Below are 115,343 nucleotides of genomic sequence, written 5' to 3' on the forward strand. Positions count from 1 at the left end.
TTTGTCTTACCGATGAGCGCTATTGTTGGCGGCTGGTTTATGGTGACAGCTGATTTTGCAGGGCGTATGATTAACGCACCATATGAAACACCAGTTGTGGCGATTATTTCAATTATTGGTCTACCATTCTTCCTACTTTTAGTGCGGAAGGGAGGACGCCAATTTGTTTAAAGACGGTCGTAAAAAACAGCGCAAATGGTTAATCCTTTGGCTGATTGTTACTCTGTTTATTTTTGTTATGGGCATATCATTAGGTGCTGCTTCTGTATCCATTGATCGTATTATTCCAACCTTGCTCGGCGATGGAAGTTTTAAAGAGTCCTTCGTGCTATTTTCGGTCCGCTTACCAAGAATTTTTGTGCTAGCTGCTGCAGGCATGGCGTTAGCTTTAGCAGGCGCTGTGTTGCAGGGCGTTACTCGCAATGATTTAGCGGATCCAGGAATGATTGGGATTAGTGCGGGTGCAGGAGTTGGGATTACTATATTTTATTTATTAGTGAAGGGGGATCTCCCTCACTTTGCTTATGTCTTACCTGCTGTAGGCTTTTGCAGTGCCTTATTAACAGCCCTATCGATTTACTTTTTCTCCTATCAGCGCAATAAGGGTGTGCATCCCGTGCAGTTTATTTTAGTGGGGGTAGGGGTCGCTTCAGCTCTATCAGGAGTCATGATGGTATTAATCTCCTCAGCCGAGCGTAGTGATGTACAATTTATTGCACAATGGCTAGCCGGTAATGTATGGGGCACGGATTGGCCATTTTTCTGGGCATTAGTACCTTGGCTTGTGCTAGGTATTCCTTATATTTTTTACAAGGCCAATGTCTTGAATGTCTTGGCTATGACAGAGCAAACAGCGGTAGGCCTCGGCATGAATATAGGGCGAGAACGTTTGCGATTATTAATTGTCGCGGTTGCGTTAGCGGCTGCTGCGGTATCGATAACAGGTGGTGTAGCCTTCATTGGTTTGATGGCCCCCCATATTGCCAAACAACTCGTTGGCCCACGCTATCAATTCTTTTTACCACTAACATTACTTATTGGAGCGAGCTTGCTTATGCTGGCTGATACGATTGGACGTGTTGCCATCGCCAGCGCAACTGTCCCTGCTGGTATTGTCGTGGCATTTATTGGTGCACCTTATTTCTTATATTTATTGCGGAAGAATGTCTAGAAAAGTATGAATCAAAATTAAGTGATGCTCGAAAGAAAAGACTTTTGTTCTAGCGAAAATAGGGAAATATTTATTTTAAACATTCTATATAACAAGTTTTTAGGAACCTCATTCGTTGAGGTTCTTTTTTTATATAATCATGGCAGGAGGTGATTAGATGATTTTATTAGCACGTCAAACATCAGAGACGCAAAAGATGCTAGAGGCACTTATACAAAGACTTCCTGTATCCCATAGTGAATATACATTTTATTGTGAGCATTTAAGGCGTCTACAGGCAGGATTCGCTGGTGAACAGCTCGTTGATGCAAAATGGCTTGAACTAGACTTACCATCCCCCCACTATTTTCTCCATGACTTTCAAACAATGAATGATTTTGGTTCTACCCATCAAATGGACACCATCTTTCTCTGTCCTTACTTTGTCCTCATCCTAGAAATCAAAAATATTACAGGCAAACTTTCATACGATGCTTCATTCGCTCAATTAACACGTACGACCGCAGATGGTGCAGTCGAAGGCATGACGGATCCATTTCTTCAGCTGGAACGGCATGTAGTATGGATGAAAAAACTAGTACAGAAGGAACGGATTGATTTACCAGTTTTGCATGCGGTGGTATTGGCAACGAGAAATGGTATTTTGACAAAAGGATTTGAGGGGCTGCCTATCTTTCATGTGGCAGGGTTACGATTTAATCTACAAAAATGGATGGAGCGGCATCAACCTAGAGTAAGAGTAGACCTTTTGCGATTCGCCAACCTTTTATTATCCCTGCAAACAAAGTTGAAAAAAGAGGTAGAGGTACCGCTCAAGGAAATGACGAAAGGTGTGTTATGTCCACAATGTGTTAATGGGCAGCGATTATCGTATCACTATAAAAAATGGACGTGCCCACGCTGTGGATTGGTGGACGATGATGCATTGGTTCGAACATTAGAGGACTACAGGTTACTAGTCGGGCAGCAGCTGACCAATCGAAGTTTTCGGGAATTCTTTGCCATTGCATCCCCAAACCTTGCATACAAGTTGTTACAACAACTCCCATTGAAAGCGGAGGGTGTCAAAAAGCATCGAAAATATTGGATTATGGAATAGAGAGCTAAAAGCTACAATTCAAGCGGTCTGAATTGTAGCTTTTGGTGTTGTAGAGGGGAATGGCGCTTGAAATAGGTTGCTAGAGAGCGGAGAAAGTGGGGGATACGCTTGAAGCAGGTGGATAGAATGCTCAAAGTGACGGATAAGAAGGAGAAAGTGGCGGATAGAACGCGCGAAGTGATGGATAGAGCGGGGAAAGTGTAGGATACGCGTGAAGTGGGTGGATAGAATGCTGAAAGTGACGGATAAGGTTGAGAAAGTAGCGGATAGAACACGCGAAGTGAAGGATAGAGCGGGGGAAGTGGAGGATACGCGTGAAGCAGGTGGATACGATGCTCAAAGTGACGGATAAGAAGGAGAAAGTAGCGGATAGACCGCGCGAAGTGGTGGATAGAGCGGGGAAAGTGTAGGATACGCATGAAGCAGGTGGATAGAATGCAAAAAGTGAAGGATAGAGAGTTAAAAGTAGCGGATAGACCGCGCGAAGTGGTGGATAGAGCGGGGAAAGTGGAGGATACGCATGAAGTAGGTGGATAGAATGCTGAAAGTGACGGATAAGGTTGAGAAAGAAGCGGATAGAACGCGCGAAGTGAAGGATAGAGGCGGAGAAAGTGGAGGATACGCGTAAAGTGGGTGGATAGAAAGCTGAAAGTGACGGATAAGGTTGAGAAAGAAGCGGATAGAACGCGCGAGGTGAAGGATAGAGCGGGGAAAGTGGAGGATACGCGTGAAGTGGGTGGATAGAAAGCTGAAAGTGACGGATAAGGTTGAGAAAGTAGCGGATAGAACGCGCGAAGTGGTGGATAGAGCGGAGAAAGTGAAGGATACGCATGAAGCAGGAGGATAGAATGCAAAAAGTGACGGATAAGAAGGAGAAAGTGAAGGATAGACCGCGCGAAGTGGTGGATAGAGCGGAGAAAGTGGAGGATAGGCAGAGAGAAGTGAGAGGATAGGATGCTGAAAGTGAAGGATAGAGCAATAAAAGTGAAGGAGACCTCTCTCAAAACCACACATCCCAGGCTAATAGCACATACCCCAAGAGCGACGTTTCGCTTATTTCCTACTAGACAAATAGAGTTTTTAGGTATATAGTTAGCTAGGCTAACTAATTTAAAAGGAAGTGATGTTGTGACGATTGAGCAGGAGTTTTTTAATCAGTATCGTTTAATGTATAGGCCTTTTATTAATCAGCTGAATGTGCAGCTTGAGCCTTATCAGTTATATAGTTCGCAGTGGGCTGTACTGCGTTTTTTGAAAGATAGAGGTCCACATTCATTTGTAGATATCGCTACTTTTATGTCGATCGAGAAGCCGAGTGTGACGAAGCTTGTGCATAAGCTTGTGGAGTTAGGCTATGTGGAGACAGTAGCGGGCAAGGATAAGCGTGAGAAGCTTGTCCATTTATCGGCGCATGGTGATGAGCTGGTGCAGGAGATTAAGTTGCATTTGAGTCCGTTTTTTGAGCAGGCCCTAGCAGGTGTGCCAGAGCAAGAGATTGAAATTGCGACCAAGGTTTTAGCAAGAATTTGTATGAATATCAATCAATAGGAGAGAGTAACGTGGAAGCAACCAGAAAGAAACTATGGACAAAGGATTTTTTAATTGTCTCACTTATTAATTTTACCATTACGTTAATCTTTTATTTATTAATGGTTACGATTGCGGCATATGCTGTGGAGCATTTTAATGCTTCGACAAGTACAGCAGGGCTTGTTTCGAGTATTTTTATTATCGGGACACTGATAGGACGTCTTGGTACAGGACGTATTATTGGTGATTGGGGTAGTAAAAAAACATTATTTTGTGGATTACTATTATTTATGTTGTCCACGATGTCTTACTTTATAGCAGGTAATTTGCCATTGCTGATGTTAAATCGTCTAGTGCAGGGGATTGCCCTTGGTATCGCTAGTACAGCAACAGGGACGATTATTGCGCAAATTTTACCACCTGAGCGACGTGGTGAAGGGATTGGTTATTATAGCTTAAGTGCGATTTTAGCTACAGCTATTGGACCATTTATTGGTATTTTATTAACACAGCTTTTTGAAGATTATCGTATGATTTTTGCCGTGGATTCCGTTTTAGCTATTATTTGCTTTTTTATGTATTTTATCGTGACAGTGCCAGATGCACCGAAGAAAGCGAAGGATTCAGCTGTGAAGGCTGGCTTTAAGGTGACAAACTTTATTGAGATGCGTGCTGTGCCTATCGCCTTTGTTGCACTTGTGATTGGCTTTGCCTATTCAGGTGTTATGTCCTTTATGACCTTTTATGCTAAAGAGTTAAATCTTGTATCAGCCGGTAGTTATTTCTTTATTATTTATGCCATTGTGATTTTGGCTACACGTCCATTTACAGGAAAACTACTTGATACAAGAGGAGCCAATATCATTATTTACCCATGCTTAGTTATTTTTGCTATCGGTATGTATGCTTTTAGCTCAGCGACGACTACGATGGCTCTTTTAATTGCTGCTGCATGTATTGGTATTGGTTATGGTAACTTCAACTCCGTTGCACAGGCCATTGCGATCAAAGTAACACCTAATGAGCGTTTAGGACTAGCTACTTCGACTTATTTTATATTTTACGATTTCGGTTTAGGCGTCGGGCCTTATTTCTTAGGATTATTTGTTCCCTCTATGGGCTATAGCGCCATTTTCTTTTCGATGGTGTTTGTCATTTTAGTATCGATTGTGCTTTATTATTTCTTACATGGGAAACATGAGAAAATGAAACAAGCGAATATTTCGTAGATTAGAATCATTATATTGTAGAAAAAACGTCTTTTTTCTAGTTGGCTGTGTAGATCAACTGAAAAATGACGTTTTTTTCTTTTTCAAAAAAAATATATTGCAATGGAGGATGATAATCATTATCATCACAATATAAAACTAATTCGGAAGTAGGAACGAAGGATGAAAAATAAATCATTATTGTCAGTATTAGTAGCTGGAGGCATTCTAATGGCTGGCTGTGGCGATACAGAAGAAGTAAAAAAAGAGGACAAGCCGGCAACAGAGCAGTCAGAGCAAGCCACACAAGCAGTCGATTTAACTAATGAACTATCTGCCTATCAACAATTTGCGTTAGAGCAAATGGATCAATTTTTACTAGAAACAGAGAAATTTGTGAACTTATTCAAGGCAGGCGATATTGAAGGCGCAAAAGCAGCGTATGCACCAGCACGTATGTACTTTGAGCGCTCTGAGCCAATCGCAGAAAGCTTTGGAGACCTAGATCCACGTATTGATGGACGTTTAGCAGATATCAAAGACGAAGGCAAGGGCGAGGAAGAATGGTCTGGCTACCATAAGCTTGAGTATGCATTATGGGAAGAAAATACAACAAAAGGCTATGAAGCTGTAGCAGATCAGCTACTTGCAGATGCGAAGGAATTGCACGCTCTTGTGCAAACAGTTGAAGTGACGCCGGATTTAATGATAACAGGTGCAGTAGACTTATTAAATGAAGTATCGACATCTAAAATTACAGGTGAGGAAGAAATTTATTCCCATACAGACCTTTATGATTTTAAAGCGAATATTGAAGGGGCAGAAAAAATCTTTGATATTCTACGCTCAAAATTAGAAGCAAAAGATGAAAAATTAGTGGCCACACTTGATGAAAAATTTAAGGCAGTGGACGATTTATTAGCACAGCATGCAACGGCTAATGGTGGCTATGTGTCATTCGAGGAATTAACAGAGGACAACACAAAAGCACTTGCGGCAGCTGTTAATCAGCTTGGAGAACCATTAAGTCAAATGGGGATCATTTTGGAGTGAACATAAATGACAACATCAAACGATGAAAAATGGATCAATAAGAAAATTTCTAGACGTGATATGCTGAAGCTGACAGGCATTGGGGTTGCAGGTGTTGCCATCGGTGCTTCTGGCTTAGGCGGTGTCATGAAAGCAATGGGCTATAATGTCTTTGAAACGGTAGAAGATAGTACGACAGCTAGCAATAAGGTCAATTTTTATGGCAAGCATCAGTCAGGTATTGTGACACCTGTGCAAAAGAATATTTATTTTGCTTCTTTGGATGTTTTAGTGACAACGAAGAAAGAGCTACAAGAGTTGTTCCAGCAGTGGACACCTCTTGTTGTTCGTTTAATGAACGGTGAATTAATGGTGGATGTATCGACGAATACAAGAGTGCCAACTGGTGATACAGGAGAGGCAGAGGGCTTAGATGCGGCTAATTTATCTATTACGATTGGTGTTGGTCCATCGCTCTTCGATAAGCTTGGCATGCAGCATTTAAAACCGGCAGAACTTAAAGATTTACCACATTTCCCGAAAGATCAGCTACAGAAGGAATATACAGGCGGTGATTTGTGTATTCAAGCATGTGCAGATGATCCGCAGGTGGCTTTCCATGCTGTACGAAATTTAGTGCGAGCTGCATCTGGTAAAGTAGAAATTAAATGGTCTCAGGCTGGCTTTAACTCGTTTCCTGCTGGTGGAGGAACACCGCGAAATCTCTTTGCCTTCAAGGACGGCACCGTGAATCCAGCGATTACGGATGAGAAAGATTTAAATAAGGTTGTATGGGTGGATAAAGGCTGGCTAAAAGGCGGCTCTTATTTAATTGCGCGTAAAGTTCAAATGCATCTTGAAACATGGGATCGCACATCATTGAAAGATCAAGAAGCAACCTTTGGACGTTACCGTGACAGTGGGGCACCCTTTGGCAAAACAAAGGAATTTGATGATTTTGATGTAGAGGCTAAGGATGAGAAAGGGAACTATATTATGCCTGATACATCACATGTCCATTTGGCACGGAAATCAGGTGCGCGTATTTTACGTCGTTCCTATTCATATGCATCAGGTGTTATGTCAAATACAGGAACCCATGATGCAGGGCTTATTTTTATCTCCTTTCAAAAGGACCCAGCCCAATTTACAACAATCCAAAATAGCTTAGGACGAATGGATAAAATGAATGAGTACATTACCCATCGAGGCAGTGCCGTGTTTGCTTGCTTCCCTGGTGTACAAAAGGGGAGTTATTTAGGTGAAGCACTTTTTAATGCGCTGTAGTATGGTCATCGCCTTCATCCTGATTTTAGCTTTGCCTGTGCAAGCTGCGCAATCTTATAGTCATTTATATATTGCGATCAGTGATGCATTGATGAATACAAAGCAGGATAAAGAGACGGAGGCCAAGCAAGCTCTTGAACAATTTGCTACGGACTGGGCTAACGTTTCTTCAGAACAAACAGAGGCAAAAGCCAAAGTCGATAAAATTCTTCAACAGGCCACGAATGCCACTTCCAAGGAACAACGTTTACAGGCGCTGTCGGCTCTATCGAATGCGTTACGTGACTTAGAAAAGCTTGAAAATCCTGTTGATGAAGCGGCACAGCGAACAGAGTTTGGACAAAAATTTAAGCCAATTATGGCAGACTTTGAACAGGCTTTGGCAAGCGGAGATCGTCAGGCCATTGACGAAGCTTATAAAGATTTTAATAATAAATGGAATAAAAATGAACGACCTGTGCGGGAGCAAAGTATTGCGATGTATGGGCAAATCGAAACACAAATGGCATTTCTTCGTATTTCTATTTCCGCTGAGGAACCAGATATAGCGCTAATGAAAACTCAATTTGCCGATTTACAAAAAACGATTGAGGATTTTGTGGCAGGAAAGGAAACAGCTGAAGTAGTAGAAGGTGACTATTCTTTAGCTACATTGATTGCCTATATTGACGAGGCTCAAGATTTCATTGATGCTGGTGATTATCAGTCGGCTTCAAATAAAGTGCGTGAGTTTATTACGATATGGCCAAGTGTAGAAATTGAAATCTCCACACGAAATGGCAGTCTTTATACGAAAATTGAAAGTGATATGCCTATTATTGCGAGTGATTTATTAAAATCTACTGTAAATCAAGAAGCACTGACAAAGCAATTAGATACATTCCGTACTGAAATCGAGCTCATCCAAGGTGATTCCGATTATACAATATGGGACGCCGCATTAATTTTGCTACGTGAAGGACTAGAGGCATTACTTATTATTTTAGCCTTAGTATCATTTCTTGAAAAATCAGGTCAGAAGAAGATGCGAAAATGGATTTATGTTGGTGCATTTGTCGGTGTGTTATTATCAGCCGTCGCAGCTATTCTTATGTCGACCATTTTAAATTCAGCTACGATTGATACGAATCGAGAATTAATGGAAGGCTATGTCGGCTTATTAGCGGCTGCCATGATGATTGGTGTCGGCATTTGGCTGCATAGTAAATCCAATGTGGTCAGTTGGAATCGCTATATTTCGAAGCAAATGGGTCAGGCTATTTCCAGTGGCTCTATTGTGGCAATGGCTGCAATCAGCTTCTTGTCAGTCTTTCGTGAAGGGGCGGAAACACTTGTCTTTTATGCGGGTATTGCCCCGAAAATGGAGACCTCACAATTTATCCTCGGGATTGTCGTAGCACTGCTGATTCTTGCAGTACTTGCCATTGTCTTGTTTAAAGCAAGTGGCAAAATTCCAGTTCATAAATTCTTTGCGGTAGCGACCATTTTAATTTACGTATTAGCCTTTAAAATTATTGGTGTTAGCCTGCATACATTGCAGCTCACTGATCATTTGTCTTCAACAATTGTCGATCGCTTACCGGTTATGAGCTTGATTGGCTTCTATCCAACTGTGGAAACAATGATTGGTCAAGCTATTTTACTAGTGTTAGTGGCAGCTACTGTCATCTATAAAAAGAAACAAGCTTAAAGAGAAAGGTAGATGACTGAAAACGTCATCTACCTTTTTTATTGCCAATGGGCAGGTCGCTTTATATAGGAAGGTAATTTCGTGTAGCGATCACCCTGTGCTGCATTGATTTGCATTTGGGTTAAAAACATACTTGTCGACAGGTCTGCACCGCGCAAATTGGCATCCCGCAAATCAGCTCCGATGAAATCTACCTCTCGTAAATTAGCATCTTGTAAATTGGCCGCAATTAAATAGCCACCTCGAAGGTCCGTTCCACGTAAATCTTTGCCCTTTAAATTTTTGCCCATCCAATCAGCCCCACGCTGATTCAATTGTTTAGAAGCTTTCCCCTTTAGGCTATGTAGACGAATTTGTTCGCTTGTTTTGAGCAATAGTGCATTGACAGGCACACGTATAGCTACCATATCCAGTGCTAATAAGGCATCTGCATCTAATTCTGTTGTTTGTTGGAGCAATTCCAATTGAGCTAGAAGCTGCTCGTAAAGGTCGTTATTCACTGGATAGGATAATGCCTCTGCCACATACGCAATCATTTCGTAAAGCTGTTCCATCATTGGAAATACTCGAAACATCTTGTCAGCATGCTCACGGGATTGTCGCCAATCTTGCCCCTGAAACGTGACTTGTGAAACCTGCTGTCCTGCACCTAAGCAATCAAAAACCGTACAGCCTTTGAAGCCTGTTTCTCTTAGTTCACTATGAATGTGACAGCTATAATTATCCTGCAAATTGGGGCATGGTGAGCCTGCTGGTTTATTGATCGCAAAGTCACTTGAAGCAACAATATTTAAAGCCGTACAGCATAAGCCAAAACAGCTTTGACAATCAGCCTGTAAGCTCTCGCGGATGTTTATGCCCACTGATGAATCTCTATTTGTCAGATTTGACATGGTTAAATTCCTCTCTTACCTTCTAAACTTAGTTTTTATTTTATCACTTACACACTTGAAGTTGAACAAGAGAGAAAATGGTTTTTGAAAGATTATAGGGGATATGGTATTCTTCTTCAAAAGATGTTGTAGAGAAAAGTGGTGGTTGAACATGGGGGTAACGGTCAATGAATTATTACATTTGCCATCCTTTCGAGGGGCAGAGGTTTTAACGGGTCGAGATAATCTTCATCGTACTGTATCTTCTTTATCCGTGTTAGAAGTATCGAATGTTGATTTTTATTCCAGAATTATTAACCGTGTACAAGAGGAATGGTATGCAGAGGAGCTTGTTATTAGCTCATTTTATTCCATTCGAGATAGTGTGGAACAGCAATGTGAAACGATTCAGCATTTACATGATTTAGGCGAGCTAGGTCTTATTTTATATTATGTAGGGATTGTGTTGCCTGATATTCCAGAGGAGGTTCTGACACTAGCAGAATCACAGGGCTTTATTATCATCTGTATGCCAAGAAATGATTATTCCCTGCGCTATAATGAGGTTATTTATGAGGTTATGGAAGCCATTATTAGTCATCAAGGAGTCAATGATCATTTTGTCAAAGAGACGTTAGAAAAGGTATCCTTACTGCCAGAGCATTTAAGAAGTGTAGAAATTACGTTAAAAATGCTTTCGGATCGTTTGAAAGCCAATATTCTGCTAACGAATAGTCATTTTGATATTGTGAACCAAGTGATGTGGCCACGAAATTCAACATTAGATGTGGCGAAGGTCATTGCGGAATGTAGCCAATCGAATTTCCATCGAGAAGCAGGAACATTCGAGTTCCAACGAAGTACTGTCTCCTGTGTTGTTGAATATAAAAAAGTACACCAAAAAAATGGCGAGCCTCTTTATCTATTTCTGATAAAAGAAAATACAAAACTGCCAACTAAAACGATTGATAAAGTAAGTGAAGTGGTGCAAGTTGCGATTAATTTATGGGGGGATAAGCATGATGAGGTAAGTGAATATGCCTTAGTCAAAGCTATTATCAATGATGAAAGTGAGAAAATGAGAAGATTAGCAAATCTCCTTCATATTGATGTTTCTGCCATTCAGATGATGTGGTTAGTGTACATGCATGATCTTGCCGATGAAAAAAGAATTCGAGATGAATTAGATGAGCAACTGTCAACATATTACCAAACAAGAGTAATACAGTGCATGGATCAATGTGTTATTGTGCTGTTAGGGAATTGTCTTTATAAGCACCATGAGTTTGACATTGCAGTCGAATATTGTGAAACCACCAATTTTGATGATCAAATTGCGGAAATCGTTTATGCACCTAAAATGAAAAATACAAAGTCTGTGCGCCAAATGTATCAATTGGTTAATCAGGTAGGGGCTAAGGCGCATACCATTTATCCCATGCGAACGTTGTTTACAGCAGCAGAGGTACGTTCGATGAAAAGGGCTATAGATGTTAGTAGGCAGGGAGAAGAAATCATTGAAGAACATCTGTCTGTCATAGAACCCATTTTGCGGGAGCGTGATTCCTTGCAAACATTGATTACCTTTTTATTGGATGCGAATGCTAGTGTGGAGCGCTGTGCGGAGCTCCTTTATATTCATAAAAATACAGTGAAATATCGTATTAAAAAAATTAGTGAGCAGATTGGCACAGATGTGACAGTGTACTCAGAATTTTACGATGTGTATATGGCTTGTATGCTGTATCGCTTGATTAATGATTAGAATAATCTGAAATTTTGTCAATTTGAACAAAATTTCAGATTATTTTTTTCATTTACGCAAAAGACGTGACGCCTTCCTTTCTTTTATAATAAAAAACATTAATCCACCACCTAAGTAGAAGGAGGGAGTCACATGCAAAATAATAATAAAAGTCAGTCTTGGTATAGCTTGGGTATTATTTGGGCTGGCGCCATGATTTGTATTCCCAGTTTATTAGTAGGTAACGCACTCATTACCAATATGAGTTTATCAAAGGCACTTGCGGTTGCTTTTGTAGGCTACGCAATTGTCGTGTTCATTATGGTTTTACAAGGAATGCAAAGCAGTGATTTAGGAAAACCAACTGTCCATGTTGCTGGGCAAGTGTTTGGTAAAAAAGGCTCTCGAACAATCTTGTCCATCATTTTAGCCATTGCCTGCTTAGGATGGTTTGGTATTCAGGCCAATGTTTGTGGGGTCGCCTTAGCCAATTTGTTAGCCATTTATCATGTGAATATACCGATTCCGCTTGCTTCATTCATAAGTGGAATGGTGATGGTTGTTTCAGCGCTTTATGGAATGAAAGTGTTGCGTATTTTAAGCTATATTGCAGTACCTTTACTCGTAATCATTTGTCTTTACGGTTTAGGTCAAACATTATCAGGCGATCAGCTTCAGCTCATACGCGATTATCAGCCACAAGGCAATATGAGCTTTATGGATGGTTTAGCCGTTACCATTGGATCGTTTGCCTTAGGGGCCGTCATAGCAGGTGATTATTCACAATTTTCCAAAAAACGTTCAGATGTTGTCAAAGCAGCTACATTGGGGATTATTCCAGCAGGTGTGCTGATGATTGCAGTTGGGGCTATTTTAACCATTGCCTACCAAACAAGTGATATTACAGCTGTCTTTCTGCATATCGCTACACCGTTTATTGGTGGGGTTGGTTTAATTTTAGCGACATGGAAAACCAACTTGGTAAATGCGATTTCAGGCGGTATTGCTTTAATAAATGTATTCGATATTGCTAAAAACAAAGAACGATTAGCGATTGGTGTCGCGGGAACAATTGGTACGGTACTGGCCGTGGTAGGAATTTTAAATTATTTTACACCCATCATGTCCATCTTATCAGCTATGATTCCACCTGTTGCAGGTGTGATGATTGCTTCTTATTGGGTCATTCATCGAGGGAAGATAGATAGCTGGCATGAGGTTGAAGGTGTGAATCGATTAGGGGTGTTTTCTTGGCTTGTTGGCGCAGTGATTGCCTGTATGCCAGTAGTCTTCTCCTTATTCCCTGAATTGCCACCATTACCAAACCAACCGATGATCGGCATCCTTATTTCTTTCCTTATTTATTATATTGGCTATCGAGTATCCGTACAAAAAACTGTCATACTGGAGGAACATAGATGAGATATTTAGATCAAGCAGCAATTGAACATATTGCCATTGGGGCAGCATTTCTAGGAACAGGTGGAGGAGGAGATCCTTATATTGGGAAGCTAATGGCCCTTTCTGCCATCGAAAAAAATGGGCCTGTAAAATTGTATTCAGTGGATGAAATTTCAGACGATGACTTTTTCATTCCAGCAGCTATGATGGGTGCACCATCTGTGTTAGTAGAGAAATTTCCACGTGGTGATGAATTCGTGAAAGTTTTCCAAAAGCTTGCTCAGTATTTGGGTAAAGAAAAAATTGCTGGAACATACCCGATGGAAGCGGGTGGGGTCAACTCGATGATTCCGATTGTAGTTGCTGCACAGCTAGGGTTACCGTTAATTGATTGTGATGGAATGGGTCGTGCATTTCCTGAGTTACAAATGGTGACATTTAACCTTGATGGAATTTCGGCAACACCTATGGCCATTACAGATGAAAAAGGGAATATTGGTATTTTTGAAACGATTGATAATAAATGGACAGAGCGTATCGCACGGTCGGCAACTGTCGAAATGGGAGCTAGCTCATTAGTAAGCTTGTATCCAACAACGGGTGCGCAAATCAAGCAAAGCGGTGTGCATCATATCGTGACACTTTCAGAAAAAATCGGTGAAATTATTGCCTCGAAAAATCAAGAGGTAAACGATAAGCTACAACATCTTTTAGAGCTTGTGAAGGGCTTTGAGCTATTCCAAGGGAAAATTGTAGATGTTATTCGTGAAACAAAGGGTGGCTTTAACCTAGGTAAAATGAATCTTGAAGGCATTGCTCATTATAAAAATGATCAAATGAAAGTTCATTTCCAAAATGAAAATCTATTAGCAGAGAAGAATGATAAAGTGGTAGCGATGACGCCAGATCTTATCTGTCTGGTTGATTATGAAACATTGCTGCCTGTGACAACAGAAAGTCTAAAATACGGCAAACGAGTGCGCGTAATTGGCCTACCAGCTCATGAAAAGTGGCGTACCGCTAAAGGGATTGAAACGGCTGGACCAAAATACTTTGGCTATGATTACGATTACGTGCCAATTGAAGAAATGGTGAAAAAGGAGGTTGCAGAACATGTATAAAATTGGAATTGATGTAGGTGGAACAAACACAGATGCGATCCTTTTAGACCATAATAGTCAGCTAATTTATAGTGTGAAATCACCAACAAGTTTAGATATTAAAACGGGTATTGAAAAGTCCTTGCAACAATTACTACAAGGTGCCAACATTGATAAAACAAAAATTACCCATGCGATGTTAGGGACAACGCAATGTACAAATGCCATTGTGGAACGTAAAAAGCTCGCGAAGGTCGGCGTCATTCGATTAGGCTATCCAGCAACAGCCTCAGTGTTACCTTACACAGCTTGGCCAACAGATATGATTGATAAATTATCAGGTAATTATGCGATTGCTCATGGTGGCTATGAATACGATGGCCAATTACTAAGTGCACTTGATCAGGAAGAAATTAAGAAGCTATTAAAAGAATGGCAGGATGAAGTAGAATCGATTGCGATTGTAGGTGTCTTTTCTTCAATTAAAAATGACCAAGAATTACAGGTTCGTCAATGGATTCAAGAAGCCTATGGAGAGGATTTCCCCATTTCCTGCTCATCCCTAATTGGTTCGGTTGGATTAATTGAACGTGAAAATGCAACGATTCTCAATGCTGCTTTATGTAAGGTCATCGAAACGACAACCCAGGGCTTTATTCAGGCACTTCAAGCGGAAGGTATTTTTAACGTGGATGTTTACTTATGTCAGAATGATGGGACGTTAATGTCGATAGATTACGCGAAGCAATTCCCAATCCTGACGATTGCATGTGGGCCAACAAACAGTATTCGAGGCGCTTCGTATCTATCCCAAATTCAAAATACAATGGTGTTGGACGTGGGTGGAACAACTTCCGATATAGGTGTGTTACAGGATGGATTCCCGCGTGAATCGTCCGTTGCCGTGGAAGTAGGGGACATCCGTACGAACTTTAGAATGCCAGATATTATTTCGGTCGGACTCGGTGGTGGTAGTATTGTTCGGGTGAAGGACGACAAAATTACTGTAGGACCAGATAGTGTAGGCTATAAAATTAGTGAAGAAGCACTCGTATTTGGAGGCTCAACTTTGACAACAACCGATATTGCTGTACGTCTTGGTTTAGCCAATGTAGGCGATCGTAATTTAGTGGCTCATATTGATGAGGCATTTGCTAAAGCTGTTCAAGAAGAAATTTCTTTGTTATTGGAGCAAGCCATTGATAAAATGAAAACCTCATCTGAGGATGTATCACTAGTCTTAGTCGGTGGTGGCAGTATCATTGTACCTGACAGCATTCGCGGTGTTTCCAAAATTGTAAAAAATGAAAATGGTGGTGTTGCGAATGCCATTGGTGCCTCCATCGCACAAATTAGTGGCCAATATGAGCAAATTTATATTTATTCCAAAGAGCCTCGTGAGGAATCACTGAGGGACGCCGAAAATAAAGCAGTAAAACAAGCCGTGTTAGCAGGGGCCCTTGCAGATACGATTGAGCTTGTAGAAGTGGAAGAAACGCCACTAGCCTACCATCCAGAAAATGCAACAAGATTAAAAGTAAAAGTAGTAGGGAAAATGGTATAACGTTAAAAGGAAGAGTCTTAGGTAAATAAGGCTCTTCCTTTCATCGTGTTGAATTAAAATATCCTCTGCTGGAGTGATCCTCTTGCCTTACCTATTGTTTTTTTTATCTCATCAGTAATTGGTCCAACGATTGAATCTCAGCATATGGTTTGATGTCCGTTTCATTTGTGAATTGATGGGGATTGAACCAAATACCCTTGATGTTAGCCCGTTGACAACCTCCAATATCCTTTTCTATATCATCTCCAACGAATAATGTAACTTCAGGCTGAACATGAAGCTGATGTAAGGCGTAGTCAAATATTCGTTTTTCGGGCTTGCTGTAACCCACTTCTTCAGAAATGATGATGTCATCAAAGCAACTATTTAACTGTGTATTTATGATTTTAGCTTTTTGTCTTTGAACTGTGCCATTTGTGATAATACCAACTTTTACATGCATTTTAATTGTTTGAATGATTTTCAACGTTTGTGGGTTGATCGAAAAACAATGAGGAAAATGATCATTCCAAAAATCTTGCATGTCATGGTGGGGCAGTCGAAAGCTTGGTGGAAATTCATCAAAAAACGATTGTAAAACAGTTGTTTTATCAGAAATGCCATAGTCTTTTTTATCGTATGCTTTAAATTTTTCTAACATGTCGTTTTTTACAGAATGCTGAAGATCCTGATAAAATCTATCTAAAATCAAGAAAAATAGATGATCGACGGCCTGATCTCGATTCAGTAAGGTATCATCTAAATCAAATAGCATCGCTTGAAAGCCTCTCAACTGTTTTCACACCCTTAAACTTTACTAGAAATGAAACGTTTGTTTGATGATTTTGGCTACTTCTTGTGCATCCAACTTTGTATTGTTTATTTTAATATAGTTCGAATACTGAATTTCACCATCTAATGAATTCAACCTGTATGAATCCATTGAATTTTTTAAGTCAGCTTCAGACCATTCAATATCTCTTTTAGATGGCTTATGCTTCAGTCGATTATCGCTTTTATTTCGTTCAAGTCGTTCTTCAAGATCAGCCTCAAGCTCCACATAGTAGACAGTACCACCTCGGGATTCAAACAACTGGGAAACTTGATTTACATAATCCCAGTCATCTTGTAGATTAAATGCCCAAACATACGTAAAAATCATGCCATACATATCGCTTTTTGAGGCTTCTTCAAATATCTCCTGACGAAACAAATGGACTAATCTTTTTCCTTCTTTCGTGCTGTAATCAAAAAAATGACCAACTAAATCAATCGTCATATGATTATGAAAAAGCTTCAAATCAGTAATTTTTGCCAATTCCTGCCCAACAGTCATCTTTCCCACTGCTTGGGGTCCAAAGATAAGAATAAGTTTCATCACTACCTCCAGTAAACGGTTTTCATAAGTTATTTTTTTACGTATGTTTATATTAACATAAATATCCAATCTTTGGATTGAGAATAAATAGATAAATGACGTTGAAAGAGTATATGTCTCTAGGGAATCAATAGAAGGTAGCATCCTGCTAAACTATATGTTGTATATTAAACTCATAGCTAGTGAACGAAAACAGGTCATTAAATAATGAAAGGAGGGGAGGAATGCTAGTACTGTGGAGTGCATCCTTGGTGATCGCGATTTTTGCCTTTGTTTTAGCAGTAGTTAAGCTTTCATGGATGTATATGATGGTTAGTACCATTACGTCCATACCCGCTACAAGTTATTTTATCGGAGCAACTAATGCTTGGAAGTATACTGGTTTAACCCCTCTTATCTTATTCATGTTGACAGTCGTTTTTTGGTTTTTAGAAAAACGGCAAGAATAGGAGAAGTGCTTTTTTCGAGGAGCCCCAACAGTTAGACATGTTGGGGTTTATTAAGTCCAATGATTAAAATTCCTTTATTCTATCTCTACATCAAAAATAAAAGATTGTTTTCCTTGCTTCACGTTGCTTTGACCTCATACAGATAATAATCCTCTTTCGTTGGCATGGATCATCTTCCATTTCTACAATTTCATTTGAATCGTCCTCATTTCATTTAATAACAGTAATAGAGACAGTGGATTTTGGTTAAGGTCAAATTTTAAAATTTTCTCTTTTTCTACTTCTAACGTTGCAAATTAATCTAATTTTCCTTTTTCTTGTAGTTGGCACTTGCGAAGAAAAATGTCATAGTGTAATATCTAACTAGTACACTATGACACGAGGTGTTGAGGTTGAAGAGTTTTGCAGGACTTTTGAAAAAAGAATGGGTACTTTATCGATCATGGTTTCTAGTGGCAGTTTTTACTGGCATCATGCTCACTTGGATTGTTCCCTATGTATTACATCAATTCGTTGATATTTTTGCCCATGCGCATCAGCTCGCATTTGCTTTTACGCTTATCGTACTATTCGTTGGTGGATTTTATTCTATATGGCAATTTTTAGCGAGTGTGCGGTTGGATATTAAAGCTAGGGAGAGCTGGCTTCATTCCACTAGTTCCATCACGAAGTTAATCGGGGCAAAGATGGTCTGTTCGCTTATAGGCTATTCATTGTTTAATACGATCTTTGTGAGTATCGCCATCTTTAATATAAAAGAAGAGCTTATTGCAAATATTGGACAAATTTTGTTTGTATTAGTATTAATTGTTATTATATTGACTTTATTCCAATTAATGCTATTTATTCTTCTCTTATTCTTCTTAGCTTTTTATTTGCAAATGAAGCATGTGATTGGCCGTTTTTCCATCGTGTTGACCATGCTTGCGTTTTATTTAACATCCACTGCCTGGGTTCATATAACGGAAAGCTCATTGTACCAAACGATTTTCCAGCATGGAGCTATTCCTTTACGTAAGATAGAACCTTTTTTACCACAATTAAAAGTTTCGACAATGGAATGGAAGCTCGGTTCATTGTATGCCGTAGAAGAAATAGCCTTTACCTTGTTGATGGTAGTGCTCTTTATAGTGGCATCCAGATGGCTTGAAAAGGTGGTTTTACGATGACGATAGATTTTTCGCGTGATAAACCTATTTATAGCCAGCTTGTCGATCGAATTTGTGGAGATATTTTAAAAGGGAAGCTAGAGCTTGGGGATCGGCTTCCTTCTGTTCGAGAATACGCGGTTGAAGCAGGGGTCAATGTCAATACGGTGCAACGTGTTTATAAGGAGTTAGAGGCAATGAATATTACGGAAACCAAACGAGGACAGGGTACATTTATTACCACGAATGAGAAACGTATTGAGTTGTTACGGGAAGATATGAAGAATCAGTTAGCTGAACATTTTTTACTGTCGATAGAAGCATTAGGATTTTCTAAGGAAGAAATGCTCATTGTTTTGAAAAATAAAGGGTGAGGTGAAGGGTATGCTACAGCTATCTAATGTGTCTTTTCAATATAAGAATAAGCCAATTTTACAGGATATAACCTTTTCCTTCCCTATTGGACAAATCATCGGACTTGTGGGGGAAAATGGTAGTGGGAAATCCACATTAATGAAAGTATTAGCTGGTTTACTACGACCTTCTGCAGGTGAAGTGACACTCAATGCAGAGCCCGTCACGCGTAGAAGTGCGGACCGAATTGCTTATTTACCAGATACGGATTTGTTTTTTGAGTACTTTACAGGTGAACAACTATTTCAGCATTATGCCTCACAGTTCGAGGATTTTTCCTATGACAAAGCCTGTATAGTAGCGGAATTTTTACAGGTTGATAAACAGGCTAAGCTACGCCAATTATCAAAGGGCAATCGTGGTCGGATGAAAATGGCTGCAACGCTTGGGCGAGAGGTTCCTTATTATGTAATGGATGAACCCTTTGCAGGGCTAGACCCTATCGTTCGAGAGCAACTGATTAAAGGCTTACTGCAATTTACTGATATCGAGAATCAAACCATCTTGTTGTCAACACATGAATTATATGAGGTAGAGCCGATTTTAGATCAAATTATATTGTTGCAAGCAGGGTCTATCACGGCTTATGAAGATGTCGAAATATTACGTGATGTGACCAATAAGGATGCGGTCGAGTGGATGAAAGGCTTTTATCGACCTTTCAACAAATGAAGCTACTGCTAAAGAAGAAAATTGACACTTTTTATGCTCAGGTGAAATGGATTAGAAAGGGTGAAAAAATATGACAGAACCAATTGTACAATTGCAAAATTTATCGAAGACCATTCGTGGGAAGCAATTAATACAGCAGTTAAATATTGATTTATATCCAGGACAAATTACAGGATTTTTAGGACCAAATGGTGCGGGGAAAACAACAACCATTCGAATGATGACGGGCCTTATGAAGCCAACAGAGGGCAAGGTATTGATTGATGGGCTATCCTTACAGGAGCATTATGAGGAAGCGATTAGTAAGGTTGGCGTTATTGTCGAAAACCCCGAAATGTATAAATTTATGTCAGGCTATAAAAATTTACTACATTTTGCACGTATGCATAAAAATGTAACGAAGGAACGAATTCAAGAGGTCGTTCAACAAGTCGGGCTCGAACATCGTATACATGAAAAGGTATCCACGTATTCTCTTGGTATGCGTCAACGACTAGGTTTAGCACAGGCACTATTGCATCGACCAAAGTTTTTAATCTTAGATGAACCAACGAATGGCTTAGATCCTGCTGGAATTCGAGAGTTTCGCATGTATCTTCGCAAGATTGCCTCAGAAGAGGGCGTTTCTGTATTTGTATCTAGTCACTTATTATCTGAAATTGAGCTAATGTGTGACCGCGTAGCAGTCATTCAAAATGGTAAGCTCATTGATCTACGTGATATCCATAATGAAAGCTCATCCTTTTATTATGTGGAGGCACAGCCAAAAGAGCAGGTATCTGCTTATCTTAAAGAGCATGATTACCAATTCGCTGCTGAAAATGGTGGCTATGTAGTGGAAATGACGAAGGAAAATGTTCCAGCCTTAATTACACAACTAGTGCAAGAAGGTATTCAACTATTTGCAATACAGCCACATCAAAAAACATTAGAGGATCAATTCTTAGAAATGACTGGAGGCGGACAAATTGCTGAAGCTAATTCAAAATGAGTGGATGAAATTATGGCATAAAAAAGGAACATGGGCAATGGTTGCGATGCTAATTCTTGTCATTCTCGTTCCAGCAGGGATCACTAAATATTATGAAGTAAAATCGACAGATGAAGGCTCATGGCAGGAAATGGAGCAGCAGGCCATTCAATCAAATAAAGAGATGCTTGCCAATGAGGAATTAACGGCGGAAGATAAGGTATATTTTGAGGAGCAGATTGCTCTTTCAGAATATCGCTTAGCTAATGATGCACCAAGCCAAACGGATAGTAGCCTTGCCAGCTTTATGTCCTTTACAAGCAATATGATTATACTTGTCACTTTATTTACAGTCATTACAGCCGCAAGTATTGTGTCGAGCGAATTTTCAACAGGTACCATTAAAATGCTGTTAACACGACCGATGTCTCGTGCAAAGGTGCTAACGTCTAAATTACTGACGACCTTCCTATTTGGTTTTTTATTATTTGTAGTCAACGTAGTGGTAAGTGCCATTGTTGGCTTCGTATTGTTCGGCATAGGAACAGGTGTTGAATTAGAAATCGTCAATGGGCAAGTAGCCGAGAAGGCCGTATGGAGTGATTTAGCGTATCATTATCTACTGTCTGGTGGAGATTTTGTGATGTCTACATTGTTTGCTTTTTTAGTAGGCTCTGTGTTCCGTTCAAGTTCATTAGCGATTGGTTTAACGATGTTCCTTTCCTTCACAGGTGGCATGATTGTGATGTTCTTAAGCCGCTACGACATTGTCAAATACATTTGGCTAACACATTCTGACTTAACACAGTATGAAAATGGTGGTGGCTCGATGATTGCTGATGTGACGATGCCATTCTCTTTAACCGTACTTGCTATTTATGCAGTCATTTTCCTTATTATTAGTTATACATCCTTTATGAAGCGTGATGTCACTGCATAAGTTAAATAAGAACTGTGCCCTAATTCTCATTGGGGTGCGGTTTTTTTTTTGCACAACACGAAATATTAAAAAAGTATTTATTTTTTTTCGAATTGCGCCTATAATAATAGCAACTTAGTGAAAACGCTTTTTTTTTACTAAAGTGGTCTAGACAACTATACCAAAGGGGGATAATGAATGTTTGCTTTCTTACAAAAAATCGGTAAGTCACTCATGTTTCCAATCGCTACTTTACCAGCAGCGGCCTTATTATTACGTTTAGGGTCAGGGGATATGCTTGGGGCAGTACCGAATGAAGCGATCCAGTACATTGCTAGTATTATGGCTGCTTCGGGGAATGCTATACTTGGCAATTTACCTATTATTTTTGCTATCGGTATTGCCATGGGATTAGCTCATGATAGCAGTGGGGGCGCAGCTCTTGCAGGGGCGATTGCTCATCTTGTGTTAATAGCCGTTTTAGGAACAGTTAATGAAGATTTAAATATGGGTGTGTTTGGTGGAATTATTGCCGGTATTACGGCAGGCTTATTATATAACAAATATTATAATGTGAAATTTCCAGAATGGTTATCATTCTTTGGCGGACGGCGCTTTGTACCGATTATCACATCGATAACGATGGCGATTTTAGGTAGTATTTTAGCAATCGTTTGGGGACCTATTCAAGGTGGTATTGATGCGGTCGGCAATTGGATGATTGGCGCTGGATCACTTGGTGTTGGGATGTACGGGTTCTTTAACCGACTTTTAATTCCAGTTGGTCTACACCACGTTATCAATACAATTATTTGGTTTGACTTCGGTGAATTTACCAATGCTGCAGGCGAAATAGTGAAAGGGGATATCAACCGCTTCTTAGCAGGGGATACATCAGCTGGACATTTCCAAGCTGGCTTCTTCCCAATCATGATGTTTGGTTTACCAGCAGCCTGTCTTGCGATGTACTTTACAGCGAAAAAGGAAAAACGTCCTATAGTAGGTGGGATGTTCGTTTCTATCGCTTTAACAGCCTTTTTAACAGGTGTGACAGAGCCGATTGAATTTTCATTTATGTTCTTATCACCAGTTCTTTATGGTATTCATGCTGTATTAACAGGTATTTCTCTTGCGGTTGCCTATATCGTTGGTTTCCGTGACGGTTTTGGATTCTCAGCAGGTTTAATTGATTACTTGCTGAACCTTGGTCTGGCAGATAAACCATTACTATTAATTCCTTTAGGCTTAGGCTTTGGTGCCATTTACTTTGTTGTATTCTATTTCTTAATCAAAAAATTAGACTTAAAAACACCTGGACGTGAAGACGATGATGAAGAGGAAGTGGAAGTCGATGCTTCTATTTCCGACGATGTCGATGTACGTGCATACTATACAATTGAAGCCTTAGGTGGAGAAGAAAATATTAAACAAATTGACTACTGTACGACACGCTTACGTATGTCTGTGCAGGATGCCAATATGGTGGATGAAAAAACATTAAAGCAGACTGGTGCACGAGGTGTTATGCGTATCAGTAAAACGAATGTTCAAGTAATCATTGGTACATCTGTTGAGTTTTTAGCTGAGGCCATGAAAGAACGTCTGAAAAAAGGCAACCCAGCACCTAAAAATGCAAAACTGCCAACAGCACAGCCTGTAGTGGAAAAAACAGCACATAATGAAACAACGACATTCCATGATTTTGAGATGCCGATGACAGGTGATTTGCTACCATTATCAGAAGTACCAGATGAGGCATTTTCTGCAGGCTTGATGGGACCTGGCTTTGGGATTCATCCAACTGACGGGACAGTTTATGCACCATTTGATGGTCAAGTGGTCATGATCTTCCCAACAAAACACGCCATTGGTTTGAAATCAGATACAGGCGTTGAAGTATTAATCCATGTTGGATTAGATACAGTCAAGCTGAATGGTGAAGGCTTTGAACTGTTTGTAACAGATGGTCAAACAATTAAACGAGGAGAGGCACTGTTAAAAGCAGACATTGCTCACATTAAAGATCAAGTACCTTCCGTGATTACACCAGTTGTTTTCACAAGTTTAATGGGGCAAGAGATTACACTTGAAAAATCGGGCTACCAGCGAGCAGGCTCAACAAATATTATTGCAATGAAAAAGTAACAATAAATGGGGCTGTTTGCTAAGGTACACATAAGCAATGTGAAAATTGTGAATGGACGCCTTTTCAACAGCCTTTGTTCAAGAAGGAGATGCTATTCTTGAGTTTATTAATTCGTAACATCACAGTGGTTAACGCAAATGGTCGAGATGAGCAAATGGATGTGTGGATGAAGGATGGCAAAATCGCTCAAATCGCCCAGCACATTGAAGTCAGTGGTGGGGATCGGTTAGATGGTTCAGGGAAATTTTTATTGCCAGGATTTATTGATATGCATATCCATGGCTCTGCTCGAATGGATGCAATGGATGCATCTGATGAAGGACTCCACACTATGGCGCAATCGCTTTTAAAAGAAGGTACGACCAGCTTTTTAGCTACAACGATGACACAAAGCTATGACAATATTGAGCGTGCTATTGCCAATATCGCACAGTTCCAGCCACAGCCCGATGAAGCGGAAGTGTTGGGCATTCATATTGAAGGACCATTTGTTTCGAAACAGCGTGCTGGTGCTCAACCTCTTGATTTTATTGTGCAGCCAGATCTAAATGTATTCACCAAATGGCAGGAACTAAGTGGTAATAAAATTAAGCAAATTACGCTGGCACCCGAAGAGCCTAATGGTATGTCAGCTGTGCAGAGTATTGCTGCTAGTGGTGTGATTGTATCGATTGGTCACTCGGATGCAACCTTTGAGCAAATGCAAGAGGCGGCGCAATTGGGTGCAACACAGGGGACACATTTATACAATCAAATGCGTCCATTCCACCACCGAGACCCAGGTGTTGTTGGCGGTGTTTTATTGCTAGAAGGCATAAAGGCGGAGATGATTGTTGATTTTATTCATATGCACAAGGGTGCAGTGGAAATGGCCTACCGCGTGAAAGGCGCAGATGGCATTATTTTAATTACTGATGCCATGCGTGCGAAGGGTATGCCATTTGGTGAATATGACTTAGGTGGTCAAATCGTTCATGTGACTGAGGCAGGAGCCCATCTAGCAAACGGTTCCTTAGCAGGTAGTATTTTAAAAATGGATCAAGCTGTACGAAACATGCACCTCGTAACAAATTGTACGCTTGAGGAGCTTGTGAAAATGTCGAGCTTTAATGCTGCTCAACAATTGAAATTAAGCACGAAGGGACAGCTTGTGCAAGGCTATGATGCAGATGCAGTCATTATAGATGCGCATTTAAATCTTCAGCAAACAATTAAGGGTGGCCACATTTTATTTGATGTGATGAAAGATAGCGAAGGTCGTTAATGTCTCTTTGACATACAAACATCCAGCATGAAACGATGGAAATGAAAAGGTGATAGATCATGAATACCTATTTTCAACAAGTTAATCGATATTTAACAATGGTGGCTCAACAGGAAAGTGAGCAAGTCATGCATGTAGCCAAGCAAATTGTTAAACGTCTCACACAGGGAGGTATTATCCAGCTGTTTGGCTCTGGGCATTCCATGTTATTAGCGCAGGAATGTTACTACAGAGCAGGTGGCCTAGTGCCTGTCAAACCGATACACATTGAATCGTTAATGCTGCATCAGGGTGCACGGCAATCCTCGCAAAATGAAAAAAAGCAGGCTTTTTTAGCCTCCTATAAGGATCAGCTCCAGTTTGATGACCAAGATGTTTGTATTATCATTTCAACATCCGCTAATAATCCAGCGCCCATTGATATGGCCATCTATGCCAAGGAAGCGGGCGCTTTGACCATATCATTGCAATCGCTGGAATATCAACAGCAGCCATCACGCCATCCTTCAGGCAAGCGTTTAGAGCACATTGTAGATGAAATTTTAAATACACATGTTCCATTAGGAGATGGTGTTTTAACAGTGGATCAGTTGCAGTATGCACCTGTATCAACGATCTTAGGTGCAACTTTATTAAATGCTTTATTTGCTGAAATTATTGAGCTTTTGCATGAACAGGGTGCAAATCTACCCGTGTTTGGTAGCAGCAATATTGGGAAAAACAATAACGATGCGCTCATTGATCAATATGGTCAACGTATTCATTTCTAAGGCAAAAAGGAGGATATTTGGTGATAATAAAAAGGTTTTCCTCAGTTGATGAGTTATACGCTCAGGCAGTAGCGACAATCGTGGAAGCGAAACAAAATGGAGCGACAACGTTCGGGTTAGCTACTGGTGGAACAATGGAACCGTTGTATGCTAAAATCTGTAAAACGGATATTGATTTTTCAGATTGCACGAGCTTTAATTTGGATGAATATGTTGGACTTGAGGCAACGCACGAGCAAAGCTATGCCTATTACATGAACAAGCATTTATTTTACCAAAAACCATTTCAAGCATCCTATTTACCGAATGGTTTAGCAGCCGATCCTTTAGAGGAAGCAGCACGCTATGAAGCATTGTTGCAACAGCATTCCTTAGATTTCCAATTGCTTGGTATTGGTCAAAATGGTCATATCGGCTTCAATGAGCCAGGTACACCCTTTGATTCCTTGACACATTTAGTGACACTGGAGGAATCTACTCGCCAAGCCAATGCACGCTTCTTTTCATCGATTGATGAGGTGCCCACACATGCATACACAATGGGGATTCAGTCCATTATGCGAGCAAAGTGCATTTTGTTAATTGCAGTGGGAGAAACTAAGCGAGACGTTTTACAGCGTGTGCTGGCATTAGATTATACAGAGGATGTACCAGCAAGTGCTTTGTCCAAACATCCAAATGTTATCATTTTAACAGACTTACAAGAAGAGGAGAATAAATTATGAAAACACAACAATTTACAGTAGTCGATCCTTTAGGAATTCATGCACGTCCGGCAAGTCAGCTTGTAGCGAAAGCTACACCGTTTGCTTCTTCAATTGAAGTACGTACAGAAGAAAAAGCAGCTAATTTAAAATCCATTTTAGGTGTTATGGGGTTAGCCCTAAAACAAGGTTCACAATTTACACTTGTTGTAGAGGGGGAAGATGAAGAGCAAGCATTTGCAGCATTAGCGACACTCATGACAGAAATGGGGCTTGCACAATGACACAACTCTCTGGTATTGCCGCTTCAGACGGCATTGCCATTGCGAAAGCATATCGTTTTGTCCAACCAGATTTAACCTTCACGAAAACAACTGTTCAGGATATCGAGGCAGAGCAGCAACGTTTAGCAGCCGCTCTTGCCAAAGCAGAGCAAGAATTAGTGGCGATTCAACAGCAAACAGTAGAAAAATTTAGTGCAGAAGAAGCGGCCATTTTTGAAGCCCATTTATTAGTGCTGAAAGATCCAGAATTAATTGGGCCAATCAAACAAAAAATGGCAGATGAAGCGGTAAACGCAGAATATGCGTTACATGACGTTTCAACGATGTTTGTAACATTATTTGAAAGTATGGATGACGAATACATGAGTGCGCGTGCATCAGATATTAAAGATGTGACAAACCGTATTTTAGCGCATTTACTCTGTGTACATATTCCAAATCCAAGTCATATTAATGAACAGGTTATTATTGTCGCCAATGATTTGACACCTTCAGAGACTGCCCAATTGGACCGAAACTTTGTCCTTGGTTTTATTACAGATATTGGTGGCCGTACTTCTCATTCTGCAATCATGGCACGTTCATTAGAAATTCCGGCAGTAGTAGGGGCAGGGACAGCAACATCAACGATTCAAGATGGTGATCTATTAATTGTAGATGGTTTATCAGGTCAAGTGATTGTCAACCCAACGGCAGATGTTATGGCTGAATACGAAGAAAAGGCACAAAACTATCGTACGCAGCAAGCGGAGTGGTCAACATTAGTGAACGAGCAAACGCTGTCCAAAGACGGTGTACATGTAGAACTGGCAGCCAACATCGGATCGCCGAGTGATTTAGATAGTGTGTTACGCCATGGGGCAGAAGGAATTGGCCTATATCGTACAGAGTTTTTATATATGGGCCGAGAAAACCTGCCATCAGAGGAAGAACAATTTAGCGCTTATAAAACGGTCATTGAAGGAATGAACGGTAGACCAGTTGTTATTCGAACACTGGATATCGGTGGAGATAAACATTTACCGTACTTACCTTTACAAGAAGAAATGAATCCATTCCTAGGTCATCGTGCCATTCGACTTTGTTTAGATCAACAAGAGCTATTCCGTACACAATTGCGTGCATTACTTCGTGCATCTGTATATGGCAGCTTAAAAATCATGTTTCCGATGATTGCAACTATTCGAGAGTTCCGTGATGCTAAAGCGATTTTATTAGAAGAACAAGAAAAGCTTGTAGCATCAGGAATTGCGGTTAGCTCGGACATTGAAATTGGGATGATGGTGGAAATTCCAGCGACAGCCGTGATGGCCGATATCTTTGCGAAAGAAGTGGACTTCTTCTCCATCGGCACCAATGATTTAATTCAATATACGATGGCGGCAGATCGCATGAATGAAAAAGTTGCGTATTTATATCAACCATATAATCCAGCAATTTTACGCTTGATTCAAATGGTCATTAAGGCAGCACATAAAGAGCAAAAATGGGTAGGGATGTGTGGTGAAATGGCAGGCGATGAGCTTGCTGTTCCATTGTTACTCGGCTTAGGCTTAGATGAATTCTCAATGAGTGCAACCTCCATTTTAAAAACACGCTCCTTGCTAAAGCAATTATCTGTTTCAGAGATGCAAGCTTTAGCGGCAGAGGCTTTACAGCTAGCGACAGCCGAAGAGGTTATCGAGAAAGTTAAGCAAGCTGTGAAATAAATGATCTTAAAAACCATCTACCGAAATGAATTGTGGTAGATGGTTTTTGGCTTTACTTCAACGATTTATTTAAACTGTTGATGATTAAAGGTACCTCTAACAAGTCATCGATGATGGCATCGGCTTTAACATGATCCCATTGAGAATCCCTTTTCCAAATGCCTTTCATTCCAACACGCTGTGCACCTTTCACATCATTTTCAGGATGATCTCCAATAAAAATACATTCATTTGGGAGCACATGTAGCTTTTCTAATGCTCTATTAAATATCTCGGGGTTTGGTTTTTTAATCCCTTCCCACTCGGATACTAATATGACATCAACATACTTGTCTATTCCTAACGCTTTCATATTATCCATTTGGAATTGCCCATAGCTATTGGTAATGATGCCCAAGGCGATATGGTCGCTTTTCAATTTTTCTAACATATGAAGAAGATGAGGAAAAGGAACACAGTGATTGTTGAAATTATTAATGTAATCTTGAAGAAGTTCTTCCCATGATAGTGTGTCTATATTAAATTCAGCAACAAGTTGCTGATAGACTGTATCCTTCCATACATATCCCCGCTGATCTAATTGGATAAAACGAGACATATAGCGCTCTTTTGGAATATGTTTTACTAATTCGCCTAGGCGGTCATATTGCTTCTCTATGAAGTTTTTTACGGAGGCATCTCTATTTAATAACGTTCCATCTAAATCAAATAATGCTGCTTTTATTTCCATGACCTACACTCCTTTTTATATAAAAAAATAGTTGAAGATTTCCTCAACTATTTTTTCTAGGATCTAGATATGTTTGGAGATGATTTGCTGAAGCTTCGCCTGGAGTGCAGGTACGTCATGCATAGTAATGGTTGTTCGAACATAGCTTTCATCCATATCTAATGCCTCCGCAAAGAAGCTACCAATGCCTCTTACTTTACGATCAATTTGCATGTAAATTTCTGCTGAGTGGTTGGATTGAGAAAGGAAGACGATTTCAAGCTCATCTAAATGTCCTCTAAATGGACCTGTTGGCACAAATTCAAACTCCTGCACAAATGGGTAATAGCCTCGGAAGCGGGAAGGGGCTTGTTGGCATTCCGCTTCACGTAAACGAAAACCTAACCCACGAATAGCATCTAGGATGTGGTCTGCCAGCATTGTTGGCTCCACTCGAATATAATCCTTATCACTTGGATCGACAGCGTTCTTTATATCAAGACCTGTTTGAATCCAGACCTGTGTTTTACCTGCAGTAATGGGTGTTTCAAATGGCAGTGTGAGCGAAATTGGAAAGATCTTTTCCTCACCAGCACCTAGTAAGAACGGCTCTGACACTTTCAATTTTTGCAGTGTGGCAACCTCTGTATGTTTATGGTCATTCGACTCTCGAATATAAGTTGTATTAACTGATAGATAGATCGTATCGACTTGCTGCTCAACTTGACCACCACGCACGATAATTTCGCCTTGCATGACCTCACCAGCGCGATAAGTATCCTTTTCTAATCGAGTATCCACTGTTGCTGAACCGATTCCAATACTTGCTAATGCTTTATGAAAAAAAGACATCTTTCATTCCTCCTACTGACATGTTTAGCTATACATACGCACAGATGGAAAAAAGGTTTCAAGGCTAGCCAATTTTTCGCTATACTATTTGAAAAGCGAAAGAGGGAAAGGAATGGAAAGTAGCAGCCAAAGACGGAGAACTTTAGGTTTTTTTGTTCATGGCTGCACCATTTATTCACATTTTCATTTTATAATGGTAAAAGTAGTACTAGATAGAAGGTGTGTTTATATGTATCGTATGATGTCAGCTGTCAGTCAGTTTATAAGCGATCCTATTTCACAATTTTTAAATGGCTATGAGCATTCTGCATTTGCTATGACCGTTCTTCTGGGCCTTCTTGGTGCACTTGCTCCGTGTCAGTTAACGGGTAATATGAGTGCAATAACGTATTATGGCAATCGAACATTACAACTGAAAAGTAACTGGCAGGAGATTGTGCTCTTTATGCTTGGGAAAATGCTTGTATTTAGCGGTCTTGGACTATTCGCTTGGCTTTTTGGTCAATCCTTTGAAACAAAGATGACTCAATACTTTCCCATCTTTCGTCAAGCTATTGGACCAATCATGCTGATAACAGGTCTCGTGCTAATAGGTCTATTCAAATTAAAGTTTTTATATCGCCTATCCTCTCTATTACCGCCAGTTGTAAAAGCAGGGAAATTGGGCTCCTTCCTCATGGGCGCTAGTTTTGCCATTGCCTTTTGTCCAACCATGTTTGTGCTATTTTTTGGGTGGTTAATGCCAATTGTTGCAAGCACTCCCTATGGCTTAATTTTGCCCAGTGTATTTGGGGTGGCAACTTCTATACCACTCATTTTGCTACTCGTCTTTATTTATCTATTTGATGCAAAGCGTCTTATAATGCGGACAAGCATAAAGCTAGGGAGGGGAATACAAATAGTGGCAGGAATATTGTTAGTATTCATTGGTATGACAGATACGATCACCTATTGGGGGATGTAAAATCCAAAACCACTTACCAAGCAGATTGATAAGTGGTTTTTATCAAAATAAATAGAAAAAGAATAGCTAATCATTCAACATTTGCCTCTGAATCGCTCCATTTATAGTAAACAAATTTTTGGCTTTGTCCATTCATGTCAAATTCATCATCACTCGTGCCAATGTATTTAAATCCATTTTTCTCTAATATTTTTTGAGAGGCAATATTATTCGTCGTTGTTTTCGCTGCAATATGTTTGATTCCTAGATTGCTTACCATTGCCAATAATAACTTTAACGCCTTATTCGCCAATCCTTTACCTATATGCTCTTCGCCAACTCTATAACCAACATGGCCAAGCTGTTGACTTTTATCAATATCAACTAAATTTATTCTTCCAACAATTTGTCCATTGTCATTTTTTATTAAATAAAAATAAGATATGTCTTGGGCTTGTTCTTCTATTAATAGCTCATTTTTCTCTTTAAAAATTTTATACTCATAATAATCATGTCCACGACTAGGTACCATTTTTTCGAAATATGTCCTATTTTTAAGCTCAAATTCATATAAACGCTCAAGATCAGCGTGTTCTAATTTTTCTAGTATAATATTCATATAATCCCCTTTTTCTATTTAAGTAAAATAATGTTTAGTTTGAGATAAAGCTGTCAGCATGGAGATGCTCACAATACTCTCTGATTAAAGTCCAGTCATTTTACTCTTTGCGGAATCGTTGAATAAATAATTTGACAACATCAAGTAGTTTTCCTTCGATTTCAAACGTGACCCAAAACGTTGCAATCACTTCATTTTCAGTTGCAGGGGTGATATGCAGTACTTTAAAATGCCATTTTGGTTGACGACCTTCATATTGCTGATACGCTTGTTCCCAGCCCATTTTTGCCTCCTCGTAGCCCCAATCCGAAATATTGGCTTCTGGTCCTGCCCAGCGTATGGCGATTTCCTTTGACAAAAAGGCATTCATTTCTTCGGCATTACAGCCATTCCAAACATCTTGATAGTGTTGGAAAAAGTGTTCAAACTCTTTGAGTAATGTATCTGTAGCTGGCATGAAAATACCTCCCGTAGAATTGTCTTTATTTTATGGTTCTAATAAAAGATTCCGTTCCTGAGAGTGGTTATATATAGAATAACATAAATTCCAATATTATGAATTATCTAATAACAAAAAGGTAGCTGATGTTTGCTTTTATTAAAAGTAAGTTATAATTATCCACATTTTAGTTATACCAAGGAGATGTATCGATAGTAGAGCTGCTATTTCATCGGTAATGAAAACACATTTTTTTCAATCTACACTAGGTACAGATTGTTCAAAATATGCCTTGTTTCCACCTAATACCTTGGATACTATAATGGTAAGGAATTAATTAATTGGATTACTATGCCAAAAAAGTAGCTCATTATGATGAATGGAGCGCTTAGTCGATTGTGGAGATACTAAAGGTTGTCTGTGTCAATAGGAAGTGTTTTACACAGTACGTAAAACTATTTGTTGGACTCTCAGTTCTATGTTCAAAAGTTGGAGGAATAGAAAATCTATGAACATCTCTCTTAAAAAGACAATAAAGTTACTTGCATTGCTCATTTTGTTAGTAACAATTACAGGCTGCACCACAAAGCCTGTATTTTCAAATGCCGATCAATCTTTATCTAATCAACACCAAGGTACTGCTCCTAAAACCGAGACCATAAATGAAACGTTACCTGCTGAAGTGACAACATCAAACCCAGCGGTTGAGTATGAACCTGCCTGGCCAGATCGAGCGGTAAAGTCTTCTAGAGGACATCTTGTGAATAGTTGTGTTCCAGATGAGCTACGCGATCAAGCAACTACACTGACTACCAGTGATGGGGTATATCTTTCGGCACTTGTGCTTGGTAGCGGAAATAAAGGAGTCCTACTAGCACATGAGCAAGGTTATTCCATTTGCTCTTTTCTTGACATGGGAACGGAACTGGCAGACAACGGCTATTTAGTTATTATTCCTGAATATCGTAATCACGGTGCCTCACATAAAATCGAACTAAATGAACATATAGAGCTTGATGCAGAAGTAGCCTTAAACGAACTAAAACGAATGGGTGCAAAAAGAGTATTTTAGGCAGGAGCATCATGTGGTGGTACAACAGCAATCGTTGCAGGCGTCCGTCAAGAGCTTCCTATTGAGGGACTAATTATTCTTTCTTCTCCTGCACAATGTTCAAACCTTGATGCAATTCCAAGTGTCAAAGAGATTAAAGCACCATCCTTGTTTGTTTTTTCACCTGGTGATTATGGAGGCAGTATTGAAAAACATGTGCGCCAATTATATCAAGAATCTGGAGCAACTGATAAAGAGCTAATTGTGGACGAGAGCGGTTATCACGGAACAGATATGTACCACAGGGGGCAGGACGGTGACGTATTAAAGACGCGACTCATTGACTTTGTTAAAAAGGAATTTAAATGATGTGTACTCAAAAAGAGGATGGTAATAACCCAATCTAATTTAATGTAACAAGGGCTACTCATGGAATATGCAAAGCTTACCTGGTAAACAGAAGAAAGGACATGCTTTATTGGAGTTACATTAAAATGGGCATTACTGTTTTTGGCCAAATTGAATATGTAATGTGATCGTACTGTAAGTTTTTCAATAAGCGATGCAATAATGAGGAAAAAAGGTAGCTGATGTTTGAATCAGCTACCTTTTGTTATTAATCAAGCCTTGTTAACGTTTTGCCACTCCAACCAAAAATGACGGTTAGAATAGGCCCTAGTAGACAGAAGAAGGTAAAGGGAAGATAAGCTAACGTAGATATATCAAGAACACTTGCTATGAAAATACCACAAACACTCCAAGGGACAAGAGGATTGACTACCGTACCTGCATCCTCCATCACGCGAGAAAGATTTTTTGGGGCCAAGCCAACCTTCGCAAATTGTGCTTTAAATGCCTCACCCGTTAATAAAATGGATAGGTACTGCTCACCGATCAATGTATTGACACCGATGCCCGTAATCGCTGCACCTGTAATAACAGAGCCAGCACTTTTAAACAAGCTTTCAACTTTCGTTAAGATGCTTTGAATAATGCCTAGTGTAAATAGTAAGCCACCCATTGTTAAGGCAAGTAAAACAAGAGCAATGGTAAATAGCATACTATTCATTCCACCACGAGTTAGCAGAGCATCTATTTCTTTATTACCAGTTTGAGAGACATAGCCATCAAAAAGCATCTTGAAGACATCTGCAGCTGGCAATGGGTCATGAATATAGGCAAGTCCTACTCCCAGAATAGACACGACTGCCAGTGTAATGATAGCTGGTGCTTTATAAAAAGTCATAATAACGAGTACGGCAATAGGTAATAATGTATACCAATGAATAAGTCCTGTAGAGAGTAATCCTTCTTTAAATTGCTCCACTGTATCAAACGAAGTAGCTGCTCCTGTTGGTGATAAAATAGCGTACAGCACAAAGGAAATCAGGAAAGCAGGAATCGTAGTCCAACCCATATTTTTAATATGCTCAAATAAATCTACTCCAACCGTACCAGAGGCAAGATTAGTTGTATCTGATAAAGGTGACATTTTATCACCAAAGAAGGCACCAGAAACAATTGCTCCAGCTGTGATAGTTAACGAGATGTCCATAGCACCTGCAATGCCCATAAAGGCCACACCGACAGTGGCTACTGTTGTTAAGGAGCTACCGACAGACACACCGACAATGCTACAAATTAAAAAGACAATAGCAAAGAAAAAGTTAGGTGAAACGGTTAAAAAACCATAATAGATAAGGGTAGGAATCGTTCCTCCCATAATCCAGCTCGAAATCAAGATGCCAATAAAGAAAAAGATAAATACAGCGCCAAGTCCAGCACTAGCACCTGCAATCATACCGCCTTCAAGATCACGAAAGGGTACTTTTTTTAGTAGTCCATAGGCTAGTAAAAGTGAAATGACTAGAAAAATGGGAATGTGGGGTGTTGCTTTTAAATAGCCGATACTAAAAGCCATTGTGGCTATAATGATAAGTATAATAAAGCCTGCCTCAATAAATCGAGGGTTACTCTTAGCTTCTATTCGAAACATGTGAATCCTCCTAATAAACTTTTGCGCTTCAATGCGGTGAAGCCCAAAAGTATTATAGCACGCTAATAATTTTTGTCAATTGACAGAAATTTGGAGGTCTTATCATCTCGATATTTGCAGCGATTGTGTATAAGCAGTTAGAACGTCGAGCATAACAAGCATAAGAGCGAATAATACTCTCGATAAAAGACAAAAAATAACAATGAAATTCCATCATTTTTATGTAAATTTCGTTTACAATTCCTTAACATTTCACATCATAAACAAAAAAGCAGAAAAAAGTTCATTTCAAGTGTTTTTGTAAAAACAAAAGAAAAAATGGTCATATTTAAAGAAAAAACACTGATTTTTATTAACAGATTTCCAGCGTTTTCAACTTGAAAAACAGCTTAAAAATAAATGTGGCAAATTTTATATTACATTTTTGTAAAATCAATATCTTTGTGTTTAAAATTTTGTAGAATTGTGTAAATGTTTTGTTATGATGATTCAGAAATCCACAAATTAATTTTTACTTAACAGGAGGAACAGGATGTTCAACTCAAATAAGCAAGATCCATTTTTTCAGTCTTTATTAAAAATCGCAAAAAATGTGAATGAAGGTATTTATTATGCACACAATGCCCGCATTCAAGATGATATAGATTCTTTAAAAGAAATTGCAGATACAATGAAGCAGTATGAAACAAGTGGAGATAAATTAATTCATGAACTCATTGTGATGCTAAATAAATCTTTTATGACGCCAATCGAGCGTGAGGATATTTTAGCATTAGCGAATAAACTTGATGATGTCATTGATGGAATGGAAGGCTGTATTGCTCATTTCAATATGTATAACTTAACAGAAGTAACAGAGCCTATGCGCCAATTCCTTTCATATATTGCCAAGAGTACAGATGAAATGGTACAAGCCATGGAACTTTTAAATAGTAAAAAGCTTGTAGAAATGCGTAAACATGCTATTCAAATTAAGGATAATGAGCGTGAATGTGATGAAATTTTCCGTTCTTCGATGAAGCAGTTATTTATCCAGGAAAAAGATCCAATGCGCTTAATTGTCTTCAAAGATATTTACGAGCAATTTGAGGATATTGCGGATAGCTGCCAAACAGTAGCAAACACAATTGAAACAATAATTATGCGTAATGCGTAAGATGGAGTGTACGAAATGGATACGATCTTATTAATCACCATACTAGTCGTTATATTCGCGCTTGTATTCGACTTTATTAACGGCTTCCATGATACAGCAAATGCCATTGCCACTTCTGTATCAACACGTGCATTAAAGCCACGTACAGCCGTATACATGGCTGCGGTAATGAACTTCGTCGGAGCGATTACATTCGTTGGGGTAGCAAAAGCGTTAACAAAAGATATTGTAGACCCATTTACCTTAAATGCTTATGATGGCGATATTACGGGGTCGGTCGTTATTTTAGCGGCCTTATTATCAGCCATAACATGGAATTTACTTACATGGTATTTTGGGATTCCATCAAGTTCTTCTCATACGTTAATTGGTTCTGTTGCAGGTGCAGCCATTGCGGCAGCCGGATTTGATATTTTGAACTATGCTGGGTTTATTAAAATTATCCAAGCATTAATTTTTTCACCACTACTAGCTTTTGCAGCTGGTTTCCTGATGATGACAATATTGAAGGTCATCTTTAAGGATATGAATTTATACCGTACGAATAAAGGCTTCCGAACAATGCAAATCGGGACGGCAGCCTTACAATCATTCACACACGGAACAAACGATGCGCAAAAAGCCATGGGGATTATCACACTCGCTTTAATTGCGGGTGGTCTACACCAAGGAGATGATATTCCATTCTGGGTACGTTTTGCAGCGGCCACAGCAATGGGTCTTGGTACATCTGTAGGTGGTTATAAAATCATCAAAACCGTTGGTGGTAAGATTATGAAAATTCGCCCAGTGAATGGGGTAGCGGCTGACTTAGCTTCTGCTTCGATCATCTTCGGTGCGACATTAATTCACTTACCAGTTTCTACAACACATGTTATTTCTTCTTCTATCATGGGTGTAGGTACCGCACACCGTGTCAAAGGCGTTAAATGGGGAATGGCACGTAAAATCGTCACAACATGGGTCATCACCATGCCAATATCAGCTGTCATGGCCGCGTTAATTTACTATATTTTAAGTCTATTTTTCTAGTTCGCTAAGGAATGCACAATCACTGTGCATTCCTTTTTTGTTTGCTGCTAGGAGCGTCAAAATGAGGATAACGATGGCAAAGTAGTGGATAGAACGGCAAAAGTGGAGGATAGCCCGGACAAAGTAGCGGATAGAACCGGCAAAATGGAGGATAGCGAGGGCAAAGTAGTGGATAGAACCGGCAAAAGTGAAGGATAGCGAGGTAAAAGTAGCGGATAAAACCAGCAAAGTGAAGAAAAGCCGGTCAAGTAGTGGATAGAACGGCAAAAGTGAAGGGTAGCGAGGTTAAAGTAGCGGATAGTACGGCAAAAGTGAAGGATAGCCCGGACAAAGTAGTGGATAGAACAGCAAAAGTGAAGGATAGCGAGGGAAAAGTAGCGGATAGAACCGGCAAATGGAGGATAGCCCGCTCAAAGTAGTGGATAGAACAGCAAAAGTGAAGGATAGCGATGGCAAAGTAGCGGATAGAACCGGCAAATGGAGGATAGAACGGATAAAGTAGCGGATAGAACGGCAAAAGTGGCGGATAGCCCGGACAAAGTAGTGGATAGAACCGGCAAAAGTGAAGGAAAGCCCGGACAAAGTAGCGGATACAACTGCAAAAGTGAAGGATAGCGAGGTAAAAGTAGCGGATAGAACCAGCAAAGTGAAGGATAGCCCCACAAAACTAGTGGATAGCCCCACAAAACTAGCGGAAAGCCCGCGAAGAAAGAAAAACGGCTTCGACGAAATCGGTAGTCTCTGCCCCCTTGTGTAAAGTGCGGATAGGCTCTAAGGTAATTATAAAGAAAGTGTAAAGTTCGGAGAAAAATGTTTTTTCCGTAGTAAGGTTAATGCAGGAGGAGAATGATGAAGGAAAAGTTATTACTGATAGAGGATGATGCAGCTATTGGTCGCATTGTGAAGGATACGTTGGAGCAGGAGGGCTATTGTGTGACATGGGCTACTACAGGCCTTGAGGGATTAGCAGATTTTCAAGCGCAACCTTTTGATTTAGTGTTGGTGGATTGGATGTTGCCAGAAATGGATGGTCTGACGGTTTGTCAAAATATTCGCTGGGAGAGTGATGTGCCCATCCTTATGATGAGTGCGCGTAAGGAAGAGGAGGATAAGGTGGAGGGCTTGCAGGGGGCAGATGATTATATTGCAAAGCCATTTAGTTTAGAGGAGTTAAAGGCACGGGTTGCCTCCCATCTTAGGCGCTGGCGACGCTATCATAAGCAAGAGGCGGTAGAGGAGCAAACTGCCTATGCGAATGGCTTAACAATAGATTGGCAACGGGAAATTGTCAGGGTTAATCAGCAAGAAATTGCGTTAACTCAAAAAGAATTTGCTCTTGTCAGGTTGCTAGCAAAAAATCCGAGTCAAACTTTCACGAAAGAGGAACTGTATCAGCATATTTGGCAGCAGGCGACTTTAGAGGACACCCATACTGTCACCGTACATATAAAGGCACTGCGAGAAAAGCTCAAGGATTCAGTGAAAAATCCAAATTTCATTCAAACCGTGTGGGGGAAGGGCTACCGCTTTATTGGTGAACCATTATGAAAATAAAAGCGTGGTTACTGATCATGTTTTTTATTGTAATGGTATTACCCATAGCAGGTGCTTATAGCCTTTATGTGTGGATTAATGCTTATTATCAAGATAAAAATGTGGCGGAGTTCTTTGACAAGTGGACTGAGCTGAATCAGGTAAAAGATGTCGTTGACAATCCAGTACTTTATCGAAAAAATGCCAATTTTGAGGAGGTAGAGGATCTTACCAATGAGCAACTGGCGATTACCCTCTATACAAAATCTGGCTATGTTTTATATTCCTCCAACCCTTTGCTAACGGGCTATGTAGGGAAAGAGCGTATGTTGAAAGGCTTATATGATTTACAGCAATCCTACAACGCTTTTACCTATAAGGAGCCTGTTTATCAAAAAGGTGATTTGTTGGGCATCTATGAAATTCAATTAATACGAACAGATTGGGTAAAGGGTGTAGAAAAGCGTTCTTGGCTTGTTATGACAAGCACGATTCTGCTGTTTCTTATCATTTATTTAACTGTCATCTTGTTGCTACATCGGAAACTAAATCGGCCATTACGTGAACTGATGCAGCAAATGCGTAATTTTGCGAAAGGTCAGCATGGTAAATCAACTCTCGGTGTCAGAAAAGATGAGATTGGGGCACTCGCCCAAACGTTTGAGGCAATGCAGGATGAAATAGAACAAACTCGGGCTTCGTTAAAAGTGGAGCAACAGCAAAAAGAAATGATGATTGCAAGCATTTCCCATGATTTGAAAACGCCCCTTACAGCCATTCAAGCCTATGCTGAATCTTTACAAAACAAAGGCTTATCAGAACAGCAACAGGTGGAATATCAGCAGGTCATCGTCACGAAGGCAGATCGAATGAAGCATATGCTAGAGGATTTATTGATGTTTACATTACTTCAATCTACGGACTACGAATTAGAGCTGATAGCTGTGGATGGGGAAGAATTTTTTGACATGGCCTTATCTGATTATGAACCGTTATGTGTGGAAGAAGGATTTACATTAGAAGTCTTCTGTGCTGTGGATGGGCTCTATGCTGTGCATCCTAAACAACTTCAGCGTGTCATTGATAATTTATTGAGCAACGCATGGCGTTATGGGGAAAAGGGGACAACAATCGGCTTAGCAGCAGTCAATGCTGGGAACAATCCGCAATGGGGTTTTAATTTCTTGAAGTCTGCTTTAACCGAGCAAGAAGGTATGTATATCATCGTGCAAAATGTTGGATTAGGCATACCACAACAGGACATTGCAAAATTATTTGAGCCCATGTATCAAGCCGATCGTGCAAGATCAAAGGCTGGAGAACGAGGAACAGGGCTTGGCTTAAATATTACGAAACAAATTATTGAAAAACATGGTGGGACTGTCGAGCTACTTTCAAGGGAGAGCGTTGGAACAGCAGTTATTTGCTGGCTACCACCTTATAAAGGAGTAAATACATGATGAAGTGGAAACAATCATGCCGAGCAGCAGGCTTAATTGCTGTAATGACATTTAGTTTAGTAGGCTGTAATACGGAAGCATCGTATACACCACAGGAAATAATAGAGCAGGCTCTTCACGAATCGAAGGAGCCACTTACGTATTATGGCGAATATACGTTAGATATGGGAGAGCTAGGTGGCAAAGCTTATGTGAAGGAATGGGTAAAGGATCGAAATAGACGGTTAGAGATGACAGGTGACAATGGTGAACATGTGATTACGGTCACAAAGGATGCTGAAGTGATTAGCTATGATGTTACTGAACATACAGCCTATACAATGGCTTATTCGCAGGATGAACTTGACGGCCTACAATCACCGAAAGATCAGGTACAGCTTATTTTTAATATGGTTAAAGATACGCATGATATTAAGATAGCTGGAGAAGAGAAGGTTGCTGGTAGAGATACGTATAAAATTGTAGCGAAAACGAAGAAAACGGAATCATTATTTGGGGATATGGAAGCATGGATTGACAAAAAAACTTGGTTGACGTTAAAAATGAAGTCAGATAATGCAGGAAATAAAATGATTACCGAATATTCAAAGATCAATTTTGCTGAAAAAATCGAAGATCAACAATTTACACTAGATCTACCAAAGGATGTAACGATTCAAGAAATTAGCGGAGAAGATCCTTCTGAATCCATTTCATTGGAAGACGCCAAGCAGCAGCTAGAAACGTTTTTAATGGTTCCAGAAGAAAATGGTCTTACGTTAGATAAAATTTCAGTTGTTAAAGGGATAGAAGATCGATCAGAATATTCTTTTGATTATGGATTAGATGGAGAGCTCGCATTTTTTGTCACGGTATTTAAAGCTGATGCTAGTATGGCAGATATTGGTCCCATCCTAAATGAAAAAGAGATGGATATTCGAGGACAAAAAGGAACCGTTATGGATGATCAACATTTCCGTTCAATTGCTTGGCAAGAAAACGGCTACCAATATAGTATTGTTGGGCAAAATCCAGAGTTAACGGCTGAGGATCTTGTAAGCTATGCACAAAAAATGATAGTTGTACAATGAGGTGAGGTGATGCTATGAAAAAAGCACACGGATTAAAATGTCTAGCATTGTTTTTATTTACCACTATTTTCTTCTATGGGGTAGGAGAAACATATGATGTGTCTTGGCTCCAATTTCAATTGACAGGCCAATATAATGATGTCGGTTTTTATTTTAGCTTTACTTCCCTAATTCCAATCTTGATTGGACTAGTAATGGTGGGGCTATATGAATCACTATTAAAACGATTTATCTAAATAATTTAGAGGCAGGATCTCTTAAGGAGGGTCCTGCTTTTTTTATGGTAGGTATCTATTACTATAAAAAGGATTTTTAAAGGAGATTTTAAAATGGCTATTTTTTTCTATAGCTTCGCCCTACAATTGTTTGTCCCCATTGTTATTGGTCCTTTGCTTTTACTTTACATTAACTTATTTACATCATTTAAAAATGGATGATGATAGGGCGATTAAGAAAACAAAGTGGGCAGCGGTGCTGTCTTTAGGACTCGCTTTGGTTGTCCCAGCTCTTTATAATGTAATGATGTTGATGATGATGAGATGAGGCGATAAGGTGATAATTTACAAGCAATTTGTACATAATGAAGGGTAACGGGTTTAGTCATGCTAAAAATGGGGAATATACATTTATCCTAAGCAAACGTAGGTGATACATATGTTTGATCAATTATTATTCCAGTTACCTTTTATCATTTTTATTGGTTTATTTTCGCAATGGTTAGCTTGGCGTTTTCGCATGCCAGCCATTGTAATTATGAGTATAGCTGGACTGATGATTGGTCCTTTTACAGGCCTAGTATCTCCAAAAGAGACATTTGGCCCTATTTTTCATACAATTATTTCTTTGGCAGTTGCCGTTATTTTATTTGAAGGAAGTTTAAGTCTTGATTTTCGAGAAATACGTGGCTTTCGTAAATCAATTTTACGCATTTCCACCGTAGGGGCAGCCATCGCTTGGCTAGCAGGCTCGACTGCTGCTCATTATGTAGCAGGTCTATCATGGCCAGTCGCCTTTGTAATTGGTGGCTTGTTTATTGTAACAGGCCCAACCGTCATTTTACCTTTATTAAGACAGGCAAAATTGAAGGAGCGACCAGCGGCGATCTTAAAATGGGAAGGAATTGTTGTCGATCCCTTTGGAGCCTTATTAGCGCTTTTTGCGTATCAAGTGGTTTTAGGTTTGTATCAGTTAGAAGGTGGGACATCTCTTCCTGTCTTCTTTATTTCAGCATTTTTAGCTGCCCTTTTAGGAGGAATTGTAGGCTATTTAATGGGTCAATGCTTGGAGCGAGGATTGATTCCTGAATTTTTAAAATCCCCTTTGCTGCTCGCAACGATTTTACTCGTTTTTGCCTTAAGTGATGCCATTATGCATGAAACAGGCTTGCTAGCGGTGACGGTTATGGGGCTAGTCATGGCAAATATGCATTTAACAAGTCATCATGAACTGCTTCATTTTAAAGAAAATATTTCGGTAATTTTAATTTCCAGTGTTTTTATAATGCTAACCGCCTCCCTTACAGTTGAAACTTTATGGCAGATTGTTGATTGGCGTATGCTATTATTCGTGCTGGCAATGATGTTTATCGTTCGACCGTTATCGATTTGGATTGCGACGATAAATACAGGCTTAACGTTGGAAGAACGGGCATTAATCGGGTGGATTGCACCGCGAGGCATTGTTGCGTTAACTGTATCGGGTTACTTTACAACGGCACTGCAGGATGTAGGGTTTCAAAGTGCACAGTTATTAACAGCGCTGACATTAGCACTTGTTTTTGCGACAGTAGTTGCCCATGGTTTTAGTATTGGCTGGCTTGCCAAAAAGCTTCATTTACAGGCTTCCACTGGTAAAGGTATCGTCATTGTAGGCGCATCACCATTCACAACTCAATTAGCGACATCACTTCAAAGTAATGGAATTGATGTATTAGTGATGGATCGCTCATGGGAAGATTTATCTGCTGCTCGCCACAATGGCTTGAAGACGGAAACGGGTGATATTTTAAGCGAGCATACCGAGTTCTATGTCGACCTAACCCCTTATGATCAGCTAATTGTCGCTACAAAGCAGGATGCCTATAATGTTCTTGTTTGTGCTGACTTTGTGCCAGAGCTCGGGCGTCTCAATATTTATCAGACAGCCCTACATTCTACTGACCCTAAAAATTATTCTCGAAAATACGGGGGACAGTTATTAGTCGATGCAGAGCACGATATTCATCAATTAAATGCGCTTATTGAACAAGGTGCGCAACTACGGCAAACGAAAATTACTGAAGTATTTACAGTGAAAGATTATCTAGAACAAAACCCAAATGCCATCATGATCTATGCCATGACCTCAGATGGAGATATCGTGTTAGATATGGTCAATAAATATGACGATATAAAAAATGAACCACATACCATTATTAGTTTAATTGGCTAACTATATGTTGGAGAGCGTTAATCAAAAAAGGATTAACGCTTTTTAAGTTGAAGTTATTGCTACTCAAGGAGGTAAAACATGAATTATATTACACCGAACAAAGCCATGTTAAAGATGAACAGATGGCCTCGACAGACGATAGCAGCGGGTCGGCGACATTCCGTTGGGCTTCAAGCTGATGGAACTGTGGTGGCTACAGGAGATAATAAATATGGGCAATGTCATGTAAGCGGTTGGCGTGATATAGTAGCGGTGGCGGCTGGTAATGTTCATATGGCGAGGAATACAGGAAATACGCATACAATTGGTCTTCACTCAAACGGTACGGTGGAAGCTGTTGGTTGGAATAAGCATAATCAATGTCATGTAAACGAGTGGTGTGATATAGTCTCGGTTGCAGCCGGCTGGTGTCATACCATTGGCCTTCAATCGAATGGTATGGTGCTCGCAGTGGGCCGAAATCATGAAGGAGAGTGCCAAGTAAACGACTGGCGTAACATTGTAGCAATCGCTGCAGGTGACTGGCACACTATTGGTCTTCAATCGGACGGCTCGGTAACCGCTGCAGGGAATAATCGCTACCACCAATGTAACGTCCATGATTGGCGCAATATGGTGTCGGTTGCTGCAGGTTATCTTCATACAATTGGTCTTCATTCAGACGGCACTGTATCAGCCGTGGGGTCGAATAAACATAAGCAATGCGATGTAATGGGCTGGCAAGGGATGGTGTCGGTAGCAGCGGGTAGTTACCATACCATTGGACTTCAAGCTGATGGCACGGTAATAGCTGTTGGTTTGAATAAACATGGTCAATGTAATGTAAATGACTGGCATGATATTGTGGCAGTTGCGGCGGGTTGCGCACATACTGTTGGACTTCGAGCAGATGGCACAGTGGTTGCAGTAGGGGATAATGAGTATGGCCAATGCGATGTAAGTGGCTGGCAGGGCATACAAGTACATGGCGATTAGATATTGGACACTAGATTTTCAAAAAGGAGCTTGGATTCCCAAACTCCCTTTTTTAGTTGACTCCTTGCTAGTTACGCAATTTGCTGTAAATGTGTTTTCGTAAAAGCTTCCTCATATTTGAGCCCATAACCGAGAGCTCGATCTAAAAAAATATGTGAGAGCCATATCAGAGCAGCTGCAAGAAGTGATGGGGATGCCACCATAAAGCCAATAATAAGAAGCACTGCAGGTAACGCAAAGCTATGCCCAATATTATAAAAGAGAGCACCTATTTTTGTATTCAAGACATAGCCGACCATTGTAATGTCAGGCAGTAGTAAAAAAACGATAAAATAAAGCCATGAAAAATTTAAGTGCCAATAGAAAAAGACCGTGATCATAAAAGCAATAACATATTCTAAAGAAATAATTTTACGTAATTTCATCATCCATCACCTTCCAATAAATTTTGATACATATCCTCTATGAGAGAGGCAATTTTTTCTTGATTTTTTTCATATTGTCCATCAGCCATTAATGTTTTCGTCAACTGTAAGGATTGAAGTGCATGTTGATAAAAATGAAGTTGTTGTTCAATACGGGTGATTTTTGTAGAAAACAGCTGTACCGTTTCTTCATTGCACGTTGGTGATACAGGCTTTTGCTCTAATGTTAGTAAGTGCTTAATTTCTTGGAGTGTAAAGCCTAGCTGGCGTAAGACGATAATAAATTTCATGGTCTGTTCACACGAGGCATCATACACACGGTAGCCATTTTCCTGTTTTTGGGGATGTAGTAAGCCCTCTTTTTCGTAGTAGCGAATTGTATCAGTTGTTAAATGAAATGTCTCAGCGAATTGTTTTATTTTCATGTAAGTACCTCCTAAAATCATCCTAACATTGGAGTATGCTCCAAGGTCAAGGTTCTTAATGAAAATAATTAAAATAAATGAAACGGTCATCCAGTGGCAGTCGTTTATAGTGTAAGAAGGGGAGGTGGACGGCATACTTGAACAAATAATCGATGAACATGCAGAACATTTATTACGTCTCGCCTATTTTTACGTCAAAAACCGGCAAACAGCAGAGGATATTGTGCAAGAGGTCTTCATTAAATTTTCACAGCGTGGCTATGAGGAAAGAGGACAGCTCCGTGCGTATTTATCCACGTTAACAATTAATCAAAGCAAGGATTATTTGAAAAGCTGGCATTATAAAAAAATACTGATACAAGAAAAATTATTTCCTATGCAGGGCGGTAAACAGCGGGATGAACTCGTGGCAGCAGAAGAACGATCCCAAATTGGGGCGGCTATCTTAAAGTTATCATTAACCTATCGAGAGCCCATCTTTTTATATTATTTTGAAGAAATGAAGATTCGTGATATTGCCCAGCTGCTCGGTATGGCAGAAAATACGGTCAAGACAAGGCTGAAACGGGCAAGAGAGGCATTAAAGCCCCATCTGAAGCAGGGGGAATGGGAGGTGTTAAGGCATGAGTGAAATACACAATGAATTAGTCAAAGTAGCGGGTGATTTGACAGCGAGCAAAGAGCGAGTCAAAAAACAAGTACTAAAACAGGCACATATTAATAGAAGGAAGCCTCTTCGATTCACCCTGTTAACAGTAGTACTGACACTTTGTGTGGAGGGATTTGTTATGGTGCAGCTTCTTACGAATGAAACAAATCAAACGTCCTCACTATTTCATGAAAGGCAGCTACAGCACTTCGAACGTATTAGTCAAAATATGTGGCCAGGGAAAGAACAGGAATTTTATAAGGAGGAGGCCTATCTTTCTTATGAGAAACTTATTGCCTCCTACTATTTTGCAGAGTCTCTAGGTATTGACTATTCAAAGAATGACCTAGAAGTCGAGAGAAAGAAGCAAGTGGACCAATTGGAAATGCTTCATCAATCACCTGGATATGAAGATTTTTTTCAAGGATTAACACCTAAACAGTATGTTGAAACTTATCTCGAACCCCTTCTGCCAATGTATACTGTTCGGGCGAAGCTGTATGACAAGTATAAGGAAAAATATCCAACCTTTTATGCCTATCAGGAAGTAGCCACTATTGACGCCAAACGGTATTTCCAAGCGAATTTTGCTGAGCAAGCAACAACCTTTCAAAAGGAGCATAACATTAAAATTCGTTCCAGCTCATATGGTTCTTCAAAGGTTGGGACCGTTGCAAAAGTTGAATCAAATGTTTTCTTGTTTGTAGAAGGGGTGATTCCTGATGATCTTAATCACATGACGAAGGAACAGCTTGATGAAAAATATGAACAAGCCGATTGGTATCCGGTGTTGGATGATTTTCCTGTCAAGCAGGGGGATTATATTACATTAACATCAATAGGTACAGGGAGCATTGAGGAAAACGGAGTCGTAAGAAAATATGGGTTATTAAATAAATTGGAGGTACTAGAACCAGCCATTACAAAGAAGCTTGAGCTAGACAATGAGCAAGAGGTCGCTCAGTTTTTACGGGATATCCCGTGGCAGCCTGCAGATGTGATGAAAAGACCACCTGAATATTCTTTTCAAGTAGAAGGTGTACGGATTGAAATATGGAATGGCTATGGTGGGTCCCTCTACATTCAAAAAGTAGGGAGCGGAGAAATTCAGCTGAGTGCCAATAGAGCAAAGCAGTTAAAAGTCCTTTTAGGTATAGATGAATCTTAACAAGTCTCTTTAAAAGAGGCTTGTTTTTTATTTGGAGGAAAATTATAGTAAAAATACCATGTTAAAATAACCTTTCTTTAAAATTTAGGATAAAATACACAGTATTTTTTATCGCTAGGATGAATTACTTAATAACGGAAAAATAAATGAGACCAAAGAATTGTAATATTTTGTGTGTAAATGTAGTATTAAAGAAGTAAGGGAAGATAAGGGGGGGCCGTATGAATACACAAGAATTTGAAGAATTATGGATTACGCTCAATGAATTATATAATGCTGATCGCTTTTTAGAATATATAGAAATAAGTAGTACAGCAATTGAAAGTGCTATTGAGCTTGGTATGTATGATAAGGCTATCCTGCTACTGCGCTATAGTTGTGCCAGCTATTTTCAAACGGGTGATCTACAGCTTTCCATAAGTATCCTTGAACAATATCGTGAGTTAACTTTTCAATATGGCACTGATATTGATTTAATTCAATATTACAATATAGCCGCCATTTATTGGGGAACATTTGGGCATTTAAAAAAATCCGAGGAGTTAATGCTGAAGGGGCTAAAGATTGCTGAATCGATTCAGCATGTGGAGAGCATGGGTAAAATTTATAATAACCTAAGCGATTTAGAAATATCTATGGGGAGTTATAGGAAGGCAAAGGAATTTGCTTTAAAAAGTCTGTATTATTCGAATGCTTTTGAAGTGCAGCATAAAGAGCCGTATACAACTATGATTTATCCGAAAACAAATCTAGCTGTAGCGCTTATTTGGCTTGAGGAATTTGAGGAAGCGAATACGATATTACAAGAATTGTTGGCAACGATTCACCATCCACCATACTCAAAAGTGCAGCTGGAGGTTTTTAATGCATATGCATTTTTATGCGAAAAGCAGGGACGGATAAGTGAAGCCATTGATTTATACCAAAAGACAAAACACTATGCTTTGCAAAACAATGATCTATCCTTGCTTCAGCTTATTTATAATTCTTTAGTGAAGCTCATTGAGGACCAAGGCAATAAAGTGGTGCTATGTGCCGTTCAAAAAGAATATATTAATATATTGTTAGAAATACAACGTGAAAACTACTCACATGTATTGTTTGAAATGGAATACAACGATCATAAGAAGCAATTTGAAAAAAATGCCTATATCGATCCGCTAACGAATATCTACAACCGTCGTTATTTTGATGAACAGGCAGCAAAAATGGTTGAAAAAGCAGCCGAAAGAAATCAGCAATTAGCATTAATGATGGTGGATTTAGACCATTTTAAGGAAATCAATGATATGAATGGTCATTTATTTGGAGATGATGCATTAACAAGTACTGCTAAAACATTACAGGATTATTTTAAGCCCTTCGAATCCATTGTCGCACGCTTTGGCGGGGATGAATTTATTGTACTAAGTCAAGTAAAGGAAGGCGAATCGGTTCAAGAATTGGCAGATAACCTTTATCAAACACTAGCCTCGCTATCTCTTACGGTGGAGCATAAAACGGTTCAATTAGAGTTTAGTATTGGCGTGAGTACGAACCAGCATGGTGAAATTCAGAAGGTGGACGAACTAATTAAACATGCGGATGAAGCGCTTTATAAGTCAAAGCGTAATGGTCGCAACCAAATTACACACTATAACCAATATTATGATGTTGGAAATGGTATTTAAATGAGAGAGAGGCATATCTACAGTGGAAGTGCCTCTTTCGTGAAAGGTTTGTTAATGTTGTGGATTGATTAGGCCGTAAAAAATAATATCTTCAAATGTACCATTTTTATTAACATGATTCTTCAACGTTCCCTCATAGCTCATGCCACATTTCTCCATGATTTTTCCTGAAGCGGGATTGGATAAAAAATACTGGGCATAGACACGATGATAGTTTTTCTCTTGAAAGGCAAACTCGATGATAGCTTGCGCTGCCTCTGTTCCATAGCCATTTCCCCAATACGGCTCCCCAATCCAATAAGCCATTTCTCCATTTTGATGTTGTGAACGATTTGACAAGCCTATTGCCCCATATAATTGTCCACTAATTTTGTCTGTTATAGCAAATTCGTATAGTCGATTATCCTCAAAGTTTTGTGGATGTGTGGAAATCCATGACAATGCACAATCTAATGTATAGGGATAAGGTAAATTCAGGGTGCTTTTATAAAGAGCATAATTGTTACATAATAGACTGACTTCAGGTGCATCTGCCTCTGTAAAAAGTCGGAGCATAAGACGTTCTGTTTCTATTGTTTTTTCTGCTGCTCTGTAAATCATTGAAATACCCCCTTCATAAATGGATAAAACCGATTATAGCACAAAGGCAAGAAAAACAAACCAAATAATGGATATTTGATAAAAACATCTTGATATGAGATAAAAATTTATTGAAAAACGATAAATTTTATGATAAATTGAACAGGACAATAAATAAAAGAGGTGCGTAAGATGAAACGAGAAACGCTCTTTTTAAAGATCGCTGTTTTTCTTATGGGATTGCCCGTTCTCGCCTTATGTATATGGGTGGTACCACGTGTTGCTTTGAATACAGGGGAGCATTCTCCAGTTTTAACCATTTTTGCTTTACTTGGGGTCTATGCAACGGCAATCGCATATTTTGTTGCTCTTTATACGACGATTAAACTGCTAAGCTATATTGACCAAAACATTGCATTTTCAGAGCTATCAGTGAAGGCTTTAATTAAGATTAAATATTGTGCAATTATCATTAGTAGTGTTTACGTGGTTGGCATGCCACTGATATACTATGCTGCGGAAGTAGATGATGCCCCTGGTCTTATACTTATCGGAATGGTCATTGTTTTTGCTTCCTTTGTCGTTGCAGTTTTTGCTGCTGTGCTTCAAAAGCTTCTAAAAAATGCCATCGATATCAAATCAGAAAATGATTTAACGGTTTGAGGTGAATATTATGGCGATGATCATCAATATTGATGTAATGCTGGCGAAACGGAAAATGAGTGTAACAGAGCTATCAGAAAAAGTTGGCATCACAATGGCAAACCTATCTATTTTAAAAAATGGCAAGGCCAAAGCCATTCGCTTTTCAACATTAGAGGCAATTTGTGAGGCGTTAGATTGTCAGCCCGGTGATATTTTGGAATATCGAAAAAATGAAGAAATACAAAAATAAGAGTCTGCATGATGCAGATTCTTTTTTTGTTGAAATTATTGCCAATAGGAGTTGTCCTATGCTACGATGTAAAAAAGATATATCGACAGGCAGTCGGTCAAATGAGGGGGTTATCTTGATGAGGGAAATGAAGAAAGCAGAAGAACGCAGAAATGAAATTTTAGATGCAGCAGATGAATTATTTGCCCAGAAGGGTTTTGACGGCACAAGCACGAGTGCAATTCTTGAAAAAGTGGGCATTGCACGAGGCACATTATATTATCACTTTAAGTCGAAGGAAGATATTATGGACGCCCTTATTGAGCGCTATACAAGTACGATGCTAGCAAAGGCAAAAACCATTGCAGGAGACAAGAATATAGCTGTAAATGAGCGCATACTGCGTGTGGTGATGGCACTGAATGTGCAAAATGAACACAGTGGTCAGCAGATCATGGAGCATGTTCATAAACCACAAAATGCATTGATGCATCGAAAAATACAGCAAGTGATTCTTAATCAAGTACCACCTATTCTTACGTCCATAATCCGTGAAGGTATTGAGCAGGGTATTTATCACACACCGTATCCGTATGAATGTATGGAAATGATTATCGCTTATACCAATACGGTATTTGATGATGATCTGGTGGTAATGTCGGAAGAAGAACGGGCTACCCGTATCCCAGCATTTATTTTTAATGTGGAACGAATGCTTGGTGTTGAAAGTGGTAGCTTGCTGTACATGATGCAAATGTTTGGCAATGAAGGCGAAAGCGGTACGAAATAATACTATTCTTGGGTCTTGTTAGGTTGAATGAAAGTAAAAAACTTACTAAGAGGTGACCTATGTATTATAAAATTGTGCGAAATGATATGGCAAATAGCAAGCTAATTACAGGTATGACCACGCTATTTGTGGTAGCTGCAGCAATGCTTGTCACGCTATCGGCTGTGCTCATCGTCCACTTATCTAGTGCTATTGATTCTCTATTGAAACAGGCAGAAACAGCTCATTTTTTACAGATGCATGCAGGAGAAATCGATACGGAAAGGCTTGCTCTTTTTGCGGAACAGGATAAACGTGTAGAAGAATTTCAAATCAATAAATTTCTGAATGTAGATGGTTCTAACATTAACATAGCTGGTAAAACACTAGCACAAAGCGTACAGGACCATGGGTTTAGTATACAAAGTGAGCATTTCGATTATTTACTGGACCTTGATGGCCGTGTAATTGAAGTAGCAAATGGTGATATTTATCTTCCGGTTAGCTACTGGAAGGATGGCACAGCCAAAGTGGGGGATACCGTAACAGTACATGATCAGTCGTTGACGGTTGCAGGGTTTTTACGGGATTCACAAATGAATTCTATGTTAGCATCTTCTAAACGTTTTCTTGTCAGTGAGCAGGATTTCGCGGCGATCCAAAGGGCAGGTACGATGGAATATTTAATTGAATTTCGGCTTAACCATTTAGCTGATTTAAAAGACTTTGAAGAAGCCTATGCGTATGCAGGACTAGAAGCGAACGGTCCGACCATTACGTTTCCCCTTTTCAAAATGCTAAATGCCCTAACGGACGGGTTGATGATTGCGGTCATTCTACTAATTAGTATCCTCGTTGTAGCCATTGCATTTATGTGTATTCGTTTTACATTACTAGCTAAAATTGAAGAGGATTATCGTGAAATTGGTGTGATGAAAGCGATTGGCATACAAGTTACGGATATTCAAAGAATGTATCTAGCTAAATATGCCGCCATTGCAGGACTTGGCTGTATGCTTGGCTTTGCCTGCTCTTTCCTGCTACGGGATACACTGCTTGAAAATATCCGTTTGTATATGGGAGAAACAAACAATACCCCTTTCGTATGGTTGTTTACTATCATCGGATTACTGCTCGTGTTTCTTGCCATCATAGGTTATGTACAATCCGTTCTTAGACAATTTCGCAAGCTATCTGCCACGCAAGCTATTCGCTTCGGTACAATGCAAGGAAAAGCTGGTCATGCATCTTATTTGAACCTCAGCTCTAACAAAAGGCTTCCTATTAATCTCTTTTTAGGCATAAATGACGTGCTCTCACGCAAAAGGTTGTATGCCACTATGCTTACCGTCCTACTGTTGGCGACATTTATGATCATTGTTCCTCAAAATGTATCGAACACAATTTCTAGCAAAAGCTTTATAACACATATGGGGATTGGCGATAGTGACATTCGAATAGATATCCCACAAGGTCACCAAAAGGCTGTAGCTACGATCATGAAAACGCTAGAAAAGGATACAGCCATCAAGGAATATACCGTTTTGACGACAAAAAAATTCAAAGCCATTACAGATGATGGGACGGAAGAAAATCTAAAAATTGAGCTTGGCGACCATACAATCTTTCCTCTAACGTATGCCCAAGGTAGGGCGCCTGTTGCACAAAATGAAATGGCGCTTTCAGTATTGAATGCAGAGGAGCTTCATAAAAAGGTTGGTGATGTTATGTCACTAGTCATCAATGGTGAAAAGAAAAACCTAGTAGTGAGTGGTATTTATTCAGATATAACTAATGGTGGCAAAACAGCTAAGGCTGCCTTCTCTGACCATTCAACAGAAAGCGTATGGCGTGTCATTTATGGAACGATGTCAAATCCGTCACAGGTCGAAGAAAAGGTGAAGGAATATACGGATGCATTTTATTTTGCCAAGGTATCAGGCATTGATGATTATATTAACCAAACATTTGGGGCAACGATCCACTCTATAGAAAAAGCTTCTAACGCATCACTCATCATTGCCCTACTGCTGTCTATGCTCGTGACATGCTTATTTATGAAGATGTTGATGACGAAGGATCGATCATCTATCGCTATTATGAAATCATTGGGCTTTACAAATGGAGATGTCGCCACACAATATGTCGCACGTTCGATGCTTGTTGTATTAGTAGCTGTTTTAATAGGGAACTTACTCGCAAATACGCTAGGAGAATTTCTCACAAGCAAGGTCATTGCCTCATTTGGTGCAGCTTCATTTAATTTTACGATTAATTCACTAGCTATTTATGTTTTTTGCCCATTAGTACTCATAAGCGTCGTTTTACTTGCAACGATTATTGGTACATCAAGGGCGGGGCAAATAAAAATAATGGATCATATAAGGGGGTAGAATGAGATGAAGACCTTAGTGAGTGGTGAGCACATCGTAAAATCATTTCTAATAGGCAATGAACAGCACCCCGTTTTATTAGACGTATCCGTGGCAATAGCTGAAGGGGAGTTCATTTCCATTATGGGACCGTCAGGCTGTGGAAAGTCCACTCTCTTGTATGCACTAAGTGGGATGGATAGCATTGATCATGGCCGTGTTATTTTTGATGGTCTAGATGTAACCTCCTTAGATGACAAGGAACTTGCCAATCTGCGTAGAACAAGGATGGGCTTTGTGTTCCAGCAGCCAACCTTTCTAAAAAGCTTGAATATCCTGGATAATATCCTGCTACCAGCCATGCGTGATCAGCGGAAAAATGTGAAGGCCTTGACAGAAAGGGCGCTACAGCTCATGAACAAAATGGAGATTGAAGACTTGGCAAAGCGAGATATCACCCAGGTTTCCGGTGGTCAGCTTCAGCGGGCGGGCATTTGTCGGGCTTTAATCAACAATCCACAAATGATTTTTGGGGATGAGCCAACAGGTGCTTTAAATTCAACATCTGCCCAGGCAATTATGGATATACTAGCCTCTATAAATAGGGAAGGTACAACGATTATGCTTGTCACACATGATCCTAAAATTGCTGCGAGAACGGAGCGTATCCTCTTTATGTGTGATGGCGCAATCGTCAGTGAAATGCGCTTGCCAAAATTCGTTGGCTCGAATGTAGCCGATAGATTGGCCAAAGTGGTAGCAACAATGCGAGAAATAGGTATTTAATAGATGGGTTGAATCCGTAATTGCTTAAAAAGCGGCCATTACGGATTTTTTATTTTTTTTGTAAAAAAATGAATCGTAATGATAGTGGCGTCCGTCAGTAGTGTAGAAAGAAGGTGAGAGCAATGATGGATATTGAGCAGATCATCGAGGAACATGGTGATTACTTACTAAAGGTCGCCTATCTATATGTGAAAAATATAACAACGGCGGAGGACATCGTCCAAGATGTGTTCATTGCTTTTTATCAAAAGCAGGAACAATTTCGACAGGAAGCATCATTGCGTACATATTTAGTGAAAATGACGGTCAATCGCAGTCATGATTATTTACGGAGCTGGAAAAGCAAACGGCTGACATTATTTGAAAAGATCACGGGTCGCACAACAACTGTTACACCTGAAAAGGAGATACTTGAAAAATCCGTTAAAAAAGAGCTAACAGAAGCGTTGTTTACCTTATCCGTTTCCTATCGAGAGGTTTTGATATTGTATTATTTTGAGGAGATGTCGACAGTGGAGATCGCACAGCTTGTTAAATGTCCAGAAGCAACGATTCGCACAAGATTACAGCGAGCTCGCAAACAATTGGCAATAGCAATGGGTGACTTTGATTGGGAGGTGCTACACAATGAATCGATTTAAAGAAAATCTATTAAAAGAGCTACAAGATGTCAAGCTTTCAAAGAACCGGAAACAAATAATCGCGGGTCAAGCACAACGAAAAGTTCAACGCAAAGCAGGTGGTCAATGGACATATCGTATTGTGTTAGCGACCTTTACTATTTTCGTCATTGGTTTTAGCTATTTACTAACGCAGCAGAAGGAACAGCATACAACAGGTCATCAGGCAGCGAGATTACAAGAGGATACGTCGAGCTGGTGGTCATTATTTGAATCAGATTATGTAAGAGGCATTCTTTTACTAGGCATATTTATAGGTTCAACCTATATTGTCAAACGTTTTTTAGTGAAAAAAGGCTATGGTTTACCGGTTTGTATTGAATGTGGGGAGAGCTGGTCTGAGAAAGAAGCCCGTAAATTGTACCGCAAAAATAGTGAAATTGTGTGCCCTCATTGTGGACAAAAACAGTATCGTACGAAAAAATCGATACAAATAGGGGGCGTTCTCACGATGCCAATCCCATTATTTATTATGCTGCAGCATGTTTTCCATCATTATTTTATCGGTATTATTTTCTTTTTAGTAGGGATGCTCATTTTTTATCATCAATTAGTGCCCTATGTGTATAAGCTACAAGAAAAAGATCCAATGAATGAACCTCTATGGTAATAATTTTGCAAGGAAATTGCTATGCTTATCTAGCAATTTCTTTTTTTATTCTAAAATAGATTGACAACCGTTTTCATTTGCATTATCTTTGTGTTAACTTATTTTTATAATTAGTTAACGCACAAGGGGAGGCTTTTTACATTGAAAAAAGGAAGTACATATCAATACGTGTTAGCGGCATTTGGTGCAGCCATTATTGCAGTTCTTGCACAGGTGACGATCCCGCTACCACTCATTCCGATTACAGGACAAACGTTAGCGGTTGGCATCGTGGTGACGATATTAGGGACAAGACTTGGGACATTATCTGTGCTGCTTTATATGCTATTAGGAGCAGTAGGGTTACCTGTATTTAGCGGTATGTCAGGTGGGCTGGCAATTTTAGTTGGTCCAACTGGTGGATATATCGTTGGTTTCCTTGCTACAGCGATTATTATGGGCTTATACTTAGATAAATTTGGTATTTCATTCGTACAAGCAATTATTGCAAATATTATTGGGATGTGTGTAACATTGGCATTCGGTACTGTATGGTTAAAAATTGTAGCGGACTATACATGGACAGCAGCCTTTATGGGCGGTGTTGCTCCATTTATCGTAGTAGGAATCGTTAAAGCGGTGCTTGCAGCGTGGATTGGTGTCATTGTTCGCCGCCGCTTAGCAAGTGCACACTTAATTGAAGCAACAGCATAGGACATAGGAGGAATTGTTTTGGCAACATTATGGACAGGTGGAAAGATTTACACGATGGCTCAAGTTGGTGAAACAGTGGAAGCAGTCCTTGAAGAAGATGGAAAAATTGTGGCGACAGGCTCAGTAGAGAGCTTGTCGCCACTAGCTGCTTCTATCCAACATTTACAAGGCAGTGTGATGTACCCAGGCTTTGTTGATAGCCATTTACATATTATCGGTTACGGTGAAAAACTAAAGCATATTGATGTCTCCATGGTGACAAGTAAGGATATGCTACTCGAGAAGCTACAAGAGCGAATGTCCCATGCTTCCGCACAGGAATGGGTCATTGCAATTGGATTAAATGAAAACCAATTTGATGAACCCATTTTTCCGACATTAGCGGAGCTAGATGCACTAGGAGAAGCCCATTTAATTGTAAAACGTAGCTGCCATCATTTAATTTTAGCCAATTCCAAGGCACTTGCATTTGCAGGGATTACTAGCGCTACCCCTTCACCAGAGGGCGGTGTCATTGACAAAGTTGATGGTCAGCTTACTGGTGTGCTAAAGGATGCGGCCTTGTATTTAATTGTTAATCATATGCCCCACATTACACCAGCTTATATTGAGGATGCTCTGGCAAAAGCGATTGCCTCGCTCCAATCCTATGGTTTAGTAGGTGGTCATTCTGAGGACTTAAGCTATTACGGGCCACCAAGTCAGCCGATTCAGGCCTATCGCAAAATAGTGGAGGCACAGCAATCCTTTAAAGTGCATTTACTACAGCATCATACGGTCTTTGAAGAAGTCGTGAAAATGGATCTACTTTCTTCACCATACTTGGAGTTTGGCGCCATGAAAATTTTTATCGATGGAGCCTTTGGAGGTCGCACAGCTGCGCTACGTCAACCATATTGCGATGATCCAAGCAATGCAGGGATGCTGATTCATTCTACGGAGCAATTAACGAAGTATGTTCAATTGGCTCGTCACTACGGACAAACTGTTGCAGTGCATGCCATCGGTGATTTAGCTATAGAGACGATTTTAGCAATCTTTGCAGCAAACCCACCACAAGAAGGTCAGCTTGATCGAGTCATTCATTGTAGTTTAGTGGATGATGACATTTTATCCAAGCTAGCTGACTTACCAGTTGCCGTTGATATGCAGCCGCAGTTTGTGCAAGGGGAATATCAAGCAGAACTGTCTAGACTCGGGACGAAACGAGCGCAGGGCTTACATCCTTTAAAGTCACTGCTTGACCGAGGGCTTATTGTAGCAGGGGGCAGTGACGCGCCGATTGAAGTACCGAATCCGTTAGTCGGAATCTATGCTGCTGTCACAAGGAGAAATGTTGGGGAAACACATGATGGCTATAATTCACAGGAAAAAGTCTCTCGTTTTGAGGCAGTTCGACTCTATACAGTAGGGGCTGCAGAAATTATTGGTCAGCAAAATACTAGGGGCAAAATTGCAGCGGGCTATGCAGCTGACTTTACGATTTTACAAGAGGACCTTTTTCATGTGGAGATCGAGCACCTCCCTCAAATTCAAGTAGCCTGTACGGTTGTGGATGGCAAAATTGTCTATGAAAATCGCTGTAAAGGATAACCTTTGCAGCGATTTTTTGATGTGGCTATTTTCTGTCGGCTAATTGTTTAACTTGTTGTTCTAAGTTTGCGACACGAATTGTTAAGTCCTCTACTTGCTGTTGTGTGGTTGGGGGAGGAGGCACAGGGGTAGTTGATTTCATTTTTTTAATCATATGAATCATCACGAAAAAGATTGCGAGAAACATACATAACAGAACGATCGTACTAATGACATCGCCAAGGTTGAATTTCATGTTTGCGCTCCTTTCTCTAGTGGGTATCTAGTTATATACTGGATAGCCTTCGAAAAAGTTTCAAGAAAATAGAAAAGAACGAGCCATGAAATGGGGTTTCAGATTATTTGTTGCATGATAATCAAGAGAACAACACAATTCTTCTCCTACTTTGGCGCATAGAATACTTGAACAAATAGCTATTTTCCATGCTTTGAGTAATGGGCCATAGCAGTATGAACATACGTTAGTAGAGAGCTATTTTAACAGCATGACAGGGGTGAGTATGTGCACAAGGCAGGACAAGTAATGCGACAGGCTGTCTACAATATTTATGCTTATCGTTTAGATTATGTACAGGTTTTCGCATTGATTAGAATCTTTCAATTTTTATTGATAATCCCTGTTACCTCTATCGTCTTTAAGCTCACGCTACGAGTAACGGGATTTACACATATTACAGAGCAAAATTGGCAAAGTTTTGTGGCGCATCCCTTTGTCATCATGATGATTTGTCTATTAATGTTACTGTTTTTATTATTTGTCTATTATGAAATGGGCTTTTTGTTCTTAATGGCTTTTCATCAGCAAAGAGGAATGCGCTATCGATTTTTTCCTTTATGGCAGCAGTTGAATCGTAAGGTTGTTTATTTTTTTAGTGTCCAAATCTTATTTTTAATCGTCTATCTTGCCCTATTATTGCCACTCGCTTCTTTTATGCTACCACTCACCTTAACCCAATCCATCTCACTTCCACATTTTTTAACCGAAGAAATAATGAGTACTCGAGCAGGTAGACTAGCATATGCTGCAGTGGCAAGCATTTTAGTAATGATCGGTATCCGAAGTATTTTGACCTTACCTATTTTTACAATCCAACCGAACATCTCCATTTTACGCTCATTCAAGCAAAGCTGGCGATTTTCGAAGCGAGGTTTATTTGAATTGTTAGTGTTACTGGCAATGCTTTTAACAGGTCATTTGCTAATGATGCTAGGTATAACGGTCATTAGTACGTTTCCACTTTATATTATAGAACGGTTAATGCCAAGTGCTGCACTCGTTACTGCCGGATTGACACTCGCTTTTCTAGAAATGGTCTTTGTGGTGCTTTTTAGTTTATTACAGGCCATGTTTTCACAAGTCATGGTTGCCATCACCTATAATACGTCTGTGCTAGGCAAATTTAACGTTGCTTCACATAGGAAGCGACGCTATAAACCATTGCTATTCATTAGTTTCATCGTGTTTATCGTATTAAGTATGATGAACATGAATTCTTTAGAGAAAAGTGTTTATGCGCCTGATACCAAAATTATTGCCCATCGAGGCTATGTAGCAGGCAATGTAGAAAATACGATTAGTGGGTTGGTGAGCGCAGCTAATGCAGGGGCTGATTTGATAGAAATTGATATTCAGCAAACCGTCGATGGTGAATTTGTCGTTTTTCATGATCGAACTTTACGACGATTAGCTGGTAAAAACGGCGTGATAGCGAATATGACCTTGAATGAACTAAAATCGTTAACCATTCATCAAAATGGCTTTAGCGATAAAATTTCCTCGCTAGATGATTGTATCGAAATTGCCAAAGCTTTAGATGTGTCGCTATTAATTGAATTAAAGGTCCATGGCAAAGAAACAGAAGATGTTCTTCCTAAATTGGTAGAAAAGCTTCGAAACTATAAGGTGCTTGATTCCTACTATGTGCAATCTGCGGATGGGCAGAAAATGACGCAATTAAAAAACTTAGTACCCAATCTACGTGTCGGCATTGTCTATGCCCTTAATATCGGACCAATGGAAGAAAATGTTGATTTCATCGCATTAGAGGAATCCTGGGTAACCGAGCAGCTCATCGAGGAGTTAAAGCAGCATCCAACCGATTTATTTGTCTGGACCCTCAATGACGATCGTTCACTACAAACCTTTATCGAGAAAAATGTCAGTGGCGTCATCACCGACCACCCCGACGTCGCCCGCGAGCTAAGAACACAGCAAAGCGAACATCAATACTTCCTCCAACGAGTCCTCAATCGCCTCCGCTTTATCTTTTAAGCGGGGCGAATACCTGTGAGCGAAGGTGAATACCCGCGGAAGAGGAGCGAATACTCGCGAAGCAGAGGTGAATACCCGCGGAGCAGAGGTGGATATCCGCAGAAGGAAAGTGAATCCCTGTAGCGAAGGTGAATACCCGCGGAAGGGAAGTGGCTACCCGCGAAGCAGAGGCGAATACCCGCGGAGCAGAAGCGAATACCCACGGAAGGGAAGTGGATACCCGCGAAGCAGAGGCGAATACCCGCGAAGCAGGGGTGAATACCCGCGGAAGGGAAGCGAATACCCGCGGAACAGAGGTGAATACCCGCGGAAGGGAAGCGAATACCCGCGGAAGGGAAGCGAATACCCGCGGAAGGAAGTGAATCCCTGTGAGCGAAGGCGAATACCCACGGAAGGAATGTGAATCCCTGTAGCGAAGGTGAATACCCGCGGGAGAGGAGCGAATACCCGCGAAGCAGAGGTGAATACCCGCGAAGCAGAAGTGAATACCCGCGGAAGAGAAGCGAATCCCCGCGGAAGGGAAGTGGATACCTGTGAGCGAAGGCGAATAGCCGCGAAGCATGAGTGAATACCCGCGAAGCAGAGGCGAATACCCGCGAAAAAGAACTCAATAACAAGAAGACATCTCTCAAAAAATTAGACTTCATAAAAATTTTGGCCAAATTGTAACCTTTTTCATGGAAACACGACTACTTTTATGAATCGTGATATGAAGGAGATGCTTTTTGTATGAAAATGACGAAAGTCGTACCATATGCTATGTCAGCATTATTATTAGGGGGCGCGTTTGGAGCTCCAACTGCATCAGCGAGCGAAGTGGAGGCGGTTGTAACGAACACGGACAATTCGGAGCAACAAGTACAGCCGGTCTTTATTAAAGTGACAGGGACAATTGACAAAGTAGAAGTACGTGAAAATGGCACTTACTATACAGTGATTGATGGTGACAATACTAATATTATGATCGTCAATAAGGATTCACTTGTTTTCGATAATACGGGGAAAGAAGTGAAGCTACAAAAGGGGGATAAAGTGTCGGCGTATTCTTATGCGAAAAAGCCTATGCTAGCTATTTATCCGCCGCAATACAACCCGGAAGTAATTATTGTCGAAACAGAAGAAATGGGTAGCGTGGAAGTTGATTTCTTTAACAAAGATTTAGTTGATACTGAAAACAACTTAAAATTAAATGTTGGGGAAGACATGAAACTAGTGAGTGCTTCCGGTAGAGATGTGAAAATGGATGATTTAAAAGAGCAGCATTTAGTAGTATTCTACACGATTGCCACTATGAGCATTCCTGCTCAAACACCACCTTCAAAAGTGATCGTGTTAGACACAATCGAGAAAGAAGAGCCAGTGGAAGTGGACCCAGAGCCAACACCGGAACCAGCACCAAATAAATCAGCTGTTGAAGACATCATCAATAAGGACTTTTATGAAGTAGAAGGAACGAAAATGGTACCTCTACGATTGATTGCAGAAGAACTTGGTTTTAAAGTAGAAGTAACATCAAAAGGTGCCATCATTTCTAAAGGCGCACTATCTTATACAATTACTCGAGGACAAAAAGAATATGGCTACAATAAAGCACTTCGCAAATTTAAAGTAGCCCCAGCTCTATTAGAATCTGGCAAAACTTATGTACCTGTTGAATTCGTAGAAGAATTAATGAAATAAGCATATCATCCCCCCTTTGTGGTTTTTACCATGAAGGGGGTTTTTGTGAGTGTATTAGATGTAGTTACACCTCAACATTTTATCTTGTTGAGGTGCTTTTTTATCAAAACTTTCTTTTAATGGAAGTTATTTTTCTGTACAATAAATAAGTTAATATGGAAGCAAAAGGAGAATTCTATGAAACAAGCATTGATCATTATCGATATACAAGAGGCTTTCTTTTTAGAAGGACAACCACATCTTTGGAATAATGAAGTCCTTATCAAACATATCAATACACTGATTACATGGGCACGTCATAACGCTGTACCTATAATTTTTATACAGCACACGGATGCCGATAAAGACGATGATTTCGCCTTCGGTCAGCCAGGGTGGGAGCTGTATCATGGACTTTCTAGACAAGCAGAGGATAAAGTGATTCAAAAAACAACGTGGGATGCTTTTTATCAAACTGAGCTCGGCATCTATTTACAGCAACAGTCCATTGAGCAATTGATTTTTGCTGGTGCTCAAACAGAGTTCTGTCTTGATACAACGATCCGCAGTGCATTTAGTCATGGCTATCATCGTAATCTTTTAATAGCGGATGCCCATAGCACTTTAGACGGTTCGGTATTAACAGCGCCACAAATCATCCAGCATCATGAATCCATTTGGCATCATCGCTTTGTAGAAATTCAACCGATTATCGAGTTCCAAAATGCTGATTGATGACAAGGAGTTTCATAGAAAAGAGTTGTCCTATACTATCCGCAGTGCTCGATTTAAAGGATACACAAGCCTTATCTGAGCTACGCTGGCAATTAGACGGTGAAACAGAAAATTTTGACCGAGAACAAGGTGAGGTGTTTATCGATCAGGTTGGCTTTGAGCGGCTCATTAAAGAGGATACAGAAAGTCCCAAAAATCTATGCTTAGTAGCGATCGTTGGTGACCGAATTGTAGGGTTCTCCAGATGTCAGGGCTCTAGTCTAAAGAGACTTGCTCATAAAGTAACATTTGGGGTAGGAGTCAGTAAGGTATTTTGGGGCTATGGCATTGGAAAAGCCCTGCTTCAAGTATCCATTGATTGGGCAGATGCCAATGGAATAAAGAAGATGGCACCTGAGGTGTTAGAAACAAATAACAAAGCCATTCAGCTCTATCAACAAGTAGGCTTTTCAGTGGAAGGTATTTTGAACAATGAGAAGTGTCTTGCTGATGATCAGTACTATCACACGATCATGATGGGAAGATGGCAACTGTAACGAAGAAGGAAACATGTATGACGAATTTTATGTATATTTTTTGTTTAATTGTCTGGGGACTGAATTTTATTGCAGTCAAAATTCAAGGAACGCCAGTCAGTTTAGAATTATCTTTAACGTATCGTTTAGTGATAACAGCACTGTTATTTTTAATGCTTGCTTGGTTCATGAAACCACAGGGTAAGCCTCAACAGCAAGATATCCCTTATATCATCGTTTTTGGTGTTTGTAATTTTGCATTTAGTTATTTAGCACTTTACTATGCTACAATGTGGAGCTCAGCTGCAATCGTAACGTTAATATTTTCATTAAAAGTCATCTTAACGCCCATTGCCCTACGGATTTTTCTGAAAGAACCATTACATCGACGTGTTTTAATTGGTGGTATTTTAGGGGTCATGGGTGTTGGGGTTTTAATCTATCCAACTCTACATAGTTTTTCAGGCTTGGCAGATTTAAAAGGTGTCCTGATTGCTTTATTAGGTACGGTACTGACAGCTATTGGGGATGCTAGCTCTGCAAGAAATGCTAAGCAGCATATAAACCCTATTTACGCCAATGCCATTGGTTTCGCTGTTGGAAGTGCCGTGATGTGTGGCATTGTCTGGATGCAGGGGCAAACCATCATGATACCAACATCCATCACCTATTTATCGGCTCTACTGTATTTAACCATCATCGCATCCTTTCTGGCCTGGTTATTTTATTTAAAACTGGTGGAAAGAATTGGCGGGGCAAAGAGTGGCTATATGGTTGCTTTATTTCCCGTGATTGGCGGTATTGCCTCTGTGGTCATTGGGGAATCAACGGTTAGTATGTATTTAGTGATAGGCTGTCTCTCTAGCTGTATCGGTGCTGCGATTGCCTTAGGTTTTAAATTAAAACCAATCTTACGATGAACGAAAACCCATCATCTTTCATAAACTAGATAAGAACGTGTGAAAAGGGTGAGGGACAATATGTCATTCGTTCAATCGAGTGCATTAGCAAGAAACAGAGAAAAAGATGAGGACCATTGGGACATTGATCGTTGGGAAAATGACGGTGGAAGAAGTCTAGAGGCATAAGGGAGGCAAAAATTTGTCTCCCTTCAAAAATAATGAAACCTTTTTTTATGTTGGTCGTATGATAAATAGACAAGTTTTATTTAAAAAAGGGAGAAATGATTTTTTGAACTATTGAACAAAACGATTGCTATTCATTATTTACTTGATTGTTATTGCGGACGCGTATTACACAACGCTCTATATTGAACCAAAAAATCCGCCGCAATACCAAACGATTAAAGCATCAGCCATTACAGTGGACCAACTGCGGTAGCAAGCCTTATAAAAGGAAGCGGACAACCCGTCGCTTGAAGCCCCGTTCCATTCCGCATTTTTTGCTGAAGGTGTTCAATGAAATGGTGAAGCCAGCAAGTGAAGTAGACATTTTATTACATATGCGTCTCTTTTTACGCTATCAACAGCTTTCGTTGCTGACGCCCTGTACATTTACAGGGTGTTTTTTTATTTAGGAGGACCAAGAAAATGAGCATGGTAACCTATATAGGACTCAATTTTCCAGTTGAAATAAATGACGACTATACAGAAGAAGACGTTAACATTACTTATGTTTTCTCTGAAAGTGAAGATCGCCAAATAGTAAAGAATCAACATTTTACAACACTATTTGTCTATGAACTGGAAACAAAAGGAGATCACATTTGGGACATGCATAATGATAAGAAAATCCTTTCCCCTCATAACTTTCCAAAAGGCGATTATTGCGAAATCTATATTTGCTGGAATGGGGAAGAAGCGGAGGATAGTAAGAAAAAATTAGATCTTAAGTTAGCGCAACTTCCTGTGGAACAGGTTGAAATATATGAGAAGTGTTTGATCACATTGAAAAACTAAGGCCTAATGAAAGTAAAAGATTGTTAGGTAGCTGATTTCTAATGGAGTTTTACATTCATTTCAGAGGTTATTTTTATTCTTGGAGATTCTAATATTTTTATCAAAAATGGTTTTTATGGTAAAATATATAAAATATTTTTGATTATAGGGGTCATATAAATGAAGCAAATAAAATTAGTTTTTACGGGTCTATTGCTTAGTGGCTTATTAATGGGGTGTACGGAAGAAGAAAAGAAAGTTGAGCAAGTAAAAGCAGAAGAAGCTGAAAATGAAGTTGTAACAATTGAGACTAAAACTGAAGTCAACTCCTCAAAGGTTTGGAAGGACGTTTCAAAACCCGATGGATTTAACGATTATGGAATCGAACCAACATTGAAGGCATGGATTGCCTATCATGCCGAAGATATTACTAAAACAACCGATGTGAACGAATATTATTCAAGGGCAAATCGTCTTACTAAGGAATTGTCATATTTTCGAGTACAAGGGGAAGATCTTGAAAAGGATTTTGAAAATTTAAATGTACTTCAAACTTTCATGGGCCATCTTGATTATGTGATATCGGTAGAAGAAGAGCAAGGAATTGACACGGCTGAAGCATATGAAGAATTAAAAGTCAGTTTCAAGTATTTCACTGAATTACTTCAAGACCTCAATAGTATTATAAATGACAATAGCCAAGGTGAAATATTCGGGCTCACACACCAATTAGACGGAAATAGGGTTGACGAACTCGAAAAGTTCCTTTATTCAGAGGCAGTAGAAATTGGAAAGTAAATATTACGAATAAGAATAAACAGTAATCATTGTTTAAAGGAAAGTTAGGCATATTAAAGCTCTACTATCTGAGTTCACTGGACTCAGATATTTTAATTTTGGAGATTCTAGCCTTGTTATGAATGGAGGTGTCTAAGCAGTAATTCCTCACTATGCGCATTCAAACGTTAATATAAAACAATTAATTAAATTTACCGTAATCTTCCTGTCTATCCTTTATAGGATGGATATTTTTTTCGGTCGTATTTGGCAAATATTATAAAATCATCTAGTACCTATTTTTCTAGTTTAGCTACTTTCATAATAGGAGGGGTTATATAGACAATTGGCTTAAATGCTAGGTAGATGAATACAGATTGATAGAAAAATTTATGATTAAAAGGCGCTAGTCCTTCAATTTCCCAGTCAAGTCGCTTCCTTAAGAATATATTATTACTAGAAAATAAAAAGGAGGTGAATAGATTGGAACAGCATAATCATGCTCATCAACAAAAACAAACAGAAAAATTTTGTGGTTGTGTAGGTCCGATAAAATGTCAAGAACTTGCAAATATTATTGGTGGGGTAGTTATAACTGCAACACCAGTTTGTGTTGTTCAGCGCCTTCGTGACATTAAAGCTACTATTCTTGGACGAACTACTCGATCTCCACTTGCCCTACCATTTGCACTTTCGTTTGAAGGAATTGGCGCTAACACACTAAACCTTGGTGAATCGGTAGTGCTTCAAGAGGAAATTAATCCATTTTTAACAGAACTTCGTAAGAGAGGACTTACTGTTACGGCGGTGCACAACCATTGGCTATTCGATAATCCTAGATTAATGTATATGCATTGGGAGAATGTCGGGAATCCAACCCAATTTGCAAAAAATAGTTTCGATGCAGCAGTTGCAGCAGGCTTGTTCAAAAAAGGTAAGTAAAGATAATCATATAACGTGATTTAAATAGGAGCCATCTATTGTTGCAATCGTCTCAGATGGCTAATTCAAAGATGAATCATCATGAAAATGCACAGAACGAGGCACAACGAACAAACTGTGGCTTTTTATTCTCTTTCATGATTACTTCTATCCCATTTGTCCCATGATAGGGATAGATGGGGGGTGTTGGTTAATGGATTATGAATATACGGTGAAATTTTACTTTGGCGAAAGTCGAGAAGAGGAATATAAAATCAAGACGAATATTGGACAAGAATCATTTGCCGAAGAAATTACTAATGGGTTCAATGAGAAGTCATGGTATTCATTTACTGAAACGGAACATTATCAGACGATATTACTCAATACGAAAGATGTTTATAAGGTATCGGTAGTGCAAAAAACTGTGGAATTTGATTAAAATGGATATGTAAAGTTTCATCTAATTTAGTGAACCCCAAAGGTTAGAATTTCGATCTAACATTTGGGGTTCTGTGTATTTAAGCAACTTTTATCCAAGGTAGACTGCAATAAGTGCACAAGAAATTTTTGAAGAAGAAAAATACTTGGAACACTATAAATAAGGAATGATAATTGAAGTTTGTATGTTAAATGGAAAAAGACCACTCCATGAGGTGCAGGACCTGATGGGTGGTCTATATTTTTAGAGGGATTTAATTCTACTGATTGTTTTTATTTCACATTTGGATAAATCATTGTTGCTGGGTCTACATATTCATCGAATTGTTCTTCTGTTAGTAGACCACTGGCGATGGCTGCTTCTTTTAAGGTTGTGCCTTCTTTGTGAGCTTTTTTCGCTATTTTTGCTGCGTTTTCGTAACCGATATATGGATTTAATGCCGTTACAAGCATTAAAGAATTTCTTAAATTATGATCGAGCACTTCTTTATTCGGTTCAATCCCTACAGCACAATGGTCGTTAAATGATTGCATTGTATCAGCTAATAGGCGAGTTGATTGTAAGAAGTTATAAATGATTACTGGTTTAAAGACGTTCAGCTCAAAGTTACCTTGGGAAGCGGCGAACGCAATGGTTGCATCATTTCCAACTACTTGAGTGACAACCATTGTCATAGCTTCACTTTGTGTAGGGTTTACTTTACCAGGCATAATCGATGAGCCTGGCTCATTTTCTGGGATGGTAATTTCGCCAATACCAGAACGAGGGCCACTAGCAAGCCAGCGAACGTCATTGGCAATTTTCATTAAATCGGCCGCTAATGCTTTTAGTGCACCGTGTGCGACAACGGCTTCATCATGACTTGTTAAAGCGTGGAATTTATTCGCTGCTGAAGTGAATTGTTTACCTGTTAGTTCACTTATTTCCGCAGCAACACGATCACCAAATTCAGGGTGAGCGTTAATACCAGTACCTACCGCTGTTCCACCAATCGCAAGTTCCTTCATATAATCAATATTTTGGATAATCATCCGCTCCGATTTTGCCAGCATAGCTGCCCAGCCGCTAATTTCTTGACCTAATGTTAGAGGTGTTGCATCCTGTAAATGTGTACGTCCAATTTTTATAATATCTTTAAATTGAGCTGCTTTATCTTCTAGTGTTGACTTTAATAGTCGTAGACGTGGTAATAAATAATCTTCCACTTTTAACACAGCTGCAATATGCAATGCCGTTGGGAAGGTATCATTCGAGCTTTGTGATTTATTGACATCATCATTCGGATGAATGCGATCAGTCTCACTAGCATCCTGTAATAGTTGGTTCGCGCGGTGAGCAATTACTTCGTTAACGTTCATGTTTGATTGTGTACCACTACCTGTTTGCCATACAACGAGTGGGAATTGATCGTCCCATTGCCCATTTAAAATTTCATCAGCTGCCTGTACAATCACATTCGTCTTAAGATCAGAAAGCTTGCCTAGTTTGTTGTTGGCAATTGCTGCACTTTTTTTTAAGATAGCCATGGCCTGCACAAGCTCAATTGGCATTTGCTCCGTACCAATTTGGAAATTCTCTTTACTGCGCTGTGTTTGCGCACCCCAAATTTTATCAGCAGGTACTTTAATTTCACCCATAGTGTCTTTTTCAATACGGTAATCCATGTCAAAACAGCTCCTTTATTATGTAAATTTCTCCATTTATATAGATAAAAACGGATACTCTTAGTCTGATGTAAGAATATCCGTTTGATACATGCTTATTCAAAAAAGAGGGGGATTCTGAATAAAGCAATTTGGAGAAAGAAATAATCTAGTGATAATGATAATTGTTATCAATTAAAAAGTCAATATTTTTGCTTAAGGAATTTTAAAGGTGAGAATCATTCGCAATCGTATTATTGATATTCCCGATTGTAAAGGAAATAAACCTATTGTGAAGTATTATCTCTTTTTCTTTCCAAGTTCTTTAACAGGTTGCTTTTTAGGAATTTTTTCGAAAATAATCTTCACATGAAAATTGTTATCATCAACCTGAAGCACCTCAACTACCTTTGCCTTGCGCCCTTTAATCCGAATATCCTCTTCCGCAGCAGGGAGTTTGACGAGCAACTGACTTAAAACGGACGTCTTGTTTTCATAAAAATGAGTCACAAACATCACGATTCTCCTTCTAACATTTGATTGTTACTCACTTTATGAACGACGGAGTCGATATAGAACTTTTGTTAAGGTGGTCAAATGAATCACCGCTGGAATAGCGGCCAGGTTGATCATAAGCTGAGGGAATCCGTTTGCAATGGCGGCCACGGAGATCAAAAAGTGAGGGAACCCGCTCGAACAGGAGGTCAAAGTGATCCTAAAGTGAAGGTAACCGCTCGCAATGGAAGCCAAGGTGATCATAAACAGAGGGAACCCGCTCTAACAGAAGGTTGAAGTGATCCTAAAGTGAGGGAACCCGCTCGAACAGGAGGTCAAGGGTGATCATAAAGAGAGGGACCCCACTCGAACAGGAGGTCAAAGTGCTCCTAAAGTGAAGGTAACCGCTCGAACAGGAGGCCAAGGTGCTCATAAAATGAGAGAACCTGCTCGAACAGGAGGCCAAGGTGATCCTAAAGTGAAGGTAACCGCTCGAACAGAAGGCCAAGGTGATCACAAAGTGAAGGTAACCGCTCGAACAGAAGGCCAAGGTGATCACAAAGTGAAGGTAACCGCTCGAACAGGAGGCCAAGGTGATCCTAAAGTGAGAGAACCCGCTCGAAAAGGAGGTTGAAGTGCTCCTAAAGTGAAGGCAACCGTTCGAACAGGGAGTCAAGGTGATCCTAAAGTAAAGGAACCCGCTCGAAAAGGAGGTTGAAGTGCTCCTAAAGTGAAGGTAACCGCTCGAACAGGAGGTCAAGGTGCTCATAAAGTGAGAGAACCCGCTCGAACAGGAGGCCAAGGTGCTCCTAAAGTGAAGGTAACCGCTCGAACAGGAGGCCAAGGTGATCCTAAAGTGAAGGTAACCGCTCGAACAGAAGGTTGAAGTGCTCCTAAAGTGAAGGTAACCGCTCGAACAGAAGGCCAAGGTGATCACAAAGTGAAGGAATCCGCTCGAAAAGTAGGTCAAGGTGCTCATAAAGTGAGGGAACCCGCTCGAACAGGAGGTCAAAGTGATCCTAAAGTGAAGGTAACCGCTCGAACAGGAGGCCAAAGTGATCATAAAGTGAGAGAACCCGCTCGAACAGGAGGTCAAGGTAATCCTAAAGCGAAGGTAACCGCTCGAACAGGAGGCCAAGGTGATCATAGCATGAGAGTCCTTACTCAAATGCACTCATGGGACAATTTTAGAAAACTCCATTTAATATAAAAATTTATAGATAAAACAAAAGACAACTACTTATGAGGTAAACAAGATGTCAAATATATTTGACACCTTGTTTGTCTTATTTTATGATCAAGATGTAAAAGATCTTTTACACCCCGAACTGGAGTGATTGTTAAATTGGAAAATAAAATAAAGATATATAGAGAAGAAAAAAGTCTTTCACAGGGCAAACTAGCGGATCTTTGTAACGTCACAAGGCAGACAATCAATGCCATTGAAAATAATAAATATGACCCGAGTTTAGAGTTAGCTTTTACATTGTCATATATATTAGATGCTTCTATTGAGGAATTGTTTATATTTACATACGAAAGGAATGAGAAAAAGTGACGACTATTAAAAAGGTAAGTTTAATTGGTTCTTTAGTTATTATTACTTCGGTTGGGGGATACGGGGGATATCAATGGATCAACGAAAAAATCATTAATCCCACAACCATTATATTTGTATTTTTAGGAATTGGTCTCTTATTCCAATCTATTACTTGGGGAGATATGAATGGAAAACAAGAAAGGAAAAAAGATGAGTTAGAAAAACATATCACACTAGTTAGTTCAAAAATAAGTTATTACCTTCTACTGTTATTAATGATTATTGTTTTAGTGATTTCAGAAAGAGTAACTGCAATGAATGACATAAAAAATATCCCACTAGTCGTTGTAATAGCTCTTGCTTGGATAACGATGCCAATTACTGAGTATGTTGTTTCAAAAAAATATAGTTAACCGAGTTAAATATTTTGGACATCATGATTTCGAAACTAGGAAATATGCGATTGCCGCATTTACTTGTATGTTGGGGACTTGGGAAACGGGTTATTGTCAAGTTTTTCAGCCAGTAAAAGAGTGGGAGGAAAATAAAAAATGGAGTGCGAATCCTTTCGATCAAAAGCGTTATTATCGCTTTAAAGATTATCTTTATGCCCTATTAGAACATCACGAACAGATAGAAAAAGAATTTCCTTATTGAGCTCAATAAGGGGATCAGCTATGAGGAATGGTTTCCTGAACATAATCCGACTATTTTTAAGCGCTTACGAGAGGTAATTTTGATTCCCAAACAGCTCCTTCTAGGTAATCGTAGCCATCGAAAATATTTATTAATAGAAATAGGTATTGAACCTTTTTTTGAATCAGATCATTAACGCCTTTATAAATTGCCGGGTAATCAAGTCAAAGAAGGTTAGCCGTAAATTAATTTATATGAAAATCAAAAATATGACATGTTTTTACGTTTTGTAATTGCAACTTTCGACATATTTTTTATTTATTTCTCGGGAAATATCTCTTACGGAATGGTCAAAATAGAGCACCTTTGTTACCGCAACTTCTAAGGGGCATCTATAGGAAAAATAGTGACTTTATGATTTGTTTAACTATTCTTACTTCTTTTTTATCTAAGAGGCAGCGTGATGACGTTTCAGCTTTGATATTGTTCGTTATAATAAGAGAAAGGAGGAAATAAGATGTATTTAAAATCATGTAAGGTGTTACAGGATACCATTCCGAATAAACAGATGTATCCTTTTAACATTCCAAGCTTGCAGGATTTACAAGAGCTGGAGTTTCCGACAAATGTGACGTTCTTTGTTGGGGAAAATGGGTCGGGGAAATCAACATTACTGGAGGCGATTGCGGATCGCTGTGATTTTAATACGGCGGGTGGTGGTCGTCAAAATTTATATGAAGTACATAAGGCAGAATCCTCACTGGGGGACTATATTCGTTTGTCGTGGTTGCCGAAGATTTCGAATGGGTTTTTTCTTCGATCGGAAACATTTTATCAATTTGCCAGTCATATTGATTTGTTAGAATACCATCCGAATAAATATGCCGCTTTTGGGGGCAAATCCCTACACCACCAATCCCATGGTGAATCTTTTCTGGCATTATTTATGAATCGGTTTAAGGGGAAAGCGATCTATTTATTGGATGAGCCTGAGGCAGCCTTATCTCCAACAAGACAATTAAGCCTGCTGAAAATTATGAAGGACTTAGAGCATGAGGCACAATTTATCATCGCTACGCACTCACCAATTTTACTGGGCTATCCGAATGCGACGATTTATAGTTTTGATGATGAGGCAATTGAACCGATACGCTATGAAGATACCATTCATTACATTGTTACCAAACGTTTTTTAGATGCACCACAAACCATTTTAAGTGAGTTATTTGATGAGGAGAGGGAATCATGAATCAACGAAAAGGCTTAGTCATGCGAGAAATTCGATTAGACGAAATGGCACAGTCCATTGATTTACTGAATTATGTCTTTCAAATGTCTATGTCCATTCACAAGGATCGCCGTTTTGTAAATGCTAAGAGTAAGCAGTTTAATGAGGGGCATGCCATCGGATGGTTTGATGGGTCCCACTTGGTTTCGCAAATTTTAAGTTTGCCTTTTGAGGTTAATGTACATGGCAAGATTTACGAAATGGGTGGCATCACAGCAGTTGGGACATACCCAGAATACTCAGGTCATGGCTTAATGGAGAGCTTAATTATTGAAAGTTTACAAAGAATGCGTAATGAAGGTCAATGTATATCCTATTTATTTCCATATTCTATCCCGTATTACCGTAAAAAGGGGTGGGAAATTATGAGTGATATTGTGGAATTTCAGGTGAAGGATACGCAGCTTCCTCATTATGCTGGGCTTAACGGGAAAATTCGTCGTGTGGATCCGAAGCATGAGGATGTTGTGGATATCTATGCACGCTATGCCCAGAAAACGCATGGGGTGATGGTGCGCAATAGTATTGCCTGGAATGAGAAATTTCAGGAGGATTTCTGGGAGGAGAAATTCATTGACAGTGATGTCAATCTTCAGGCAGCTGTCTATTATGATGAAGACGATGTAGCACAAGGCTACATGTTTTATCGTATTATGGAAGAAAACTATTACATTGATGAAATCGTTTATTTGCAGGAAGAGGCTCGTAAAGGCTTATGGAATTTCGTCTCGGCTCATAGTTCGATGGTTTATAATGTCTACGGGAAAACAACGGGAAATGAAGCGGTTGCCTTTTTATTAGAGGACAGTGAAATTATTCAAAAGGTCTCTCCTTATTTCATGGCGAGAATTGTCGATGTTAAAGAGTTTTTGTTGCGTTATCCATTTGTCGGTCATGATTTTGAGCTTCAGCTTGCGGTCACTGATCGCATTGTGGCTTGGAATAATGGAACATACATCATTAAAATGGCAGATGGTAAGGTTTCTGTCCAAAAAGTGAGTGAGACTTTGAATGATAGTGCTGTTCATTTAACAGTGCAAACATTGGCTACTATGCTGTTAGGCTATAAACGTCCACGTTATTTAGAGAAAATCGAACGTTTACAAGGACGTCCCGAGGAAATTGACCTACTAGAGGCCGTATTACCCGTTGGTATTCCGACATTTATTGATTATTTTTAAGCCGTATCATGTGTAGAGGAGGAGCCATAACGTGGATTGTTATGGCTGCCAGGCCTCTTTCAACAGTTCAACACCAAGCTTGATTTCTTCCATCGTTAACTTACTAAAACCTAATTGCAGCATCGGTGTCTCCTTTGCTTGTTGATGAAAAAACGGACTGGTTGGGTATACTTTAACACCGCAGGATTCTGCTTGTTCGATGAGCTGTTGCTCCGAAAGTGCAGACTTTATTTTCACCAAAACATAGAGCCCTGATTGCTCGCCTATTATGGTGACTTGCTCACCCAATTGTTGTTGTAGCTCCTGAACAAGGCGCTGCATTTTTTGTTTGTAGGTCAGGCGCATCCTTTTAATATGGCGTGTCCATTCCCCTTGTGCCATAAAATGTGCCATTGTGCGTTGATGGAGGGATGAAGCATTTTGTTCAAAATGAGCAAAGCGTTCTTTAAATGGCTGAACAAGCATATTCGGTAGCACCATATAGCTTAATCGAACTCCTGGCAGAAACGATTTGGAGAAAGTGCCTAAATAAATTACCCGAGAAGGGTCGATCGATGCCAGTGCAGGAAATGGCTGTTGCGCATAACGAAATTCACCATCATAATCGTCCTCTAGAATAAAGCCATCGACTTGTTGGGCCCACTGTATTAGAGTCTGTCGCTGTTGAATATTCATAGAAACACCGTACGGGAAATGATGTGACGGGGTGACATAGAGTAGACGGGATGGACTGTCAGCTAATAGGTTGAGCTGTGCACCAGACTCTGTTACCGGCAATGCCTCTATATGAAAATTATGTAATTGGAAAGCCTCTCGTGCCCCGTTATAGCCAGGGTCCTCCAGAAGGATACTTGGGAAATGGTCTTTTAATAAAAAGCCAAGATGCAGGAGCATTTGCTGCGTGCTACTGCCAATAATGATATTTTCAATCGTTGTCGAAACGCCCCTTGCTTGTAGGAGGTATTGAACAAGCTGCTCCTTTAACAATGAATCTCCAAACAATTCCCCATATTGATAGCATGATGAATCCAATAATACTTGATTGGCTATTTGGCGCCATGTTTTCAAAGGAAAATGTTGTTGATCAACAGCTCCTGCTCGAAAATCTACAACGATGGAGGGGAGATGGTATTTGGTCTGTGAAATAATCGGGTCTATCTGCTCCTGTAAGAAAACCTGCTCCAACGCATTCACAAAATAGCCCTTCCGCCCCTCGCCGCGAATATAGCCTTCTGCCACAAGCTGTTCATATGCAGTTAGCGTGGTATTACGACTAACGTGTAAAGTTTCTGCTAGTTTACGAATGGATGGTAGAGAGTCGTTTGTTTTCAGTGCCCCTTGTGTAATAAGTGCTTTAATTTGCTGATAAACCTGTTTATACTTTGCCTCATTCTCTGTTAATAAAAAGATAAAGTCGTCCAATTGTGCACCGCCTTGACATGTTGAAATTTTAGAAACTGTTTCTTTTGAAATGTCAGATTTTTTATTACTATCATACAAGAACGTCAATGAAAAAGAAATGGGGAATAGAAGCATGAAAATTAGTATCGTAACAAAATCAACAATAGGGGAAGTTGTACCATTATTTAATGCATATCGAGAATTTTATGGCCAGCCATCTGATATAACGAAGGCCGAGCAATTTATTCAGGAACGTGTGGAAAATGGGGAGTCCATTATTTTTCTCGCGTACCAGGAGCAGGAGCCAGTAGGGTTTGCGCAATTATTCCCTATTTTTTCATCTGTAGCTATGAAAAGAGCATTTATACTAAATGATTTATTTGTGGCGCAACATGCCAGGAAGCAAGGCGTCGCTCAAGCTTTAATGGAACAATGCTCCGCCTATTGCCAACAGGAAGCTGCCCGATACATGATGCTCGAAACAGCGAAAGATAATGTCAATGCCCAGCAGCTCTATGAAAAACTAGGCATGACGATTGATGAAAGTGTTTATTATTACAGTATTTACTGGTGATAAATAGGGGGTGTTCAATTAGCGTAGGGTATTCCTTATAACAGTTGGGGAAGTATTCAAAAAATGCGAGGACTCCGCTCCAAAGTGAGAGAGAAGTGATCAAAGAAGCGAGGAACCCGCTCATAAGTGGTTCAGAAGTGATCATAAAAGCGAGGAACCCGCTCATAAGTGAGTCGGAAGTGATCAAAGAAGCGAAGGGTCCGCTCGTAGGTGAGTCGGAAGTGATCCAAAATGGGAGGCTATCGCTCCAAAGTGAGTCGGAAGTGGTCAAAGAAGCGAAGGGTCCGCTCATAAATGAGTCGGAAGTGATCCAAAATGGGAGGCTACCGATCCAAAGTGAGTCGGAAGTGATCAAAGAAGCGAGGAGTCCGCTCATAAATGAATCGGAAGTGATCAAAATGGGAGGCTACCGCTCCAAAGTGAGTCGGAAGTGATCAAAGAGGCGGGGAGTCCGCTCATAAATTGATTCAGAAGTGATCATAAAAGCGAGGAACCCGCTCCAAAGTGAGTCGGAAGTGATCAAAGAAGCGAGGAACCCGCTCCAAAGTGAGTCGGAAGTGATCATAAAAGCGGGGAGTCCGCTCGTAAGTGAGTCGGAAGTGATCCAAAATGGGAGGCTACCGCTCCAAAGTGAGTCGGAAGTGATCAAAGAAGCGTGGAACCCACTCATAAGTGATTCAGAAGTGATCATAAAAGCGAGGAACCCGCTCCAAAGTGAGTCGGAAGTGATCAAAGAAGCGAGGAACCCGCTCCAAAGTGAGTCGGAAGTGATCATAAAAGCGAGGAGTCCGCTCGTTAGTGAGTCGGAAGTGATCAAAGAAGCGAGGAGTCCGCTCATAAATGAGTCAGAAGTGATCATAAAAGCGAGGAACCCGCTCCAAAGTGAGTCGGATGTGATCAAAGAAGCGAGGAACCCGCTCGTAAATGATTCAGAAGTGACCATAGAAGTGAGGTACCCGCTCCAAAGAGAGAAATGATCATAAAAGTAAGGCCACCGCTCACAAACCTAGCAAAGCGACCCATCCAACACAATTCAAAGGAAATCCATCCACAATAAAGTTACTTCGGCATCCCAAAAAAGGACCCGCCATAAAAGCGGGTTCTTTTGTTTAGGCTTGGCTCATCCATCCTGCGAAAAGGCCGGAGGAGAAAAAGCGGGTAATATGTGTGAATCCGGCTTCTTGTAGTAGTTGCTCGATTTCTTGAGCGGAAATGAAGGAAATATTCATAATGATTTTGCCCATACTTTCTACCTTTTCTTTTTTGTAACCTGCCTCTAAAAAGAAGCTTTGCCATATTTTGATGCGATCTTGTAGTTCTTCACTTTCACGTTCACCGTAGGCACAGGCGAGGACAAAGGGTTTTCCTGGTTTTAATCGGGTGTGTATGTTTTTTAGTAGGTTCAGTTTTTCCTGTCGATCTTCTATAAAATGAAGGACGAGGATACAACTGGCCGCATCGAATTTCGACGTATTGGATGGCAGGTTGTCAATGGTTCCTTGTAATAATTGGACACGGTCTTCGAGTCCGAGTTGTGCGGCTTTATGTTGCGCGATTTGAAGCATTTCCTCAGCTGGATCAATCCCTGTAAATGTCCAATGAGGGTTTGTAGGTCCCCAAGCTGAAAGCTCATTGCCTCCGCCAGCTCCTATGACAAGCAGGGATGCTTCTTGTTTACCTAGCTGAGCACGGAAGTAGGCTTGTGTCACGGCAAATAATGTGTCATAGGCAGGTACCGAAATACGAGTGCTTTGCTCATAGGTTTGTGCCTTCTCCAATAAATGTGTCGATAATTTATTCATCGTAATGGCCTCCAATGTTTATTGTGTATATTATAGATCTTTATTATCCGTAATTGAGTATAACTGAAAATGAGCAAAAGAACAAAAGGGAAGGCTTCTTTAATGAATAACTTTATGAGTAATATTAAAAGAGATTGAAAATAATGGGATTTTATCCTATCCTTGTAGTAGACAGGGGGAGAAATCATATGATTTTCGAAAACTTGATTAGTGCAATTCTACAAGTGATGTTGTTTTCCATTATTCCATTTATTTGGTGGTTTTGCACAGCGAAAAAGAAACAGTCCTTTCTTACGTGGCTAGGATTGCGAAAGCCTATTATTGAGAATAAGAGAAGGTACGCCATGTTCTTTGTCCTATCCATTGTTGTGTTACTAGTGCCTAACTCTGCCGCTCGTCTATTTTTATATTGATAGCTCTTTGCTAGCGCCCAATCAATTTGCTGGACTTGGATTTGCAGCGGTCATACCAGCACTTTTATACGCCGTAATTCAAACTGCTCTGTCAGAGGAGCTATTGTTCCGTGGCTTTTTATTAAAAAGGCTAGCTAATTCGTTTGGTTTTCATGCTGGGAATATAGTTCAAAGCATCGTTTTTGGTAGTGTTCATGGGGCTATGCTTTGGTCGGTGCTTCCTGTCCATATTATTCTGCTAGTAGTAGGATGTACAGGACTCGCGGGCTATGTGATGGGGTGGATGAATGAACGGCTAGCTGGAGGCTCCATCGTAGCTAGCTGGACGATTCATGCTATTGGGAATCTATTAGCGGCAGGCTTCTTTATGTTCCTATTTTGACTTATTTGCATTTCTTGGCTGTCACTTGCATAATAGGCAGAGAAGAAAATGTCGTGAAGGGACGTGCAAATATGACAGAGTGGCCGAAGGGTGTTGCAAAACCAGCAATTCGTGCCTTACAAGCAGCAGGCTATACAGAATGGCAGCAGCTAGATAAAGTCGACCTTTCAACGTTAGCTCATTTACATGGGATGGGGCCGAAAGCATTAGCTGCGATTGAGGCGGCACTAAAGGAAAGTAGGGGATCGCGTGAATAAGCTAACGTTATTTTTGTTGGCAATGGTGGTCTATTATGTAGTCGTTGTATTCCTTATTAGCAAGCTGTTTATTATTCCTATCATGAAAGTGATGGCTCTTATCTTTTTTGTGGGGGCTGGCTTTATTTTTTCTCGGAAAATGCGCAAGAAATTACAGTAGGAGGTCTTATGAAAATAGCTAAACTAACATTGTTTTATCTAGCGATTATTGTTTTAGCGATCACTTTGTCATTAGCTGGTGTGCGCTTATCTATCTCACTTGGGCTATTTGCTGTGATTGCAATGGCAATGATTTACCGTCATATACATATTTTATATCGAACAAATAATATGGAGCAGGTGGATAAATGGGTGAAAAATCATAGAAAGGAACCTATCTTTGCTGCGCTCTATGCATCTGCTTATGGGACGAAACAGGAACAGCTTGATGCCATCGATGTCATCATCCATCATTATAAGCAACCAGCTATTAAATATAATTATCTATTTATTAAGGCGATCATGGAGGACAATTTGGGTGCCGCAAAAGTAGCAGCAGCGAAAATAGAGAAGGAGCCTTTAACAAGCTATGCCCAATGCTATATTGCTGCTCTTGAAGGGCGAACAGCCGATATGAGAAGTGATCAATTAACACAGCCTTGGATGCAACCTGCTGTGGAAGCGGTCTATGCCTACACAATAAATGATCGTGCAAAGTTTCGCCAATTGGCCGATGCTAGTATTGATCAGGCACGTGGCATACAGAAATATGGCTTATTACATAATTTTAAACATATGGAAGAAGAATGGGTGAATGAAGGCATAATCCCAAGGGCTACTTGATGACGGTATCGGGTAGCCTGTTTTTGTGTCAGGAACCACCATGAATAATAAATAATTCGATGAGGTGAAAATGTTTGTCTAAAATGGATCATATGATGCAGATTTTATGGATGTTGAATTCAGGCAGGAAAATAACCGCGAAAGAAATAGCTAAAAAATTAGAGATGAATATCAGATCCGTTTACCGCTATATTAATTCACTTTCTGCCAGTGGTGTGCCGATTATAGCTGAAACAGGTCATCATGGGGGATATACCCTGTTGAATAATTTTATTAAAAGCCCTCTTATTTTTGATGTTGATGAGAAAGCGGCATTACTTCATGCTGCTATCTTTGCAAAAGAAGCTGGCTACTTTTTAGAGGAAGCGTTAAATAGTGCAACAACAAAACTTACGATGCATTCAAATCAAGAGCAGGAAAAAATGATTCAGCAACATTTACAAGGTTTCGAGATAATTGGTCCCGTTGAATCTTCATTGGAGCCGCTATTAAAAAAATTAGAAGACAGTATAGTGAACGAAACATCGATTAAAATGGAATACCATACAAATAATGAAAAACAACCTAAACATAGGATGATTAATCCATATGGTTTGGTTTATTGGAATCAAAACTGGTATGTTGTTGCATTTTGTCATGTAAGAAATGAAATTCGTAATTTTAAAGTTGGCCGAATTACTAGTCTGCATCAAACAGTCATACCCTTTCAACGACCACAATCGTTCTCGGCCAGTGATTTTTTTATGAAAAGTCTTCTTCCACAAGCAGAAGACAAACGGAACCATGTGTCTTTCATCATTTGTGGAAAGACAAGTGCGGTGGATGCTATCTGTCAGCATTGGTTATTAAGGTATCACCTCGAAGAACGCACCTCGAAGAAAGCGATATTTTTATTAGATGAAGAAGCGTTACATACATATGTACCTAATTTACTATTCCCCTATGGAAAATCGATCCAAGTAATAGAACCGATAAGTCTAAAGCAAAAAATGATTGACGTTCTAAAGGAGCTGATAGATTTTTATGAAAACGAAAACTTTACTGACGGAGAATGTCAGTAAAGTTTTTTTATACTAAGCATAGTTTCATTCAATAGAAGGAGTGTTTAGTTATGCAAACAAGAAAAGTATATCTTTATGTTTTTGATACGATGGCAGATTGGGAGATCGGGTATTTGATGGCGGAATTAAATTCAGGTAGGTATTTTAAAAAGGGGTTAGAGCCTTTAGAGGTGATGACGATAGGAATTGATAGAAGTCCTGTTACGACAATGGGAGGCATCACGATACTCCCGACTATTACTATTGCTGAATGTCACTTGAATCGCATGGATCTCTTGATTCTTCCTGGAGGTAATACATGGCTAGAGTCTATTCATGATCCTATGTTGCACATGGTTTCAAAAGCGTTGAATGAGGAAGTTTTTGTAGCTGCAATTTGTGGTGCAACGATTGGTCTCGCAAAGGCTGGTTTGCTTGATACAAGACAACATACGAGTAACGATCTCGAATACTTGAAGATGCTTTGTCCACAATATATCGGGGATGAACATTTTAACCAGGAGCCAGCCGTAACGGAAAGGAACTTAGTAACGGCATCGGGAATTGCTCCGTTGGAATTTGCCTACCATGTTTTGAGGCAACTTGATGTTTTTACAACGGAAACCTTACACGCTTGGTATAAGCTTTATGAAACGCGGGAGAAATCATACTTTTATGAACTAATGACATCCATTGAATAACGACTAGTTGAAGAGGAGCATGTTATTTTTGAAAACATGCTCTCTATTTATCTAGCAAAAAGCCTCGTAAGATCCCTGCAATAAAGATCCCGCTTAATAACAATAAAAATAGATAAGCATGCCACTGCTGTAAAATTCGTTCGTGTCCCAATGCCACCATAAGGTCATTGAAAAGGGAATAGGTAAAATACAATAAAATACTATTTTTTATGAGACAAAAAGTGATGATACCATTTTGCCGTTGTTGATGTGACAGCGGCGCTTTCTTTTTCCGCATAACGGGATAAGCAGCTTTCATTTCTAAATAATGTAAAAGTAAAAACAGCATCAGTGCGATAAAGGGTAAATAAAAAATAGCAATTTTTGGTCCGAACTGGGCTTGCTCACTTGTAAAGCTTTGTAATACAGGGATTGTTGCAGGAAGCTTATGATATTGGATCAATGTAGCCGTAATCCCCGCTATAAAAATAGTAGTCACAATGATTGTCAGCTGGTGACAAAAGCGTGGTGTTGGTGTTTTTTGTTGTGTGTGCATCCGTGCCCCCCCATTTCCAACGTCATTCAAAATAACAATCTGTTATACTGTATCATAGAATGATTGCTTATGGGTTAGAGAAAGAAGGATACTATGGAATACTTGTTGTTTTTACTAATTGGCATCATCGGGAATATCATTGGAACATTAGTTGGTGGCGGCGGTTTAATTACATTACCAACGATGATGCTCATGGGAGTTCCCGTTCATTCAGCAATTGGCGCTAATAAAGTGTCCAATATGGTGAGTGCCTTTTCAAGTTTTTATTCAATTTACAAACGAAAAGAATTGGCTTGGATAGAAATGCGTTCGGTCTTACTTGTATCCCTAGTAGGAGGTACACTTGGCGGACTTTTTGCTTCGTTAATGAGTAGTCAAACTTTAACGCTCATCGCCATTATTTTATTAGGCTTTGCTCTGATTATGTCCTTTATGGGTGGTGCTGATTTTGGTGAAAAAGAGCGCTTTACAATGAATCGAAAAAATGGTCCAATTCTTCTTGGAGTTGGTTTTTATGATGGGATGTTTGGCCCAGGGAGTAGCACATTGGCACTTTATACATATGCACATGAGAAGATTTCCTATATCAAAGCGGTAGGTCTTTCACGGGTGGGCGTTTTTGCCATGTGTTCTGGAGCAGCGATTACGTATATTGCTACAGGAAAAATAGAGTGGCCGTTAACACTTATTTTAATGGTCGGCTCTACAATTGGTGCACAAATTGGGCTTGTCCTTGCAAGAAAAGTTAAAGCCAATCAAGTGAAGCTTTTATTGCGTATCGTTACGATTGTGCTGATCGTCCAGCTTGTCTATGATTTTATCCACCAGCTATAGGAGGCGATAGTCATGTTTGAAATTACACCGTACCCAACCTTTTCATGGTCGTTATCGCGTCATAAAACGCTCACAAGCTGCGCACGCAAGTATGGCTATGAATATTATTTTTCCCATAATGGATGGCTTAGCTATCAAGTTGAGCCCTCTCATCAATATGTTTATCGTTTAAAAAAGCTACAGTCCATGCCTATTTTATTTGGGCAAATTGTCCACCGATTTATTGAGCAGGCCATTAATGATTATCTACAAACAAGCAAAGCTCCCACGGTAGAGGAGCTGATCCAATCCGCACGAGGGCAGCTCAATGCGGCCTTTATTGATTCTACACGCCATCTAGAGTGGTGGCGGCAAAAGCCCAATAAATATTATATGATGCAGGAAATTTACTATCATGGCACACTTCCTCCTGAACTAATACAGGACTATAAAGAACGTTTACAAATTGTCTTTGACCATTTTTTGAGGAGTGAAACATTCCAGCAGATTACGGCACAAAAAGGTTCTCTCCGAATCGGTGAACCAGAGCAATTCCGCTCCATGAAAATCAACGACATCCAAGTATTCGTCGTAATGGACTTTCATTATTATGACGAGTTGAGGGGTAAATGGGTTATTGTTGACTGGAAGACGGGTGGGGAATCTGATGATGATCGTCAGCAATTAGCGCTCTATGCCTACTATGTTCAGCAAAAATACCGTGTATCACTTGAACAAATCGAGGTCTATAACGAGTATTTATTATCAGGAAAACGAAAGAAATATAGTTTTACAGACATCGATATGGAGAATATTTTGTATACCTTCCAGCGCAGTGTTTTAGAAATGAAAAAGTATCAGGCCGATATTTTCTCCAATGAGCCCGTAGACATCGAGGATTTTGAACAAACACAAGATAAATGGCATTGTCGAGGCTGTAATTTTAGAGAGTTATGTGCGGAGAAATGAAGCAAGTGACTAAAATAGTATTGTAATACTTCAAACTGCAAGAAAACGTGTAGAAGCTCCAAAATGAAAGGAAACGCTCAGATAAAGTGTGAAACCCGCTCCTAATAAGGTGCGAGGTGATCCAAACAGCAGGTGTGGCGCTCCAAAAAGGGTGGAAAGCGCTCCAAAAAGTGTGAAACCCGCTCCATCTAGGGAGCAAGGTGATCCAAACAGCAGGTGTGGCGCTCCAAAATGAATGAAAGGCGCTCCAAAAAGTGAGGAACCCGCTCCAACTAGGGCGTGAGGTGATCCAAAAAGCAGTTGTGGCGCTCCAAAATGAATGAAAAGCGCTCCATCAAGAGTAGAACCCGCTCCAACTAGGGCGTGAAGTGATCCAAACAGCAGTTGACCTGCTCCAATTAGGGTGCAAGGTGATCCAAAAAGCAGGTGTGGCGCTCCAAAAAGGGTGGAAAGCGCTCCATCAAGAGTGGAACCCGCTCAACTAGGGCGTGAGGTGATCCAAATAGCAGGTGTGGCGCTCCAAAAATGCTGGAAAGAGCTCCAAAAAGTGTGAAACCCGCTCCAACTAGGGCGTGGGGTGATCCAAAAAGCAGTTGACCCGCTCCAAAATGAATGAAAAGCGCTCCATGAAGTGTGAAACCCGCTCCAATTAGAGCGTGAGGTGATCCAAATAGCAGGTGAATCACTCCAAATTCGATAGAAGGCGCTCCATAAAGTGAGGAACCCGCTCCAACTAGAGCGTGGGGTGATCCAAAAAGCAGTTGACCCGCTCCAATTTGGGAGCAAGGTGATCCAAACAGCAGCTGACCCGCTCCAAAAAGGCAGAAAGGCGCTCCAAAAAGTGTGAAACCCGCTCCAACTAGTGAGCAAGGTGATCCAAACAGCAGCTGACCCGCTCCAAAAAGGCAAAAAGCGCTCCAAAAAGTGAGGAACCCGCTCCAAATAAAAATATAGATATCATTTCGAGATTTTCATTTCCGTACAATAATCTTTTAGTTATCAAAAAAGTTGATGCAAGGTCTTAATAAGCATAAGCAATAGTCAGATAAAAAGAAAAAGACCACTCATGATGGGTGGTCAAAATAGATAAAACGCGAATTAATCTTAGATTATAATGAAGTTGATTTGCCCTTTTTCTCGTTAATAATAAGGTCTTCATGTGGGTGAGCAGTGTCAGATTGTCCTTCACGCTCATTACGTTTTTTACTAGTACCTGGGTCTGCATCTCTTGAAAATGTTTGTTTTGTTGGCTCGTCTGTTGCAAATTCTGTATTTTTTTTATCTCTTTTCATTTCGACACCTCCTACAGATAGTATTTAACTTATCCAATAAAATATCCCTGTTAATTTCAACTAAACACGTTAATTTCATTTTCGACCACTTGATGATCGATGGTTTTTTTACATAAAGTATGGACCGCCAATAGCTTACTAAAGCCAGTATGATAAAAAATACTAGTAAAGCAAGGTCTTAAAAATGGTGAAAGTCAGATTAATACTACAATAAAAAGTAATCTTGGATGTGTATTGAATAAAAGAAAAAACCAGAATGGAAAATTCCATTCTGGTTAAAGTCTCACTTTTTAGGTTCACTACATATTATAAGGTTTGTATTTATTTTAAATTATCTATTGCATACTGCGCTTCTTCAGGAGTGAATTTTTCTCCATATTCAGAAATCAACTGCTCGTAAATTGCCGAATTTGACATACTCATCATTTTTGCGTATGTTTGGGCTTTTTTCAATGCGTTTTCTTTCCAATCAAAAACAATGTTATCAATAGCATATTGAGCGGCTTCTGCTGGGAATTTCTCCCCGTATTCCGATGTTAATTGGTCATAAATACCTGCCTTTGACATTTGCATATTTTTCGCATATTGTTCTGCTTTCTTTAAGGCAGATTTATATTCTCGTGGGACACTTTCCTCTTTAGCCTTAGCTTCTGCTTTAGCTTTGGCTTCTGCATCTGCTTTAGCCTTTGCCTCCGCATTCTCTTTAGCTTTCTGTTCAGCTACTACTTTTTCTTCAGCTTCTTTGGCTTCTCGTGTAGCTTTTTCTTCAGGTGTTTCTTCCTTAGGTTTTGCTGTAGTTTCAATTGTTTCATTACCCTTATCTTTGGAAGTTTCAGTTGAATCAGTTGTTGAGACAAACCCAATAAATGAAGCAATCATGACGGCTACTGAAATACCAGCAAATTTGATTTGTTTTTTACCTTTTATACTATCTTTTTTGGCAAATTTAACAATTGATAAAATCACGAAAATAAAAATTGCCACAAAACTCATTATCGAGATTATCAAAAATAAATCATCCATCTTTATCATCCTCCCCCTATTTTACATTTTAGGTAATTTGATGGTAAAAGTACATACAAATTTAGTAAAAATTCCACTTATCGAAAAAAATTTCTGGACAGTGTTATCTTTCAACCTTAAGACTAAAGCTACGCTCAACATATTAGGCATGATTTATTATTAAGGATATATATGTTAAAATAGGTATGTATGTGTATAAAAGGGAGCGAGAAAATGGTCTATATGAAATCACCTAGCCATCTGGTGATAGGTGGTAATTGTGCAGAATCAACAAACAAATTCTCTGTCTTCTTGGTCGAGGAGATAGAGAATGATTAAAAATAAAATAGCGTTCATTAGCGGGATTGTTATATTAGGTATATGTATGTGTCTGTTTTTCCCATATCCTAACAGCGAAATGATCTATGCTCAATCTTCATTTATGTCATTTCCAATCCAAACGAAAGATGGATTTAGGATGCTTGGTATCATCGGTTCGGTTTTGTTTATAGTTGCTATCATTTTAATTGGTAGGAGCATAACCAAATATTTTTTTCGAACAATTGGTTTGGTCGTGATCCTCTATGCATGTTTACCTTATTTACTCATTACGGCCTATCAAGAAACCTTTGCTAGTGGCATAATGGCCATATCCTACAATGGAGATGGTACCTGTGATTTTGAAATGTTGGGTAAAGACTTAATGATGGGTGAATGTGAGCTTGCATTACATAATCGAAGCAATGAAGCTGTATCATTTGATTTAGAGTTTTTAGAATCTAGTTACTTGGAAGATGACATGCGTATGACGACACTTATGAATATAGCGGGTCCCTATCATCTAACAATCGAGGCAAATAGGATAAAGTCAATTCACCTGTAAGAAATACTTGATGTAACAGATGTTTCAAACCATATGGAGGGTGGAGCTTCGTATGAAGTTCACTTTAAATTATGGAACGGGGAAACTGAACGAAATTTATAGATGATCGTAAATAATGTACTAATAAGTAAGTAACCAAAAGCGGGTGATGAACAATGTCACTCGCTTTATGTTTGACTAAACTTATACAACAACAAATTTCATAGTATAAATTCAGCTTGTTCCACATATATATGATAAGCAGCAAATTGCGAACGTTCAGTACCTTTTAAGTTCATAGAGGGGGGGATGTCTATGAGTAAACAAATGTCGATGTTTGAGCTTTTGGAAACACCCGTGAAAAAGTCTGTAGAGGGTGAAATAAAAAATGTTGAAAAGAAAAATGTAGTAGCACCTCGTAAGGTGGGATATATTGTACCGCAATCATATGCAACCGTTGTGCATTAAAGTTAAATTTGCTTTTATGCTAAACTTGTATTAAATTATAAGGAATGTGAATTTTAAGAGAGGAGGCAAAAAGTGATGGAAATGGTGTACAGAACAATGGCAATTGAAGTAAAGACATTTTTACAATTAGATGATTTTTTGTCAAAGGGACCAGTCTGTGGTTTTTTAAGTAAATGCCATATTAAACATAGTAACCGGAAGCTTTTTGCCTGTCTATTATCATAGATGAAAAAAGTAAAAAAATGGATGATCGATAGAAATTCCTAGACGCCGGTTTTTATGGCGTCTTTTTTGTTGGGATTAACGTTTAGAAAGGGTGAGTTGATTGCTGAAAAAACTAAGGCAATTTAGGAATGTTTCAGTGTTCCAAACGCTTCTAATTTAGCAAAATAATTAGAAGCGAGGAATTTAAAAATGAATAAACAACAAATTTTTACACCGTCATTTCTTTTTCTATTTATAAGTAATTTTTTGATTTTTATAGGATTTGAAATGTTACTGCCAATTTTACCGGCCTATTTAGTAAGTTTAAACGCCAACCCGATGCAAGTAGGGTTGGTAACGACTGTGTTTACAATAGGCGCAATTATTATCAGACCTTTTATCGGTTACTATTTAATCGATCATCAGCGAAAAAATCTAGCGATAGGTGCATGTATATCGTTATTAATCATTACGATGTTGTATCCTTTTCTTAATAATATTTGGCTTTTCCTTCTGTTACGGCTAGTCCATGGAACGGCTTGGGGGGTTTCCACTACAACTAATAGTACAATGGCTGTCGATAGTATTCCTAAAGCTAAATTAGGAGAAGGTATGGGGTATTTCTCCATTTCAACAACAGTCGGAGCAATTGTTGCACCGAGTCTTGGGATTCTTATCTACCATTCTTTTTCCTTCCATACACTCATTTGGTCTTCTGCCTTACTTTGTGTATTAGCTGTCATCGTACTTCCATTTGTTCAATCAGTGACACCTATTCAACATGAAAAGCAGCCATTTCGTTTTATGGAAGCGATTTTTGAAAAAGATGTATGGTTTCAAGCATTACTAACTATAGTGACGACACTTGGATTTGGCGCGATCATTACCTTTTTAGTGCTGTACGGAGAACAAAAAGGATTAAATCATATCTTTTTATTCTTTCTCATCAATGCAATTGTTTCCACTTTACTACGCCCATTTACAGGAAAATGGTTTGATCGGAACGGACCATGGTCGATCATCATTGTGTCAGCAACGCTAGGATTTTTATCATTGATTGTGCTGTCTTATACAACAAATAATGGAAGTCTTATGATCTCGGCAATTTTATTTGGTGCAGGTTATGGAACCGTTATGCCGTGTTTACAAACATGGACTGTTCAAAAAGTAAGTGAAGCAAAAAGCGGAGCAGCCAATGCTACTTTTCTTTCAAGCTTCGATGTTGGAGTTGGCATGAGTGCCTTTGTACTAGGGATTCTAGCAGAATGGATGAGTTTAGAAACGATTTTCCGTCTTGTTAGCTTAAGCTTCCTTTTAGTCGTCTTATTAGTATATAGAGATTATAAAAGAAACAAGAACATGTAATCATAAGGACCAGCCACATCGAAAAGAGTGTCTGGTCCTTTTATTACATAAACGACATATGAGGCAGGAAATTGAGTGTAGAACACAGAACACTAGCTATGTAACATTTTTAATTAAATGACAAGGCGAGGTAGGTGGTAGCTATGCTAATTGCAAAGGGTGTCAAAATGCTAGAGCTGAACTATCAAGGGTTCATCATTCATCCGATGTTGGTGTGGGATCAGAATATGGCTGTGTTAATGGATGCAGGCTTTCCAGGGCAAATGGATGCGTTACGTGAGGCAATGGCACAGGTGGGCGTGTCTTTGGATCAACTGAAAGCGGTTATTTTAACACATCAGGATGTGGATCATATCGGTTGTCTTCCTGATATTTTGCAGGAGTGTGGACAGGATATACATGTTTATGCTCATGCCCTTGATAAGCCTTATATTCAAGGGGAGTTGCCACTATTGAAAGATGGTCAACTAGTGAATCCCCCAAAGGGTAGGGTCGATGTAGAGTTGAGTGATGGGGAAGAATTACCGTTTTGCGGTGGAATTCGCGTTATTCATACACCAGGACATACGCCTGGTCATATTAGCCTCTATTTAACACAAAGTAAAACATTAGTTGCAGGGGATTCAATGTATAGTGTAGATGGCCACCTTGAGGGTATACACGAGCCAACTGTGTTACATTTAGAGGAAGCGCGTCTTTCTTTACAGAAATATGTAGATCTAGATATTGAAACGGTTGTTTGCTATCACGGTGGAGCTAGTAGGGGAGATATTGACCATCAGCTGAAAAAGATCCTGATATAGTATAAAGACCAGCCTTAAATTTTCAAAAGGCTGGTCATTTTTGATTATTCTGTAATGGTCTCTTGGAATGTTTTACGGCCAGGGCTTACTTTATTGATATGAATATCGATTTTACTAATGGAATCTTTATTTAATGGAATTTTGCCATTCTTCTCTAGTTTTTTCCATGCTTTCACGTTATCACGGTATAAATATTCCGATAAACGAAAGACATCTGCATCCATTTTTAGGCCTTCCTCAAAGGTACCCATAATTTCTTTTTTGACTTCCTCTGAAACCTTTTTTCTTACCTGATCTGGATCTAGCTTGCCTTTAAAGCCATTTAAGACTGTATCAAATTTTAAAACGACTTCAAACCGTACTTGGCTATTAGTGACGATTGGTTTAACTCTGACATCTAATTTTTTTATATCAACAGTTAGGTAATCATCTTTTTCGTTATTTGCTAATTCAAAGGTAATTTCGCCTTGTTTTGTTGCATCATTCATCCATTCGATCCCTCGAGCAGATGTCCCTTTTAAATAGCCTTTGAAGCTGTCCTTTGAGAGAATACCCACACCTGCAAAATAGGTTTCTTTTTCTTGCCCATCTATTGTTTCCCAGCTTTCATTAATGGTAATGTAAGGAACCTTCATTTCATGGTTTGGCTCATTTAAACCGATCACTAGCTGCCTTAAATTGACAGGCTCTACAAATGACTCTTGCTTCGCTGTATTTTTAGGGTTACTTAGTTTAGCAGAGGTTGGTGATTTCTCTAATAATGGAGAAACTAATAACACATCCTCAATCGAGTCATCTGTACAGTAGACCCAAATATGATATCGGGTTTCTCGAAAACGCAAAAATGTGTCGATAACAGAAATGGCATGCTCATCACGCATAGCATTATCTGAGAAAAGAAGAAAGGTCATATGCCCCCAAAACACTTCTTGGTCCATCGAACGATATAATTTATAAATAGCCTCTTCAATAGTTTTGCCCGTAGCTTTCCCTATTTCGGTAGGCGCTGCTTGAGGATTTGCTGTTTCTGTTTTAGCTACAGTGGCAAAGTTAATAATTTGTAAGTATACAGTATATTCATTGTCTTTATAATCTACTCCAACACCTTGCACATAGTACATTCGTTGTGGCTCTGTGACATCCCAACAGCCTGATAACAGGAGTGTAATAGTAAACATGAACATAGCCACTACTATATTTTTTTGACTCATATGTCTCCCTACTTTTTAAAGGTCGTGTACATTAGTTTGGACAAAAAATGAGTATATTATAAGTAAGATAGTATGTAGGAGAATGGAATAGAAAAGTGCTGCCTACAGTCAACAAGATGCTGTGGCAGCACTGACTTACTCAGTTAATGAAAGTATTTCTCAACGCGTTGAACAACTTCGTTTGCTGAAAGCCCATCCGCGTCGATGACTGGACCAGCCATGACTGGATCACTAATTCCCATCACGTCTCGATCCTGACCTGTAATGATACAGGCATCACATTTTTTGGCATCCTCTTCATTGCGAAGCTGGATCACTTCATAGCCTTTTGCTTTTAAAGCATCCTCAATATTAGATAATGATTGTTCCACACCAATAATTCTAGACATTTTTCGTCCACCTCCTATAAATAATGTGCCATTTCAGGTTGCTCATTATTCATATTATTTTTTAAAGGAAGATGGATAATTTCCTGCTTTCTTCACAACATGAGTTTAGCGCTCTGTTCTTAATAGTGGCTGTGTACTACATCTAAAAGAACCTCCGAAGCTTCGTGAAATTTTAAAATCAACATATTCGACTGTGATCCCTTTTTGTTCTAATTGTTCACCAATCCATGTAAATTCTTTATCTGTAATATAAACCTGTTCATTAACAGGTAAACCATTGGTAGCAAGGCGTGCCGCATCTTCTAAGGAAACGTAAATTTTATCCCAATCCTTTAGCTGTTCAGGAATACCATCTAAAAAGGCTTCCTCACAAACAATCATAAGTCCGTTTCTTACCAAGCTAAGAGCACAGTCTAAATGAAGAATGGTTGGATGAAGCGGAACTTCAACTACAGTATAATCGAAGTTACTCGCTAAATTACGTAGCCATTGAACGCCATTTTGATTGGAAGCTAGTCCTGAATTTCCAACGAAAATTATTTTATCTAAAACTAAGACATCGCCTCCCTCTAAAAAGGGACCCGCTTCTGACGCTTGTCCTTCTGCCATATCTGGCTTTGGAATAGAGACATAGTAACATTGATTTTCATTTGCCTCCTGTGCTAAAAGATGACGCACCGGCAAAATTTCATTGCGTCTATGGGGAAATCGAAGTGAGCCTTCGAGTAACAATGGACCAATGGTGAAAAACGGATCTCGGACAAAGAAATTGCTATAGCCGTCCTCTTTTCCTAATTCCTTTTCATAGTCTGTTAAAAGTCTTGGAGTATGGACTTCAACCCCATACTTTTCTAAAACTTTCTTTAAATTAAGACGTTCCAATTCCCATTGCTGCTGTCTTTCTGGAAAAACATCTTTATAATTTTTACCCTTCGTATCGACACCAGCATAGAGTGCTAACGTTTCTTCAGTTAAAAATTCATCATCTGTTAACTCGTCTTTTGAGGGAAAAGCAAATTCTGATTGAGCCATTACCACTCTCTTTAAAGGAGCAAACTCACTTTTTACAAAAATATTCGTCATCGTACTTCCTCCTGTTGTATGATGGAGAAAAAGAGTGAACTATATTCTCCGTTGTGTCCTTATCCTAAGCTATATAGTAACTACATAGTCAAGAAAGGTAGTAAGGTGGTGAAAAGATGGGCATTGCAGAAGTGTTGACCATCGTTTTGGTTGTATTAAAATGGACAGATGTCATAGCATGGTCATGGTGGCTAGTTTTATTACCTGCCATTATCTCAATTAGTTTGTATGTACTACTATTGGTGGTGAAGCTCGTCGCTGTGCTGATTGGTGTAGTAGCAGTGAAAAAACGACAAAAGAGGGCAGGTCTTTAACCTATTGATTGGATGCTTAATCGGGAACTAAAAAGTGGTAAGCTCCGTCCAATTGGAACGAATCTTACCACTTCGTAATTATTTGCTAAGTTCATAGGTTTTTATAGCGGTTGGAACAAAGCTTTCACATTTATCTAATAGTGCTGCCACGTCCTCGTCAACAATAAGTGCCTCTCGATATTGCGCTTTTAAAAATTGTTCCTGTTGCATATGGTCAAAAAATGAAATTAATAAATCGAAATAGCCCTCGATATTGAAAATAGCACAAGGCTTTTGATGCAAGCCGATTTGATTCCAAGTAAACACTTCAAAAAATTCCTCTAATGTTCCTGGGCCTCCAGGTAGGGCGATGAAACCATCTGCTAGTTCCATCATTTTACTCTTTCGTTCATGCATCGTATTGACAACGATTAACTCGGATAGCTGCTGATGAGCAATCTCACGTTCCTCTAATAATGTCGGAATCACCCCAATAACCTTTCCACCTTCTTGTAGAACCGTATTTGCTACTGTAGCCATAATTCCGACACTAGCACCTCCATATACGAGAGTAATGTGGCGCTTTGCTAATTCTTTACCTAGGCGGATAGCCCCTTCACGATAGGCATCAGAAGCGCCGATACTGGACCCACAAAATACTGCGATACTTTTCATAGTTGATTCCTCCATATCTAATCATTCGATTATCTTGGTTCAGCACGGTTTTTCGAGCGAAAGCGAAGCATCCTTGATCTGCTCAATGAAAAAACTACTGAAATAAGATAGGTCTCAGGTGGATGTCACAGATTTAGTAGAGGAGCTTTGAGCAAGCTTGAAAAATCTGGACAATCATTACGCCGAGCCGCAATTAATAGTATAATTTATTTTGAAGTGGAAAGGAATGGAGGAAAAGATCATGCAATTAAATGAGTTTCAACGTTGGGTGAAGGATTATTATGAAGAACGGGGTTGGTCTGAGCTCAATATTTTTACACGTATTGGGTTTTTGGCAGAAGAAACAGGCGAAGTTGCAAGAGCTATTCGAGCATTAGAAATTGGTAGAGACCGACCAGATGAAAAAATAGCATCCCATGAGGAAAATAAACAAGAGCTAAAGGAAGAGCTTGGCGATGTGATAGGGAATATTATTGTCATTGCAAATCAATATGATATTCCCCTAGAGGACATATTTGCTGCTCATCAAGACAAGCTGTTAAAACGCTATCAGGATTAGGAGGAGAGCAATGGAGTATCAAGTGGAAATTCTACGTGAAGAGCATGATGAGTTTACAAACTTTTTAGCAGAAAAGATTCGAACATTTAACAATGAGCATTCCTCTTATCACCGAGAAAGTAGGCAGAAGGGTGCAGTTCAGCCTTTACACCTGATCGTCACTGATGACCAGCAACAATGGATTGGTGGGATAACAGCTGAGGTCTACTGGGGTTGGCTGGAAATACATAAATTTTGGTTTTGTGAAGAATATCGAGGGAAAGGTTTGGGCAAAAAGCTACTGGCACAGGCTGAGGGAATTGCTAAGGATATGGGAGCAACGAAAGCACTGTTGACAACCTTTGAATTCCAAGCGCGAACATTTTATGAAACACAAGGCTATCGTGTTGTAGGAGAAATTAAAGATTATCCGCCAGGTAGCAGCTATTATACAATGGTAAAGCTACTGACATAAGAAAGGGCTGTCTATTTCAATAGGCAGCCTATTTAATTGATGTCACCCAAGTAAATTGTTGTTTTTTGTCCACGGATAAATTGTTGTAATGGTTCGATGAATGCTTTTGGATAAAGTCTCTTCGTATGTAGCATTTCGATGGGTAGCCATTCTGTTCCGATTTGATGGCTATCGGGATTCGTTGGCTGACAGGAGACCCCATTTAACTGGCATAAAAAATAGTATTCTACTTGGTGTGCATCAGCATCAAAGGCAGCATGCTCATGGTTTTTGCCGATATATTCTCGGATAAATAGAAGCTCTCCAATCTGAACAGAGGAGCCAATTTCTTCAAGACATTCTCTTTGCAGTGCTTCATGAAAGGTCTCTCCATGCTCTTGTCCGCCTCCCGGGAAAAGATAAAAAAAGCCCTCCGGATCTTGATTTTTTGTTAGTAAGATTTCCCCGTTCACAATAATGATGGCTTTAACCGAATTTCTTATCATAGGATTCTCCTTTTAATGTTATTTTTACATGGATCATGACTAAAACGCTTCATGAATGTCTACCTTAGTAAAAAGGGGAGATAAAGCGTGTATTCAATGTCCAATTTTAAAATTCTTGTAGACAAACAGGCTGAAATCGATACAATTTATCAGAAATGCGATGACTTAATTCAATCAACTGTTAGACCGAAGCTTGATGCAGAGGTAGAACAGTTTTTAAGTCTCGTTGAACAGCATTTAACGCAGCAAGGCTTTACGATTAAAAAAACGTCAACAGGCTTAATTGCTAATTTTCAAGAAGCTGTTATTAATGTGGATAAACATTCAAAGCATTTGGAAGAGTGCTTTTTTATCAATTTAAATAGCTATGCAGAGGATCAAGTATCCATTGTTTTGGACATTTCACCAATAATGCTACCTAAAATATCCAATCAGCTCGATGGCTATACCGATATTATTGAGCAAATGACCGATAAACTAAAGCAAGCAAAAAGCCTCGAGAAAGCCTGTAATCAACCAACATTTCTCTATAAAACGCAAAGCAATAAAGTTTTCCATTCCGCACAACAAGTAGTGGATTATTATTTTCAGTAATGCGATCGAAGGAGAAGCCACCTTAAAATAATTTAAGGTGGCTCATTTGTGTTATCGTCATTGGATGCCCGCTATCATCCATTATGGATTGAAGTTGCTATTGAATATATTTTCTCCCACAAAGCCACATCGTCAGGGATAGACCCAAGAAGTAAAGTGGCATTGTCAGTAAAGAACCGTTGTGTAGTAAACTCATGCCCGATGTAATGGCACTGACTAATAGGTAATAGCCAAGACTAAAAATAGCGCCGGCTGTACCGATAACATCCTGAAAGTCTACTAATGCAAGACTTAGACAATTAGGAAGTGCAATGCCAGCACCGAGTAGCATTAGAAAAACGGTTAGCATTATGCCTATCGCCAGTATTGTTACGTGCATTGGTACACTACAGATAATTGTTAAAAGAAGTGCACCTATTAGCATCACCAAACAACCAACGTGAATGATCCATTGTGGTGGATGATTTTTGACAAGTCGCTTTGAGATCATGGCTCCAATGATCGAAGCCAGTGCAACGATGATGCCCAGAAACCCATATAGGCCAGGTGTTATCTTGAAATGCTCGATGAAGATAAAAGGTGCTTCAGCATAGTAGCTAAATAGCACACCATTGATGCCTCCGATGAGTAATCCATAAACAAGAACGGTTGGTGAAGCGCAAAGGCGTTTGACGACAGGCCAAATCGCTATTCTTTGTCTTGCTGCAGGATTTGTTGTTTCAGGTAGCCTGCAATAAGCATAGATGAACAACAACATACTCATCACAACAAGAACAAAAAACACAGCCCGAAAGCCTATTGCTTGATCCACCCATCCACCAATCAGTGGCCCTACCGCAGGGGTAAAGGCTATGACGGCTGAAATTTGTGCAAACATGGCGTGTCGTTGACTACCCGTTACACTTTCACGCAAAATGGTCTGCGTAATAATAGAGCCAGTAGCAGCCCCGAACGCTTGAATAAATCGACTTCCTATTAGAAAGGGAAGTGTCTCTGCATAAAAACAAAGTAAGCTCCCAATTCCATAAAAAAGGAGACCGCCTAACATGGCAGGGCGGCGACCAATGATATCAGAAATCCATCCCCAGCCAAAAACTCCTAATGCAAAGCCAATAAAATAGATGCTTAAGGTGAATTGGATAGCGCTATTGGAGACACCAAGTGCAGCTGCAATATCCGGTAGAGATGGTGTATAAATAGTTTCACTAATTTGTGGAAAAGCCACAAGAACAATCATTAACAATAAAGATGGTACTGCCTGTTTTTTCAACATATTGCCCTCCTACAAGCAAATTCTACTTTGTGCTATTACAAGTAGATTGCGTAGCTAGGGAAACGGCGGGACCATTATCAGTATACGTTCATAGGATGTCATGTTGAAATCACCTTTATATGCTTGAAGTAGGAGTGCATAGTCTGGTCCCTATTATAAGCCATTTTACAATATTTAAATAGGAATAATTGCTAAACCTAAAAGAAATTGCTTGTACATGGAAGGGGAATTATGTAAAATAGAACAAACGTTCTTTAAATGTAGAGGAGGAACAAAATTGACATTACAAAGTGAAGATGTATTTCAGCTCACAGAATTGACGGCTAAGGATATTCAAGGATTAATCGAGCTATCGGCTTCTGTTGGGTGGGACTATGATGCTCACGAAATTAAGACAATCATGGCAGCTGGTCGAATAGTCGGTCATAAAAATAAGGAAGGAAAAATTGTTTCATGTGCAGCTATAACGAACTATGATACAAATGTAGCTTCCATTGGCATGGTAATTGTGCATGAGCAATGCAGAGGTTTTGGCTTAGGTAGAGTTGTTACACAAGCTTGTATCGATCATGTTTCAAAGGAAACAACCATTATCCTTGTAGCAACAAAAGAGGGAGAGCCTTTATATGAAAAAATGGGCTTTAGGACGGTTGAGCATGTACATAAATATTTAGCAGACAACTTTGTAGAGACGACAAGGGACGTTGATTCTTTTGTCATGATTAAAGAATTTCAAGAAGCGGAATTTGAACAGCTGGTCAAGCTTGATGCAGGAGCATTTGGGGATCGTAGAGAACTCTTTTTGCGGGAAAGAATTCGGCAGTCCCAGCGCTGTGTTGTTGTGAAAAATGAGCACAACCAATTGATTGGGTACGGTCTAACGATTCAAGGACCCATTTATCTTCTATTAGGACCCATCGTAGCGCCAAATAAGGAAATAGCGCAGAATATTATTAAAGAATTGGCTAAGGGTCATAACGGGAAATTACGTATCGACTGTCCGTCTATCCAAAAGGAGCTTTGGCCATTTTTACAACAAAGTGGTTTTACATTGGCTGCAACACCACCTGTCATGATCCGCAATGCCAAAAAAATGCCTACTCGCAATCAAACATTATTTGCTCTTGCAGCACAAGCATTTGGTTAATAAAAAGTGCGAGCCTAATTGCAGGCTGCGCTTTTTTTTGTTGTCAATAAAGGATTTTAAAGGAATGGTAGAGAATGGTATGGAGGGTAGAGGAAGGGGAGGACATAATGTTTCCAATTTTAGAAACAGACAGACTTAGATTAAGAGAACTCAAAGAGGACGATGTAGGTGCGATTTTTCGTTGCTTTTCAAATCAGGAGGTCACACGCTATTATGGGCAGGAGCCATTTGTCGATAAGCAACAGGCTGATGAATTAATCAAGCATTTTGCCAAAAACTTTGAAGAAAAACGTGGGATTCGTTGGGGCATTGAACATAAGGATTCAAATGAAATTATTGGGACAATTGGGTTTCATTTATGGTCGGCGGCGCATCAACGAGCAGAAATAGGCTATGAAATTCATCCTGATTACTGGCGACAAGGCTATACAAAAGAAGCTGTGCAAAAAGTGATTACCTATGGCTTTGAGACGATGAATTTGAATCGCATCGGAGCTGTTGTCTTTTTAGCAAATGAAGCATCCAATCAGCTACTCAGGAAACTAGGGTTTCAGGAAGAAGGTATATTGAGGGATTATATATATCAAAACGGACAAGCTTATGATACGTTTATCTATTCTTTGTTAAAAAAAGATGAATAGTTTAGCTTTGGTAAAGTGAAAGAATACTTTTTTACTGAATTGTGGATAATAAATAATGAATTAGGGTGAGTTTTGAGGTTGAGATTTTCGGTTATAGTGCTTATATGAACAATAATTCATTCGTTCTTGAAAATGTAACAGAAGAGGAGCTAGGTGTTATGGAGCAATACAGCACAGCTTATTTTCAGAAGCTAGATTTACTAGCAAGCTTATACGCAGGGCAGGCCGCTTTAAAAGAGACAATACCAACCGAGAAGATCAACCAAATGGAGCGCTATCAACAAATTGAAGCGGCGATTGCGAAGCTAAATAACGAAATAAGACTAATTGAACGGACTATTTTAAAGTCCTCCTATTCCACAGAAAATTGTTAATAGCAGCTCAACCCATGTATGTTCAATACATGGGTTTTTATTTTGAGAAGAAGACTTCTTTTTATGCGCTATCCAGTAATCTGAGCCTGCTATCCGTCACATTAAGCATTCTATCCGCAACATTCGCTGAGCTATCGATTAAATTGAGCGCTCTATCCGCTACTTTCCCCAAGCTAACCGTCACAATAAGCATTCTATCCGCCACATTCGCCGAGCTATCCGCCACATTGAGCGCTCTATCCGCTACTTTCAGGATTCTATCCACTAATTCGCTTACCTTCTCCGGTTCCTTAGCGCAATCTATCGTTCTGCCCGAGCTATCGATTAAATTGGACGCTCTATCCGCTAGATTCCCCAAGCTAACCGTCACATGAAGCATTCTATCCATCACTTTGCATGTTTGATCGCGATTGCGCAGGGTTATCCATCACATTGAGTGTTCTATCCGCTATTTTCAGGATTCTATCCACTAATTCGCTTACCTTCTCCGGTTCCTTAGCGCAATCTATCATTCTGCCCGAGCTATTGATTAAATTGGACGCTCTATCCGCCAGATTCCCCAAGCTAACCCACATTAAGCATTCTATCCGCCAGATTCCCCAAGCTAACCGTCACATTAAGCATTCTATCCGCCACATTGAGTGTTCTATCCGCTATTTTCAGGATTCTATCCACTAATTCGCTTACCTTCTCCGGTTCCTTAGCGCAATCTATCATTCTGCCCGAGCTATTGATTAAATTGGACGCTCTATCCGCCAGATTCCCCAAGCTAACCGTCACATTAAGTGTTCTATCCGCTACTTCTTTCGCCGATCTATCCGCCACATTGAGTGTTCTATCCGTCACTTTGCATGTTTGATCGCGATTGCGCAGGGTTATCCATCACATTGAGTGTTCTATCGATCACTTTCCTTGAGCTATCCGCCACATTAAGCATTCTATCCGTCACTTTCCATGTTTGATCGTGATTGTGCAGGTTTATCCATCACATTGAGTGTTCTATCGATCACTTTCCTTGAGCTATCCGCCACATTAAGCATTCTATCCGTCACTTTCCATGTTTGATCGCGATTGCGCAGGGTTATCCATCACATTGAGTGTTCTATCGATCACTTTCCTTGAGCTAACCGTCACTTTCAGCATTCTATCCATCACTTTGCATGTTTTATCGCGATTGTGCAGGGTTATCCATCACATTGAGTGTTCTATCCGTCACTTTCAGGATTCTATCCACCACTTTGCCCGTTCTATCCGCCACATTACCTGAGCTATCCATCACTTGCCATCCTCGGTACACAAAAAGACCCTTATAGTCTCACTATAAGGGCGTCTATCTTTTATTGAACAAGGGCTAGCAGAAATTGATCGCGATCTGTTTCCTCTTGCATTTTACTATCGACCAGCATTGCACCTGATTGGACGTTGGTGATGGCGTTGTCTACAAGAAATTGCATATTCACTTTGGCTACTTCATTGTTAACGGGGCAATTTCCCTCGAACTCTACCACGTCTTGGCCCTTTTGGGTTTCGAAATAAACCCAATATGGATTGTCGCAGGCAGAGGCAAAGGCGCTCTCTAATGTTTTTGTACTATTTTCATAGGAATAGTTTTTTACGTATGTAATATATTCATTGTCAGTAATATCCTTTTGTGGACCATAAAAGTACCAGAATACCCCTAAAATACCAATAGGCACAATCCACAATATATTTCTTTTGCTTAATTTCCCCATGCGTTGCATCCCCCTTTATGAGAATATTTTAACATCTTCCTTTGTATTTTTGCTAGCTTACGATAATATTTTCTAATGGGGGTAACAATTTTGTTGATTTCACATGTTTTGAATTCATAGAGTGGTTATGTTAACGTTAGCTAGTAGTTTTGTTTAGAGATAGTCATTTTGGATGAGTGAAGGAGGTTTTTTATGCATAAAAGAAGACGCGGTCTGCTCCTAGTTCTCGTGCTCATGTTAATAGGTCTGTTCCTTTTTTTCGGCATGAAATTAAGGCCAGGCACACAAACAACGACAAGAAATTCTGAGTCCAGCGCAGTCCAAGAGGATGTGTCTGAGAATGTGGGGGACATCGTGCAGGATATAGCCCGTTTAGCGCAAGAGGGAAGAGTGCCAGAAGTCCCCTTTGCTGCGGGAGAAGCCGATCAACAGACGGTTCATGCGCAATGGGGAAAACCTCTGCAAGTAACGGAGTCAGCGAATGGACAATACGAAGAGTATCAGGATGTGACCATCGGCTATCAAGGTTCAAAGGCCTTTGATATTCGTTCATTCAAAGAAGATATGAAGAAAATTCATCTTACAGATATTAAAAACAAGTTAGGGGAACCGGATGAGGTTCGCTACTATCAGGACCCAACGACCAATCAAATTATTTTTGTCTATCAAGTGAATGACAAGTATCAGTTAAAATGGATCTTACCAAAACCAACTGACAGCGATGCTAATCCTGTCGTGCATCATATTTCGGTCTATACAGAACTAACTGAACAAGTAACAGATACAGTAGAACAAATGACATTGGATGAAAAAATCGGGCAAATGATGTTTGCAGGCGTTTCAGGTACGACGCTCCAGCAGGAGACGACAAGTCTCATTCACGACTACAAAGTGGGCGGTTTGATACTGTATGGCAATAATCTTGAAACACCACAGCAAACTGTCACACTCATGAATGCCTTAATGGCTGCAAATGTAAATAATCAGCTACCACTTTTTCTAGGAACAGATCAAGAGGGTGGAAAGGTTGTCCGTTTACCTGGACCTTTAAAAAATTTCCCAACGAACCAAAGAATTGGTGACATCAATCAATCATCATTGTCATTTGCGGTGGGTCAATTACTAGGGGAACAACTAAAGGCGTTCGGCTTTAATCTTGATTTTGCCCCTGTACTGGACGTCAATAGCAATCCGAACAATCCCATTATCGGTGATCGCTCGTTTTCCAATGTTCCTGATATCGTCAGCAAATTAGGCATAGAAACCATGAAAGGACTAGAATCTAAGCAGGTCATTCCTGTTGTCAAGCATTTTCCCGGTCATGGGGATACGGCGGTAGATTCCCATTTAGAATTGCCTAAGGTCACAAAAAGTTTGGACGATTTGAATCAACTAGAACTTGTGCCATTTAAAGCAGCCATTGATAACGGTGCTGATGTCGTGATGGTTGCTCATATCTTATTACCTAAGATTGATCCACAGTATCCTTCATCGATGTCGAAGGACGTTATTACAGGTATGTTAAGAGAGCAGCTCGACTTTGACGGTGTAGTAATGACGGATGATATGACCATGAAAGCCATTACCAACCATTTTGATATCGGACGGGCAGCCGTAGATTCTGTGAAGGCGGGTAGTGATGTTATTTTAATTGCCCATGAGTATGCAAATGTGACAGCAGCGATCCAAGCTGTGAAGGCAGCCGTCAACAAGGGAGAGATAACAGAGGATCGCATTGATGACAGCGTCCGAAGAATCATTGCGCTGAAGCAAAAGTATCAGCTTGCCAATCAACCTGTGAAAGCTGTTGATATTAACAGGCTCAATACAGACATTGAAAAAGTATTGAATATGTATATGAAATAAAGATAGGGAGGGACATACAGTTTGCCATGTATGTTCCTTTTTGTGAGTGCAGGATAGGGGTGAAAACATGGATAAGGATTTCAAATTAGCTAGTACATTATTAACTTTGCTGGATTCTGAACAAAGATGGTTTACCTTAGCGGAGGTTGAAAAAAGCCTCCATATTTCAGATAAAACCATCCGAAAGTTAGTTGAGGAAATCAATGGGCAATTGCCGACAGCGATGACGATTGAGGTTTCTAGAGGGAAGGGAATTTTTCTACAACGAGATGGGCGAAGTAGTACAACCGTTAGTGAAGTGGTTTCTAGCATGTACAGGCAAACCATCTTTTATCGACTAATGAATGTATTGTTTACAAATGGGGATCAGTGGTCAATGGAGGAGCTCGCGGAAGCTATGTTTATGAGCACCTCCTCTTTGAAAAAACTCATTATGCAGTTAAATAATCATGATCTGAAGCCATATAAAATACGCATTACATACTCGACACCAGCCATCAAGGGAAATGAATTAAATATCCGATATTTTTATTGGAAGCTATATGGTGATGCCTATGAATTTACAGGATGGCCATTTACGAATAGTGACTATGATGTGATCCATCAATTAATTACGAAAATTGAGCATGAACAAAACATCGTTTATTTTATCAATGCTAAAAGGAAATTATCTTTTTTAGTTGCGATTGTCCTTGAAAGAGTGAAAACAGGGAACTATGTAAAAGTGACAAAGAGTAATTATCATTGGGAACAGGCATTTTTCTATTTGCCAATAAAAGCCCTTGCGAAGACACTGGAAGATAGATATTCAATTGAATTACCAAAAAGTGAAATGTTTTTTCTGCAGTCTCTCTTTAGTATTAGCCAGTATCATTATTATGAAGAGTCAGACATGACGCCGAGGAAAGAAATCGAATTATATAAAAATAAAGAAGTCGATCAAATGGGCCAACAGTTGTTCACATTGTTGGCAAAGGCTTATCCCCATCTTGAGATGAATGAGCGGTTTATCTTAGAGGTCTATGAGTTCCTTGCCAAGCTGTTAATCGATAATGCCATTCCTGAATGGATGGCGATTTCAAAAAGTAATTTAACAAACTATGTTCAAATCGAGTGTCAACAGATTTATCAAACTATGCAGAACTGTATGCAAAAGTGGCAAAAAGCATACCCCTCAGTGCTTTATAATGACTTTCATTTAACCAAACTCACCTTACTTGTTCGTTCGGGACTTCGCTATAAAAGTAAAAGAGCATTTTTGGTTATCGGAGAGGAGTTTTCAATCCGCCATTACATTGCCAACTTGATCAAGAATGAAATTGGGGACCAATTAATCATTATCACTTCCATTATGAAGGGGCTAACCGACGAAATGGTACAGCTGCACGACATTGATTTTGTTATAAGTAATTTCCCTGTTGTCTTATCAACAGTGCCAGTTGTTATTATTTCAACAATCCCTTCCAAAAGAGATTTAGACAATATTCGGAAAGAATTGCTTCAGTAATTTGGTCAATTATTTCCCGTACACTCCGTAACATTCTGGTCTAGTTTGTCGAGATAAAAAAATCTTATACTCATAGTAGTTTTTGAACGGATTTCTATTTAGGGAAAATTTGTTTGGAAATGGCTATGAGTATTTTTTTATCGGTAAATGAAAACGGTTACCTAATTATATTTGAGATACATTGACAGGACTTGGAGGGTTAAAGATGAGTAGACATTTAGGTGCAAAAAAGGGAGAAATAGCTGAGCGAGTATTGCTGCCTGGAGATCCTTTACGCGCAAGATTTGTTGCGGAGCATTTTTTAGAGACGGCTTATTGTTATAACGAAGTAAGAGGGATGTATGGTTATACAGGCATGTACAAAGGTGTGTCAATTTCTGTTCAGGGGACAGGAATGGGCAATCCATCGATGAGTATATACGGGACGGAATTGGTCAATGATTATGGCGTGAAAAAATTGATTCGAATCGGTACATGTGGGGCGATGCAAAAGGACATTAATATCCGTGATATTATTTTAGCCCAGGCAGTGTCCTCAGATAGTAATTTGACGGAAAAAATATTCTACGGAAATAATTATGCACCAACAGCCGATTTTTCCCTGTTAATGAAGGCCTATCAACAAGCGCAAGGTAAAAAAGGTAATGTCTTTGTGGGCAACATTTATAATTCTGATGAATTTTATCGTGAAACATTAGACAGGCTTCACAAGTTTATGGAATTCGGTGTATTAGGTGTAGAAATGGAAAGCACGGCCCTCTATACACTAGCTGCTAAATACGGGGTACAGGCATTATCGATTTTGACGGTAGGTAGTCAATTATTAACAAATGAATGCTTAACCCACGAAGAAAGTGAAAAATCCTTTTATGAAATGGTTGACGTTGCACTTAATACAATCATCGATGAATCGTAAGGAAAGCGGTAGATTTGTGGAAGTCCTTTAGCAATTATTCTAGAACTAGGATTAATATGGAAGGAAAAACATTCACATTACGTTATAAAGATTGTTAGTTACGGAGGGGACAAGATGCATTTTTTAATTTCTATAGTAGGTCTAATTCTAGTTCTATTCTTAGCATGGGTTGCAAGTAATAATAAGAAAAAGATTAAATATCGCCCCATCATGGTGATGATTGTAATCCAATTTGTGCTAGGCTTTCTTTTACTTAAAACGGGAATTGGTGAATTTTTAATTAAAGGTTTTGCGGATAGTTTTGCCAAATTACTGGAGTATGCGAATGAAGGCACTAATTTTGTATTCGGTGGGATGGCTAATGAAGGCGCTCATACATTTTTCCTTTTTGTTTTAATGCCGATTGTTTTTATGTCCGCTATCATCGGAATATTGCAACATTATAAAATTCTGCCGTTTATTATCAAGTATATTGGGTTAGTCCTAAGTAAAATTAATGGCATGGGAAAACTAGAATCCTATAATGCGGTGGCAGCTGCAATAGTAGGCCAAAATGAAGTATTTATTTCGGTGAAAAACCAAATTGGATTTTTACCGAAACATCGTCTGTATACTTTATGTGCTTCAGCTATGTCAACCGTTTCGATGTCCATTGTTGGCTCCTATATGACGATGCTAGAGCCCAAGTATGTCGTGGCAGCACTCTTATTAAATTTATTTGGTGGTTTCATCATTGCCTCCATCATTAACCCGTATGAAGTGCAAGCGGAGGAAGATATAATTGAAGTGCAGGAAGGCGAAAAGCAAACGTTTTTTGAAATGCTAGGCGAATATATTATGGATGGTTTTAAAGTAGCCATCATCGTTGGGGTCATGTTGGTAGGATTTGTTGGCTTAATTGCCTTGATTAATGGCCTATTTAACGGGATTTTCGGCATCTCATTCCAGGGCATTCTAGGCTATGTTTTCGCACCGGTTGCCTTTGTTATGGGTGTACCATGGCATGAGGCTGTTAATGCTGGTAGTATTATGGCGACAAAGCTGGTGGCCAATGAATTTGTTGCCATGCTTGACTTCGTTAAAATCCAAGATAGCTTAAGTGAGCGTACAGCAGCCATTGTCTCTGTTTTCCTTATATCCTTTGCTAACTTTGGTTCCATTGGTACGATTGTAGGTGCAGTAAAAGGGTTAAACGAAAAGCAAGGCAATGTAGTGGCTCGTTTTGGATTAAAATTGCTCTACGGTGCCTCCCTTGTAAGCGTTCTCTCGGCGATCATTATCGGCATTGTATTTTAAGGAGATTCATAATTATAGGCACCAATGAAAATTGGACAATTCATTGAATTGGAAATTCAGAAAATAAAGGATAAGATTCTACCAAGTGAACTGCATTCTATTTTGTAGACAGTTTAATAAAAAGGGATGTAGTTGTTCATACGCTGCGATCAGATGACTTCGGTAAGTTGCTGGGGTCATCTTTTTTAATGTCTAATGCTTTTTTTTGTGGTTGTAATGATTCATATAATCCATCACAAGTGTATGTAATTCTGCTAAACTTTCTGCTTCTTAATAATCTATTTCAAATGCCCAAAGAGTGATTCCAACAGTGCGTTGTCTAAAGTTCGCGGACGACCTGTGTTTCCTTTTCCACCATAGGTTTGAAACGGCACGATTAGATACTAAAGCGACATTCGGATTCGCTTCAATTTGTCTGCGTTGATGAATAGGAACACTTTTTTTAAAGTGTCCACTATTGGGTGTTCTGTTCTGTAAATATGTATGTCTCTTTTATTTTTCGATAATCCCGATATGAAGATTAAATAAAGATCCTAGCAATGTCGTTGATTCTAATTACTCACTCGCTTAATATGAATATGTAAATAGAACATTTAATAATTAAGCAGGGGATAAAAATGGTTGATCCGATATTAATTATAGAAGATGAGGATATTTTAAGAGAGATTCTTAAAGATTATTTCTTGAATGCAGGTTATTCAGTGTTAGAAGCTAAAGATGGTGAAGAGGCACTGCAGGTTTTTCAAGAAAATGAGCTGAGTTTAATTATTTTAGATATTATGCTACCAAAATTGGATGGATGGACGATATGCCGTCGCATACGGAAAACTTCAAATATCCCGATTATCATGTTGACTGCTCGTGCAGATGAAGATGACACATTACTAGGCTTTGAATTGGGAGCCGATGATTATGTGACGAAACCATACAATCCACTCGTTTTATTGGCACGTTCTAAAAGACTGTTACATCATCGGGAGCAAAAAAATGATGTAGCAGGTGACTGTATGGAAAGTGGTGGCATCAAAATTCATATACCTTCTAGGACTGTACAAGTGAATAATAAAGAGATTTCTTTGACGCATACAGAATATGAAATGCTTTTATATTTAATGGAAAATAAAGGGATTGTTATAACGAGAGATCAGATTATAACCAAAATATGGGGCTATGAATATTTTGGAGATGACCGAACACTTAATAGTCACATGCGAAATTTGCGAAACAAATTAGGAGACCATTCTACTTGTATAAAAACGATCGTTCGAACAGGATATAAATTCGAGGATATACAATGAAGCGAGGAATTGTATATAAGTTGTTTTTACTAACCACTATGCTGTGTGTACTTATCTTGGCTACCATTTTTGTAGGGCAAACCATATTCTTCAAACAATTTTATATCAATAAAAAAGTAGGAGATTTAGAATCCAATTTAACTGTATTTGAAAAAGAGTATCAAAAAAATAGTCATGACATGACGAAAATTCAACAGTTAGTGAGGGATTTTACTGATGAAAATAATGCTTGGATTACAATATTGGATCAGTCCGGTCATTTAAAGCATGAGGATGATTTCTATATTGAAGTGCAATTGCATGAGGATTATCAAACTATGGTTGGATTGAAAACAATAAAAGTTCCTTTATATGTCATTGATGGAGAAAATCCGGTCCAGTTATCGGAATCATTGTTGAAGAATAGTCAAGTAAATTTAATCGGAATACTAAAAGAGTCGCAATTAACTCCAATTGAAATGATAATAGAAAATGAAACATATACAAACCCTAATCTATTGGAAAAATCTTTAACCTACAGGAATAACTTACTTTATAAAAAAATAGGGAGACCGAGGGAAAAGCTAAAGGAATTATATACCTCGAATGAAAATTCAGATATGGTTCATCTGGAGGGTAAAATTATTCATTTTCAATTTCCACAGAGTAATAATTTATCCAATATTATTTATTCTAATTCACTATTTTTAGAGCAAATTAAAGATTTTCAAAATAAGATATTATTAAATGAACTGGATTTTCATAATTTTACTACTCAACATAGTAATTATGTACAAAACGACATTAAGTACAAAATTTTAATAACAAAATCTGATGAAACAAACTCCTATATATTTTCAATGGCTTCACTTCAGCCAGTGGATGAAGCTGTTCAAATGATTGAGGAATATTATATTTACATTGTTGCTTTTGTTTTTATATTGATATTATTGGCATCTTTTTACTATTCAGTGAAAATAGCCAAGCCGTTATTGAGAATCAACCGTACTACAGAGAAAATAGCAAATTTAGATTTTTCTGAGACAATTGCTGTTCATTCACAGGATGAGATTGGAGATTTATCAAGGAATATCAATGTACTTTCGAACAGATTAAGTATGTATATTGACCAGCTACAGCAAGATATTGAAAAGGAAAAAAAGCTAGAGAATACGCGAAAAGAATTTATTTCTGGTGTATCACATGAGTTAAAAACACCCTTAAGTATTATGAAAAGCTGCATAACAATATTGAGAGGAAATGTTGCAAATCATAAGAAAGAATATTACTTCGATGCATTGGAACAAGAAGTGGATAAGATGGATTTATTGATTATCGATATGCTTGAATTAGCAAAGTATGAATCGGGTACGTATAAAATACAAATGGATGCTTTTTATATCCATTCGCTGTTAGAAGAAATTTGCCAAAAACTTATGCCTGAAATTGAGCAAAAACAATTACGAGTTGAGACCCACTTATTACAGATTGAAGTAGTTGCTAACCAACGCCGTATCGAGCAGGTTCTTATGAATTTTTTGACGAATGCTATTCGGTACTCGCCTGCGCAAGAAAGTATAATTGTGACGATTGAGGCAGAAGGGAAACAGGTAAGAGTTAGTGTTGAGAATAAGGGGGCTCAAATTGAAAAAGATCATTTAGAGAAAATTTGGGAGCGCTTTTACAGAATTGATGCTTCTAGAAAAAGATCTGAAGGTGGAACTGGCTTGGGACTGGCAATTTCAAAAAATATATTAATGCTCCATGGAGTTGAATACGGTGTTTGCAATACATCCGATGGTGTAGAATTTTATTTTTATTTACCAATAAAAGAGTGAGACAAGCTCATACAAACGGTTTTATAAACCTTTTGTATGAGCTTTTTTAATTGTAGCAAAGATATTACATTGAAAATTAATTGTGTGAAATTTTCTACTTATGGTCACTTTTCCATCAGCTGGCCAAAAGTAATTTCAATTTAAATGAAGTTTCATTTCGAATCCACCTCATCTTGATTTTATCTTTACATTGTTCAGCAATAATAGTTTATGTAATACAAAATAACTGAAAAGAGGGAATAAGATGAGTAAAAAAAATTTAATCATGGCTTTTGGTATTTCAGCATTTTTATTAGGTAGTGGGCATACTTACGCTAAACAAATTCAGAAAGATGCAGATGCATCAGTAAAATCCGCTCAAATAGTTAGCACACAAACCGACGAAACAATAAAACAAAAAAGTAACGAGCAACCAACGCAATTTAGTTTTACTGATGAGGCTTTCTTTACAACAAATGGTCAGCCTGATTACTTTGCTAATGATTTTTTAAATAATTCAGACCTATTTTCTTTATTAGATATGACTCCAGGAGAATTGAAACAAAATTTGGATACTGGTAAATCGGTTGTAGAAATCGCAGCATCTAAGAATATATCTACACAAGATGTAATAGAAGTTATAGCAAAAGAACAATTAAAACGACAGTTTGAAGGAGAAGAAAAAGAAGCAACAGAAGAAATGATAGAAGATTTAAAAGTAAAAGTGTTACATGTAATTGAATACAAAAGTAATTGATCCATACAAGGAGGTAATAATTATTTGTAGCATTTTAGAAAAAAGTTAAACTTTGATTAGTAGGAATACAGATTATACAAACGTTTGTTTGTATAATCTGTTGTTTTTTTTATAGATTGTGAATTTATCTTTGATATAAAATTTTACCTTCTGTTTACTTTATTTTTTCCTGTAATTGGTTTTCGTTACATATAATGATTAATAAGGGCGACAAAGAGTTTTCGTTGTTCCTAATAATCTTAAGCAAACCTAACAAGGAGGCAATTCTGTCATGAAAAGAAAACTATCTGGGGTGTTAGCGGCTTCATTAGCGCTAACGATATTCCTCCCAACTAACGCGATGGCGTTTTCTAGTAGCAGTCAGACTACCATTGTAGCTAGTCAAGAAGTAGTGGCTAGCCAAGAATTGAAAAAGATTGCAGCAGAGAAGGCTGCATTACTCATGAAATCCTATGAGACAATTAGTGTGCAGTATGCGCTAATTGATAATGGCAAAATCGTTTTGTCGGGTCAAACCGGCAAGAACGATATAAAAGGGAAGCAGCCGTTAACCAAAGATACGCTATATGGGATTGGCTCAGTTAGTAAAGTATATACAGCGGCAGCTGTAATGAGATTGGTTGACGAAGGAAAAGTCGATTTGGATACGCCTGTTTTCCACTATGTTTCTGATTTCAAGATGAAGGATGAGCGGTATAAAAAAATTACGCCGCGTATGTTATTGAACCACTCTTCCGGCATACAAGGTACTATGTTTACTAATGCATTTTTATTTGAAGATAATGATACCTATGCCCATGATAACTTGTTGCGACAATTATCCGACAAGACCTTAAAAGCAGATCCTGGTGCATTTTCAGTATACTGTAATGATGGCTTTACGTTGGCCGAAATTTTAGTTGAAAGAGTTAGCGGTTTAAGCTTTACAGAATTTCTACACGAGCAGTTTACAGAACCATTAAAGCTCCATCATACAAAAACGCCACAGGATAATTGGGAAGATGCAAAATGGGCTGGCCTTTATTTTCCAACATACAAGGGGCAGCTTCCTGCTGAATCCGTAAATGTAATTGGCACAGGAGGGATCTCTTCAACTGCGGAGGATGTGGTGCGATTCTCACAATTATTTATGGGACAGGGAAAAGGAATCCTCTCTGATAAAGCAGTCAAAGCGATGGAGCAAGAGGAATATAAAAAAGGTATGTGGCCAGGCGATGGAGATAATAGCATCAACTATGGACTTGGATGGGATAGTGTGAAGCTTTATCCATTCAGTGAATATGGGATAAAGGGCTTGGCTAAAGGCGGCGATACGGGATTGCAACATGCTTCACTGGTGGTACTTCCGGAACAGAAAATGGCGGTAGCTGTGTTGTCATCAGGTGGCAGTAGCGTGACAAATCAAATGATGGCTAATGATTTATTGCTCACAGCCCTAAAAGAGAAGGGTACAATTAACGAGATTAAGCCAAACAAATCCTTTGGCAAGCCGAACAAGGCAAAGATGCCTCAAGATGTAGCAAAGAAAGCGGGCTTATATGGTAATAGTTACGGTCATTTCAAAATAGAAATTACGAAAAATGGGGAACTATTATTACCAAATTATACAGAAGAAAAATTTGTATATACCGCAGATGGTAGCTTTATGAATGAGGAGGGTACCTCCAAGCTTAACTTTGTCAGTGAGAAGAATGGAAGAACTTATTTGAAAGAGAGTACCTATCAAACAACGCCAGGTTTTGGGGAAGTTGCGGTGACTCACTATTTAGCTGAGAAACTAGAAGACAATGTACTGTCGAAGGAAACAGCTGCTGCATGGGCAAAGCGAGAGGGCGTTAAGTTTTATCTAGTGAATGAGAAATTCAGTTCTGCTCAATATCTTCTACCAATGATGCTTATCAAACAAATTAATCGCGATGACAATTTTGAAGGTTATTGGGAGAGCAGAAAAATTACTGGCCCAAACTCTGCGGGACATCAACTCCAGATTCCTGTGATGAATGGTCGTGATATGACAGAAGCTCGTTTCTATACTGAAGACGGTGTTGAATATATGGAGATGGCCGGATTGTTATACGTTAGTGGGTCAAATTTAAAACCACTTGATTCAGGTCAATCATCCAAAGTTACACTGCATGCAAATGGTCAAGCTAAATGGTTTACAATACCACAAGCGGCAGCAGGAAAAACGATGACTGTGTCGTTGCCTTCCAAAAGTTCATTCGCGGTATATGATGAGGCAGGAGTATGTGTCAATTTTACCGTTGTGAGTGGCAAAAACAAAGTAAAACTGCCGAAGAACGGAACGGTTGTATTTGCCGGCGCAGCTAACTCGGAATTTACCATCACGCTGAACTAACTAGCATACTTAACAAAACCAGTTATTACAGAAAAAAGTGTTTAGCTGGTTTTGTTTAATCCTTTCAGATTGATTTCTTGGCGAAGCATATTTCTCCCCCGATTGGAAATTAAAAATTTTTGAAGGGTCTTCTTTCAAAGATTTTAGTAAGTGATATTTTATATTGTTTACAGTAAAATAATAGTAGAGTATTTCACTTTAAACTCAACTAATCTGATTAGTTGGGTTTTGTGTTTTTCTAGAAAAATCTACTAAACTTTTAAAAGAAGATGTGATGATCAATGGGGAAAATCGCCATTTTGGCAGAGAAACCTTCTCAAGCAAGAGCCTATGCTGATGCATTTAAAATTAAACAAAAAGAGAAAGTATTTATTGAATTGGAACCGTGTTCTACTTTTCCTGAAGGAGCCATCATTACCTGGGCAGTTGGTCATCTTGTTGAGTTAAAGGAACCGAAAGAATATCAAAAGGAATGGGAGAAATGGTCGCTGTCCTCATTACCGATCATTCCGCAGAAATTTGAAGATAAAGTTGTTTCTAAAATGTATACACAGTTCAATGCTGTAAAAAAAATCTTTCATGATCCGCAAGTGACGATGATCTATAACTGCTGTGATAGTGAGCGTGAGGGTTCAAATATCTTTTACTCCCTTTTAAAAATGACGAAAGTAAATAAGCCTGTGAAACGATTATGGATCAATTCATTAGAGGTGGAGGAAATTCGGAAAGGCTTTAATTATATGCAGAGTAATGAGCGTGATTTGCTGATGTATCAAGAAGCAAAAACGCGTCAAATTAGCGATTGGCTCGTAGGGATGAACTGTAGTCGCCTCTATACACTACTTTTACAGAAGAAAGGCTTTAAGGGGAGTATCTCCATTGGACGTGTGCAATCGCCAACCGTCTATCTAATTTATAAAAGACAGCAGGAAATTGAACAGTTCAAGCCTGAACATTTTTATGAAATTGAAGGGGTTTTTAAAGCGCAGAATGGTGTGTACAAGGGGAAGGCCAAGTTAAAAACAAAAGAGCGTGCAGAGGCCGTGCAATTCCTGCAACAACATGGGATTGAACCAATGGATATAGGTCAAATTACGAGTGTCACGAACAAAACGAAACGGATTGCACCGCCCAAACTACATGCACTATCCACATTACAAGCAGCTGCCAATAAACGTTGGAAATATAGTCCGTCCTATGTGTTGAAACTTACGCAATCACTTTATGAGAAAAAGCTTGTTTCTTACCCACGTACCGATTCACAGCTCATTACGCAAAATGAGTTTGCCTATTTAAATGAATCTCTGGGTAACTATCAAAAGCTTGTAGGGAAGTCCTTTCATACGATCAATCGAGGGTCAAACAAACGTTACGTCGACAATGCCAACGTTGGGGAGCACTATGCCATAATTCCAACGAGAAAGGTACCGACAGAAAAAGCGCTACAATCGATGAATACGGATGAACGCAATGTTTATTTCGAAATCATCAATACGACACTGGCCATGTTTCACCAAGATTATGAATACGATGAAAAAACGATTATCACAAATGTCAAAAATGTAGAATTTAAAACGGTAGGGAAAACGGAGCTTGTAAAAGGCTGGAAAGAGTTGTTTTCAAGTGATAAAGACGTGCAGGCTCGTGACGAGTCATTACCTGTCGTAAGCAAAGATGAAATGGTACAATGTCAGGTCGCTATTTTAGAAGGCACAACAACCCCTCCTAAGCCCTATACAGAAGGGCAACTCATTACGATGATGAAAACATGTGGTAAATCCGTGGAGAATGAAGAAGAAATCGAGGTACTCAAATCGATTGAAGGTATTGGGACAGAAGCAACTCGGAGCGGCATAATTGAGACGATTAAAAAGCATGGATTTATTGAAGTACGAAAAAACATCGTGAACATTATGCCAAAAGGAGAGCTTTTATGTCGGGCCATTGAAGGAACATTGCTGTCCAGTCCATCGATGACAGCAAAATGGGAAATTTACTTACATAAAATTGGACGTGGCGAAGGCTCTGCAAAGCATTTTATTGATAGTATTGGCAAGTTTATTAATCAATTAATACAGGATGTGCCTCAACAGCTAGAGTCACTTACAATTGAAGCTGAGCACTTTAAACCAGCTGCTGCGAAAGAGATTGTGATGTGTCCAACATGTAAAGTAGGAAAAATAGGTTTGCGCAAAAGCTTTTATGGCTGTTCGAATTATAAAAATGGCTGTAAGCAAACGTTCCCAGAAAGGCTACTAGGCAAAAAACTAACGGAAAAGAACATACATGATTTATGCAAGATGGGTAAAACTGCCGTGATGAAAGGCTTTAAATCAAAAAATGGTAAACCATTTAATGCGGCACTCCGCTTGGTAGAAGGAAAGATTGAATTTGAGTTTAATGAAAAATAAACGCTGATGTTTGCTTTGAAGAATGAGTTTGCTGAAGGGTAGTTTTTGAAGGTTATCTCAATTTTGAAAGTAGGATAGCTCGTTCACTATAGAACATGCTATCCTATTTTTATGAAAAAAGGAGTAATGTGATGACTACAATTAAAGAGATTGAAAGCTTCTGTGATACGGATAGTGATGGACACATTATTAATCATTCAGATTGGAATAAAATCAACCCAATTTTTCATCCTGTAATAAACGATGTGGTTCATACGTATCGCACCCTTCTTCAAGATGACTTACATAGCGTATATAAGGGGATCGATTCCAAAAGGGATAGGTATTGAAGGAGTAGCTGACTTAGACACGATAGCGGTTACGAAGCAAAAACCTAATAAACTGCAGTTAAAGCGGATAAAAGAAGTGGAAGATGCATTAACTCAGAACCATACTTGTGTCGATGGGATTGAACTAA

125 protein-coding genes and 2 pseudogenes (2 of these 127 only partly in view) are annotated in these 115,343 nt (G+C 39.3%); 100 read left to right on the forward strand and 27 right to left on the reverse strand.

What is annotated here, in order from left to right:
- The 9 genes from MKY49_RS08500 to MKY49_RS08540 all read left to right on the forward strand — a co-directional run.
- On the forward strand, nt 1-171 hold the 3' portion of the coding sequence (locus MKY49_RS08500) for a FecCD family ABC transporter permease (protein WP_274796695.1). 831 nt of this gene lie to the left of the window's left edge; 171 of the gene's 1,002 nt are visible here — the last part of the coding sequence; its start codon lies off the left edge, out of view; the stop codon is at nt 169-171.
- Nucleotides 164-1,171, forward strand: coding sequence for a FecCD family ABC transporter permease (locus tag MKY49_RS08505; RefSeq protein WP_341385959.1), 1,008 nt, complete (start codon nt 164-166; stop codon nt 1,169-1,171). The genes MKY49_RS08500 and MKY49_RS08505 overlap by 8 nt, the downstream gene beginning before the upstream one ends.
- A gap of 157 nt (nt 1,172-1,328) precedes the next feature.
- The gene (locus MKY49_RS08510) at nt 1,329-2,270 is read left to right on the forward strand and encodes a nuclease-related domain-containing protein (protein ID WP_341385960.1); all 942 of its coding nucleotides are present in this window, start codon (nt 1,329-1,331) and stop codon (nt 2,268-2,270) included.
- Between the two features lie 229 nt (nt 2,271-2,499).
- Nucleotides 2,500-2,622 (forward strand): hypothetical protein, encoded by a 123-nt coding sequence (locus tag MKY49_RS08515; RefSeq protein WP_341385961.1) that lies wholly within the window; start codon nt 2,500-2,502, stop codon nt 2,620-2,622.
- 776 nt (nt 2,623-3,398) lie between these two features.
- A complete protein-coding gene (locus MKY49_RS08520; RefSeq protein WP_322611777.1) occupies nt 3,399-3,818 on the forward strand; it encodes a MarR family winged helix-turn-helix transcriptional regulator in 420 nt (139 codons plus the stop codon).
- 11 nt (nt 3,819-3,829) lie between these two features.
- Nucleotides 3,830-5,029 carry an MFS transporter gene (locus MKY49_RS08525; protein ID WP_341385962.1) on the forward strand — a complete coding sequence of 400 codons (1,200 nt, stop codon included), beginning with the start codon at nt 3,830-3,832 and terminating at the stop codon, nt 5,027-5,029.
- A gap of 162 nt (nt 5,030-5,191) precedes the next feature.
- Nucleotides 5,192-6,061 carry an iron uptake system protein EfeO gene (efeO, locus tag MKY49_RS08530; RefSeq protein ID WP_312507034.1) on the forward strand — a complete coding sequence of 290 codons (870 nt, stop codon included), beginning with the start codon at nt 5,192-5,194 and terminating at the stop codon, nt 6,059-6,061.
- A 6-nt stretch (nt 6,062-6,067) separates the two neighbouring features.
- Nucleotides 6,068-7,327 (forward strand): iron uptake transporter deferrochelatase/peroxidase subunit, encoded by a 1,260-nt coding sequence (gene efeB / locus MKY49_RS08535; protein WP_274796705.1) that lies wholly within the window; start codon nt 6,068-6,070, stop codon nt 7,325-7,327.
- On the forward strand, nt 7,302-9,017 hold the full coding sequence (locus tag MKY49_RS08540) for an FTR1 family iron permease (protein WP_322606217.1): 1,716 nt from the start codon (nt 7,302-7,304) through the stop codon (nt 9,015-9,017). Before efeB ends, MKY49_RS08540 begins: the two co-directional genes overlap by 26 nt.
- Before the next feature lie 38 nt (nt 9,018-9,055).
- On the opposite strand, the gene MKY49_RS08545 is transcribed toward MKY49_RS08540, so the two are convergent.
- Nucleotides 9,056-9,910, reverse strand: a complete 855-nt coding sequence (locus MKY49_RS08545) for a pentapeptide repeat-containing protein (RefSeq protein WP_312507036.1) — start codon at nt 9,908-9,910, stop codon at nt 9,056-9,058.
- A 151-nt stretch (nt 9,911-10,061) separates the two neighbouring features.
- Between MKY49_RS08545 and MKY49_RS08550 the strand changes: the two genes are divergently transcribed.
- The 4 genes from MKY49_RS08550 to MKY49_RS08565 all read left to right on the forward strand — a co-directional run bounded on the left by MKY49_RS08550 (nt 10,062) and on the right by MKY49_RS08565 (nt 15,698).
- The gene (locus MKY49_RS08550) at nt 10,062-11,654 is read left to right on the forward strand and encodes a PucR family transcriptional regulator (protein ID WP_312507037.1); all 1,593 of its coding nucleotides are present in this window, start codon (nt 10,062-10,064) and stop codon (nt 11,652-11,654) included.
- 132 nt (nt 11,655-11,786) lie between these two features.
- Nucleotides 11,787-13,055, forward strand: a complete 1,269-nt coding sequence (locus MKY49_RS08555; RefSeq protein WP_341385963.1) for a cytosine permease — start codon at nt 11,787-11,789, stop codon at nt 13,053-13,055.
- The gene (locus MKY49_RS08560; RefSeq protein ID WP_341385964.1) at nt 13,052-14,155 is read left to right on the forward strand and encodes a DUF917 domain-containing protein; all 1,104 of its coding nucleotides are present in this window, start codon (nt 13,052-13,054) and stop codon (nt 14,153-14,155) included. The genes MKY49_RS08555 and MKY49_RS08560 overlap by 4 nt, the downstream gene beginning before the upstream one ends.
- Nucleotides 14,148-15,698 carry a hydantoinase/oxoprolinase family protein gene (locus tag MKY49_RS08565; RefSeq protein WP_341385965.1) on the forward strand — a complete coding sequence of 517 codons (1,551 nt, stop codon included), beginning with the start codon at nt 14,148-14,150 and terminating at the stop codon, nt 15,696-15,698. The genes MKY49_RS08560 and MKY49_RS08565 overlap by 8 nt, the downstream gene beginning before the upstream one ends.
- 103 nt (nt 15,699-15,801) lie before the next feature.
- Here MKY49_RS08565 and MKY49_RS08570 read toward each other — a convergent pair whose 3' ends face one another.
- Together MKY49_RS08570 and MKY49_RS08575 are read right to left on the reverse strand one after the other, a co-directional pair.
- Nucleotides 15,802-16,452, reverse strand: coding sequence for an HAD family hydrolase (locus tag MKY49_RS08570; protein WP_312507071.1), 651 nt, complete (start codon nt 16,450-16,452; stop codon nt 15,802-15,804).
- 42 nt (nt 16,453-16,494) lie between these two features.
- Nucleotides 16,495-17,055, reverse strand: coding sequence for an AAA family ATPase (locus MKY49_RS08575; RefSeq protein WP_274797299.1), 561 nt, complete (start codon nt 17,053-17,055; stop codon nt 16,495-16,497).
- A gap of 224 nt (nt 17,056-17,279) precedes the next feature.
- Here MKY49_RS08575 and MKY49_RS08580 point away from each other — a divergent pair, with 224 nt between their 5' ends.
- The 12 genes from MKY49_RS08580 (at nt 17,280) to ptsP (ending at nt 28,504) form a co-directional block, all read left to right on the forward strand.
- The gene (locus tag MKY49_RS08580; protein ID WP_322606213.1) at nt 17,280-17,504 is read left to right on the forward strand and encodes a hypothetical protein; all 225 of its coding nucleotides are present in this window, start codon (nt 17,280-17,282) and stop codon (nt 17,502-17,504) included.
- Between the two features lie 383 nt (nt 17,505-17,887).
- The gene (locus tag MKY49_RS08585; RefSeq protein WP_341385966.1) at nt 17,888-18,673 is read left to right on the forward strand and encodes a hypothetical protein; all 786 of its coding nucleotides are present in this window, start codon (nt 17,888-17,890) and stop codon (nt 18,671-18,673) included.
- Nucleotides 18,670-19,026 carry a GntR family transcriptional regulator gene (locus MKY49_RS08590; RefSeq protein ID WP_274796714.1) on the forward strand — a complete coding sequence of 119 codons (357 nt, stop codon included), beginning with the start codon at nt 18,670-18,672 and terminating at the stop codon, nt 19,024-19,026. Before MKY49_RS08585 ends, MKY49_RS08590 begins: the two co-directional genes overlap by 4 nt.
- 10 nt (nt 19,027-19,036) lie before the next feature.
- On the forward strand, nt 19,037-19,738 hold the full coding sequence (locus MKY49_RS08595; RefSeq protein WP_322611768.1) for an ABC transporter ATP-binding protein: 702 nt from the start codon (nt 19,037-19,039) through the stop codon (nt 19,736-19,738).
- Nucleotides 19,739-19,808: 70 nt separating this feature from the next.
- The gene (locus MKY49_RS08600; protein ID WP_274796716.1) at nt 19,809-20,729 is read left to right on the forward strand and encodes an ABC transporter ATP-binding protein; all 921 of its coding nucleotides are present in this window, start codon (nt 19,809-19,811) and stop codon (nt 20,727-20,729) included.
- Complete coding sequence (locus tag MKY49_RS08605) at nt 20,707-21,648, forward strand: ABC transporter permease (protein ID WP_341385967.1); 942 nt, start codon at nt 20,707-20,709, stop codon at nt 21,646-21,648. Before MKY49_RS08600 ends, MKY49_RS08605 begins: the two co-directional genes overlap by 23 nt.
- A gap of 177 nt (nt 21,649-21,825) precedes the next feature.
- Nucleotides 21,826-23,772, forward strand: coding sequence for an N-acetylglucosamine-specific PTS transporter subunit IIBC (nagE, locus tag MKY49_RS08610; RefSeq protein WP_341385968.1), 1,947 nt, complete (start codon nt 21,826-21,828; stop codon nt 23,770-23,772).
- Nucleotides 23,773-23,870: 98 nt separating this feature from the next.
- Entirely contained in the window at nt 23,871-25,037 is a 1,167-nt protein-coding gene (nagA, locus tag MKY49_RS08615) for an N-acetylglucosamine-6-phosphate deacetylase (protein ID WP_407133609.1), read from the forward strand.
- Between the two features lie 59 nt (nt 25,038-25,096).
- Complete coding sequence (locus tag MKY49_RS08620) at nt 25,097-25,807, forward strand: SIS domain-containing protein (RefSeq protein ID WP_274796720.1); 711 nt, start codon at nt 25,097-25,099, stop codon at nt 25,805-25,807.
- A 20-nt stretch (nt 25,808-25,827) separates the two neighbouring features.
- Complete coding sequence (locus MKY49_RS08625) at nt 25,828-26,532, forward strand: glucosamine-6-phosphate deaminase (protein ID WP_341385970.1); 705 nt, start codon at nt 25,828-25,830, stop codon at nt 26,530-26,532.
- Entirely contained in the window at nt 26,529-26,795 is a 267-nt protein-coding gene (locus MKY49_RS08630) for an HPr family phosphocarrier protein (protein WP_274796723.1), read from the forward strand. Before MKY49_RS08625 ends, MKY49_RS08630 begins: the two co-directional genes overlap by 4 nt.
- On the forward strand, nt 26,792-28,504 hold the full coding sequence (gene ptsP / locus MKY49_RS08635; protein ID WP_341385971.1) for a phosphoenolpyruvate--protein phosphotransferase: 1,713 nt from the start codon (nt 26,792-26,794) through the stop codon (nt 28,502-28,504). The genes MKY49_RS08630 and ptsP overlap by 4 nt, the downstream gene beginning before the upstream one ends.
- A gap of 52 nt (nt 28,505-28,556) precedes the next feature.
- On the opposite strand, the gene MKY49_RS08640 is transcribed toward ptsP, so the two are convergent.
- Nucleotides 28,557-29,234 (reverse strand): HAD family hydrolase, encoded by a 678-nt coding sequence (locus MKY49_RS08640; RefSeq protein WP_341385972.1) that lies wholly within the window; start codon nt 29,232-29,234, stop codon nt 28,557-28,559.
- Between the two features lie 63 nt (nt 29,235-29,297).
- A complete protein-coding gene (locus tag MKY49_RS08645; RefSeq protein ID WP_274796726.1) occupies nt 29,298-30,065 on the reverse strand; it encodes a sporulation protein in 768 nt (255 codons plus the stop codon).
- 229 nt (nt 30,066-30,294) lie between these two features.
- Here MKY49_RS08645 and MKY49_RS08650 point away from each other — a divergent pair, with 229 nt between their 5' ends.
- Nucleotides 30,295-31,029, forward strand: coding sequence for an urease accessory protein UreH domain-containing protein (locus MKY49_RS08650; protein WP_341385973.1), 735 nt, complete (start codon nt 30,295-30,297; stop codon nt 31,027-31,029).
- 70 nt (nt 31,030-31,099) lie between these two features.
- On the opposite strand, the gene MKY49_RS08655 is transcribed toward MKY49_RS08650, so the two are convergent.
- Both MKY49_RS08655 and MKY49_RS08660 read right to left on the reverse strand, forming a co-directional pair.
- Nucleotides 31,100-31,627 (reverse strand): GNAT family N-acetyltransferase, encoded by a 528-nt coding sequence (locus MKY49_RS08655; RefSeq protein WP_274796729.1) that lies wholly within the window; start codon nt 31,625-31,627, stop codon nt 31,100-31,102.
- A 100-nt stretch (nt 31,628-31,727) separates the two neighbouring features.
- Nucleotides 31,728-32,084 carry a hypothetical protein gene (locus MKY49_RS08660; protein ID WP_341385974.1) on the reverse strand — a complete coding sequence of 119 codons (357 nt, stop codon included), beginning with the start codon at nt 32,082-32,084 and terminating at the stop codon, nt 31,728-31,730.
- 490 nt (nt 32,085-32,574) lie between these two features.
- On the opposite strand from MKY49_RS08660, the gene MKY49_RS08665 reads away from it, so the two are divergent.
- On the forward strand, nt 32,575-33,138 hold the full coding sequence (locus tag MKY49_RS08665; RefSeq protein WP_341385975.1) for a hypothetical protein: 564 nt from the start codon (nt 32,575-32,577) through the stop codon (nt 33,136-33,138).
- 595 nt (nt 33,139-33,733) lie between these two features.
- Here MKY49_RS08665 and nhaC read toward each other — a convergent pair.
- The gene (gene nhaC, locus MKY49_RS08670) at nt 33,734-35,113 is read right to left on the reverse strand and encodes a Na+/H+ antiporter NhaC (RefSeq protein WP_312507052.1); all 1,380 of its coding nucleotides are present in this window, start codon (nt 35,111-35,113) and stop codon (nt 33,734-33,736) included.
- 532 nt (nt 35,114-35,645) lie between these two features.
- Here nhaC and MKY49_RS08675 point away from each other — a divergent pair.
- From MKY49_RS08675 to MKY49_RS08715, 9 genes are all read left to right on the forward strand, one after another.
- Nucleotides 35,646-36,269 carry a DUF47 domain-containing protein gene (locus MKY49_RS08675; RefSeq protein WP_274796733.1) on the forward strand — a complete coding sequence of 208 codons (624 nt, stop codon included), beginning with the start codon at nt 35,646-35,648 and terminating at the stop codon, nt 36,267-36,269.
- Nucleotides 36,270-36,284: 15 nt separating this feature from the next.
- Nucleotides 36,285-37,301 carry an inorganic phosphate transporter gene (locus tag MKY49_RS08680; protein WP_274796734.1) on the forward strand — a complete coding sequence of 339 codons (1,017 nt, stop codon included), beginning with the start codon at nt 36,285-36,287 and terminating at the stop codon, nt 37,299-37,301.
- A gap of 251 nt (nt 37,302-37,552) precedes the next feature.
- A complete protein-coding gene (locus MKY49_RS08685) occupies nt 37,553-37,720 on the forward strand; it encodes a hypothetical protein (protein WP_341385976.1) in 168 nt (55 codons plus the stop codon).
- 430 nt (nt 37,721-38,150) lie between these two features.
- Complete coding sequence (locus MKY49_RS08690; protein WP_341385977.1) at nt 38,151-38,849, forward strand: response regulator transcription factor; 699 nt, start codon at nt 38,151-38,153, stop codon at nt 38,847-38,849.
- A complete protein-coding gene (locus MKY49_RS08695; RefSeq protein ID WP_341385978.1) occupies nt 38,846-40,294 on the forward strand; it encodes a HAMP domain-containing sensor histidine kinase in 1,449 nt (482 codons plus the stop codon). The genes MKY49_RS08690 and MKY49_RS08695 overlap by 4 nt, the downstream gene beginning before the upstream one ends.
- Nucleotides 40,291-41,364 carry a LolA family protein gene (locus MKY49_RS08700; protein ID WP_341385979.1) on the forward strand — a complete coding sequence of 358 codons (1,074 nt, stop codon included), beginning with the start codon at nt 40,291-40,293 and terminating at the stop codon, nt 41,362-41,364. Before MKY49_RS08695 ends, MKY49_RS08700 begins: the two co-directional genes overlap by 4 nt.
- Before the next feature lie 14 nt (nt 41,365-41,378).
- Entirely contained in the window at nt 41,379-41,600 is a 222-nt protein-coding gene (locus tag MKY49_RS08705; RefSeq protein ID WP_341385980.1) for a hypothetical protein, read from the forward strand.
- A gap of 418 nt (nt 41,601-42,018) precedes the next feature.
- Entirely contained in the window at nt 42,019-43,794 is a 1,776-nt protein-coding gene (locus MKY49_RS08710; RefSeq protein WP_341385981.1) for a cation:proton antiporter, read from the forward strand.
- Between the two features lie 78 nt (nt 43,795-43,872).
- Nucleotides 43,873-44,769, forward strand: coding sequence for an RCC1 domain-containing protein (locus MKY49_RS08715; protein ID WP_341385982.1), 897 nt, complete (start codon nt 43,873-43,875; stop codon nt 44,767-44,769).
- 71 nt (nt 44,770-44,840) lie between these two features.
- Here the strand turns inward: MKY49_RS08715 and MKY49_RS08720 are convergent, their stop codons facing one another.
- Both MKY49_RS08720 and MKY49_RS08725 read right to left on the reverse strand, forming a co-directional pair.
- Nucleotides 44,841-45,194, reverse strand: a complete 354-nt coding sequence (locus MKY49_RS08720) for a DUF4260 domain-containing protein (RefSeq protein WP_341385983.1) — start codon at nt 45,192-45,194, stop codon at nt 44,841-44,843.
- Nucleotides 45,194-45,619, reverse strand: a complete 426-nt coding sequence (locus MKY49_RS08725) for a MerR family transcriptional regulator (protein WP_274796742.1) — start codon at nt 45,617-45,619, stop codon at nt 45,194-45,196. The genes MKY49_RS08720 and MKY49_RS08725 overlap by 1 nt, the downstream gene beginning before the upstream one ends.
- 124 nt (nt 45,620-45,743) lie before the next feature.
- Here MKY49_RS08725 and MKY49_RS08730 point away from each other — a divergent pair, with 124 nt between their 5' ends.
- From MKY49_RS08730 to MKY49_RS08740, 3 genes are all read left to right on the forward strand, one after another.
- On the forward strand, nt 45,744-46,250 hold the full coding sequence (locus MKY49_RS08730) for a sigma-70 family RNA polymerase sigma factor (RefSeq protein WP_341385984.1): 507 nt from the start codon (nt 45,744-45,746) through the stop codon (nt 46,248-46,250).
- On the forward strand, nt 46,243-47,436 hold the full coding sequence (locus MKY49_RS08735) for a hypothetical protein (RefSeq protein ID WP_341385985.1): 1,194 nt from the start codon (nt 46,243-46,245) through the stop codon (nt 47,434-47,436). Before MKY49_RS08730 ends, MKY49_RS08735 begins: the two co-directional genes overlap by 8 nt.
- 221 nt (nt 47,437-47,657) lie before the next feature.
- Entirely contained in the window at nt 47,658-49,106 is a 1,449-nt protein-coding gene (locus tag MKY49_RS08740) for a tetratricopeptide repeat-containing diguanylate cyclase (protein WP_341385986.1), read from the forward strand.
- A gap of 51 nt (nt 49,107-49,157) precedes the next feature.
- Here MKY49_RS08740 and MKY49_RS08745 read toward each other — a convergent pair whose 3' ends face one another.
- Nucleotides 49,158-49,706 (reverse strand): GNAT family N-acetyltransferase, encoded by a 549-nt coding sequence (locus MKY49_RS08745; RefSeq protein ID WP_341385987.1) that lies wholly within the window; start codon nt 49,704-49,706, stop codon nt 49,158-49,160.
- A 171-nt stretch (nt 49,707-49,877) separates the two neighbouring features.
- Between MKY49_RS08745 and MKY49_RS08750 the strand changes: the two genes are divergently transcribed.
- The 9 genes from MKY49_RS08750 to MKY49_RS08790 all read left to right on the forward strand — a co-directional run bounded on the left by MKY49_RS08750 (nt 49,878) and on the right by MKY49_RS08790 (nt 58,062).
- Nucleotides 49,878-50,348 (forward strand): DUF2975 domain-containing protein, encoded by a 471-nt coding sequence (locus MKY49_RS08750; protein ID WP_274796747.1) that lies wholly within the window; start codon nt 49,878-49,880, stop codon nt 50,346-50,348.
- 10 nt (nt 50,349-50,358) lie between these two features.
- Nucleotides 50,359-50,580 carry a helix-turn-helix domain-containing protein gene (locus MKY49_RS08755; RefSeq protein ID WP_274796748.1) on the forward strand — a complete coding sequence of 74 codons (222 nt, stop codon included), beginning with the start codon at nt 50,359-50,361 and terminating at the stop codon, nt 50,578-50,580.
- A 118-nt stretch (nt 50,581-50,698) separates the two neighbouring features.
- Complete coding sequence (locus MKY49_RS08760; protein ID WP_341385988.1) at nt 50,699-51,349, forward strand: TetR/AcrR family transcriptional regulator; 651 nt, start codon at nt 50,699-50,701, stop codon at nt 51,347-51,349.
- Nucleotides 51,350-51,408: 59 nt separating this feature from the next.
- The gene (locus tag MKY49_RS08765; RefSeq protein WP_341385989.1) at nt 51,409-53,721 is read left to right on the forward strand and encodes an ABC transporter permease; all 2,313 of its coding nucleotides are present in this window, start codon (nt 51,409-51,411) and stop codon (nt 53,719-53,721) included.
- Nucleotides 53,722-53,727: 6 nt separating this feature from the next.
- Nucleotides 53,728-54,486: an ABC transporter ATP-binding protein gene (locus MKY49_RS08770; RefSeq protein ID WP_341385990.1), complete on the forward strand. Its 759-nt coding sequence runs from the start codon at nt 53,728-53,730 to the stop codon at nt 54,484-54,486.
- Between the two features lie 122 nt (nt 54,487-54,608).
- Nucleotides 54,609-55,127 carry a sigma-70 family RNA polymerase sigma factor gene (locus MKY49_RS08775; protein WP_312507064.1) on the forward strand — a complete coding sequence of 173 codons (519 nt, stop codon included), beginning with the start codon at nt 54,609-54,611 and terminating at the stop codon, nt 55,125-55,127.
- Nucleotides 55,114-55,776: a TIGR04104 family putative zinc finger protein gene (locus MKY49_RS08780; protein WP_341385991.1), complete on the forward strand. Its 663-nt coding sequence runs from the start codon at nt 55,114-55,116 to the stop codon at nt 55,774-55,776. The genes MKY49_RS08775 and MKY49_RS08780 overlap by 14 nt, the downstream gene beginning before the upstream one ends.
- Before the next feature lie 141 nt (nt 55,777-55,917).
- Nucleotides 55,918-56,469, forward strand: coding sequence for a biotin transporter BioY (locus MKY49_RS08785; protein ID WP_274796754.1), 552 nt, complete (start codon nt 55,918-55,920; stop codon nt 56,467-56,469).
- Nucleotides 56,470-56,487: 18 nt separating this feature from the next.
- Entirely contained in the window at nt 56,488-58,062 is a 1,575-nt protein-coding gene (locus MKY49_RS08790) for an amidohydrolase (protein ID WP_341385992.1), read from the forward strand.
- Between the two features lie 25 nt (nt 58,063-58,087).
- Here MKY49_RS08790 and MKY49_RS08795 read toward each other — a convergent pair whose 3' ends face one another.
- Nucleotides 58,088-58,297: a hypothetical protein gene (locus MKY49_RS08795; RefSeq protein ID WP_274796756.1), complete on the reverse strand. Its 210-nt coding sequence runs from the start codon at nt 58,295-58,297 to the stop codon at nt 58,088-58,090.
- Nucleotides 58,298-58,564: 267 nt separating this feature from the next.
- Here MKY49_RS08795 and MKY49_RS08800 point away from each other — a divergent pair, with 267 nt between their 5' ends.
- The 10 genes and pseudogenes from MKY49_RS08800 to MKY49_RS08845 all read left to right on the forward strand — a co-directional run bounded on the left by MKY49_RS08800 (nt 58,565) and on the right by MKY49_RS08845 (nt 67,281).
- On the forward strand, nt 58,565-60,334 hold the full coding sequence (locus tag MKY49_RS08800; protein ID WP_341385994.1) for a glycerophosphodiester phosphodiesterase: 1,770 nt from the start codon (nt 58,565-58,567) through the stop codon (nt 60,332-60,334).
- Nucleotides 60,335-61,063: 729 nt separating this feature from the next.
- Nucleotides 61,064-62,014 (forward strand): copper amine oxidase N-terminal domain-containing protein, encoded by a 951-nt coding sequence (locus MKY49_RS08805; RefSeq protein ID WP_341385995.1) that lies wholly within the window; start codon nt 61,064-61,066, stop codon nt 62,012-62,014.
- 177 nt (nt 62,015-62,191) lie between these two features.
- Nucleotides 62,192-62,728: an isochorismatase family protein gene (locus MKY49_RS08810; RefSeq protein ID WP_341385996.1), complete on the forward strand. Its 537-nt coding sequence runs from the start codon at nt 62,192-62,194 to the stop codon at nt 62,726-62,728.
- Nucleotides 62,718-63,264: pseudogene (locus tag MKY49_RS08815) on the forward strand (GNAT family N-acetyltransferase). Before MKY49_RS08810 ends, MKY49_RS08815 begins: the two are co-directional and overlap by 11 nt.
- 17 nt (nt 63,265-63,281) lie before the next feature.
- Entirely contained in the window at nt 63,282-64,163 is an 882-nt protein-coding gene (locus MKY49_RS08820) for a DMT family transporter (protein ID WP_274796760.1), read from the forward strand.
- 630 nt (nt 64,164-64,793) lie between these two features.
- The gene (locus MKY49_RS08825) at nt 64,794-65,162 is read left to right on the forward strand and encodes a hypothetical protein (protein ID WP_341385997.1); all 369 of its coding nucleotides are present in this window, start codon (nt 64,794-64,796) and stop codon (nt 65,160-65,162) included.
- Nucleotides 65,163-65,321: 159 nt separating this feature from the next.
- Nucleotides 65,322-65,939: a hypothetical protein gene (locus MKY49_RS08830; protein ID WP_341385998.1), complete on the forward strand. Its 618-nt coding sequence runs from the start codon at nt 65,322-65,324 to the stop codon at nt 65,937-65,939.
- 528 nt (nt 65,940-66,467) lie between these two features.
- On the forward strand, nt 66,468-66,860 hold the full coding sequence (locus MKY49_RS08835) for a DUF1259 domain-containing protein (protein ID WP_274797301.1): 393 nt from the start codon (nt 66,468-66,470) through the stop codon (nt 66,858-66,860).
- Nucleotides 66,861-66,898: 38 nt separating this feature from the next.
- The gene (locus MKY49_RS08840; RefSeq protein WP_322611734.1) at nt 66,899-67,027 is read left to right on the forward strand and encodes a hypothetical protein; all 129 of its coding nucleotides are present in this window, start codon (nt 66,899-66,901) and stop codon (nt 67,025-67,027) included.
- A gap of 26 nt (nt 67,028-67,053) precedes the next feature.
- Nucleotides 67,054-67,281 carry a hypothetical protein gene (locus MKY49_RS08845; RefSeq protein WP_322611733.1) on the forward strand — a complete coding sequence of 76 codons (228 nt, stop codon included), beginning with the start codon at nt 67,054-67,056 and terminating at the stop codon, nt 67,279-67,281.
- A gap of 272 nt (nt 67,282-67,553) precedes the next feature.
- Here MKY49_RS08845 and fumC read toward each other — a convergent pair whose 3' ends face one another.
- Complete coding sequence (gene fumC / locus MKY49_RS08850) at nt 67,554-68,945, reverse strand: class II fumarate hydratase (protein WP_322611732.1); 1,392 nt, start codon at nt 68,943-68,945, stop codon at nt 67,554-67,556.
- A 279-nt stretch (nt 68,946-69,224) separates the two neighbouring features.
- Nucleotides 69,225-69,440: a hypothetical protein gene (locus MKY49_RS08855; protein WP_274796765.1), complete on the reverse strand. Its 216-nt coding sequence runs from the start codon at nt 69,438-69,440 to the stop codon at nt 69,225-69,227.
- 373 nt (nt 69,441-69,813) lie between these two features.
- Between MKY49_RS08855 and MKY49_RS08860 the strand changes: the two genes are divergently transcribed.
- The 7 genes from MKY49_RS08860 to MKY49_RS08890 all read left to right on the forward strand — a co-directional run bounded on the left by MKY49_RS08860 (nt 69,814) and on the right by MKY49_RS08890 (nt 74,064).
- Nucleotides 69,814-70,053, forward strand: a complete 240-nt coding sequence (locus MKY49_RS08860; RefSeq protein ID WP_341385999.1) for a hypothetical protein — start codon at nt 69,814-69,816, stop codon at nt 70,051-70,053.
- A gap of 96 nt (nt 70,054-70,149) precedes the next feature.
- Nucleotides 70,150-70,305 carry a hypothetical protein gene (locus MKY49_RS08865; protein ID WP_341386000.1) on the forward strand — a complete coding sequence of 52 codons (156 nt, stop codon included), beginning with the start codon at nt 70,150-70,152 and terminating at the stop codon, nt 70,303-70,305.
- 12 nt (nt 70,306-70,317) lie between these two features.
- Complete coding sequence (locus MKY49_RS08870) at nt 70,318-70,629, forward strand: hypothetical protein (protein ID WP_341386001.1); 312 nt, start codon at nt 70,318-70,320, stop codon at nt 70,627-70,629.
- 135 nt (nt 70,630-70,764) lie between these two features.
- Nucleotides 70,765-70,977, forward strand: coding sequence for a helix-turn-helix transcriptional regulator (locus tag MKY49_RS08875; RefSeq protein ID WP_341386002.1), 213 nt, complete (start codon nt 70,765-70,767; stop codon nt 70,975-70,977).
- Nucleotides 70,974-71,372 (forward strand): hypothetical protein, encoded by a 399-nt coding sequence (locus MKY49_RS08880; RefSeq protein WP_341386003.1) that lies wholly within the window; start codon nt 70,974-70,976, stop codon nt 71,370-71,372. The genes MKY49_RS08875 and MKY49_RS08880 overlap by 4 nt, the downstream gene beginning before the upstream one ends.
- A gap of 740 nt (nt 71,373-72,112) precedes the next feature.
- A complete protein-coding gene (locus tag MKY49_RS08885) occupies nt 72,113-72,844 on the forward strand; it encodes an AAA family ATPase (protein ID WP_274796768.1) in 732 nt (243 codons plus the stop codon).
- Nucleotides 72,841-74,064 (forward strand): GNAT family N-acetyltransferase, encoded by a 1,224-nt coding sequence (locus tag MKY49_RS08890; protein WP_312506315.1) that lies wholly within the window; start codon nt 72,841-72,843, stop codon nt 74,062-74,064. The genes MKY49_RS08885 and MKY49_RS08890 overlap by 4 nt, the downstream gene beginning before the upstream one ends.
- A 39-nt stretch (nt 74,065-74,103) precedes the next feature.
- Here MKY49_RS08890 and pdxR read toward each other — a convergent pair whose 3' ends face one another.
- Nucleotides 74,104-75,486 (reverse strand): MocR-like pyridoxine biosynthesis transcription factor PdxR, encoded by a 1,383-nt coding sequence (pdxR, locus tag MKY49_RS08895; protein ID WP_274796770.1) that lies wholly within the window; start codon nt 75,484-75,486, stop codon nt 74,104-74,106.
- Nucleotides 75,487-75,598: 112 nt separating this feature from the next.
- Between pdxR and MKY49_RS08900 the strand changes: the two genes are divergently transcribed.
- From MKY49_RS08900 to MKY49_RS08910, 3 genes are all read left to right on the forward strand, one after another.
- Nucleotides 75,599-76,039, forward strand: coding sequence for a GNAT family N-acetyltransferase (locus MKY49_RS08900; protein ID WP_341386004.1), 441 nt, complete (start codon nt 75,599-75,601; stop codon nt 76,037-76,039).
- Between the two features lie 95 nt (nt 76,040-76,134).
- On the forward strand, nt 76,135-76,473 hold the full coding sequence (locus MKY49_RS08905) for a hypothetical protein (protein WP_341386005.1): 339 nt from the start codon (nt 76,135-76,137) through the stop codon (nt 76,471-76,473).
- 39 nt (nt 76,474-76,512) lie between these two features.
- The gene (locus MKY49_RS08910; RefSeq protein ID WP_341386006.1) at nt 76,513-77,016 is read left to right on the forward strand and encodes a hypothetical protein; all 504 of its coding nucleotides are present in this window, start codon (nt 76,513-76,515) and stop codon (nt 77,014-77,016) included.
- Between the two features lie 132 nt (nt 77,017-77,148).
- Here MKY49_RS08910 and MKY49_RS08915 read toward each other — a convergent pair whose 3' ends face one another.
- Nucleotides 77,149-77,841 carry a class I SAM-dependent methyltransferase gene (locus tag MKY49_RS08915; protein WP_341386007.1) on the reverse strand — a complete coding sequence of 231 codons (693 nt, stop codon included), beginning with the start codon at nt 77,839-77,841 and terminating at the stop codon, nt 77,149-77,151.
- A 188-nt stretch (nt 77,842-78,029) separates the two neighbouring features.
- Between MKY49_RS08915 and MKY49_RS08920 the strand changes: the two genes are divergently transcribed.
- From MKY49_RS08920 to MKY49_RS08950, 7 genes are all read left to right on the forward strand, one after another.
- Nucleotides 78,030-78,254, forward strand: a complete 225-nt coding sequence (locus MKY49_RS08920) for a hypothetical protein (protein ID WP_341386008.1) — start codon at nt 78,030-78,032, stop codon at nt 78,252-78,254.
- A gap of 7 nt (nt 78,255-78,261) precedes the next feature.
- Entirely contained in the window at nt 78,262-78,636 is a 375-nt protein-coding gene (locus tag MKY49_RS08925) for a CPBP family intramembrane glutamic endopeptidase (protein ID WP_341386009.1), read from the forward strand.
- Between the two features lie 71 nt (nt 78,637-78,707).
- A complete protein-coding gene (locus MKY49_RS08930) occupies nt 78,708-78,893 on the forward strand; it encodes a hypothetical protein (protein ID WP_274796776.1) in 186 nt (61 codons plus the stop codon).
- Complete coding sequence (locus tag MKY49_RS08935) at nt 78,886-79,053, forward strand: hypothetical protein (protein ID WP_274796777.1); 168 nt, start codon at nt 78,886-78,888, stop codon at nt 79,051-79,053. Before MKY49_RS08930 ends, MKY49_RS08935 begins: the two co-directional genes overlap by 8 nt.
- Before the next feature lie 8 nt (nt 79,054-79,061).
- On the forward strand, nt 79,062-79,715 hold the full coding sequence (locus MKY49_RS08940; RefSeq protein WP_341386010.1) for a hypothetical protein: 654 nt from the start codon (nt 79,062-79,064) through the stop codon (nt 79,713-79,715).
- Nucleotides 79,716-79,789: 74 nt separating this feature from the next.
- Complete coding sequence (locus tag MKY49_RS08945) at nt 79,790-80,776, forward strand: helix-turn-helix transcriptional regulator (RefSeq protein WP_341386011.1); 987 nt, start codon at nt 79,790-79,792, stop codon at nt 80,774-80,776.
- Between the two features lie 50 nt (nt 80,777-80,826).
- Nucleotides 80,827-81,456, forward strand: a complete 630-nt coding sequence (locus MKY49_RS08950; protein WP_322611719.1) for a type 1 glutamine amidotransferase family protein — start codon at nt 80,827-80,829, stop codon at nt 81,454-81,456.
- A gap of 43 nt (nt 81,457-81,499) precedes the next feature.
- Here the strand turns inward: MKY49_RS08950 and MKY49_RS08955 are convergent, their stop codons facing one another.
- Complete coding sequence (locus MKY49_RS08955) at nt 81,500-81,991, reverse strand: DUF1648 domain-containing protein (protein WP_312506295.1); 492 nt, start codon at nt 81,989-81,991, stop codon at nt 81,500-81,502.
- A 93-nt stretch (nt 81,992-82,084) separates the two neighbouring features.
- On the opposite strand from MKY49_RS08955, the gene MKY49_RS08960 reads away from it, so the two are divergent.
- The 3 genes from MKY49_RS08960 (at nt 82,085) to MKY49_RS08970 (ending at nt 84,620) form a co-directional block, all read left to right on the forward strand.
- Nucleotides 82,085-82,825, forward strand: a complete 741-nt coding sequence (locus MKY49_RS08960; RefSeq protein WP_312506293.1) for a sulfite exporter TauE/SafE family protein — start codon at nt 82,085-82,087, stop codon at nt 82,823-82,825.
- Between the two features lie 12 nt (nt 82,826-82,837).
- Nucleotides 82,838-83,773, forward strand: coding sequence for a PD-(D/E)XK nuclease family protein (locus MKY49_RS08965; RefSeq protein ID WP_341386012.1), 936 nt, complete (start codon nt 82,838-82,840; stop codon nt 83,771-83,773).
- A gap of 715 nt (nt 83,774-84,488) precedes the next feature.
- Entirely contained in the window at nt 84,489-84,620 is a 132-nt protein-coding gene (locus tag MKY49_RS08970) for a hypothetical protein (RefSeq protein ID WP_341386013.1), read from the forward strand.
- Between the two features lie 262 nt (nt 84,621-84,882).
- On the opposite strand, the gene MKY49_RS08975 is transcribed toward MKY49_RS08970, so the two are convergent.
- Nucleotides 84,883-85,065: a hypothetical protein gene (locus tag MKY49_RS08975; RefSeq protein ID WP_274796786.1), complete on the reverse strand. Its 183-nt coding sequence runs from the start codon at nt 85,063-85,065 to the stop codon at nt 84,883-84,885.
- Between the two features lie 321 nt (nt 85,066-85,386).
- A complete protein-coding gene (locus tag MKY49_RS08980; protein ID WP_396631742.1) occupies nt 85,387-85,869 on the reverse strand; it encodes an Ltp family lipoprotein in 483 nt (160 codons plus the stop codon).
- Between the two features lie 529 nt (nt 85,870-86,398).
- Between MKY49_RS08980 and MKY49_RS08985 the strand changes: the two genes are divergently transcribed.
- The 5 genes from MKY49_RS08985 (at nt 86,399) to MKY49_RS09005 (ending at nt 89,769) form a co-directional block, all read left to right on the forward strand.
- Nucleotides 86,399-86,950, forward strand: coding sequence for a hypothetical protein (locus MKY49_RS08985; RefSeq protein ID WP_341386015.1), 552 nt, complete (start codon nt 86,399-86,401; stop codon nt 86,948-86,950).
- 294 nt (nt 86,951-87,244) lie between these two features.
- On the forward strand, nt 87,245-87,397 hold the full coding sequence (locus MKY49_RS08990; protein WP_274796788.1) for a hypothetical protein: 153 nt from the start codon (nt 87,245-87,247) through the stop codon (nt 87,395-87,397).
- Nucleotides 87,398-87,469: 72 nt separating this feature from the next.
- Nucleotides 87,470-87,622 (forward strand): hypothetical protein, encoded by a 153-nt coding sequence (locus tag MKY49_RS08995; protein WP_274797401.1) that lies wholly within the window; start codon nt 87,470-87,472, stop codon nt 87,620-87,622.
- A gap of 189 nt (nt 87,623-87,811) precedes the next feature.
- Nucleotides 87,812-88,966, forward strand: coding sequence for an MFS transporter (locus tag MKY49_RS09000; protein ID WP_341386016.1), 1,155 nt, complete (start codon nt 87,812-87,814; stop codon nt 88,964-88,966).
- A gap of 143 nt (nt 88,967-89,109) precedes the next feature.
- Nucleotides 89,110-89,769 (forward strand): MBL fold metallo-hydrolase, encoded by a 660-nt coding sequence (locus MKY49_RS09005; RefSeq protein ID WP_312506286.1) that lies wholly within the window; start codon nt 89,110-89,112, stop codon nt 89,767-89,769.
- 44 nt (nt 89,770-89,813) lie between these two features.
- Here MKY49_RS09005 and MKY49_RS09010 read toward each other — a convergent pair whose 3' ends face one another.
- The 3 genes from MKY49_RS09010 to MKY49_RS09020 all read right to left on the reverse strand — a co-directional run bounded on the left by MKY49_RS09010 (nt 89,814) and on the right by MKY49_RS09020 (nt 92,452).
- The gene (locus MKY49_RS09010; protein ID WP_312506285.1) at nt 89,814-90,980 is read right to left on the reverse strand and encodes a Ger(x)C family spore germination protein; all 1,167 of its coding nucleotides are present in this window, start codon (nt 90,978-90,980) and stop codon (nt 89,814-89,816) included.
- A 143-nt stretch (nt 90,981-91,123) separates the two neighbouring features.
- A complete protein-coding gene (locus tag MKY49_RS09015) occupies nt 91,124-91,369 on the reverse strand; it encodes a YkuS family protein (RefSeq protein WP_274796792.1) in 246 nt (81 codons plus the stop codon).
- A gap of 105 nt (nt 91,370-91,474) precedes the next feature.
- The gene (locus MKY49_RS09020) at nt 91,475-92,452 is read right to left on the reverse strand and encodes a dimethylarginine dimethylaminohydrolase family protein (RefSeq protein WP_341386017.1); all 978 of its coding nucleotides are present in this window, start codon (nt 92,450-92,452) and stop codon (nt 91,475-91,477) included.
- A gap of 116 nt (nt 92,453-92,568) precedes the next feature.
- Here MKY49_RS09020 and MKY49_RS09025 point away from each other — a divergent pair, with 116 nt between their 5' ends.
- Entirely contained in the window at nt 92,569-92,766 is a 198-nt protein-coding gene (locus MKY49_RS09025) for a transmembrane Fragile-X-F protein (protein ID WP_274796795.1), read from the forward strand.
- Between the two features lie 78 nt (nt 92,767-92,844).
- Here MKY49_RS09025 and MKY49_RS09030 read toward each other — a convergent pair whose 3' ends face one another.
- Nucleotides 92,845-93,420, reverse strand: a complete 576-nt coding sequence (locus MKY49_RS09030; RefSeq protein WP_341386018.1) for an LOG family protein — start codon at nt 93,418-93,420, stop codon at nt 92,845-92,847.
- A gap of 241 nt (nt 93,421-93,661) precedes the next feature.
- Between MKY49_RS09030 and MKY49_RS09035 the strand changes: the two genes are divergently transcribed.
- Both MKY49_RS09035 and MKY49_RS09040 read left to right on the forward strand, forming a co-directional pair.
- Complete coding sequence (locus MKY49_RS09035; RefSeq protein WP_341386019.1) at nt 93,662-93,979, forward strand: MazG-like family protein; 318 nt, start codon at nt 93,662-93,664, stop codon at nt 93,977-93,979.
- A gap of 10 nt (nt 93,980-93,989) precedes the next feature.
- A complete protein-coding gene (locus tag MKY49_RS09040) occupies nt 93,990-94,433 on the forward strand; it encodes a GNAT family N-acetyltransferase (RefSeq protein ID WP_274796798.1) in 444 nt (147 codons plus the stop codon).
- A 32-nt stretch (nt 94,434-94,465) separates the two neighbouring features.
- On the opposite strand, the gene MKY49_RS09045 is transcribed toward MKY49_RS09040, so the two are convergent.
- Entirely contained in the window at nt 94,466-94,918 is a 453-nt protein-coding gene (locus MKY49_RS09045; protein WP_274796799.1) for an NUDIX domain-containing protein, read from the reverse strand.
- A 96-nt stretch (nt 94,919-95,014) separates the two neighbouring features.
- Here MKY49_RS09045 and MKY49_RS09050 point away from each other — a divergent pair, with 96 nt between their 5' ends.
- Nucleotides 95,015-95,512, forward strand: a complete 498-nt coding sequence (locus MKY49_RS09050; RefSeq protein WP_312506357.1) for a hypothetical protein — start codon at nt 95,015-95,017, stop codon at nt 95,510-95,512.
- 97 nt (nt 95,513-95,609) lie between these two features.
- On the opposite strand, the gene MKY49_RS09055 is transcribed toward MKY49_RS09050, so the two are convergent.
- Complete coding sequence (locus MKY49_RS09055; protein WP_341386918.1) at nt 95,610-96,782, reverse strand: multidrug effflux MFS transporter; 1,173 nt, start codon at nt 96,780-96,782, stop codon at nt 95,610-95,612.
- Between the two features lie 280 nt (nt 96,783-97,062).
- On the opposite strand from MKY49_RS09055, the gene MKY49_RS09060 reads away from it, so the two are divergent.
- The 3 genes from MKY49_RS09060 to MKY49_RS09070 all read left to right on the forward strand — a co-directional run bounded on the left by MKY49_RS09060 (nt 97,063) and on the right by MKY49_RS09070 (nt 98,947).
- Complete coding sequence (locus MKY49_RS09060) at nt 97,063-97,932, forward strand: GNAT family N-acetyltransferase (protein WP_341386020.1); 870 nt, start codon at nt 97,063-97,065, stop codon at nt 97,930-97,932.
- A gap of 107 nt (nt 97,933-98,039) precedes the next feature.
- Nucleotides 98,040-98,573, forward strand: a complete 534-nt coding sequence (locus MKY49_RS09065; RefSeq protein ID WP_322605196.1) for a GNAT family N-acetyltransferase — start codon at nt 98,040-98,042, stop codon at nt 98,571-98,573.
- A gap of 65 nt (nt 98,574-98,638) precedes the next feature.
- Nucleotides 98,639-98,947, forward strand: a complete 309-nt coding sequence (locus MKY49_RS09070) for a hypothetical protein (protein ID WP_274796801.1) — start codon at nt 98,639-98,641, stop codon at nt 98,945-98,947.
- A 61-nt stretch (nt 98,948-99,008) separates the two neighbouring features.
- On the opposite strand, the gene MKY49_RS09075 is transcribed toward MKY49_RS09070, so the two are convergent.
- Both MKY49_RS09075 and MKY49_RS09080 read right to left on the reverse strand, forming a co-directional pair.
- Nucleotides 99,009-99,212: a hypothetical protein gene (locus tag MKY49_RS09075; RefSeq protein WP_341386021.1), complete on the reverse strand. Its 204-nt coding sequence runs from the start codon at nt 99,210-99,212 to the stop codon at nt 99,009-99,011.
- A 1,072-nt stretch (nt 99,213-100,284) separates the two neighbouring features.
- Nucleotides 100,285-100,680, reverse strand: a complete 396-nt coding sequence (locus tag MKY49_RS09080) for a glucosamine 6-phosphate synthetase (protein WP_274796802.1) — start codon at nt 100,678-100,680, stop codon at nt 100,285-100,287.
- Nucleotides 100,681-100,872: 192 nt separating this feature from the next.
- Between MKY49_RS09080 and nagZ the strand changes: the two genes are divergently transcribed.
- From nagZ to MKY49_RS09130, 10 genes and pseudogenes are all read left to right on the forward strand, one after another.
- On the forward strand, nt 100,873-102,546 hold the full coding sequence (gene nagZ, locus MKY49_RS09085; protein WP_341386023.1) for a beta-N-acetylhexosaminidase: 1,674 nt from the start codon (nt 100,873-100,875) through the stop codon (nt 102,544-102,546).
- A gap of 67 nt (nt 102,547-102,613) precedes the next feature.
- Nucleotides 102,614-104,053: a helix-turn-helix domain-containing protein gene (locus tag MKY49_RS09090; RefSeq protein ID WP_341386024.1), complete on the forward strand. Its 1,440-nt coding sequence runs from the start codon at nt 102,614-102,616 to the stop codon at nt 104,051-104,053.
- 205 nt (nt 104,054-104,258) lie between these two features.
- A complete protein-coding gene (gene deoD, locus MKY49_RS09095) occupies nt 104,259-104,969 on the forward strand; it encodes a purine-nucleoside phosphorylase (protein ID WP_341386025.1) in 711 nt (236 codons plus the stop codon).
- A gap of 114 nt (nt 104,970-105,083) precedes the next feature.
- Nucleotides 105,084-106,265 (forward strand): NupC/NupG family nucleoside CNT transporter, encoded by a 1,182-nt coding sequence (locus MKY49_RS09100; RefSeq protein WP_322611705.1) that lies wholly within the window; start codon nt 105,084-105,086, stop codon nt 106,263-106,265.
- Nucleotides 106,266-106,882: 617 nt separating this feature from the next.
- A complete protein-coding gene (locus MKY49_RS09105) occupies nt 106,883-107,563 on the forward strand; it encodes a response regulator transcription factor (protein ID WP_312506270.1) in 681 nt (226 codons plus the stop codon).
- Entirely contained in the window at nt 107,560-109,380 is a 1,821-nt protein-coding gene (locus tag MKY49_RS09110) for a sensor histidine kinase (protein WP_341386026.1), read from the forward strand. The genes MKY49_RS09105 and MKY49_RS09110 overlap by 4 nt, the downstream gene beginning before the upstream one ends.
- A 244-nt stretch (nt 109,381-109,624) precedes the next feature.
- Nucleotides 109,625-110,116, forward strand: a complete 492-nt coding sequence (locus tag MKY49_RS09115; RefSeq protein ID WP_341386027.1) for a hypothetical protein — start codon at nt 109,625-109,627, stop codon at nt 110,114-110,116.
- Nucleotides 110,117-110,387: 271 nt separating this feature from the next.
- A complete protein-coding gene (locus MKY49_RS09120) occupies nt 110,388-112,475 on the forward strand; it encodes a serine hydrolase domain-containing protein (RefSeq protein WP_341386028.1) in 2,088 nt (695 codons plus the stop codon).
- A 281-nt stretch (nt 112,476-112,756) separates the two neighbouring features.
- Nucleotides 112,757-114,886, forward strand: a complete 2,130-nt coding sequence (gene topB / locus MKY49_RS09125) for a type IA DNA topoisomerase (protein WP_341386029.1) — start codon at nt 112,757-112,759, stop codon at nt 114,884-114,886.
- Between the two features lie 131 nt (nt 114,887-115,017).
- Nucleotides 115,018-115,343, forward strand: a pseudogene (locus tag MKY49_RS09130) (nucleotidyltransferase) (it continues 515 nt past the right edge of the window).

It is taken from the genome of Lysinibacillus sp. FSL M8-0134, from assembly GCF_038069745.1.
GTDB classification, from domain to species: Bacteria; Bacillota; Bacilli; order Bacillales_A; family Planococcaceae; genus Lysinibacillus; species Lysinibacillus irui.

Bases quoted from the DNA above. Each gene is read 5' to 3' on its own strand.
- MKY49_RS08510 (WP_341385960.1), top strand. From the start codon at position 1,329: ATGATTTTATTAGCACGTCAAACATCAGAGACGCAAAAGATGCTAGAG.
- MKY49_RS08515 (WP_341385961.1), top strand. From the start codon at position 2,500: ATGCTGAAAGTGACGGATAAGGTTGAGAAAGTAGCGGATAGAACACGC.
- efeO (WP_312507034.1), top strand. From the start codon at position 5,192: ATGAAAAATAAATCATTATTGTCAGTATTAGTAGCTGGAGGCATTCTA.
- efeB (WP_274796705.1), top strand. From the start codon at position 6,068: ATGACAACATCAAACGATGAAAAATGGATCAATAAGAAAATTTCTAGA.
- MKY49_RS08545 (WP_312507036.1), bottom strand. From the start codon at position 9,910: ATGTCAAATCTGACAAATAGAGATTCATCAGTGGGCATAAACATCCGC.
- MKY49_RS08550 (WP_312507037.1), top strand. From the start codon at position 10,062: ATGGGGGTAACGGTCAATGAATTATTACATTTGCCATCCTTTCGAGGG.
- MKY49_RS08555 (WP_341385963.1), top strand. From the start codon at position 11,787: ATGCAAAATAATAATAAAAGTCAGTCTTGGTATAGCTTGGGTATTATT.
- MKY49_RS08560 (WP_341385964.1), top strand. From the start codon at position 13,052: ATGAGATATTTAGATCAAGCAGCAATTGAACATATTGCCATTGGGGCA.
- MKY49_RS08565 (WP_341385965.1), top strand. From the start codon at position 14,148: ATGTATAAAATTGGAATTGATGTAGGTGGAACAAACACAGATGCGATC.
- MKY49_RS08570 (WP_312507071.1), bottom strand. From the start codon at position 16,452: ATGCTATTTGATTTAGATGATACCTTACTGAATCGAGATCAGGCCGTC.
- MKY49_RS08575 (WP_274797299.1), bottom strand. From the start codon at position 17,055: ATGAAACTTATTCTTATCTTTGGACCCCAAGCAGTGGGAAAGATGACT.
- MKY49_RS08580 (WP_322606213.1), top strand. From the start codon at position 17,280: ATGCTAGTACTGTGGAGTGCATCCTTGGTGATCGCGATTTTTGCCTTT.
- MKY49_RS08590 (WP_274796714.1), top strand. From the start codon at position 18,670: ATGACGATAGATTTTTCGCGTGATAAACCTATTTATAGCCAGCTTGTC.
- MKY49_RS08595 (WP_322611768.1), top strand. From the start codon at position 19,037: ATGCTACAGCTATCTAATGTGTCTTTTCAATATAAGAATAAGCCAATT.
- MKY49_RS08600 (WP_274796716.1), top strand. From the start codon at position 19,809: ATGACAGAACCAATTGTACAATTGCAAAATTTATCGAAGACCATTCGT.
- nagE (WP_341385968.1), top strand. From the start codon at position 21,826: ATGTTTGCTTTCTTACAAAAAATCGGTAAGTCACTCATGTTTCCAATC.
- MKY49_RS08620 (WP_274796720.1), top strand. From the start codon at position 25,097: ATGAATACCTATTTTCAACAAGTTAATCGATATTTAACAATGGTGGCT.
- MKY49_RS08630 (WP_274796723.1), top strand. From the start codon at position 26,529: ATGAAAACACAACAATTTACAGTAGTCGATCCTTTAGGAATTCATGCA.
- ptsP (WP_341385971.1), top strand. From the start codon at position 26,792: ATGACACAACTCTCTGGTATTGCCGCTTCAGACGGCATTGCCATTGCG.
- MKY49_RS08640 (WP_341385972.1), bottom strand. From the start codon at position 29,234: ATGGAAATAAAAGCAGCATTATTTGATTTAGATGGAACGTTATTAAAT.
- MKY49_RS08645 (WP_274796726.1), bottom strand. From the start codon at position 30,065: ATGTCTTTTTTTCATAAAGCATTAGCAAGTATTGGAATCGGTTCAGCA.
- MKY49_RS08650 (WP_341385973.1), top strand. From the start codon at position 30,295: ATGTATCGTATGATGTCAGCTGTCAGTCAGTTTATAAGCGATCCTATT.
- MKY49_RS08655 (WP_274796729.1), bottom strand. From the start codon at position 31,627: ATGAATATTATACTAGAAAAATTAGAACACGCTGATCTTGAGCGTTTA.
- MKY49_RS08660 (WP_341385974.1), bottom strand. From the start codon at position 32,084: ATGCCAGCTACAGATACATTACTCAAAGAGTTTGAACACTTTTTCCAA.
- MKY49_RS08665 (WP_341385975.1), top strand. From the start codon at position 32,575: ATGAACATCTCTCTTAAAAAGACAATAAAGTTACTTGCATTGCTCATT.
- nhaC (WP_312507052.1), bottom strand. From the start codon at position 35,113: ATGTTTCGAATAGAAGCTAAGAGTAACCCTCGATTTATTGAGGCAGGC.
- MKY49_RS08675 (WP_274796733.1), top strand. From the start codon at position 35,646: ATGTTCAACTCAAATAAGCAAGATCCATTTTTTCAGTCTTTATTAAAA.
- MKY49_RS08680 (WP_274796734.1), top strand. From the start codon at position 36,285: ATGGATACGATCTTATTAATCACCATACTAGTCGTTATATTCGCGCTT.
- MKY49_RS08690 (WP_341385977.1), top strand. From the start codon at position 38,151: ATGAAGGAAAAGTTATTACTGATAGAGGATGATGCAGCTATTGGTCGC.
- MKY49_RS08695 (WP_341385978.1), top strand. From the start codon at position 38,846: ATGAAAATAAAAGCGTGGTTACTGATCATGTTTTTTATTGTAATGGTA.
- MKY49_RS08700 (WP_341385979.1), top strand. From the start codon at position 40,291: ATGATGAAGTGGAAACAATCATGCCGAGCAGCAGGCTTAATTGCTGTA.
- MKY49_RS08705 (WP_341385980.1), top strand. From the start codon at position 41,379: ATGAAAAAAGCACACGGATTAAAATGTCTAGCATTGTTTTTATTTACC.
- MKY49_RS08710 (WP_341385981.1), top strand. From the start codon at position 42,019: ATGTTTGATCAATTATTATTCCAGTTACCTTTTATCATTTTTATTGGT.
- MKY49_RS08715 (WP_341385982.1), top strand. From the start codon at position 43,873: ATGAATTATATTACACCGAACAAAGCCATGTTAAAGATGAACAGATGG.
- MKY49_RS08720 (WP_341385983.1), bottom strand. From the start codon at position 45,194: ATGAAATTACGTAAAATTATTTCTTTAGAATATGTTATTGCTTTTATG.
- MKY49_RS08725 (WP_274796742.1), bottom strand. From the start codon at position 45,619: ATGAAAATAAAACAATTCGCTGAGACATTTCATTTAACAACTGATACA.
- MKY49_RS08735 (WP_341385985.1), top strand. From the start codon at position 46,243: ATGAGTGAAATACACAATGAATTAGTCAAAGTAGCGGGTGATTTGACA.
- MKY49_RS08740 (WP_341385986.1), top strand. From the start codon at position 47,658: ATGAATACACAAGAATTTGAAGAATTATGGATTACGCTCAATGAATTA.
- MKY49_RS08745 (WP_341385987.1), bottom strand. From the start codon at position 49,706: ATGATTTACAGAGCAGCAGAAAAAACAATAGAAACAGAACGTCTTATG.
- MKY49_RS08750 (WP_274796747.1), top strand. From the start codon at position 49,878: ATGAAACGAGAAACGCTCTTTTTAAAGATCGCTGTTTTTCTTATGGGA.
- MKY49_RS08755 (WP_274796748.1), top strand. From the start codon at position 50,359: ATGGCGATGATCATCAATATTGATGTAATGCTGGCGAAACGGAAAATG.
- MKY49_RS08760 (WP_341385988.1), top strand. From the start codon at position 50,699: ATGAGGGAAATGAAGAAAGCAGAAGAACGCAGAAATGAAATTTTAGAT.
- MKY49_RS08765 (WP_341385989.1), top strand. From the start codon at position 51,409: ATGTATTATAAAATTGTGCGAAATGATATGGCAAATAGCAAGCTAATT.
- MKY49_RS08770 (WP_341385990.1), top strand. From the start codon at position 53,728: ATGAAGACCTTAGTGAGTGGTGAGCACATCGTAAAATCATTTCTAATA.
- MKY49_RS08775 (WP_312507064.1), top strand. From the start codon at position 54,609: ATGATGGATATTGAGCAGATCATCGAGGAACATGGTGATTACTTACTA.
- MKY49_RS08780 (WP_341385991.1), top strand. From the start codon at position 55,114: ATGAATCGATTTAAAGAAAATCTATTAAAAGAGCTACAAGATGTCAAG.
- MKY49_RS08795 (WP_274796756.1), bottom strand. From the start codon at position 58,297: ATGAAATTCAACCTTGGCGATGTCATTAGTACGATCGTTCTGTTATGT.
- MKY49_RS08805 (WP_341385995.1), top strand. From the start codon at position 61,064: ATGAAAATGACGAAAGTCGTACCATATGCTATGTCAGCATTATTATTA.
- MKY49_RS08810 (WP_341385996.1), top strand. From the start codon at position 62,192: ATGAAACAAGCATTGATCATTATCGATATACAAGAGGCTTTCTTTTTA.
- MKY49_RS08820 (WP_274796760.1), top strand. From the start codon at position 63,282: ATGACGAATTTTATGTATATTTTTTGTTTAATTGTCTGGGGACTGAAT.
- MKY49_RS08825 (WP_341385997.1), top strand. From the start codon at position 64,794: ATGAGCATGGTAACCTATATAGGACTCAATTTTCCAGTTGAAATAAAT.
- MKY49_RS08830 (WP_341385998.1), top strand. From the start codon at position 65,322: ATGAAGCAAATAAAATTAGTTTTTACGGGTCTATTGCTTAGTGGCTTA.
- MKY49_RS08845 (WP_322611733.1), top strand. From the start codon at position 67,054: ATGGATTATGAATATACGGTGAAATTTTACTTTGGCGAAAGTCGAGAA.
- fumC (WP_322611732.1), bottom strand. From the start codon at position 68,945: ATGGATTACCGTATTGAAAAAGACACTATGGGTGAAATTAAAGTACCT.
- MKY49_RS08855 (WP_274796765.1), bottom strand. From the start codon at position 69,440: ATGTTTGTGACTCATTTTTATGAAAACAAGACGTCCGTTTTAAGTCAG.
- MKY49_RS08885 (WP_274796768.1), top strand. From the start codon at position 72,113: ATGTATTTAAAATCATGTAAGGTGTTACAGGATACCATTCCGAATAAA.
- MKY49_RS08890 (WP_312506315.1), top strand. From the start codon at position 72,841: ATGAATCAACGAAAAGGCTTAGTCATGCGAGAAATTCGATTAGACGAA.
- MKY49_RS08900 (WP_341386004.1), top strand. From the start codon at position 75,599: ATGAAAATTAGTATCGTAACAAAATCAACAATAGGGGAAGTTGTACCA.
- MKY49_RS08915 (WP_341386007.1), bottom strand. From the start codon at position 77,841: ATGAATAAATTATCGACACATTTATTGGAGAAGGCACAAACCTATGAG.
- MKY49_RS08920 (WP_341386008.1), top strand. From the start codon at position 78,030: ATGATTTTCGAAAACTTGATTAGTGCAATTCTACAAGTGATGTTGTTT.
- MKY49_RS08930 (WP_274796776.1), top strand. From the start codon at position 78,708: ATGACAGAGTGGCCGAAGGGTGTTGCAAAACCAGCAATTCGTGCCTTA.
- MKY49_RS08940 (WP_341386010.1), top strand. From the start codon at position 79,062: ATGAAAATAGCTAAACTAACATTGTTTTATCTAGCGATTATTGTTTTA.
- MKY49_RS08950 (WP_322611719.1), top strand. From the start codon at position 80,827: ATGCAAACAAGAAAAGTATATCTTTATGTTTTTGATACGATGGCAGAT.
- MKY49_RS08955 (WP_312506295.1), bottom strand. From the start codon at position 81,991: ATGCACACACAACAAAAAACACCAACACCACGCTTTTGTCACCAGCTG.
- MKY49_RS08960 (WP_312506293.1), top strand. From the start codon at position 82,085: ATGGAATACTTGTTGTTTTTACTAATTGGCATCATCGGGAATATCATT.
- MKY49_RS08965 (WP_341386012.1), top strand. From the start codon at position 82,838: ATGTTTGAAATTACACCGTACCCAACCTTTTCATGGTCGTTATCGCGT.
- MKY49_RS08975 (WP_274796786.1), bottom strand. From the start codon at position 85,065: ATGAAAAGAGATAAAAAAAATACAGAATTTGCAACAGACGAGCCAACA.
- MKY49_RS08985 (WP_341386015.1), top strand. From the start codon at position 86,399: ATGATTAAAAATAAAATAGCGTTCATTAGCGGGATTGTTATATTAGGT.
- MKY49_RS08990 (WP_274796788.1), top strand. From the start codon at position 87,245: ATGAGTAAACAAATGTCGATGTTTGAGCTTTTGGAAACACCCGTGAAA.
- MKY49_RS09000 (WP_341386016.1), top strand. From the start codon at position 87,812: ATGAATAAACAACAAATTTTTACACCGTCATTTCTTTTTCTATTTATA.
- MKY49_RS09005 (WP_312506286.1), top strand. From the start codon at position 89,110: ATGCTAATTGCAAAGGGTGTCAAAATGCTAGAGCTGAACTATCAAGGG.
- MKY49_RS09010 (WP_312506285.1), bottom strand. From the start codon at position 90,980: ATGAGTCAAAAAAATATAGTAGTGGCTATGTTCATGTTTACTATTACA.
- MKY49_RS09015 (WP_274796792.1), bottom strand. From the start codon at position 91,369: ATGTCTAGAATTATTGGTGTGGAACAATCATTATCTAATATTGAGGAT.
- MKY49_RS09020 (WP_341386017.1), bottom strand. From the start codon at position 92,452: ATGACGAATATTTTTGTAAAAAGTGAGTTTGCTCCTTTAAAGAGAGTG.
- MKY49_RS09025 (WP_274796795.1), top strand. From the start codon at position 92,569: ATGGGCATTGCAGAAGTGTTGACCATCGTTTTGGTTGTATTAAAATGG.
- MKY49_RS09030 (WP_341386018.1), bottom strand. From the start codon at position 93,420: ATGAAAAGTATCGCAGTATTTTGTGGGTCCAGTATCGGCGCTTCTGAT.
- MKY49_RS09035 (WP_341386019.1), top strand. From the start codon at position 93,662: ATGCAATTAAATGAGTTTCAACGTTGGGTGAAGGATTATTATGAAGAA.
- MKY49_RS09040 (WP_274796798.1), top strand. From the start codon at position 93,990: ATGGAGTATCAAGTGGAAATTCTACGTGAAGAGCATGATGAGTTTACA.
- MKY49_RS09045 (WP_274796799.1), bottom strand. From the start codon at position 94,918: ATGATAAGAAATTCGGTTAAAGCCATCATTATTGTGAACGGGGAAATC.
- MKY49_RS09050 (WP_312506357.1), top strand. From the start codon at position 95,015: ATGTCCAATTTTAAAATTCTTGTAGACAAACAGGCTGAAATCGATACA.
- MKY49_RS09065 (WP_322605196.1), top strand. From the start codon at position 98,040: ATGTTTCCAATTTTAGAAACAGACAGACTTAGATTAAGAGAACTCAAA.
- MKY49_RS09080 (WP_274796802.1), bottom strand. From the start codon at position 100,680: ATGGGGAAATTAAGCAAAAGAAATATATTGTGGATTGTGCCTATTGGT.
- nagZ (WP_341386023.1), top strand. From the start codon at position 100,873: ATGCATAAAAGAAGACGCGGTCTGCTCCTAGTTCTCGTGCTCATGTTA.
- MKY49_RS09090 (WP_341386024.1), top strand. From the start codon at position 102,614: ATGGATAAGGATTTCAAATTAGCTAGTACATTATTAACTTTGCTGGAT.
- deoD (WP_341386025.1), top strand. From the start codon at position 104,259: ATGAGTAGACATTTAGGTGCAAAAAAGGGAGAAATAGCTGAGCGAGTA.
- MKY49_RS09100 (WP_322611705.1), top strand. From the start codon at position 105,084: ATGCATTTTTTAATTTCTATAGTAGGTCTAATTCTAGTTCTATTCTTA.
- MKY49_RS09105 (WP_312506270.1), top strand. From the start codon at position 106,883: ATGGTTGATCCGATATTAATTATAGAAGATGAGGATATTTTAAGAGAG.
- MKY49_RS09110 (WP_341386026.1), top strand. From the start codon at position 107,560: ATGAAGCGAGGAATTGTATATAAGTTGTTTTTACTAACCACTATGCTG.
- MKY49_RS09115 (WP_341386027.1), top strand. From the start codon at position 109,625: ATGAGTAAAAAAAATTTAATCATGGCTTTTGGTATTTCAGCATTTTTA.
- MKY49_RS09120 (WP_341386028.1), top strand. From the start codon at position 110,388: ATGAAAAGAAAACTATCTGGGGTGTTAGCGGCTTCATTAGCGCTAACG.
- topB (WP_341386029.1), top strand. From the start codon at position 112,757: ATGGGGAAAATCGCCATTTTGGCAGAGAAACCTTCTCAAGCAAGAGCC.